A 115,343-nucleotide genomic window follows, 5' to 3' on the forward strand; every position below is an offset into this window, starting at 1 on the left:
TTTAAGAAATAAAGATATTACAGGAAAAGCAGCGGAGCATCTATTAGACGAAGTTGGAATCACTGTAAATAAAAATACAATACCTTTTGAATCCCAAAGCCCATTTGTAACTAGTGGTATTAGAATAGGTACTCCTGCTACTACTACTAGAGGTTTTGGAAAAGAAGAAATGATTGAAATTGCTGATATAATGAATTGGGCAATTGATAACAGAGATGCTGATTTATCACCTGCTAAGGAAAGAGTTAAAGCTCTTTGCAATAAAATTCCATTATATAAGTAAAGTATTTGTAATAACTAAGGACCTAGCATTTTCACTGCTAGGTCTTTACATTTTTTATAGAATATAAGAATGAATGCAAAGTAAAATTCACATTATATTGACTTATGTGTTTAAACCTCTTATAATTATGGGTGAAAATTAAATAGTATTTTAGGTGCTTTTTAAAAGTGAAAAGGGAATATGGTTAAAATCCATAGCAGCCCCCGCTACTGTAAATGATGACGACCCTCAAATACCACTCTTAATAGGGGAAGGTGAGGTTAGAATGATTCATAAGCCAGGAGACCTGCCTAAATATGAGCTTTCGGAGGGAAATGAGCTATTTTAGTGACTAAGTTAATATGTATAAGTAAAATTAAAGATTTTGGTAAGTTTATCTTACTTAGATTTAAACTTATATTTTTTATTTTACTAAGATGGAAATTTTAATTATTTGGCAAGGGAGCTTTTCTTCCTTGCTTTTTTATTTTATTTAAATTGAAACTCGACTCACTGCGTTCGCTGAGTAAGTGATTCACCCCAAATCAAAGATTTGGGTTCTCTACTTAATAGAAAGAAGGTATTATAAATGGCTAAAATAATGATTCAAGGTACAGCTTCTTCTGTAGGAAAAAGTATACTAGTTACTGCATTATGTAGAATATTTAAACAAGATGGATATTTGGTATGTCCATATAAGTCACAAAATATGTCTCTTAATTCATATATAACTTTGGATGGAAAAGAGATGGGGCGTGCTCAAGTTTTGCAAGCTTATGCTGCAGGGCTTGAACCTGAGGTATATATGAATCCTATTCTACTAAAACCTACTACAGATAAAAATTGTCAAATAATTTTTAATGGAGAAGTATATGGTTACTCCAATGCAAAGGAATACCACAATTTAAAAGTTAAATTTAAGGATGATTTAAAGTCTGCTTTTGAAAAATTAGAAAATCAATTTGATATTATTGTTATGGAAGGGGCAGGAAGTCCAGCAGAAATAAACTTAAGAGACAACGATATTGTTAACATGGGGATGGCTGAACTAATAGATGCACCTGTTTTACTTGTAGGTGATATCGATAAGGGCGGCGTATTTGCTTCTTTATTAGGTACTATTATGCTCCTTAGTGATAGTGAAAAGGACAGAGTTAAAGGAACTATTATAAATAAGTTTAGAGGAGATATATCCTTACTTAAACCTGGAGTAGATAGTTTAGAGGAGTTAACTCATAGGGATTGCTTAGGGGTTGTTCCATATTTTAAATTAGACTTAGAGGATGAAGATGGAGCTGTTGACCTTAATAAAAATATCACAGATAAAATTGATATAGCCATTATAAGGTTACCGCATATATCAAACTTTACTGATTTTGATGCGTTATCTATAGAACCAGATGTTTCTGTAAGATATGTGGAAACTGTAACTGAATTTAAAACTCCTGATTTAGTTATAATTCCTGGAACTAAAAATACCTTAGGGGATTTAGAATATTTAAAAAAATCAGGCTTATATAACAAAATTAGAGAATATGAAGTTAATGGGAAAATCATAGGTATTTGTGGAGGATATCAAATGCTAGGGAAGATATTAGAGGATCCTTATGGAGTTGAAACTACACTAGAGTCTATGGAAGGATTAGATATTTTACCTATAAAAACAGTTTTTGAAGAGAAAAAGATTACTACTAGAGTTAATGGTATCATAGCAAAGGATTTAATAAACAATGATACACCTTTAAGTATTTATGGATATGAAATACACATGGGAAAAACTACGATTTTAGATGAAGGTAAAAGCCTTATTAACATAAATAAGAGCAATAATGAAGAAGCTAATCATTTAGATGGAGTAGTAAATAATAAAGGAAATGTTATGGGAACGTATATTCATGGTATTTTTGATGGGGTTGAGTTTAGACAACACATTATTAATGAATTAAGAAGAGACAAGGGAATTGAAGAGAAGGTTTCTATGGCTTATGAGCACTTAAGAGAAAAGGAATTAGATAAACTAGCTGACCTTGTAAGAGCCTCTATAGATATGAATAAAATATATAAAATAATGGGCTTAAATAGATAGTGGGAGAAGTTATCATGATTAATTTTCATATATCCTTAAATATACTTTGTGTATCTTTAGCAGTTATTTTAGACTTTATTTTAGGTGATCCTAATTGGCTACCACATCCGATTATATATATAGGAAAACTTATTGGAGCTATAGAAAAGTGGCTAAGAAAACATTTCCCTAATAATATTAAATTGAAGTGGGCTTCTTTATTTATGGTGTTTATGGTTTGTATAATTACATACACTATTCCATATTTATTACTTAAGCTATCTATAATAAATAATATTGTTTTTATAGTAGTTAATACTTTAATAATATGGACAACGCTTGCTGCTAAGAGTCTTCATACAGCCGGAATTCAGGTCTATAATGCTCTTGTTCAGGATGATATAAAAGAAGCTAGAGTTAAGCTTTCATATATTGTAGGTCGAGATACAACTTCTTTAAGTAAGGATGAAATAATTCGAGGTGATGTAGAAACTATAGCTGAAAATACTTCTGATGGTATAATTGCACCTATAATTTATGCCATCATAGGAGGGGCACCACTTGCTATGATGTATAAAGGAATTAACACTATGGATTCTATGGTAGGGTACTTAAATGAAAAATATAAGAATATAGGTTTTTTTCCAGCAAATGTTGATGATATATTTAATTTTATTCCTGCTAGACTAACTGGAGTATTAATGTGTCTTACAGCATGGGTAGTTAAGGGAAGGATAATTGAATCCTTTAAGATTATGATTAGAGACAGAAAGAATCATAAAAGTCCTAATTGTGCCTATCCTGAGGGAGCTACTGCTGGGGCCTTATCTATTCAATTAGGTGGTGCTAATACCTACTTTGGAGAAATTGTAGAAAAACCAACTATTGGAGATGCTACAGAAGCTTTAAGTCATCAACACATTAAGAAATCTATAATACTAATGTATAGTAGTGAAATTTTACTAATAATATTAAGTTTAACATCTATAATTATACTTTAGTTAAAGGTGAGTGTTTTTATATACTTGCACATATTAAGATGAAAGGTGGTATATATATTTTGAAACATGGAGGAGATATATATACTGAAGGTACTTTAATTGGAAGAAAACTTTTAGACTTTAGCTCAAATGTAAATCCTATATCCATATCTAAGGATTTTAAGGGAAATATAGGAGAAGCTTTAGAAAAGGTACCTCTGTATCCAGATATAAAATATAGAGAATTAAAAAATAACCTATTAAATTATTTATTTAAAAGTAATGAGTATTTTAATGGAAATGCCTATGGTAAAGAGTATTTTAATAGCATAGGTATTGAAAATATTATAGTAGGAAATGGAGCAGCTGAAATTTTAGATTTAGTTATAAGCTACTTGAATTCTATAACCATAGTTGTTCCTTCCTTTGTAGAATACGAAGATTTTAGTAAAAAACATAAATTGGATATCAATTATTCTTTTTTAAATGAGTTTATGGAATATGATTATGAAGATATTTTTACACAGATACAAAATACTGAGGGGTTAATAATGGCTAATCCTAATAATCCAAATGGTTGTATTATTGATCATTGTAAATTTAAAAACATATTAGATTATTGTGAAGCCCATAATAAATTAGTGATTATTGATGAAGCGTTTATAGAGTTTGTATTAGATAATAATAAGAGTATAATTAATTATATACATAATTATAGTTGTATTGTAATTGTTAGAGCTATAACAAAATTTTTCTCCATGGCAGGAGTTCGTTTGGGCTATGCCATAAGTAGAAATAATAAATTACTAGATTTCATTATTTGTAATCAAAATCCTTGGACAGTGAATTGTTTTGCAGAAGTTGCTGCTAAGTATGCATTATTTGATGAAAAGTTTATAGATGAAAGTAAAAATTGGTTGATATCCGAAAGAGCATTTATGAAAAAATCTTTGAATGATATAAAGATTATACAAAAGGTGTATGAAAGCAAGGCTAATTATTTTCTTTGTAAGATAAAAGGAATTACAAGCTCAGAACTTTTAAAACAGCTTATGGAAAAGGGTATTTTAATTAGAAATTGTAATAACTATACTGGTCTTAATGATAGTTTTGTAAGGTTAGCTATAAAAACTAGAGATATGAATGAAACTATTATAAAAGCTTTAAGTGAAATTAGTAGCTAAATAAATATTAAAATAAAGGATAGGATTCTCATGGATAGTTTTAATGATTCCGTATTTATTTCATTGAATGGTATGAATACTAAAGTTTTAATATTAGGAGGAGGAAAAAGTGCTTTAATAAAAGCTAAAACTCTTTTAAATAGTAGGTTTGTGGTTCATTGCATCTCAGAACAGTTTACAGATGAATTTAAGTTGTTAGATGGTGTTTATGATAATTTGAAACTTCTAGATAAAACTTTTACTAATGAGTTATTGGAGGATTATCATTTAATTGTAATTTGTACAAATGATTCTAAATTCAACGAAAATATTAGGAATATATGTAACAGTAAAAATAAAATTTTTATTGATACTACCCTTCCGGAGAATTCTAAAGCTATTCTTTGTGCTACAGGAAGAAGTGAAAATATTGCTTTGGGGCTTCGAATTAAAGGAAAAAATCCTAAAGCATCGGTATTTTTATGCAATAAGGCAAAGGAGTATCTTCAGAACTTTGACAATTATATAGAATTTATAACTCATATTAGAAATAATGTAACAACTTTAAATAATAAAAGTGAAATTCTAAATTTTATATGTTCTGAAGATTTTCTTTTCTTCTTTAACAATGGATACCATATTGAGATTTTGCAATTATTTTATTCGGATTTAATAAATGAATGGGTATAGATTTAAATTATACAATGAATGGAGGAGTAGAATTGAATTTAAAATTAGCTACACGAAAAAGTAAGCTTGCTCAAGTTCAAACTGATTATGTAATGGATTTGGTTGAAGAGCTACATAATATAAAATGTGAAAAGGTTCTTACAGATACTTTAGGAGATAAAAGACTTGATGTAACGTTAGATAAAATAGGTGGAAAGGGAGTCTTTATAAAAGAGTTAGAAAAATTAATGATTGATGGAAAAGCACATGGAGGAGTCCATAGTATGAAGGATGTGCCATATGAGCTACCAGATGGTTTCTCTATTGCTGCTACGCCAATAAGGGAAGATGTAAGGGATGCCTTTGTTTCTATGAATGGTGTTTCATTTTTTAATTTACCTAAGGGGGCTAGAGTTGGTACTAGTAGTAAAAGAAGAAGTGAGCAAATTCTCCTTTTAAGACCAGACATTGAAATAGTTCCTGTAAGAGGTAATGTTCAAACAAGAATTGATAAGATTGAAAATGAAAACTTAGACGGAATAGTATTAGCAGCTGCTGGATTAAAGAGATTGGGATTAGAAGGAATTATTACCAATTATTTTGAAACAAATGAAATAATTCCTGCTATTGCACAAGGAGCTTTAGGTATAGAAATTCATGAGAGTTGTGAGTATGCAGATGAATTAAGGGCTCTAGATAATGAGGAAGTTAGAATTTGCGTAGAAGCTGAAAGAAGTTTTATGAGAGAGTTAAAGGGTGATTGTCATTCTACTATTGGTGCATATGCTTCTATAGAAGATGATGTAATGACTATTATGGGTATATATGAAGTCAATGGTAATTTAGTAAAAGACACTATAATAGGAAATAAAGAAGAATATTTAAACTTAGGAAAAAAATTATCAGAAGTTATCTTAAATAAGTAGATATTTAATAGGAGGATTTATGGGAAAGGTTTATTTAATTGGAGGTGGTCCAGGATCACCAGACTTAATAACATTAAGAGCTATAAAGGTTTTAAGAGAATGTACAGCTATACTTTATGACAGATTATCTGGTTCTGAAATATTAAAATATGTAAATAGAGATGCAAAACTTTATTATTGTGGAAAAGAGCCAGGATGTCACTATAAAACTCAGGAAGAGATTAATGATACCTTAGTTAAATTAGCAAAAGAAGGACATATTGTTGGAAGAATTAAAGGTGGAGATCCATACATATTTGGTCGTGGTGGTGAAGAAGCTTTAGCTCTAATAGATGAAAATATTGATTTTGAAGTAGTGCCAGGTATAACTTCACCTATTGCAGCACTCAATTATGGTGGCATACCTGTAACCCATAGGAAAATTGCCCAAAGTTTTCATGTCTTTACTGCTAAAAGTGCAGCTGGTTTAAACTTAGATTTTGAAACTATAGCTAAATTAAAGGGTACTTTAATTTTTATGATGGGTTATGAACAATTAGGAGGCATTTGCAACGGTCTTATTACTGCTGGATTAGGAGAAGAAACTCCAGTAGCTCTTGTAATGAGTGGAACTACCTCTAATCAAAAGAAAGCAGTAGGAACTTTAAAAGATATAACTGAAATAGCAAAGGAAAAGGGCATATCAAATCCATCTATCATTGTAGTGGGAGAAGTAGTCAAATTCAATGATAAGTTGAATTGGTTTGAGAAGTTACCTCTATTCGGAAGAAATATTTGCATAACTAGGAGTAAAGCACAAAGCAGGGAAATTGGCGATGAATTATCTAAATTAGGAGCTTCAGTTACAGAAATAAATTCTATTGCAATAGAACCTAATCCTGAAAGTATTAAAGCTATTGAAAATAAATTAGAAGACTATAAGTATATATTATTAACTAGTATTAATGGAGTTGAAATGCTATTTAATGCATTATACCATAACAGTATAGATATAAGAAAAATTAAAGGTGAGTTTGTTTCTATAGGAGATGCTACTACTAAAGCTTTAAAAGCTAAGGGAATAATTCCAACTTTAACAGCAGAGGAATTTACAGGTGAAGGTTTATTTAAAGCTATAGAACTAAAGGTTTCATCAGGAGATAAAATATTAATTCCACGCTCAAAAAAGGGGAGAGACTATATTGTAAATGAACTTCGAAATATTGGAGCTGAGGTAGATGATATACCAGTATATGACACAGTTATTGGTGAAAATCCTAATATAGTTTCTTTTGATAATTGTGATACAGTTGTATTTACTAGTCCTAGCACCGTAGAAAATATGATTACTTTAGTTGGAATAGATAAGATAAAAGAAAAATCAATTATATCAATAGGGCCTATTACTTCAAAGGCTTTAAATATTCATCAATTATCCTATACACAATGTGATAAAATTGGAACTCAAGGTATTATAGATACCTTAATAAAATAAATTTTTTTAAAGACTGAAAGGTAGGTGTATCATGGCCTTGCATTAATAGGCCATGTTTATTATGTTCAAAAGATATAGAAGATTAAGAGAAACTAGTGCAATAAGAGATATGGTACGTGAAACTATTTTAAATAGTAATGATTTTATATACCCAATTTTTGTGGTTGAAGGAGAAAATATTAAAGAAGAGATCCCATCTCTGGTAGGGAATTACCACTGGTCTTTAGATAGATTACCAGAAGTTATAGATGAAGTTATTGCTGCAGGAGTAAAAGGTATAATCTTATTTGGACTTCCGGATGAGAAGGATGAAATTGCTTCTTCAGCTTTCTGTGAAGAGGGTATAGTTCAAAGAGCAATAAGAAAAGTCAAAGAAATCTCTAAGGAATTATTTGTTATTACCGATGTATGCATGTGTCAATACACTTCTCACGGTCATTGTGGAGTTATTAAAAATGAGAGAGTAGATAATGATGAAAGCTTAAAGTACTTAGCTAAGATTGCACTTTCTCATGCTAAAGCTGGAGCAGACATGATTGCACCTTCAGATATGATGGATGGTAGAGTTAAAGCCATAAGAGATATCTTAGATGAAAACGGATTTAAGCATATATCTATAATGAGTTATAGTGCAAAATATAGTTCTGCTATGTATGGTCCTTTTAGAGCAGCTGCAAATTCAGCTCCTCAATTTGGAGATAGAAGCAGCTATCAAATGGATCCTGCTAATGGTAAGGAAGCTATGAGAGAAATCGCAGCTGATATTGAAGAAGGTGCTGATATAGTAATGGTTAAACCAGCTATATTATATTTAGACATAATAAAAGAGGCCAGTATGACTTTTAATATGCCTATAGCTGCCTACAATGTCAGTGGAGAATATGCTATGATAAAAAATGCAGGAGAAAATGGATTAATTGATGAAAAAAGAGCTGCTCTTGAAATGTTAATTTCAATAAAAAGAGCTGGTGCTAAATTAATTATCACTTACTATGCATTAGAAGCAAGTAAATGGATTAAAGAATAAATAGATTTAACATAAAAACTCATTGTAATAAAGCAATGAGTTTTTTTATACCATAATAATTAGAAATCAGAATTTAGATATTTGGTATAATGAATAATTTTAAAACAAAATTCATATTTATAAATTATATCATTGATTGTATAAAATTTTAGCAGTATAATAGGTTTAGATGTTTATTAGTAGAAAATAGGGGTGAATATGGATGAATGTTAAAGAAAAAATTGAAAGCCTAAGAAGGGCTATGAAGGAAAATCAATTATCAGCTTACATTATTCCTAGTTTTGATTCTCATCAAAGTGAATATGTAGCTGAATACTTCAAAGCTAGAGCATGGATTTCTGGCTTTACAGGTTCAGCAGGAACTGTAGTGGTAACTCTTAATAGAGCAATACTATGGGCAGATGGTCGTTATTATATTCAAGCTGAAAAGCAACTATCTGGTACGGGAATAGAGCTTTTTAAAATGGGACAACCTAAGGTTCCTACCTTCACAGAATTTCTAAAAAAAGAGCTTAATCCAGGAGATATAGTTGGGTTTGATGGTTCTGTAATGCCTATTGGAATATATAAAACTATGACAGAAACATTTAAAAGCAGAAAAATAAAAATAAATCCAGAAAAGGATTTAATATCTCCAATTTGGAGTGATAGGCCAGCTATGCCTAATACAAAGGTGTTTCTTCATGATGTTAAATTTGCAGGTAAATCAGCATCAGAAAAACTTGCTATTATTCGTGAAAAGATGAAGGAAATAGGGGCTGAATATTACGTATTAAGTTCCTTAGATGATATCGCTTGGACATTAAATATTAGGGGAAATGATGTAGAAAGCAGTCCTGTAACAATATCTTATTTATTAATTAGCATGGATTATGTTAAGTTTTTCATAGATAATAATAAATTAACTGATGAAGTTATAACCAATCTAAAGGCTTCTTCTGTTGATATATTAAAGTATAATGAGATATTCAATAACTTAAAAGAACTTAAAGATACATCTATATTATTTGATCCAAATAAAACTAATGTGAAAATTCTTACCTCATTAAATGAATCTATTTCTAAAATCGAAAAAAGAAATATAACTACAGATTTAAAAGCAATAAAGAATGAAGTTGAAAGAAGTAACTTTAGAAACTGTACTATAAAAGATGGAGTTGCTATGGTTAAGTTCATAAAGTACTTAAAAGAAAATGTAGATAAAGAAGAAATATCTGAGATGTCAGCCGCAGATACACTAATTAAATTAAGAAGTGAACAAGAGTATTTTGTTGAACCAAGTTTTTCAACTATAGCTGCCTATAAAGAACATGCTGCTATGATGCACTATTCTGCTACGCCAGAAAGTAATTATACTTTAAAATCAGAAGGGTTATTCTTAGTGGATTCAGGTGGACAATATTATGATGGAACTACAGATATAACAAGAACCATAGTTCTAGGTGAATTAACCGAAGAAGAAAGAAGAGACTTTACTCTTGTAGTTAAGAGTAATTTAGCTTTAACTATGGCTAAGTTCTTATATGGGGCTACTGGATCTAATTTAGATGTTATTGCAAGAACACCACTTTGGGAAGCAGGAATTGACTATAAATGTGGAACTGGTCATGGAGTTGGATTTTTCCTTAATGTTCATGAAGGACCACAAAACTTCTCACAAGTTCCTAATACAGTAGTATTTGAAGAAGGAATGAATGTTACAAATGAACCTGGTGTATATAAAGAAGGTAAGCATGGGATTAGAATAGAGAATTTACTATTTGTTACTAAAGACAATGAAACAGAATATGGGGGACAATTTATGAAGTTTGATGTAGCTACCTATTGTCCTATAGATTTAAATGGTATAAAAATAGATATGCTTACAGAAAAGGAAAAATTATTCTTAAATAATTATCATAAAGAAGTATATAAATTGTTATCACCTTATCTAAATACAGAAGAAAAAGAATTTTTGAAGAAAGAAACTAGAGAAGTTTAAACTTATATTACAAATTATTGTTTCATAACAAAACAAAAATCATCTCTACATAATAGGGATGATTTTTATTATAGCATTTTAATATTATAGCATTTTAACTATTCCGGATATTATAATTAATAACATACCTATAAACAAATAACTGAACATATTAGAATCACGGTTCATGGCAATACCTCCAAACTTACTGGTGTTTATATGTACACTTATAATATATACGCTATATAGGTGAAAAAAATACCTAATTAAATAATATAAAAAATTATAATATTTTACTATAATGTGATATAATTATACTTAATACACAAGCATATAATAATTTATATATGCTTGTTAATATTATTTAAATTTGAGAGGTGATATTTAATGGATTTAAACTGGATTTGGTTTGGATTACTTATTTTTGTAATAGTTGTAGATATAACTACAAGTAGTTTTACCTTTTCATGGTTAGGGTTAGGATTTATTCCTGCTTTTATTGCAGGATATTTTGTAGACTTTACTACACAAATATGGATTGCTTTAATACTAGGAACTATTGCAATTATATTTGGATTAAAGGTGTCTAAAAAATATATTAACGTAAATCTACCAACTGAAAAACCATTGGTTGGCAAGTATGAAGATAGAGAGTTTGTATCTGAAGTTAAATTAGAAAGTAATAGGGAATGTAGAATAAAAGTTAACGAAGTTTATTGGACAGCTAGAAATATAGGTGAAGATATAAATATTGGTGATACTTTTAAGGTGTTAAAAATTGAAAATAATAAATTGATAATTAAAAAAGGAGTGATTTAAATGGAATTAGTAATTGGTGTTTTAGTCATACTATTTGTAGTTCTAGTCATCATAATTTCATCAGTTAAAGTAGTTAACACTGGTTCTAACTATGTTATGGAGAGGTTTGGTCAATTTTATAAGGTATTAGAACCTGGCTGGCACTTAACAATACCTTTTGTGGACTTTATTAGAAAGAAGGTATCTGTTAAACAACAAATACTTGATATACCACCACAAAACGTAATAACTAAAGATAATGTTAATATTTCTGTAGATAACGTTATATTTTATCAAGTTTTAAGTGCAAAGGATGCAGTTTATAACATAGAAAACTATGTTCAAGGTATAATGTATTCCACTATAACTAATATGAGAAATATTTTAGGTGATATGACTCTAGATGAAGTATTAGCAGGAAGGGACCTTATAAACTCAAAATTATTACAAATCGTTGATAATGTTACTGATGCTTATGGAATTAAGTTATTGTCTGTAGAAATTAAAAATATTGTACCTCCATCAGAAATTCAACAGGCTATGGAAAAACAAATGAGAGCTGAAAGAGATAAGAGGGCCATGATTCTTCAAGCAGAAGGATCAAGACAATCAGAAATTGAAAAAGCTGAAGGAGAAAAGAGAAGTAAAATACTTGCTGCTGAAGCGGAAAAAGAAGCAAATATTAGAAGAGCAGAAGGATTAAAAGAATCTCAATTACTAGAGGCAGAAGGTAAAGCAAAAGCTATTGAAAAAATTTCAGAAGCAGAAGCAGAAGCGATAAGAAGAGTAAATGAAGCTATAATTCAATCAGGAACTAATGAAACTGTTATAGCTTTAAAACAAGTTGAAGCTCTTAAAGAAATGGCTAATAATCCTGCTAACAAGCTTATATTACCAAATGAAACACTATCTTCCCTTGGAAGTATAGCAGCTATTGGTGAAATGCTAAAAAATAATAAATAGTAATAAAACAAAGCATTAGGACACAACCTAATGCTTTATTTTATACATAAATAATTACAATATCTATATTAAAATGTTGAATTTATTAAATAAATATTGTAAAAAATTCTATATTAGCATATACTCTTAATACAGTGAAATGAGAAAGTTTATATAAATATATAATTTAAAAGGTAGGTGAAAATTTTATGAATAATTTAAACATTGATTTAGACTTAATGTTAGAGCTTAGCTTATCAGAAACAAGAGGTGAAGGGGAATGTTATTTAAACTTAAATGATGGTGAATTTTCTTACATTCCTCAAAGTATTATAGAAGCATTAAAGGATGAATCCAAATTTGATAAACTTGAAAGTTGGGAAAAGGAATTAGCTACGGAAGCAGAAGATGTTACTATGAACTATAGTGATAATTATCTTTATATTCCACTAATAAATGAAAGTATATTAGTGAATTCCGTGAAAAGCTACTTAGATACTTTAAGTCCTAATGACAAAAATGAAATTTATAGTAAGGTTGATTGGTCAAATCCTCTATTAACTTTTAATAGAGTTTTAATTAATAAAGACAAATTAGATGAATTTTATACCTTTAGAGATGAATTTTTAATTAATCATTTAATTGATTGGTTAAAAGAGAACAACATAAGTGTAGTTAAATAGTTTTATAATACAAATAAAAAGACGTAGAATTCTTATTAGAGTTCTACGTCTTTAATCTTAATCTAGAAAAGGAGTTTCTCTTTCTATATATACTTTATGCCAAATTAAGAATATAAGTATTGTCCAAATCTTTCTACTTAAGTCAAATGGACCCTTTCTATGATCTTCTACTAATTTAATAGCAGCAGCTTTATTTACAAATTCATCAGCGTTACTATTTTTTATTATGTCCATAGCCCATTGATAAAGTTCATCCTTAAGCCATAATCTTATTGGAACTGGGTATCCCAGTTTTTTTCTATCTAGAGCAGTTAAGAATGGTAATTCTGATTTAAAAGACTCTCTTAATAAGTATTTTGTTACATGACCATTGATTTTTTCATCTGCAGTGAGCTTTGAAGCAACTTTAAACACTTCTTTATCTAGGAAAGGTACCCTAAGCTCTAAAGAATGAGCCATAGTCATTCTATCAGCTTTAACAAGGATATCTCCAGTAAGCCATGTATTAAAATCTACAAACTGCATTTGAGTAATAGGGTCATACTGAGCAGCTCTATCATAGATATCATTCATAGATCGCTTAATTGTATATTTTGACTCATACTTATTAAGTATTCCTTCTTTTTCATCATCTAAGAAGATTTTTGCATTACCAACATAACGCTCTCTCATAGGAGTACAGCCTCTATCAATAAAGCTTTTTCCTCTTGTTCCTTCTGGTATAAGGGATGCACCAGATTTTAAGGCTTTCTTTAAGAAGCCAGGTACATAATCAAACATTTTTAACGAATTAGGTTCATGGTAAATAGTATATCCACCAAATACCTCGTCAGCGCCTTCTCCAGATAAAATAACTGTAACATGCTTAGCTGCTTCTTTTGCTATAAAATAAAGTGGTATAGCTGCAGGGTCTGCTACGGGTTCATCCATATGCCAAATTATTTTAGGTAATTCATTGGCAAATTCTTCATAAGAAACTATTTTACTTATGTTTTCTAGCCCTAGTTTATCAGCTGATTCTCTAGCTAAATCAATTTCACTATATCCATTTCGGTCAAAACCTATGGTAAAGGTCTTTAGGTCCGGCATGTGTTTTTTTGCTAAAGCAGTTACTACAGTAGAATCAATCCCACCTGATAAGAAAGATGCAACAGGAACCTCAGATTGCATATGCAGTTCAACGGAATCTTCTATGGCCTTACGAATTTCTTCCATCTTTTCATCTTTAGGTCCTGGAGTAGGGTTAAACTTGATCGAATAATAGCAACTTATTTCATGAGCTTTACCTAATTCTTTCTTTATAATATGACCTGGTTTTAAAACCTTTATATCCTTTAGTAGAGTTTTAGGTTCAGGTACAAATTGGAATGTAAGATAGTCATGAAGTGCTCCATTATCAATATCAACACAGTCGCTATCTGGATTAGCATGAAAACTCTTAAGCTCAGAAGCTACATAAAGTCCAGTTTCATTTTCTGTATAATAAAATGGCTTTATTCCAAATGGATCTCTTCCACCTAAGAATACTTTTTTCTTTCTATCCCAAATAATAAATGAGAACATTCCTCTAAGTTTCTCAACAAACTTATCTCCTAAATGAGTATATAATGTAGCTATTACTTCTACCTCTGAGTTAGTAGTAAAACTATAGCCTTCTTTTATTAATTCATCTCTTAAAGATATATAATTATATATTTCTCCATTAAAAACTATTTCTAATTCATCCTTATAAGAGTAGGGTTGAATTCCGTTTGCCAAATCAAGAATACTTAGTCTTTTAAAACCTAAATAAACATTTTCGTCCATATACTCTCCATCTTGAGTTGGGCCTCTATGTTTAATAACTTCTCTCATATCACGAAGAGTTTCTTTCTTTTCTTCTAGTATTTTAGAATTGCTAAAAAACGTTACAAATCCGCACATCGATAATCCTCCTTAGTGTTTATACACATAAAAATATTTTACAATATATATCTATCTTAATCAATATATTCATTATTATATAATTAGTAGTACATAACTATTATTTCTATCACATAGTATACCATATTTCTACATGAAAAGTTATATAAGTTGGATAACTTTTCAACCAGGATAAGAACTTTAAAATGGTTGTAATAAAATGTAAAAATAATCAGATAATTATTTTATGGAAAAAAAAGGTAATTAAACATTGTAATAGAATAATAATAATAGAATCAATATGGTATTAATTAAGGGGAGAGAGATTATGAGTAATTGTTGCGGTAAAAATATCTGTTTTTATTATTATGGAGAGGATCATTTGGTGATTAATCTATATAAATACATAAAACAGCAAATAGAAAATAATAACTATGTTTATCTTTATGTAGATGAAGATATATATAAATTACTTACTAATAATTTAGATTCAAATGAAAGATTAATGATAGAAAATATTAAGATGAGTAGTATATTAATGTCATCCTATAATGAAAATATAAACTCTACGATGATTTCAAAGTTTTTTAGAGATCTTAAAGCCAAAGCCTCAAATTCAGGATTTTGGGGAGGTTGCTTTATAATAGATGGTGCTAAGATATTAAATAATACATGCAATACAATATTTCAAGAATTTATTAAAGCTTTATCTAATATATGCGAAGAGGAACGTATAGATATATTGACATCCTATGACTTTTTAGATTATGTAAATAGAGGAAAAACTATTACTGAAGACATTATGAGAGGCTCCTATAAATACCATGATTATAGGATGTTTGGAAATGAAATTTTACCAATAGAATCCTTTCAAGTAGAGAGTAATATAGTATAGAAAAATTTGGCTATTACATTCTCTTATAGGTAATAAAGTTCTATAGAAAAGAGTGATAAATAAGTCTATTGACACACATAACGGCTATGATATTATATAAATATAAATGACATTGAAATTATTTATATTTAATGTCATAAAGATTTAATTATATCGAGATAATAGTTAGTATATATAGAAAAGAGGAAGAAAAATATGTCAATAGTTAATATAAGTGATAAAGCTACTACTGAATTCTTACAATTTTTAAAGGATAATGAAGTTACCACAGATACAGTAAGAATTCATTTTGCAGGTATGGGTTGTGGTGGTGCTGTATTTAATCTAGTTTTAGATGAGAAAAAAGATACTGATAACATAGAAGTAGTAGAAGGACTTACATTTTTAGTAGATAAGGGAGTTACTGAGCAATTTGGTGAATTAACAATTCTTTCTGCAGACGAAAATGGTAGAGGTGGGTTCTCAATAGAACCAGAAAAAAAACCAGAAGGTGGCGGTTGTGCTGGTTGCACAAGTTGCGGTTAAATTTAATAAATAATAATTATATTACTGAAAGTGCAGTGTTAAACTTGTTTAATATTGCACTTTTTTTAGTATGTATATTTATTTCAAATAAAATCTATTAATAAATCCAATGATAAATACAATTGACATTCATAGTAATATTTATTAGTGTAATAAATATGTAGATTCATTGACACAATAGTAATGTATCTATAAAACTGAAAAGGAAAAGAGGTAAAGATTATGTCAACAGTTAAAATAAGTGATAAAGCTACCGTTGAATTCTTACAATTTTTAAAAGATAATGAAGTTACAGCAGATACAGTAAGAATTCATTTTGCAGGTATGGGATGAGGCGGCCCATCATTTAATCTAGTTTTAGATGAAAAAAAAGATACTGATAACACAGAAGTAGTAGACGGACTTACATTCTTAGTAGATAAGTCTGTTACTGAGCAATTTGGAGCTCTTACTATTCTTTCAGGCGAAGAGAATGGTAGAGGTGGATTTTCTATAGAGCCTGAAAAGCAAGCTGAAGGTGGCGGATGCTCAAGTTGTAGTAGCTGCGGCTAATGAATAAGTAAAATCTTATATTAAAATAAAAGTGCAATGTTAATTTTATTTAGCATTGTACTTTTATTTTAATATACTTATTTCCATCTATAGAAAACATAATTGAGTATAAAACTTTTCATATTGTTTAAACTAATGGTGACAAATAAGTAGGAGGGAAATATTATGGCAAAAGCAGGAATGAGAAGACCAGATCCAAAAGATTCACATGGTACAGAAAGTAATAAACATAATCACTTTCCTAAAAATGAAGTTCATCCAGTACCAGAACTTCAAGGAAGGGCTAAAACTTCAGATAAAAAATCTAAGCCAATTAGCTATGATGGAAAATGGTAAAATAATGTGAGAATAAAAATAAAGTACACATTATGGTAGCAATTTAAACTAAAAGAAGTAATAAGCAGCACTTACTTAAATAAAGAGTAGGTGCTTTTATTATGATTAGATTACATGGTTTAAAGGATCAATACCTTATATGCGATAAATATAGTAATAGTCGTGTAAGTTGGCCTTTAGCCCCACTTAATACTGTTTGTACATCCAGTAGTAGTGACGGTCAAATAGGTTTTAACTTTTTAATTGGCACCTATACAATAGCAAAATGGAAAGACGAGTTACAGGCTAATCCAATCACAGTTTATCACCAGTTAGTAACACCAGTAGAAGAACCTATAGATGTTACTCAATACATGAAGTAATTCAAGGACGGACATTTCTTAACTGAGGGTAGTCTAATTAATCCAACTGTAGATTTAACTTACTCTACAAGCTCGGCAAGTGCATTGTCTACAATGAAGGAAGTTACAGAAAGTAATACTATATCCTTAAACATTCAACAAGGTCAAATATCTACTTTAATAAGCAATACGACAATAGTTAAAGATGGGCAGACCATACAACTTAAAGATTCTTATAACTCCACAGTAGACTCTATCAATAGTGTAATTAGTAGCCACACTAGTACTATAGATGCTTTGACAGGTCAAATAACTGGTGTGGATACAAGAGTTAATGATGTTAAAAGGACATTAGATGGTACAGTAGCAACTATTAGTAATCATACTATACAGATTAGTGGACTTAATTCTACAGTTAGTACACAAAGTAGCAGTATTACACAGTTGCAAAATCAGATAACATTAAAGGTTAGTCAGACTGAATTAACACTATAAGTGTATCATTTGAAGAGAATTTTCAAGACCAAATAATCATTACTAATAGTAAAGTGTCTACAATAGAAACTAGCTTAACAGGAATCACCAGCAGAGTTGGAACTGTAGAACAGATTACTACAACTATAGATGGCAAAGTAACTTCTTTTAGCACAAGAATGAATACCGCAGAGTAGAAAATTACTGATACTGCAATTGTATCTACAGTTCGAAGTTCAACTTCCTATATAAACGACTTAGGAGCAAAGGTTTCAACTAATGCTATTATTTCTAGTATTAATCAAACTGCTGAATCCATAAAAATAAGTGCCAGTAAAATAAATCTTACTGGATATGTTACAATGACTAACCTAAGCACAGCTGGGCAAACGACTATTGACGGAGGAAACATCAAAACAAGTACAATATCCTTAGAACGTTTAAAATCTGCAACTAACAATCCTATTATAAAAATGTTTGGATAGTGCAGTATAGATGCAACTGCAAATAACGAATTAGGCGTAGGCTCAGCAGTAAGACTTAAGTGGAATGAAAACACTTATATTCGTATAGCTGCAGATGTAACAGACATATATCTAAATGGTATTGCTAGGTTTAGATTTTATCCTAATTACTTGGATTGCAAACCGCCAACCATTTACTTTGCAGACCAATGTAAAATAAATGCTAGTGCTGGTACGTTTAGATTTTATATATCAAAGTCGGTTGATACAGGAATAAGAATATCTCCGGATGGTACTATTAGTTTTATGGTTGCCGGAACACCTAGACATGTATTTAACACAAACGGAACGAAAGCTGGAGGAACTATAGTTGTAGATGGTGCTACACTTGGAATGTCTCCAATAGATAGTCCAAAGGTATTACTAGAAGATGTGTTGTTCGATGTAGATATACAAGAGGAAGGAACTACAGTACTTTTAGATAGTACATTTCTTAAGACTATATCTACTTATGCAGTATTCTGTAGTAATCCAGGGGTAATTATAGTTTCTAAGGATAGAACTAGATTTACAGTAAGAGGATATAATGGAAAAGTTTATTTTAGAGTGATAGGCTACAGAATAGGATACGAAGAACAATATTATTAAGTTGTTGGTTAAGCGATTAGAGAAATCTAGTCTCTTTTATTATGTAAAAAGGAAGGTGTAATATGGATAAAATATTAAACTACATTAAAGTAATAGTATTGCGATAAAAATTGATTATTTTGGAATGTATTATGTGGTATAATTTAACATAAGTTATATTGTTATAAGATAATCTAGGGGGGGAATTAAGAGTGAAGCAATTTCTTAAAAAGTATATTCGATTAGTTATAGTGATAGTATTATTATTTATTATTTATATGGGATATCTCACTTCCAAACAATCAGTTAATGTAGATGAAAAACTAGATAAGGCAATATCAGATTATATTATAGAACATAATAAATCTGGTTATGAGGAGTCTAGTTATAAGGCATTTGAAGCACATAAAATCTATGGAGTTGAAGATAAGGATGATCTAATTAATGTTTATATGTATTCATTACAAGAAGTATACTCATTCGTTGATAAAAAATTTAAGCTACAAGGGAGTTGGTCAGAACCAGCATTTATGGCTTTTAAAAATTATAATGGCAAATATAGTGTTATTGAGTATAAAGAAGCTGAGGTAGGTTCGAAAGATTTAGAATCTATGATGGAAATATTCCCAAGAGAGTATGCTAAAAAAGCTATATACGACGATGCTCAATCTACTGGATTATATTTTGATATAAGAAAACAAGCTAAGAAGTGGTTAAAGGAAGAAGGAAAAGGTGACTTTTCTCTGGAATAAACTATATTTATATATACCGTACTATTCAGAAATGAATATGCGGTATTTTATTATGCAAAAGGAAGGTGTAGAATGGAGAATGAAATAGTTAAAATGGTTACTAGTCAAGGAGTGTTTGCAGTGTTTTTTGCATACCTCCTTTTTTATGTGCTTAAAGAAAACTCTAGGAGAGAAGGGAAGTACCAGGAGATAATATCAGATTTAACACAAAGATTTAATATTTTAGATGATGTTAAAAAAAGTGTAGATAAGATAGAGGAAAAGTTAGAAAGGTAGGTTTTAACTATGGAATTACTAAAAGGTTTATTACAGATTAAAAAGCTTATAGCATTACTATTAACTATAATATTTGCGATATTAAGCCTAAGAGGTTTTATAAGTTCTTCAGAGTTTCTAACCATATTTAGCATGGTAATTGCTTTTTATTTTGGACAGTCTAGTGCAAGACAGACCATTAAAGAAAATAAGATCGATTTAGAGTAAGGGAAACCTTACTCTTTTATATTTAAGGAGGAATGTTTTATGAAAATAGGATTAAGATATGGACACTCTATTAATTGTAGAGGTGCTAGAGGAAAAATCGACGAAGTAGATAGTTGTAGGATTCTTTATGGTAAGATTAAAGATTTACTAGAAGCACAAGGCCATACAGTACAGGTTAACATGATTTAAATGCCAGTAGTATGGAATCTATAATAGTAGAAAGTTTATTCTGTGATAGTAGTCAAGATGCCGAATTATTTAATAAGAAAACTGATGAATTAGCAAGAGCTATTGCCAATGGAATTGATAGTAGAGTGAGTTTAAATATATCTAAGCCACAAAAGCCAATTAATAAGGAGGAATATGATATGAAAAAAATAGTAACTTATTTAGGAGATGCAGATCTATTTGCTGCAGTAATGGTGGCTCAAAAATTATCTTGCCCATTAATGCGAGTTAATGATTTTAAAGCTAGTGGATTAAAGGCAGAGCAAGTAATTCAGATAGGTGGAAATGCTAATGATACTAATAGATTTTCAACAATGAAAAATGCAGCTAATAAGTATCTATAGGAGATAATATATTGAATTTACTTATAATCTAATCCATAATATCAGTATAAGATTTTATAAGGGGGATTAGATATGATAGGTTTACTATTAGCAATTGGTGCTGTTTGTATAATAGTTTTTTTCAACAATTTTGTATCTATATTAAAAAAGATACAAATAGATGGACATACAAGTGAAAATACATCTTGGTGTATAATTTCAATAATAGTATTATGGGGAATTTCAATATTTCTCTGTTCTATTTGAAGATATATTAGGCTAATAGAAGGGGTAGTGAGATAAAACTCGCTACCATTATTTTTTTAGTTTGCCCTGCATGGGGATAATCTAACGGGTGAAAGTCCCTAATGCAGCTTAGTAGTAGCAAGCATACAGCTGAACACCAATGGTGTCAACCGTGAGGTAGAATATGAAGGAAGATGTAGGTAAATCTCTGGTCTGACGGACAGAAATCACATATAAGGCATGTTGCACTGGGTAAGATTGCTAAACAAACTGAAGCCCTATACTACTCGAAAGTGTAACGTGTAAATGTGGCAGATATATGGAGTGAAGGATTATACTCTTAACTGGGGAGGTCTGAATGGTAAGCTATGCATGAAAATGAACTTTTTTACTTAGTAAGCTATACCGAGAGGTATAGCTGAACGTTCAGAAGTCAGTTCAAGTCATAGTACTGAATGAACCTTTCGAAAGTTGAGGTTAGGGAAGGACTTGACAATAATTAGTTGAGAGTCGTGAGAATGGCAATTCATGTTTGAAAGCAGACAACCGTTGTACAGACTATCTAATTGAAGATAGAGTAGAACTCGAAAACAAATGTTAGAAGTGCTTAGTGGAGCATACGCTCAATGCATGAACAAGATTCACTTAATTAATTGCTGAACCACCGTGTACCGAACGGTACGCACGGCGGTTAGTCACCGCCTCCTACTCGATTTTTTATAATTTATATTCTAAAATAAATTAATAAGGATCAGGCACTGTTCCATTTCCCTGTATAAACCATAGTCCTAATTTTGATTTATACAGGGAAATTGGTCCAATATTTTTATCTCCATATGAGAAATAAATTGCTACATTATTAGGGTTAGGCGAATATTTTTGCTCAGTCACAGTTCCCTTTATTGCAAAATTAAAATGTGCCTTAAAAAAAACATAAGCCCTTGCATTTCTTAGTTCATCCGTTTTTATGAATATAAATGTTGGCAAAAACAAAAATATAATAATAAACAAACAAACAAATTTTACTTTTGGCTTTTTCATAATCAAAATCCTTTCGTATTTACATACTGTAATACATATATTTATAGCATGTATTACCAATATGTGCAAATAAATTGTTTGCTTATTTACAATACAGTTATTTATTGTTAAACTGTATGAGGAATTAAAAAAAAGGGGGGGGGATACATAATGAAGAAAAAAGTCATATCATTTTTATTGGTACTTTTAGTACTTTTATCGAATTTTCTAATTGCTTTTGGAGACGAAGTAACAACATCTTCAAAAGCAGATGAGGTCGTATCTACAGATAATTTAATTATACCTACTGAAGGTGAGAATTTAGAAAATGGAATAGTAGATATGAACGATGTAACTGATGATTTTGAAAAAACTAACAAAAAGTTTCAAAATGCAGAGGAATATGTCCAAGATAAGCTTGAGAATCTTGGAATTGATATGAACGATGTTGTTTCTAAAAATGCTAGTGATGAGCTTAGTTCTAACAGTTTGAATGATAATAGAATTATGGCTAGGTCAATTGGAGCCGGTAACTCAAAAATATTAAGATATGATGGTTCAATGTCTCCAGAAGTTCAAAGATGGGGCTGGTGGTGTGGACCTGCAGCAGCTTTGAATGCTATAGACTGCCATTCTTATCATACTACAGGGAAGAATACTCGATTCAATCAAGGCAACATGGCAACAGCTCTTGCAACTACTTCACACACAGGTTTAAGTGTAAGGTGGACAGCAACATTAAATGATTATATGCCAGGAAATAGATATAGTTTAGCATTTGGGAGAAATTATGGATCTGAATGGACAAAAAAGTTACTGGGAGGTATAGTATGTGATATCGACAACAACTTTCCAGTAATTGTAGATGTGAAACAAAATCCATCCCTTGGATTTTTAACAACAAATTATCGTAATAGATATAATTCAAATGGAAATAAAGATATTTATCACTATATTACGATTATCGGATATATGTTTAAATCCGATGGTTCTTGTTATATAAGATACATGGATTCATGTTCTTATAATCATGGTGTTTACACTGTTCCTTTATCTACATTAGCTAACATAAGTAAGGAACTAGGTATGGTGTTTTAAAAAAATTTTTTGATAATATTTTATGTAAAAGAGTGTTTTTATATAATCTTGAATATCAAACACAAGTGAAGCTAATGTTTGAACCAACTAATTTATTGCACATACTTGGAGCTTAACATATATCGGGATAAAAGTATAAAGCTACAAAATTTAATAACGATTTATCAAGATTGGGATTTACCAATTAATAATGGACTGGGGAAACTAGTCTTTTTTACTTGAAGGAAATTTATGGTATATGTAGAATAGTATATTGTAGGGGTGGTGTTATGGTTAAGAAAGGATATGAAAGAATAGATGTAACTTTTTCTAAGACTTCTGATATAGAAATGCAATTGTATAAATATGATGTAGCATTTCACAAAATTTATAGTATTTTTGATACAACATAATATCACAATGAAAAAGTAAGTGAGAATAGCCATTTAATGTCTAATTTACTTACTTTTTTGATGTATTTTTATATTGAATATAAGTCTACATACACTATATAATTTGGGTAGATAGAACAAAACTTTGACATAAAAATAAGTGTAAGATCTACATATCTGTATTGGGGGATTAAGAGATGACGGATAATGAAAAAGAGTTTTACAATTTATTATCAGAACTTATTTTAAAAGAAGAGAAAAAGGCCAAGGGTAATCCTTAGCCTTTCTTTTCGTGTATTGTATATGCTATAATACTATAGAAATTTAATAAATATATTGGATATTGGAGGAACATCAACAATGAGTAATAATGTAAAAAATATAAATAAATTAAACGAACCTAAAACCTTCTGGATTTGTACATGGGGTTGTCAAATGAATGAAGAGGACTCCGAAAAATTATCTGGTGGATTAAAACCATTAGGATATGTAAGAACTGACTCTAAAGAAGAAGCGGATATAATAATCTTTAATACATGTTGTGTTAGGGAAAATGCTGAGCAAAAGGTAGATGGAAACTTAGGGGCTTTAAAAAAACTAAAAAAAGAGAACCCTAATAAGGTTATTGCTGTTACAGGTTGCATGATGCAACAAGAGGGAATGGCAGACAAAATAATAGGTAAGTTTCCTTTTGTAGACATAATTATAGGAACTCATAATGCTTATAAGTTTACAGAATATCTTGGAAGAGCTTTAGGTGGCGAAAGACCTATAGTAGAAATTTGGGATAAAGAAGCAGATATAATAGAAGGAGCTCCTATTGATAGAGCAAGTACTATAAAAGGCTTTGTTACAATAATGTATGGTTGTAACAACTTCTGTACTTATTGTATAGTTCCCCATGTAAGAGGACGTGAAAGAAGTAGAAACTCTGCTGAAATAATAAAAGAGATAGAGAATATGGTTAAAGAGGGATATAAAGAAATCACCCTTCTTGGACAAAATGTTAACTCCTATGGTAAGGGATTAGACGAAAATATTAACTTTGCGGAACTTTTAAGAAGAATAAATAAAGTAGATGGTATTGAGAGAGTGAAATTTATGACTTCTCATCCAAAGGACTTAAGTGATGAAGTAATTGATGTAATTGCAGCTGGAGATAAGTTATGTGAATCTATTCATCTTCCAGTACAATCTGGATCATCAAGAATATTAAAAAAGATGAATAGACACTATACTAGAGAGCAGTATTTAGAATCAATTAGAAAAATTAAAGAAAGAATTCCTAATGTAGCATTAACTACGGATATAATTGTAGGATTCCCAGGAGAAACTGAAGAGGATTTTGAAGATACTTTAAGTCTAGTTAAAGAAGTTGAGTATGATTCTGCCTTTACCTTCTTATATTCTAGAAGGGGTGGTACTCCTGCAGACTTAATGTTTGACCAAGTAGATGAAAAAGTTAAAAAAGAGAGATTTAATAGATTAGTTGAAGTCGTTAATGAAATTTCTGCTAAGAAAAATAAGCTTTATGATGGAAAAATTGTTGAAGTTCTTGTAGAAGGTGAAAGTAAAAGTGATGATACAAAATTAACCGGAAGGACAAGAACAAGTAAACTAGTTAATTTTACTGGTAATAAAGAAAATATAGGTAAGTTAGTTAATGTTAGAATCACTAAAGCAAATTCTTTTTCATTAATAGGAGAAGAAGTATAAAAGCGACTTTGTCGCTTTTTTAAAATAATTATGAAGGAGAGATATATATGGCATTAACTCCAATGATGCAACAATATTTTCAAATTAAAGATAAATATAAAGAATGTATCTTATTTTTCAGACTAGGCGATTTCTATGAAATGTTCTTTGATGATGCTAAGGTTGCATCAAAGGAGTTAGAGTTAACACTAACGGGAAGAGATTGCGGTCTTGAAGAAAGAGCTCCTATGTGTGGGATTCCTTTCCATGCAGCTAAGAATTATATTGGAGCCTTAATATCAAAAGGGTTTAAGGTAGCTATTTGTGAGCAGGTAGAAGATCCAGCAGTGGCTAAGGGAATTGTAAAGCGGGATGTAGTAAAAATTTATACCCCAGGAACTTACACAGAAGCTTCCTATTTAGATGAGAGTAAAAATAGCTATACAGCTAGTTTATATGTGAAAGAAAATTACATTGCATTGGCCTTTTGTGATGTGTCTACAGGGGATTTCTATACTACTGAATTTAAATATAATATTAATGTACTTATAGATGAGCTGTGTAAATTTAATCCTCGAGAGATAATTATTACAGAAAACTTTAACCAAGAGATTATGGATGAAATTATAAGTAGAACATCCTTTTATATATCCCACTTCCAAGACGATAATTTTAATATGGAAGAAGAAGATCTTAAAGAACAGTTCTTGAACATAGAAATAGATAAATTGTCAGAAATAGTAACTAAAACTTGTAATGGATTAATTAGATATATAAAAGAAACTCAAAAGGTTTCCTTGACTCATATAAACCATATAGAGATATATGATATCTGCACCTATATGACCATAGATGTTAACTCAAGAAGAAACCTTGAACTGGTAGAGAATATCAGAGATAAAGGAAAAACAGGAACTCTTTTATGGGTTATAGATAAAACAAATACATCTATGGGTGGAAGAAGAATTAGAAAGTGGTTAGAAGAGCCTCTAATTATTAAGGAAGATATTTTAAATAGACAAGATGCCATTGAAGAGTTTACTAAGGATATAATCTTAATGGAAGATTTAAAGGAAGCTTTAAATAGCATTTATGATATTGAGAGATTGGTTGGTAAAATAAGCTCTACTGCAATAAATGCAAAGGAACTTATATCATTAAAGCATTCCATTGCTAAAGTTCCAAGGATTAAAGAACTTATTTCTAATCTTACAAGTCCTTTAATGAAGGATGTTTATTCTAACTTAGATGAGCTAAGAGATATTTGGACTTTTCTCGAAAGCTCTATTATGGATGAACCTTCTTTGTCTGTTAAGGAAGGTAATATTATTAAAACTGGTTATAATTCATTAGTAGATGAATTAAGAGAAAGTAAAACTAATGGAAAGCTTTGGCTTGCAAATTTAGAAAATGAAGAGAGAATAGCTACAGGTATAAAATCCCTTAAGATTTCTTATAATAAGGTTTTTGGATATTATATAGAAGTTACAAAATCTAATCTTTCCTCAGTGCCAGAAGGAAGATATATTAGAAAACAAACTTTGTCTAATGCTGAAAGATATATAACTCCTGAGCTTAAGGAGATGGAAGATAAAATCTTAGGAGCAGAAGAGAAATTAATTGCTCTTGAATATTCTATATTTACAGAGATTAGAGAGAAATTAGAAGAAAATATAGAGAGAATGAAAAATACAGCTAAGCTTATATCTGAAATTGACTGTATATGGGCTTTGGCTATGGTTGCTAGAGAACATAATTATGTGAAACCTGTAATTAATACTGAGGGAATCATAGAAATTCAAGAGGGCAGACACCCAGTTGTAGAAGTTATTACAAAGGCAAATAGCTTTATATCTAATGATACTACCTTAGACCTTGAAGACAATAGACTTATGTTAATTACTGGTCCTAATATGGCTGGTAAGTCTACATATATGAGACAGGTAGCTTTAATTACATTATTAGCTCAAATGGGAAGTTTTGTTCCTGCCAAAGAAGCAAATGTTTCTATTTGTGATAAAATATTTACTAGAATAGGAGCTTCTGATGACTTAGCTGGTGGTAAGAGTACCTTCATGGTAGAAATGTGGGAAGTATCAAATATTCTTAATAATGCTACCAATAAGAGTTTGGTTCTTCTTGATGAAGTTGGTAGAGGTACTAGTACCTACGATGGACTTAGTATTGCATGGGCAGTTATAGAGTATATATGTAAAAATTCAAATATTAAATGCAAAACCCTATTTGCCACACATTATCATGAATTAACTAAGCTAGAAGGAGAAATTCCAGGAGTGAAAAATTACTCTATTTCAGCAAAAAAAGTAGATAATAATATTATATTCTTACGTAAAATTATAAAGGGTGGAGCAGATGAATCTTATGGTATAGAGGTTGCTAAACTTGCTGGATTACCTTCAGCAGTAATTTCTAGAGCAAGAGAAATTTTAGAAACTTTAGAAGATGGCACTTCAAAAGATATAATCAAAGAAGAAGCGAAAACTGTAATTCCATCTACAGAGAAATTAGAAAAAATAGAAAAAGAAATTTGTTTAACTCAGCAAATAGCTTTTGAAGATGTAGCTATGCAAAACTTAATTGACGAAATTAAATCTATAGATGTACTTAATCTTACACCTATGGATGGATTTAATAAATTATACGATATTATAAAAAAAGCTAAGAATATATAGATAAAATAATTATTTAAGGTGGGTGTATTATGAGAAGAATCAATTTATTATCTGAAAACACTGCCAATAAAATTGCAGCAGGAGAGGTTGTTGAAAGAGCTAGTTCTGTTGTTAAGGAATTAGTGGAAAACAGCCTTGATGCTGATAGTAAAAACATAACTATTGAAATAGAAGATAGTGGCAATAAGCTTATAAGAATCACAGATGATGGACGTGGTATTCATCCTGAAGATATAAAAATAGCTTTTTTGCCTCATGGTACAAGTAAGATAAGTTCCGTGGAGGATATTTACGATATTCAATCCTTTGGATTTCGTGGAGAAGCTCTTGCTAGTATAGCTGCTGTTTCAAAGGTAAGACTGAAATCAAGGATGGAAGCTTTTGATTATGGTAGAGAGATCTATATTGAAGGTGGAAAAGTAATCTATGAGAAAGATGTAGGTTGTAATTTAGGAACGGAAATTGAAGTTAAAGATTTATTCTTCAATACTCCAGGGAGACAAAAGTTTCTAAAATCACCTCAAAGAGAAAAATCTATAATAAATGACTTGGTATTAAAGCTAGCTCTAGGAAATTATAAGACTTCTATAACCTTAATTAATGATGGAAAACAAACCCTTAGAACCTTTAGTGAAGATGAACTAGATAAAACCCTTAGAATTTTATATGGAAAAGAAGTATATGAAAATGTAATACCAATAGAAAACCATAGCGATATTTTATCTGTATATGGATATATTGGAAAAGAGAGTATTAGTAGAGGTAGTAGAAATAGACAAAGCATTTTTGTAAATAAGAGACTTATAAAAAGTTCTTTAATAACTGCTGCGGTAGAGAATGCATTTAAATCCTTTATTATGGTAAATAAATTTCCCTTCTTTGTTATACACATTGATATATTTCCAGAATTTATAGATCCCAATGTACATCCAACTAAAAATGAAGTTAAGTTTTTAGAGGAAAGAGTTTTATTTAAAACTATATTTGATGGAGTTCATAGTGCATTAAAAGAAAGCTTAAAGAAGAGTTTTATTATACCAGAAGAAATAGAGGATTTAGCTATAGTTCAAGAGGATAAACTACATAAAAGCTATACTTCTTCAGAACCTAGTCAAATTGGATATTTAAATGATAATCACTATACTAGTGAGGATAATAATTTAGGTTATAATAAGGATTTGGGATTTAATAAAGAAGTAAATTATAATGACAAACCTTCTTATATAAGAGAAATTCCTATTGAAAATCAAGTTGAACCTAAAGGAGATAATATATATTCTAATAAGGAAATATCAAGGATTCCTAAAATTCCACCAATTAAACTTATTGGACAGTGTTTTAATAGTTATATAATTGGTGAATATTTAGATGAATTGTATTTAATCGATCAGCATGCTGCTCATGAGAAGATATTATTTGAAAAGTATAGAAAAAATATAGGTAATTTCAATGTGGTAAGTCAGATTTTAGCTGTACCTACAATCATTCCATTAACCTTTGATGAATATGCAATTTATAAAGATAATGAAGAAATTTTCTTAAATGCAGGATTTGTGGTTGAAAGTTTTGGTGAAAATGACGTATTAGTTAGAGAAGTTCCAGTGTTTTTGGGGAAACCTCATATAAACAATTTATTTCATGATATGATAGAAAATATAAAATCCATGGGCAGTGGTTTAACCATAGATATAAAATATGATAAAATAGCTTCTCTTGCTTGTAAGGCAGCTGTAAAAGCTAATGATAAATTATCAGATGTAGAGATTTTATCCCTTCTTGAAGAGTTAAGGTATATAGATGAACCATTTACATGTCCACATGGTAGACCTACTATAATTAAATATTCATTAAAGGAAATAGAAAAAAGTTTTAAAAGAATTTAGTATGAAGGGATTAAAGCAATGAAAGATTTATTTATATTAGCAGGACCTACTGGTATTGGTAAAACAAAGATTTCAATTCATATTGCCAAAGAACTTAATGGGGAAATAATATCTGCTGATTCTATGCAGATATATAAGAAGATGGATATTGGATCTGCTAAGATATCCAAAGAAGAGATGAATGGTGTGAAGCATCATCTCATTGATTTTTTAGATCCTAGTGAAAACTTCAGTGTGGCAGAGTTTAGTTCTTTGGCAAAGGAAACCATTGAAGAAATAAGCATTGAAAATAAGCTTCCCATGCTGGTAGGTGGCACTGGGCTTTATATTAATTCTCTTATTTATAATTATAGTTTTGCTGAAACTAATAAAGATGAAGCTTATCGCAAAGAACTAGAACAGTTAGCCTTAGAAAATGGAGTAGAATATGTTCATGAGCTGTTAAAAGCCGTTGATGAAGTGAGTTATAACAAGTTATATCCCAATGATCTTAAAAGGGTAATTAGAGCTTTAGAGGTTTATAAGGTAACAGGAATTCCTATATCTGAAGCAGCTAAAAATGATGAGATTTTTGATATACCTTACAAAGTTTATTATTATGTATTAAATATGAATAGAGATAAGCTTTATGAAAGAATTAATCATCGTGTTGACTTAATGTTAGACGCTGGTCTTCTAGAAGAAGTAATAAGGTTAGAAAAAGAAGGATATACCACAGATATGCAATCTATGAAGGGAATAGGTTATAAAGAACTATTACAACATCTTCATGGTGAAGTTTCTAAAGAGAAGGCTATAGAAAATATAAAGCAATTTAGTAGAAATTATGCAAAACGTCAGCTTACTTGGTTTAGAAAAGATCCAAGGGTTAAGTGGATAGACAAGGATGATTTTTCTAATGATGAGGATGTAGCAAAATTTATTATTAATGATTATAAAGAGAAAAAATATAAAGACTAAGTTAATTTTAAATATTATATAAGATATATAGATAGCTATAAATATTAAGGAATTATTTGCTTAATATTTATAGCTATGTTAGTATTAGAATGTTATTTTATGTTTAAGGAGCGATTTTTTATGATAGAAAAAACTAAAGAGTTTTTAATAAATAACTTTAAAATAAATGAAGAAGTTTTTAAAGTATCAGAAGAAGCTTTAAAGGATATTCAAGAGCAATTTTCTATGATTGATGATATTCGAGAATATAATCAATTAAAAGTTCTTAGTGCCTTGCAAGCTGAAAGAGTTAGTGATATGCATTTTACTAATTCTAGTGGATATGGTTATGGTGATGTTGGTAGAGATACTTTAGATAAGGTTTTCGCTAGAGTATTTAATACAGAAGCAGCCCTAGTTAGGCCACACTTTGTAAATGGAACTCATGCTATTGGATGTGCTTTATTTGGCAACCTACGACCAGGAGATACAATGCTGAGTATATGTGGTTCACCTTATGATACCTTACATAACATTATAGGAATAACTAAGGATGTAAATATAGGCTCTTTAAAGGAATATGGGGTAAACTATAAGCAATTAGAGTTGACAAGTGCAGGTAAAGTTAATATTGAAGAGGTTGAAAAGACTTTAAAAGAAGACCATAGCATAAAACTTGTACATATTCAAAGATCTACAGGATATGGGTGGAGAAATGCACTGTTAGTAGAGGAAATCGGTGAAATAATAAAGTCAATTAAAGAGATCAAACCAGAAGTAATTTGCTTTGTTGATAACTGTTATGGCGAATTTATAGATACTATAGAGCCAACAGATGTAGGGGCCGATCTTATAGCTGGTTCTTTAATAAAAAATATTGGTGGAGGAATTGCTCCAACAGGTGGTTACATAGCAGGTAAAGAAGCCTATGTAACTCAAGCAGCATATAGATTGACCATTCCAGGTATAGGCGGAGAGTGTGGTTCTACCTTTGGTGTAATGAGAAGTTTATATCAAGGATTATTTTTAGCTCCTCACGTGGCTATGGAAGCTGTAAAGACAGCTATATTCTGTTCAAGGGTAATGGAACTTTTAGGTTTTGAGGTACTCCCAAAATATGATACTAAGAGAAGTGATATCATACAAGCTGTTAAATTTAATGATAAAGATAAATTAATTCAGTTTTGCAAGGGTATTCAAGCGGGTTCTCCAATAGATTCCTTTGTAGAATGTGAACCTTGGGCTATGCCTGGTTATGAAGATGAAGTAATTATGGCTGCGGGTGCATTTATACAAGGTTCTTCAATTGAACTTTCTGCTGATGCTCCAATAAGAGAGCCATATATAGCATATCTTCAAGGTGGATTGACCTTTGATCATGGAAAAGTTGGAGTTTTAATGGCTATATCTAGAATATTATCTTAATTAGGAGTTAAATTAATAGATATATAATAAATTTATTTTATTATATAAAAAATATTAAGAAGCTATAATAGCTTCTTAATATTTTCTATAGATTCCTGATAGTTTACCTAAGATTTTGCAATCGTCAACAATTATTGGCTCCATGGTGGAGTTTTCTGGTTGTAGTCTAATATGCTCATCTTCTTTAAAAAAAGTTTTTATAGTGGCTTCATTTTCTATTAGAGCAACTACAATATCTCCGTTAGATGCAATAGAAGTTTTTTCTATTATAGCTAAGTCTTTATCATGGATTCCAGCTTCTATCATACTGTCACCTTGAACTTTAAGTATAAATAATTCATTTGTACTGTTTACAAAGTCAAGGGGGATAGTTAGATAATCTTCTATACTTTCTTGGGCAAGTATAGGAATTCCAGCTGTAACTTTACCTATAATAGGAATATTAATCATTTCTTTTTTATTATGAGGTTCTTGCAATAATTCTATTGCCCTTGGTTTAGTTGGGTCACGTCTTATTAAGCCTTTTTTCTCAAGTCTAGTAAGATGACCATGAACCGTAGATGTTGAACTTAAATTTACAGCTTCACAAATTTCTCTTACTGAAGGGGGATATCCTTTAGTATTAACTTGATTTTTAATAAACTCATAAATTTCTGATTGTTTACCACTTTTAATTTCAATCATGAAAACACCTCTCAATCTAGATAATTATACCATAAGAAATAAATAATATCAAACCTTTGTTCTCATAAAGGAAAATTATTGTAGTAAATTTAAATAAAAACTGGAGATGAAAAAATGGAAAATTTTTTAGAATTAAATATAAATGCGGAAATAATAAAGGTATTGGAGGAATTAAAAATAACAAAGCCAACTCTAATACAAGAATTATCAATTCCTAAAATATCAGAAAATATGGATGTGATAATGCAAAGTGAAACAGGCAGTGGTAAAACCTTGGCTTATTTGCTACCACTAATTGAGAGAATTGATTATGAAAAAAGAGAAAATCAATTTATAGTCTTAGTTCCTACCCATGAATTAGCCCTTCAAGTAAATGAAGTTTTAAGTACTTTGGGAGATAAATCTTCTTTGAATATAAAGTCTACAGTTATCATGGGGGATGTAAATATAAAAAGACAGGTTGAAAAACTAAAGGAAAAACCTCAATTTGTAATAGGTTCTCCAGGAAGAATACTAGAGCTAATAAAAATGAAAAAAATAAGTGCTCATACAGTTAAAACTATAGTAATTGATGAGTGTGATAAACTTTTAGACAAAAATAATTTAAATATAGTTAAGGATGTTATAAAAACTACACTTAGAGATAGACAATTAGTAATGACTTCTGCCACTTTAACAGAGGAAGCTTTAAGTATAGGGGAAAGCTTAATGAAATCCCCTAAAATCATAAAGTGTAATGATGATTCAACTATAAATCCTAACATAAACAATTTATATATAGTTTGTGATAGGCGGGATAAGATACTTATTCTTAGAAAATTAATGGCAAGTATAAATCCTAGAAAAGCTATTGCCTTTATTAATAAAAGTGATGAAATAGAAATATTAACTACTAAGCTAAAATACCATGGACTAAAGGTGGATGGAATACATGGTAGTTTTGTTAAAAATCAAAGACAAAAAACCATGTTAGACTTTAAATCGGAGCGTATAAACCTTTTGGTATCTTCAGACTTATCTGCAAGGGGATTGGATATAGAGGACGTTACTCATATATTCAATGTAGACTTACCAGAAGATATAAATACTTATGTGCATAGAAGTGGTAGAACAGCTCGTGGAGATAAAAGCGGTACTGTTATATCTATTATTTCACCTAAGGAGATAGCGCAATTGAAAGCTTATAGTAAAAAACTGAATTTTAATCTTACTGAGAAGACTATATCTCACGGAAATATTGAAGATGTAGCTGTTGTGGTTAAAAACTATAAGAAGAGTAATGCACCTTCAGATAAAAGGTCAAAACCATCTGAGAAATCATCAAAACCTAGGAAGAATACTACTAAAAAAGACAAAAGAGATAAAAGATAGGTATAAGGATAATATAAAGTATATCTTATGCATATAATCTAATAGAGTTCTATCTAGGGAGGAATTATGTCTAGACATTTTACAAATGCAATTTACTTAAGTGATGAAGTGGAGAACATTATAAGGAGTTCTAAATTCCTAGGAAAGGGCAATAATGGAGTGGTATATAGAATTGATAATAATAGAATTATAAAAATATTTAATGATAAAAAAGTTTGCGAAACAGAGTATATAATTCTTAAATCATCTATGCATCATCCATCCTTTCCTAAGGTTTTTGACTATGGAGATTTTTTTATTGTAAGAGAGTTTGTAGATGGGATAAGACTTGATAAGTATCTAAATCATAACCCTCTAAATCAGAAACTAGTAAGAAGCCTAGTAGATTTAATAAATGATTTTAAAGAACTTGGTTGNNTTAAAAAGTTAGATATACGTTGCAAGGATCTTTATGTACAAGAGGACTTTTCTATCAAAGTTATAGATCCAAAGGATAACTTTGATAGGGAGATGCCTTTTCCACGGCATCTGATGAGAGGTATACTAAAGAGAGATAGTATAGGTGAATTTTTTTATTATCTACAAAGAATAGATAGGAATCTATACGAATCTTGGAGAAGTCAATTTAAAGAATATCTAAAAAAATTAGCTGAGAAAGATAAAAAGCTCTAAGAATGACAGTCTTAGAGCTTTTGTGTTTAATTGGATAATTTTAATCAAAAATTAACTAATTATAGGTTTTATTTTAAAAGATACAATGGTAAACTTATCTAGTAAAACATATAAACCTATGAAAGGAGACGTTTTAAATGAAAAAAAGTACATTAGGAACTTTGATTATTACAGCAATACTTTCCCTTGCATTAATAGGATGCAGTACCTCTAATAAGACTAGTAAAGAGGAAACTAATACTGGAAGTAATGATAATAAAGAAATATATCTTTCAAAGGAAACGGAGAAGAAGGAAGGGGATAAAAATCCAGTGGTTACCATAGAAATGGAAGACGGAAAAACTATAAAGCTGGAGCTTTATCCCGAAATAGCACCTAATACCGTTAGAAACTTTATAAGTCTTGCTAATAGTAAATTTTATGATGGTCTAATATTTCATAGAGTAATTTCAGGCTTTATGATTCAAGGTGGAGATCCAGAAGGAACTGGAATGGGTGGACCTGACTACTCCATATATGGTGAATTTACAAATAACCAGTTTGAAAACACTCTTTTACATACTAAGGGTGTTATATCTATGGCTAGATCAAATGATAAGAATTCTGCTGGATCTCAATTTTTTATTATGAGCAAAGACGCCACTCATTTAGATGGAGACTATGCAGCCTTTGGTAAGGTTATAGAAGGTATGGATGTAGTAGACTCTATAGAACAAGTAGAAACTGGCAATGATGATAGACCTAAGAAGGATATAAAAATTAAATCCATTTCAGTAGATACCTTTGGAGTTACTTATAATGAACCTGTAAAATATACAAAATAATTTTAAATAAACCTAGCTGTGTTATGGCTAGGTTTATTTTTTTATAAACTGAGTTCTTTGCTTCAGAGAGATTTTCGAACTGAAGCTTACTAACAGACTTCTTAGTATCAGTATTTTTAATACTAAGAAGTCGTTGTCTTTTAGGAGAAAACGTAGCTGCTCGTTGTTCTCATCGGATAAATACACTGCTACCTCTTTTTGAAGTGTTTAAATTTCCTACGTATACACATTTTTCATCTACTTCCTCTTTTATTACTACTTAATTATTTCAATATAACTACCATTCAATATAATGTTAGTTATATTGAATGGTAGTTATATTAATTTGCGATAAAAACATGTTTACATAATGTATACGTATTGTAAACATGGATAAAATGCTTGTTTACAAGGGTAAAATAATGTATACTTAAATCAAGATGTAATTTTATAAATTTTAAGGATGTGTAATTAATGGATTCAATTTTAAGTGTAAGGATAAGCGAGGAACTAAAAGAAAAATTTCAAAGTTTAGCTGAGGTAGAGGGGATAAATAATAAAGAATTCATGGATCTTATAATAAGGAACTACGAATTAAACAAAGCTTCAACGAGTACAGACTTTATTAAAAGCGATGTAGAAGAGTTACAGAGCATAACAAAAAGAATTTTAGATATATACATAAATATGATAGAAAAGAGCAAGGTTAAGAACTCCGAAGTTATTAATAGTTTTAAAGGAACTTTAGAGGAAGAGACTAATAGAAGTGAAAAATTAAAGGGGAATATAGAAAGTTTAAAAAAAGAACTAGAAGATTTAAAGTCTCATAATAAAGAACTGAAGGATTCGTTAAAGGAATATAAAGAACTTTTAGAAAAAGAGAGAGAAGATATCAAGGGATATAAAGAGTTAAACCTCATGTTAAAGGATAAGGTAAATGAGTTAAATGCCTATAAAAATGAAGCAGAAAGTTTAAGAGCAATAAACCGAAACATGGAAGAGAATTTAAAAAACCTAGAGAGAGAAAAGGAAAGCCTTACTAATAAATTAAATGAGGAATTAAATCATAGTATTGCATTAGAAGATGAAATTCAGGATATGAAGAGTTCTTATGAAAATAAGATTAACCAGATTTCAGAGGAGTTTAGCAGAGAATTAAGATTAAAAGATGATGAAATAAGGATTTCTATGCAAAAAGAAGTGTTGCAAAAAGAGGAAGAGTACAGAAAAGAAATTTGGTCTATGAAATCTCATTATGATGATAAAATTTCTAAATTGATGGACGATAAAGAACAATTACTACTAAAAATAAGAGACGATATAAACAATAATAAATAATATAAAAAATAGTATAAAAAATGCTGAAGTATTTCTAATTTTAAAATTAGGCTCCAGCATTTTTGTTATTTACCTTCTGTATAAGCATGTTCTAGTATATCTAAATATTCAGTAAAACTATCCTTGTCTTCTTTAGAAACGTTTTCTAAGGAATAATCGAGAAATTTACATCTTTCCATAATTACTGCTTCTAATATGTTATGTCCCTTTTCTAAACCTTCTATTCTAACTATTCGTCTATCTTTTGAATCTCTAACTCTCTTAACAAGATCCTTACTTTCCATTCTATCAACTAAATCAGTGATGGTGCTAGGGGCTTGATATAGTTTATTGCTAAGTTCACTAATGGTTACTTCTTTATGATTTACTATAATTTGTAAAGCTTCAAATTGTGCAGGAGTAATATCATAATCTTCTAATATAGTTCTTCCTTTTTTCTTTATATAAAAGCATACTCTTCTTAATAGTTTCTCTATCTTTTCTATTTGTGGATCTTCATAAATTTTCAAAAAATCACTCCTAAATTATATTATAAAAAACATTAAAGTTTATTATACTTCTGTATTATTATACACTTTTTTTCGAATATAGTCAATTAATTACAATTCAATGATAAAATTCAATAAAAAACAGCATCTTGAATTGAAATCAAAATGCTGTTTTTGTATTTTAAATTAATTATGTAAGAATTTATTATTCTTGCATTTTAGCAATACTATCAAGACATTCTTCACAAATATTTTTACCTTTGTAGTTTTTAACGTCTCTAGCATTACCACAGAATAAACATGCTGGCTCATATTTTTTTAATATGATTTGATCTCTATCTACATAAATTTCTAAAGCATCTTTTATCTCGATGTCTAAAGTTCTTCTTAACTCTATCGGAATTACTATTCTTCCTAATTCGTCTACTTTTCTTACTATACCTGTTGATTTCATAATATTTTCCTCCTAAATGTTTGTTATTTATTTTTTCATAAGTATAAGTGGGATTATATATAACTATTATATATAATTATTGTAATTTGTATACATTATTAAATTATCCAATTCCCATTAAATTATACATTAATAGTTAATATATATCTATTATAACTTATTCTTTTAAATTTTAACAGAGATTTTTTGCATTTGTCATATTTTACAAATATAAACCTTACCTATAGTTAGTGAATTGTACATCTATACCATAGTCTTTAGATTTTAATAGCTGCATTGTTTCTTGTAAATCATCCTTATTCTTTCCAGATATCCTTAACTGATCATCCATTATTTGAGGCTGAACTTTTATTTTACTAGCTTTAATATCTGCCACCATAGCTTTAGCTTTCTCAGTAGAGATACCTTTTATTAATTTACAAGTAACTTTAGCTGTACCTAGAGAACCTGAATCAATTTTACCAACTTCAAGAGCTTTGGAAGAGACACCTCTTTTAATAAATTTACCCTTGAGTATGTCGATTACAGTATCTAACTTAAACTCATCATCAGATATGAGCTTAACTTCATCTTTTAGTAAAGTTATTTCTGTCTTAGTACCTTTAAAGTCATATCTTTGTTTAATTTCCTTTAGGGCTTGATTAATAGCATTATCAACTTCTTGCATATTAATTTCAGAAACCACATCAAAGGAATATGAACTTGCCATACTTAGAACCTCCTTAAAATAATCTATATGTAAAAAACATATAAATATATAATAATTTATATATTTAAAAATGTCTATATAAATTTTAAAAAATTTAGATTTATTTTTAGTTGATGTTTTTCAATAGTTTTGTTAAAATAGTCTAATGATTTAATAAAGATAAAACAGGAAGTGATGATAATGAAATACTGTATTTTTGATGAAAAGAAAGTATGTAATGATTGTGGAGAGTGCAATGTATGTGAATACAATAGAGATAAGATCTGTGATAACTGTGGTAAATGTCTAGAGATTGAAGGATATGATGTTAAGGCTGTAAAAATAGATGAGGTATTTGAAAAGAATAAAGAAGAAGAAATCAAAATCGATTTGGAAGACTTTAGTGATTTTGATACAATTGAAGAAGAGGATAGCTTTCAAGAAGATGTAGTACCATTAGAAGAAGATGAAATACCATATATAGATGCTCTCGATGATGAATCTAATTGGGATTATATATCTGATGTAGAAGGCATGGATGAACTTATGGAAGAAACGGGTACAGATGGACTGCTACATGAAGAATATCCAGGTTTATATGTATTAAATAATAAAAGATAGCTACACAAAACTATTATATATGATATAATAGTTTTATAATATTTTACTATGGAGGTACAAAAGAATGAGCATTACTATTCTTAATTAATTTTATAAGCATAACAAAATAAATACTTATTACAATTTAAATGTAGTTTTATGTTTTTTGTTGTGCAATTAATTAGGCAGTGGTAATCTATTCTTTTAATTCTAATCATATAATAATGTTTTGATAGGTGAAGGTATGTAACTATAGTTTACTATAATTAATTTATTTTAATAGTTTCTATTTACCCTTAACCAGTTTATATTATATGAATTAATAATAGAGTTGTAAGTTTGGTTTTAATTGCTTATTGTGATTAAAACCTTTTTGTTTCTTAAAATTGAAGTACCACCATTGCCTTTTGATAGACTTTATTAAAAGGAGTGTTATAAATGGGTAAGATAATTATAAAAAATATTTCTAAATCCTTTCAAAATCGCACAATTTTAAATAATATAAGTTTTGAAATAGGAGATAATTTTAAGATAGGTCTGGTAGGAGAAAATGGCGTAGGTAAAAGTACCTTAAAACAAATAATAACTAAGGAGATTTCCTACGATGAAGGAAGTATCAATTATATTCCTTCAAATATTCTTATCGGAATTATAGATGAAAACTTATATAATAATAATACTTTTTTAAGTGGTGGTGAAGCTACTAAAAAAGAAATTCTTAATATATTTCATAGTAACTATGATTTGTTTATACTAGATGAGCCTACAAATCATTTAGATTTAAGTGGTGTTCAATGGTTAGAAAGGCTTATAAATTCTATAAACAAACCTATGATTATAATAAGTCATGATAGGTTTTTCTTGGATGAAGTTACAAATAAGACCTTCGTTTTAAGTAATAACGGAATAAAAACCTATGAAGGTAATTATTCTTCCTATGAAAAACAGCTATTAATGGAAAAGGTAACCAATGAAAATTTATATAACAAACAACAACAGGAAATAAGGGATTTGAAAGAAAATATCAGTCAAAGAAAACAATGGTTTAACAAAGCACACAAAATGGCGGGTACTAATGACCACTTAAGAGCATTAAGTAAAAAGCATGTTTCTATAATGAGATCAAAAGAAAAAAAGTTAGAAAAATTAAAAGAAAATGGAGTTGAAAGAATAAAGGATAATTCTTCAATTAAACTTACACTTAATAATAATAATAGTTTTAAAACAGCCATAAGAGTTGAAAATCTTAGTAAATCCTTCGATAAGAAATTATTATTTAAAGATGGAAACTTTACTATAAATGGTGGAGATAAAGTCGGAATCATTGGTAATAATGCTAGTGGGAAGACTACATTACTAAATATTCTTCTAGGTGAAGATAAGAATTACATTGGTGATGTTTATTTAAATCCAAATATGAAGATTAGCAGTTTATCTCAATATCTAGAAGTAGTAAATGAAGAAATAACTATATTAGACTATTTATTAACCACCAATGAAACTGAAAATATAATTCGGTTATATTTAGGAAGTGTATTTATAAAAGGGGATAGAGTAAATACATTAATTAAAAACTTAAGTATGGGCGAAAAATGCAGAGTAATATTTACTAAAATAATCATTGAAAATCCTGATTTAATAATTCTTGATGAGCCAACTAATTATATGGATATCTTATCTAAAGAAAGTGTAAGTTTGCTTTTAAAAAGTTATTCTGGAACAGCTTTGGTAGTTTCCCATGATAGACATTTAATTTCTACAGTATGTAATAGAATTCTAAAAATAGAAAATAACAAAATTATTAATTTTACTGGAAATCATACTGAGATAATTGAGTTTTTCACTTGTAATAAGACTAGTAATAGTAAATTAAAGGTTAATAAAGATGAAATATTAATGCTTCAGTGTCGACTTTCTAAGCTAAGTGGTTTACTAGATGATCCTTCATTAGAAAAGGATGCTAAGTTAAATTATGAAAAAGAATTTTTGAATACGAGCAGACGTATATCTGAATTGAGAGATATAAAATATAAAAAATAATAAAAAGAAGGATAGCAGCCATAGATTTGATAGCTGCTATCCTTCTTTATTATTCATCCCCTAAGGGGTGAGTGTTAATAGCCTCTCTTAGGGTTTCATCATCAACATGAACATATATTTGAGTAGTACTTACATTTTCATGACCTAATATCTCTTGGAGAGTTTTAACATCTACACCACCATGTTTATGAAGTAATGTTGCAGAGGTATGCCTTAATTTATGAGGTGTGTATTTGTCAGTATCAAGACCTGCTGCACCTACATATTTTTTTATTATTCTTTCTACAGTGCGCTTATTAATTCTTCTATACTTTCCACTTATGAATAGAGCCTCTCTATCCTCACTATGAACTTTATCTGCAATATCATTTCTTACAACAAGATACTTATTTATAGCTTTAATTGATGCTTTATTAAGATAAATAGTCCTTTCTTTATTTCCTTTACCAATGACAGTAAGGGTATCACCTTTAATATTGGCAATATTGATGCTGCAAAGCTCTGATAGTCTCACACCACAGTTTAAAAATAGGGTAATTATACATAAATCCCTAGGTGAATTTTTATCTCTATTATTAGCTACAGCTAATAAGTCTCTACTTTCATCTAAAGTTAAGTAAATGGGGGAGCGCTTTCCTATTTTAGGACTTTCTAAGTCTAAAGTAGGATCTGTAGGTATAATTTTAGCTTTAGAACATAAATAGTGAAAAAAGGACTTTAGAGAGGCAACTTTTCTTGCCTTTGCATAGGTTCCATTTTCTCTCATATTCTCTAAAAAGGATAGATAGGTGTAAAAATCAACCAATTCTAAATTTTTAAGATAATTAGAAGAGATGTTATCAATAGGAATATTTTCAAAAATTACATCCTGTGATAAAGTTACTTCATTATTGTGTACTTTAAGAAATTTAAAGAATAAAGTTAGATCATAAGCGTAGGCAACTAAAGTATTGCTAGAAACACCTTTAACAGAAGAAAGGTAACTTAAATAATCCTTAAGTATTTTTGGTAGAGAATTATCTTGCATATAATTTAATTTAGAATCCATATAATCCATTCCCCTTTAATTTTTATAGTATAATGTCGCGAAACTTACATTTCACGACATTAATTATTCTATGAAGAGAGGTAAAAATCCTTTAATTTTTAAAAAACTTTTCTATTTTAATTTTTTCTTCTAAAATTTTATAATCTACATTACTCACAGAATCAATCAAATGTATTTTTAAAGATCCACTTCCCTGAAACTTTTCTACTATTTTATTATAAGCAAGTTCACCACATACTCCCATAATACAAAAAGCAGTTACCGTTGAATCAAAGATTTTATGAGGATTAGCACCGACTAAAACTCCTATGATTGATGAAAGCATACATCCTGTTCCAGTAACATTTCTCATAGATGGATGTCCATTTCTAATAATATATACTAAATCTTTATCTACAACTATATCTATAGCCCCTGTAATGGCTATAATTGCCCCTAGATCCTTAGAAATCTCCATAGCTAGAGTAATTGCACCTTCTATATTATCTTCGGTTATAGACTCAATTTCACTGGCATCTACACCCTTACATATAGTTTTTTTCTTTCCTATAGTTTTTATTTCAGATATATTACCTTTTATAACTTGAAAATCTACAGTGTTTAAAAGTTCCCTTACAGCCTGTTGTCTAAAGGATGATGCACCAATACCTACAGGATCCAATATTACAGGATGCTTTAATTTATTAGCTCTCCTCCCTGCCTTAATCATGGCTTCTAACTTTCTTTGATTTAAAGTACCTAAATTCATTACTAAAGCATTACATAAGGTGGTTATCTCCTCTACTTCCTCTGGATCATCTGACATAATAGGAGAACCACCACAAGCTAAGGTTATATTAGCACAATCATTAGCTGCCACATAATTAGTTATATTGTGCACAAGAGGGTTGGTTTTTCTTACTGAATCTAAAATATCTTTAATCATTTTATATCCTCTCCCTAAGATCTATTTTAAAATACTAAGATGTTAAGCTCTAATTACCTTTATTAGAAACTTTATATAATACTCCTGTTTTTTTAAGAGCTATTAAAAATAGTATAGCAATTAGTGTGCCACCAATAGAGCTTATGCTAAATGGCACCACAAAGCCCCATAGAGCCGCTTCCTTTGATAGGATGAACTTTGCTACCGGATAGGCTATTAAAGCTCCTATTACACCTGTACCGAAGATTTCTCCTATGGATGCCATAGTTATTTTTTTATTATATTTATATAGGATTCCAGCTAAAAGAGCTCCACACATACTTCCAGGAAAAGCTAGGAAGGTACCTGTACCAATAAGCACTCTAATTGTGGAAGTAAGGAAAGCTATAGCTACTCCATAAAAAGGACCTAAAATAACAGCTGATAAAACATTTATCAAATGCTGAACTGGAGCACATTTTGCAATTCCTACTGGTATAACTATAACTGTAGATAAAATAACTCCCACGGCAATGAAAATTCCAGCTAAAGTTAGTTTTTTTGTTTTTAACATTACATATCATCCCCTCAAAATCAATATTTTTAAATTACTTACCCTCCCCTATATGAACAAAAATAAAAGGCATACCAACTAAGTGGTATACCTATAATTATATAAATCTACTTCCTACGTTGGCATTATCCAAATCAGGTACGGTCGAAGTTTACACTCCCTCTCAGCCTGTACACAAGCTCCCGAATATTAAGTTAACTAAATATTATCATAATGAATTACTATAGTCAATTAAGGATATGCTTGCTATTTTAGAAAAATAATATGTTATAATTATTTTAAAGCCTTGAGTCATTATTTAAAGCTATATACATAAAATTTTCAAGGAGGATGATCTATGGAAAATAAACAAGTCACTCTATCTATTATTTTAGTAGTAATATTAGGTTGTATTATTATGGCCTTAGTGGAAATTTTAATTGTACCTAATTATTTTACAAAGTCTTTAATAAAAATATGTATCTTTTTACTATTGCCCTTAATTGTATGTATAAAACAGAGAGCTATTTCCTTTAAAGCACTTTTTAAAGGAAGTAAAAAAAGCATATTTTTTGCACTTATATTTGGTATAGTTGTATATGGATTTATACTAGGAGCTTATTTTATTCTAGGTCCATTTTTTGATTTTTCTATGGTCACTACTAATTTAGAGAATAATTTAGGAGTAACTAAAGAAAACTTTTTATTTGTAGCACTATATATTACATCAGTTAATTCCCTTTTGGAAGAGTTTTTCTTCCGTGGTTTTTCCTTCTTATCTTTAAAACAGGTAAGTTCAAGAAAAGCTGCTTATATTTTTAGTGCTTTAGCCTTTGCAATTTATCATGTGGCTATTATGAATAATTGGTTTACTCCCCCACTGTTCATTTTGCTTATAGTTTCACTATTTATAGCTGGACTTCTTTTTAATTACCTTAATGAAAGGTTTAATAATATTTATGTCTCTTGGATAGTTCATATGTCTGCCAATTTAGCTATAAACACTGTGGGATTTATCCTCTTTGGCATCATAAAAATAAGCTGAAATGCATTAGCATTCCAGCTTATTTTATTATACGTTTATTTCTACTTCTTCACCTAATTCATTTTTATGAGCTTCTAATATAGGGTTTATATATTCCTCTATAAAATCAACTACCTGCCCACTAGATCTTCCAGTAAACTTACTTGGATCTATTATAGATAGAATCTCTTCTTTTGATAATCCAAAGGATTCATCAGCTAATATTCTTTCTATTAAATCATTCTTTTCTCCAAACTCTTTTACTTGTCTTGCAGCAGCTAAAGAATGAACTCTTATTTTTTCATGAAGTTCTTGTCTATCCCCTCCACGCTTAACAGCTTCCATCATAATATTTTCTGTAGCCATAAATGGTAACTCGCTATTAACATGGGCAGCTATTACCTTTTCATATACCACCATATTAGAAGTTATGTTTATATACAGGTTAAGCACTCCATCAAGAGCTAAGAAAGCTTCTGCAACGGATATACGTTTATTAGCAGAATCATCTAGTGTTCTTTCAAACCATTGAGTTGCAGCAGTAATTGCCGGGTTAAGAGAGTTTACAATTATATATCTTGAAAGTGCACTAATTCTTTCACTTCTCATAGGATTTCTCTTATATGCCATAGCTGAAGATCCTATCTGATGCTTTTCAAAAGGTTCTTCCATTTCCTTCATGTTTTGAAGAAGTCTCATATCATTACTAAATTTGTATGCACTTTGTGCTACTTCAGATAATGTATTTAATATTATAGAATCTAATTTTCTAGAGTAAGTTTGGCCAGTAACAGGATATGCTTTTTCAAAGCCCATTTTTTTACATACAATTTTATCAAGTTCTTTAACTTTTTCTTCATCATTATTAAATAAAGACATAAAGCTAGCTTGAGTTCCTGTTGTTCCCTTAACTCCTCTAAATTTCATTTTATCAATTGCAAAATCAAGGTTTTCTAAATCCATTAATAACTCTTGCATCCAAAGAGTAGCTCTCTTTCCTACAGTTGTAAGCTGAGCCGGTTGAAGATGTGTAAATCCAAGAGTTGGAACATCTTTATATTCTAAAGCAAACTTGCTTAGTTGATCTAACACATTTATTACTTTTTTTCTAATTAATATAAGAGCATCTCTCATAATAAGTAGGTCCGTATTGTCACCTACATAACAGCTAGTAGCGCCTAGATGTATTATTCCTTTAGCTGATGGAGCTACAACCCCATAAGCATACACATGACTCATTACATCATGTCTAACTTCTTTTTCTCTAGCAGCAGCTAATTCATAGTCAATGTTTTCAATATTGTCTCTAAGCTCTTTTATTTGTTCATCAGTAATATTTAATCCTAATTCTTGTTCTCCCTCAGCTAATGCAACCCAAAGTTTTCTCCAAGTTTTAAATTTCATTTCCTCAGAAAAAATATAGCTCATTTCCTTAGATGCATATCTAGAATTTAATGGTGAATTATATGTATCTCTCATAGTAACCTCCGTACAAAAATGTTTTTTTATCTAATATCATTCACTATTATAGCATATTATATAAGCATAAGTCTATTTAAAATTCGTGTTATTTATAACAATAGGTTATTCTCATTGTTCTATTTTATCCAAATATATCATATATATTAAACATAAAAATATATTAATAGATTTAAACATATCATAATATAATAAAAATGGGGGGAAGTTTTTATGTGCAAAATTAATTTATTAGACAAAATATCATTTGTACTTGTTATTATAGGCGCAATTAATTGGGGAATATTTGGACTCTTCAATTTTGATCTTGTTCATTTCATCTTTAGTTTTTCAGATATGCTAGTTAGAGCAATATATATATTAGTAGGACTAGCAGGCATAAATATGATTAGATTTTTATATTGTCTCAATAAAAAATAGTATCTTTAATATTAAGAAATAGTTCTATATGTAAATATTTATATATGGAACTATTTCTATTTTTATGTAGGAAACTATTAAATTATGAAAAATAGAAATAGTTAAATAGTTGTACTGTTCATGGAGATCTTAGAGGATGTGTCATTGGAATATTAGAATAAAATAGACTCATTTATCCTCTATACCAAAGAATAATGGTATAATATTTTACGGAAATATATACTTATTGGAGGGATAACATGAAAATTGCTTTTATTGGTGATACTCATCATAATGAAAGAGCTTTAAAAGTAGCTTCAAAATATATAAATAATTTAAAATCTGATATAGTTATTCATCTAGGAGATTGCATAGAAGACGTAAAACTCTTAGAAAAAACTTTTAAAGGTGAAATATATGCAGTGGCTGGAAACTGTGATTTTTCTAATACATATCCTAAAGAAGATACTATTACTATTAATGGACTAAAAATTTTCTTTACCCATGGAGATTTATATAATGTTAAAAGTACCATGAATAGTATAGCTATAAAAGCAGAGAGTATTGGTGCAGATGTGGTACTCTTTGGTCATACCCATATACCTTTTAAAGAAGAATATAGAAATATTATATTTATGAATCCTGGCAGTATCCCTAAGCCTTCTCCATGGGCTAAAGGAAAATATATAGGCTTCATAGAAATTGATGATGATGGAGTTATAGTTACTGCTGAATTAAAGGCTGTAGAATTATAAAATAAAAGCCATCTTTTCGAAGATGGTTTTTATTTGTATATGAACTTTTTACTTAAATTCTATCCAATATTTTTGAGTTACTTCATTTCCATTAATAACTTCATTTTCTAGAATTCCACCATTATTCATAATGGTTTTAGCTGAACCTACATTATTTTTGTCACAAGTAATTAATACCTTATTTATGCCTAATTCTTTAGCTATGGGTAGTGCTAGAGTTAACATTTGAGAAGCATAACCTTTTCTCCTCTGAGAAGGTCTTATTCCATATCCAATATGTCCTCCATACTGTAATAAGTAATCATTTAGCTCATGCCTAATATCTATAGCACCATAAATTTTATTATGATTATCTATCAGAAAATACATAGAAGAAGGAACCAGTCCTTTCTCATACATCCTTTCTGATTCATATTCTTCCCACTTATTTACTAACTCTTTGAAACTCATGCTATCTCGTTTAGCTGCATTTGGAACAATCTTCTCTTCAGTAGCTTCCCATTCAGTAATATAGTCTATATATTCTTTCTCCATAGATAATGAGGGTTTAACTAATTTAAACAACTATCCCACTCCTTCTCATATTATATATTTATTAAAGCTTTAATCTATATTTTAATGCCCTTTTCTTTTAAATAATTGATTATATGTTCTTTATCTTTTAATCCTTTGAATAATATTGCCTCATAAATGTAATATCCACTTGTAAATGGAGTTCTTCCTTCTTTATTTATAATGGAGTTTTTTACATTTAAGATTAAGCTCCTGTTTTCTTCATTTAAATTTTTAATTACTTTAGAGATATAGTTTTTATTAAATTCAAAACTTTCTTTATCTACAATCCACAAATCCATTTTCCAAGTTTTATCGGTGATCTTACTTTCATAATGAATTCCCCAATAAAATCCCTTTGGAAGCCCTTTCTTAGGGTAATTAACAAAGTCTTGAAATTTCATTAGTTTAATGTTCTTTATCTTTGCAAGTTCACTCCCCATTTTAAAGAAATTATCTAAAGAAAATTCTTCTCCATTCATTACCATGTTCATATCAATATCTTCCCAGGCCATTAAATTAAATCTATAACTACCAGTATAATTAATTTGTCCATATTTCTTTAGAATAGAGTCAATACCTTCTTTATAAATTATATCTTCAGCTTCTTTATGTAATTCTATAGTACGATTTAAATAATTCATTATTTCACCTCACTCACTATTTTAATTGTGTAATAATCTATTTTCAATTTCAGATTTACATGATAAAGTTCCTTGATGAAAAAACATTTTCCATTTTCCATCACAATATTTCCATATGGAACTACGAAGAGAATATTTTTTATTTTCATCAGTTTCATTATGCTTTATTACTTTATACATGGCTAATATACAATCCTTTGATAATTCTTTTATATTAAAATCTAAAATTTCCCACTGTAATGTAGTATCATCAGCTTGATCTTGATATACATCTCCTTTTTCATAATAATATTCTCTTCCTGAGCCACAAAATTCGATAAAATCATCTGTTAATATATCATTTATCTTTTGTGCTGATTTTCTTACTTCTGATTTTAGTAAATTATTCTCTAATTCTAATATATGTTCTTTGATATAATTCATTATTTCACCTCACTATTAAAATAGTTATCTATATTGTTCATAATAAAATCTGCAAAGTTCACTAGACCTTTCTCATTAAAATTAGCTTCTTCTCCTTTTTCATAGCAGTTTAAAGCTTTTTCCACAGTCTTTATATACTCCTTCGGAAGATTAGAGCATGCCCATTGTCCACCCTCTTTTTTTGAACAAATAACGTCTTCTTTAAGATAATATAAAACTCTACAAAGATTAAGAATAGTATACATAGGCAACTCTATAATTTCTTCTCTAGAATTTGATATGTCAAAATAAATTGATTTTAAATAGTCTTTTCTTGGTACAGGCGAAAAGATATCTTCTATGGAACTACCATATATACAAATCCCTCTAGCTCTTGTTATTGTAATATGAGCAGCTAAATCAGGATCTTCTCCATCTTCACATAAATAGCTATGATTAGCTTCATAAGTTGCTTTATATGCATTAGAATAGTGAAGTATATATGGAGTTGGATGCTTAAAGTTCTTAACATCCTTTTCTAAAAGCGCACTCATTTCCAAACCTTTTCCTGGTCCATCTTTAGATAGTCCTAATAAAATATCTACAAGTTTTCTTTTATCATTGGCATTTAGGTTTTCTTTTACTACTACTAAAAAATCTATATCACTTATATCAGGGTTAAAACAATCCATAGCTAAAGAACCATGAATATAGATTCCTATCAGGCTATCCTTTAATATGGTCTTATAGCTTTCTACTATACTATCTAATATGGTTTTTATATTTTGCATTTTATACAATTCCTTTCCTATAACTCATACTTTTCATTACAGATCTCTATGATAAATTTGATGAAGTCTTTAACTGAGTGTTCTCTTTCAAATGTTGATCTGTAAAAGGATGAATCAGAATTTCTCTTCCTAAGTCTTAAACATTCTTTTATAATTAAACTATACTCCTTAGGTATAGTAGTTATTGCATATTCTAAAGCTTTGTCTTTAGAAGTTATAGCTTTATTTTCTAAGGTATATAGTATTCTACATAGGGTTGCAACTGCGAATTCAATCCATTCATCCTGGAGAAATATATAATTTTCACTTAATTTATCCTTCCAATAATTATTTAAATTGTAGTTCATATTCTCTATGATACTACACCAATCTACTTCTATAGATAAACTGTTAACATCAGAGCAATTTATAGGTATGCCAAAATACTTTAATGTCCACCAAGTAATATAATTAATATCGTAATAGCCATAGTAATGAAGAATATTATCACAAAAGTATATATAAGGGCTTATTTCTGAATTAAGCTTACCTACTTTATCCTTAGTTATATACATGCCTTCCATCCTATTACCATATTCAAAAGTTTTACTTATTTTGCTATGAATTTTTTCTACGGTACCAATATCTTCATTTTCAAATTCCTCATTTAATATTGTTATAAAATCTATATCGCTTGTTTTCTCACTAAAACAACCTAGTGCTACTGAATTATAAATATATATACCAAATATCTTATTAGGAAAGTTATCTCTTAGGGATTTATCATATTCATTTAACATAGGAATTAAAATCTCTGGAATGGGCGTGTTTTTTACCTTCTTCTCATAGCAATAAAAGTGAACTTGTCTATTAGGAAAATATAATTTGCCTACTCTTTTATATCCATGATTCTCATATAATTTAAGTGCTTTTCTATTTTCGCTATAAGCATCTAATCTGATAGATGTATATCCGTTTTCATCAGCAAACTCTTCAATGAATTTTAACATTTTCTTTGCAATTCCCATATCTTGATATTCAGGAAGTACAGCTAACCTATGAATAACCAATACTTTTTCACCTTGAGTAATCCAATTTATGTTACTGTACTCTGAGGGTTGCTCTTCATCTATGGCGAAATATGCTATAGATAGTCCATTGTCTTTTAACAAATAGCAATTACCACTAATAATATCAGTTTCTATAATATCTAAGCTTGGATAAAATTCATTCCATTGATAGATGTTATCGCTTTCCATATGAGTTTTACACTTAGAAATTATATCAAAAATACTTGATAGATCTTGTTTTTGGCATTTAATAATATTCATAACCTATTTCCTTTTTAATCATATTTTTTATTGAATATATTTTAAAATAGTAGTTATATTATACCATTTATATAAATATAATTCATAAATTTATAATAATAATATTGAAGTTAGTGTATAATATTCATATATTTTCAAATTAATTATTTTCATAGAGGTTGTGATTTTTTGAAAAGCCTTTAGGTATATTATTTGACTAAGGAGATAAAATAATGGATATTTTAATTAATAATATGGATGAGAATATGAGCTATGAAAAATCATGTGGAGCAGTAGTATATAAAACCTCAAATAAAGGAATTAAATATTTGCTTTTAAAAAGTATTGGCCTTGATAGTTATTGGGGATTCCCTAAAGGGCATATGGAATATTCAGAAACAGAAGAAGAAACAGCATTAAGAGAAGTTTTTGAGGAATGTGGACTGAAAGTTAACTTAATTGATGGATTTAGAGCTACAGATAAATATAATATTGATAATTTTATTGAAAAAGAAGTGGTATTGTTTTTAGGAGAAGCTGATAATAGTTTAATTAAAATTCAAGTAGAAGAAATTGAGGATTATAGATGGTGTAATTATGAGGAAGCTAAGAGCTTATTAACCTATGAAAGTGGGCGAAGAATCCTTAGTGAGACTAACCAATTTTTATGTGAGTGAATTTAAGTAAACAGAAATTAAAATAAGAGGTAACCCGGAGGTTACCTCTTTTACATCTGCTCAGCTGCAGCCTGTGCTTTTTCCATCATATCTTTTACCTTCATTAGACGGCTTAAAGCACCTCTTTCATTTTCATCCAGCTTCATTTTAATATACTTAATTGTTTCTTGAAGCTGAGGAATCGTCATATATTCTAGAGCGTTTACCCTTCTTCTTGTCTTCTCAATCTCATCGGCCATAAGCTGACAAGACTTTTCTACTTCTGCAAGTTCTAGAAGCTTAGGAAGAATTAAATAAAGCTGTTCAATTGAATTATCAAGTTCTGAGGAAGTACTGTAAAATCCATAAGGATATATACTACCTGAATCTCCTTCTAGCTTACGTACAAAGTTCATAACAGGTACATTTACACTCATTATGTTTTTTTCTGCTAGCTCTAAAGATATGCTTTCCTTAGGATAAGAAATAGCTTCTTCCAAGAACTCAGGTGATATAGCTGCTGATGCCATTAGGAAATCCTTAAAGGCACCTTGAAGCTTATCTTCAACTTCACCACGTAACTTATTGTTGTATTTTATTAGATCTATGAACCTTCTCATTAATTCATCTTGTTTATCTTTAAGAAGTTTATGCCCTCTAGTTGCTGTAGCTAGTCTTTTCTTTAATTTGGATAGCTCCATTCTAGTAGGATTGACATTTAATCTTGCCATATGCTATGCCTCATCTCCCTTAGGCATATACTTTTCAAGGTATTCATCTCTAATTCTCTTAAGCTCTGTAGTAGGAAGTATGGTTAGAAGCTTCCATCCAAGAGATAAAGTTTCTTCTATGCTTCTATTTGTATTAAATCCTTGAGAAACATATTCATTTTCAAAAGCCTCAGCAAACTTAGCATATTTTTTATCTGCATCTGAAAGAGCAGATTCACCTAGAATTGCTGATAATTCTTTTGCTTGCTTACCTTGTGCATATGCTGAAAATAATTGGTTCATAGTATCTGCATGGTCTTCTCTAGTTTTACCCTTACCTATTCCTTTATCTTTAAGTCTTGATAGTGAAGGTAATACATCTATTGGAGGCATTATACCCTTTTGATATAATTCTCTAGATAGAATAATTTGTCCTTCTGTTATATATCCAGTTAAGTCTGGAATTGGGTGAGTCTTATCATCCTCTGGCATTGTAAGAATCGGAATTTGAGTGATAGATCCTTCTATACCTTTTAATCTTCCAGCTCTTTCATAAAGAGTAGATAGGTCCGTATAAAGATATCCTGGATATCCACGTCTACCTGGAACTTCCTTTCTAGCAGCTGATACTTCTCTTAAAGCTTCTGCATAGTTTGTTATATCAGTCAATATAACAAGTACGTGCATTCCTTTTTCATAAGCTAAATACTCAGCTGTAGTAAGAGCCATTCTTGGGGTAGCTATTCTCTCGATAGCTGGGTCTGAAGCTAAGTTCATGAATAGTACTGATTTATCTATAGCACCAGTCTTTTTAAACTCATCTACGAAGAATTGAGCTTCTTCAAAAGTTATACCTATAGCTCCAAATACAACAGCAAACTTAGAATCTGAGTTAAGAACTTGAGCTTGACGTGCTATTTGAGCAGCTAATTGTGCATGTGGAAGTCCTGAACCTGAAAATACAGGTAGTTTTTGACCTCTAACTAATGTATTAAGCCCATCTATAGCAGAAATTCCAGTTTGAATAAATTCAGATGGATAATCCCTTGATACTGGGTTAATTGGCTCACCGTTTATATCTACTCTTTTTTCAGCTATAATACTAGGACCATCATCGTTTGGATTTCCCATACCATCAAATATTCTTCCTAACATATCCTCAGATACACCAAGTTCTAGAGGTCTTCCTAGAAATTTAGCTTTAGTACCTTTTAAGTTTATTCCAGATGAACCTTCGAAAAGTTGAACCATTGCTTTAGAACCATTAACTTCTAGAACTTTACCTCTTCTCTTTTCTCCAGTTTGTAATTCTATTTCAACTAATTCGTCATATTTAACGCCTTCAACACCTTCAACAACCATCAAAGGTCCTACAACTTCTGTAACAGTTCTGTATTCTTTAAGCATCTAGAACCCCTCCTTCGCTAATTAATCTATTAATTTCTACTACTAATTCCTCAGCGATGTTATTGATAGTGTCAATATTATCTTCGGCAATATATTTACTTCTTGCAATTTTATCTCTCATAGGTAAATTTAATATATTGTTTAGATAAACTCCAGCTTCTAAAGCACGTTCAGCTTCTTTTCTAAATAATAGAATTAATTTTAGCATTTTATGTTGTTTGCCAAGTGAAGCATAAGTGTCTATTTCATGGAAAGCATTTTGTTGTAAATAGTCTTCTCTAAGAGACTTTGCAACTTCTAATTTTAATCTATCTTTTTCAGATAGTGCATCTATACCTACTAATCTAACAATTTCATCAAGGCTAGCTTCTTCTTGTAGTAGTGTCATAGCTTCAATTCTTAATTGAGACCAATCTGATGCTACTTCATCATCCATCCATTGACCTATACTATCTAAGTATAATGAGTATGAACTTAACCAGTTTATTGAAGGGAAGTGACGCTTATAAGCTAATTGAGCATCTAGTCCCCAGAAAACCTTAACTATTCTTAAAGTAGATTGAGTAACTGGTTCAGATAAGTCTCCACCTGGAGGAGATACGGCTCCAATAGCAGTAACTGCTCCTTGTCTACCATCTTTTCCTAAACATACAACCTTACCAGCTCTTTCATAATAATCTGCAAGTCTTGATCCTAGGTAAGCTGGATATCCTTCATCACCAGGCATCTCTTCAAGTCTACCGGACATTTCTCTTAGAGCCTCAGCCCATCTTGAAGTAGAGTCTGCCATTATAGAAACTGAGTATCCCATATCTCTAAAGTATTCTGCTATAGTTATACCAGTATAGATACAAGCTTCACGGGCTGCAACTGGCATATTTGAAGTATTAGCAATAAGTACTGTTCTCTTCATTAAGCTTTCACCAGTTTTTGGGTCTTTAAGTTCTGGGAATTCATTAAGAACGTCTGTCATTTCATTACCACGTTCACCACATCCAACATAAACAACAATTTCAGTATCTCCCCATTTAGCTATCTGGTGTTGAACTACTGTTTTACCAGCTCCGAAAGGTCCTGGTACCGCTGCAGCTCCACCTTTAGCTACTGGGAAAAATGTATCTATAACTCTTTGTCCTGTAATCATTGGCTCAATAGGTTTTAGCTTGCTAGCATAAGGTCTTCCTTTTCTAGCTGGCCATTTTTGCATTAGGGTTAACTCTTTATCACCCTTTTCGGTTTCTACGATACAAACAGTTTCAACTATAGTAAAGTTACCTGATTTTATTTCTTTAATCTTTCCTTTTACTCCATAAGGAACCATTATCTTGTGAAGAACTACGGCAGTTTCTTGAACTGTTCCAATAATATCTCCAGCTTCTACCTCATCTCCAACCTTTGCTGTAGCATTAAATTCCCAAACTCTTGTTCTGTCTAGAGATTTAACTGCAACACCTTTTTTAAGGAAGTGAGAATTTGCAGCTTCTTGCAAAGCATTAAGAGGTCTTTGAATACCATCAAACATAGCTTCGATTAATCCTGGTCCAAGTTCTATACTTAGTGGCTCTCCTGTTGTAATTACTGGGTCTCCAGGTCCTATACCAGAGGTTTCCTCATAAACCTGAATGGAAGCTTTATCGCCTCTCATTTCAATGATTTCACCAATAAGTCCCTTTTCACCAACTTTTACAACGTCAAATATATTAGCATTATCCATGTCCTTAGCAACTACTAATGGACCTGAAACTTTAACAATAGTACCATTCTTCAAGTTTTTTACCTACCTTTCTATAAGATATTTACTCCAACAGCTTTTTCTACATAATCGCTGATTTTTTGTTTACCAATATTTAGTGTGCCTTGATTGCTTGGTATAAGTATAATTGCAGGTATAAGCTTCTTATTATACCTTTCAATAGTTTCTTCTAAATGCTGAGCTAATTGCTCAGTTAAAAATATTACAGCATAATTTTCAAAAGCCATTTTATCTACAATTTTTCTTGCTTCTTCAGCTTCAACTGCTGGATAAACATCAATTCCTAAGGCCTTAAATGCTAGTATTGAATCTTTATCTCCAACTACACCTATCTTATACATATAGTTCACGCAACCTTTCTCTGATAACTTCAGTAGCAACCTTATTAATCTTTCCTACCATAATAATTCTAATTATTTTAATTTCAGTTTCTTTAGCAATTATATATGCAATGATAGGCTCTGGTCCGAAGTTAACTCTCTTAGCTTCCTTTGCATGATCCATAATATAATTATCATAGAGTACATCTAAGGATGAAATGCTACCTGTAGCCATGTATTCTTCTAAGATGGTATGTAGTACCTTTGAGTAAGGGGTTCTAGATATTTTACTAGTAAAGATTTCTAGGGATTCATTTATTCCTTCTATAAAAAAGTTATGCTTTATAGTTCCACCAGGTATTAATACACCTTCAAGGAATCTACCATCTTTATTTTGCTTTTTAACTCTAAGCATAGTCTTTATATTAGTAATATCTATAGACTCATTTACATATCTAGTTATATACTGAACATCTATATTCCTTGCTTTTTCTATCATACCTTCAAACATGTATTTATCTAAAAGAGTGTCTATTACTTGAGGATCTGAATTAACCTCAAACTCTTTTTCTACCTTAATGATAACTTTTTGAATTTGCTTATCTAAGGATTTTAGCTCATCAGATAAAATACAGTTTTTAAGAGTATCTAAAGGAATTGTTCCTATTGGTATTAGAATATTAGATAAATCCTTGCCCAAGGCTTTTGCCTTTAATAAAACTTTAATATTATGATAATCATATCTTAAACTCATAATATCTATAATTTCTTTTACAGGAGATATTTTATATAAAGTGCTGTAAAGATTCACTAGCTCTTCCTTAAGGATTTTTTCATAATCATAAACTGAATCTATATTATTAATAAGTTCACCATAAGTAGTTTCTTGTAATATCTTTAAAACTTCCTGTGGTCCATCACTATCCAATAATCTTTCAATTTTATTTTTATCAAGGAGTCTTTTTTCCATTACCCTTAATCGAGCTACAGCATGGGTAAAATCCATTCTGTCCATTTAAATACCTCCTCACTATTCTGTAAACAATATTTTCCCAACTTCATACTCTAATTCATATTTAAGTGAGTTCACAAGTTCATCAAAGGAATTATTTATCTCAATTCCATTTTTACTAAGGATAAACCCACCATCAATTTCATGAGTTTTAACGTTGAATTTTAAATTTCCTAATTTGCCCTTAGATATTAAGGCCTTATTTACCTCGGCTAAGAACTTTTCAGGAAGCTTATCTCTATCTACTGGGTTTATAATTATTTCTTCATCTCCATGGATGTCTAAAGCCATAATAGAGTTCTTTATAAATTTAGTGAATTCTTCTGCATTCATAGCTTTTAGTTTTTCCTTAGCTGCTTCAAACACTTTCTCAATAACTTGTTGCTTTGCTAATAATTTTTTATTTCTTATTTCTAAATCAGTTTTTGAGATAATTCTTTCTTTTATAGTTTTACTTTCCATTTCAGCTTTTTGTAAAATAGAAGAAGCTTTTTTATTGGCATCTTCTGTTTTCTTTTTAATTATTTCATCAGTTTTAACGGTAGCTTCATTTAAAATTTCAATTTTTTTTACTTCTGCATCCTTTATAATTTTAGAAGTAAGATTATCCAAATTAGACATATTATTCACTTCCTTAATTAAAAGTTACCACTCATTACTAGTAGAAGAGACATTACAAATCCTAAAAGTGCATAAGTTTCAACCATAACAGTTAATATAATACCTTTTGTGTTGTGCTCTGGTCTCTTAGCTAAAATTTGAACTGCTGAAGCTGCTGTTTTCGCTTGAGATATAGCTGATTTCCATCCTGCTATAGCTATTGGAAGACAAGCTGCAAATAGATAAAACCCTTGACCAAAAGACATATCTGGTGATAATTGTAAAGATACTAAAAGTGCTATAACAAATCCATATAATCCTTGAGTACCTGGAAGTAATTCAAGAATTAAGGCTTTACCAAACTTCTCTGGTTCTTCTGCTAAAAGTCCACTTGCTGCTTCACCAACTATACCAACACCCTTTGCTGATCCTATCCCTGGTAATGCTGCTGCAAGAGCAACTCCTATAGCTGCTATAATTATTCCACCGTTTCCCATTAAAAAATCCATCATAATATTTTTTCCTCCTAATTTATCTATTTTGATATTTTAAAATATTTAGAATTATATTTTAAAGGCTCAAAGGATGTACCTCCACCTTCATAAAATTTTCCGAAATATTCAAGGTATTGTAATCTACAGGTGTGAACATAGGCACCTAATGCGTTGATAAATAAGTTAAATACATGGCCCACTACGAATATTGCTATACCAAATATAATTGTAGCCCATGAAGTTGATACCATACTTACCATAATATTAAATGCATAAGCGATAAATCCTGTTGCAAGTCCTAAAGCTGCAAGTCTAGTATAAGAAACCAAATCACCTACATAGGATGTTATTCCATATAGAGCATAGAATCCTTGGCCTAACTTACCACCTATAGAACTTTCTTGGCGTCCGTTAGTAAGTACAATTCCTACCATTCCAGCAATAGTACCATATTTTGCTATAGCAATTATTACAGCTGGAACTCCAAGAGAAGCTAAATCTACAAAAGCACTTAATGCCCAAATAATAGCACCAGTTAAGGTAATATACCATAATCCAACGTCTGCAAAGGCTCCAAAGTAATCTTTATCTCTTATTTGCATGTATGCTTTAATTCCAAGACCTACATAAATTTGAATTAGTCCCATTACTACAGAGACAATCATTAGTAATCCTACATTACTATCCGGTTTCATCCATAGAGGAGCTATCTTGATAAAATCCCCAAAATAACTACCATACATGATGCCCCAGAATATAGTAGAAATACTTAATAAGAAAAACATCTTTATAGATTTTCTCGTGTCCTCATCTAAATTAAAAGTAGTAAGTGCAATTAAAGTACCTACAAACATCACAAGGCCATATCCAGCATCTGATAGCATCATTCCAAAGAAGAATATGTAAAAAGGTGCTAACAGTGGTGTTGGATCAATCTCCTTATACTTAGGTACACTGTACATAGAAGTAATATTTTCAAAGGATTCAAAGACTTTATTGTTTTTTAATTTAACAGGTACATCGTCACCTTCTGCGGATTCTGATTCTAAATAATAATCATCACCTAAAATACTTTTCAATGTGCTTTGAAAGTCATTATGCAATTCGGAAGGATAGTATCCTTCTATAGCCACAATGTTTTTACTCTTCAGGAAATTTTCGGTAGATTTTAATCTTAATAATAAAGAACTGTAGTATTCGTAAACTACTTTATATTCTTCTAGTTTATTAACATGTTCTTTCATACCTTCTTGAATAAAATTATTTTCTGTATTTATTGATTCAATGGTTTTTTTGTACTCTTTTATAACTTCTTTAGGTACCCCATCACATTGAATATCAATCTTACTGAAACTTGAAGATTTGAGCAGTTGTTCTATATCAGCTAAGTCATCATTGTGAGCTATCACCATTATGTAGCTGTTTCTACCTATGCTGCTAATAACTTCAAAGTAGTAGTTTTTAGTTGTTTCCTCTAACTTAAGCCTTAAAGAATCTACATTCCCTTGTGGAATTTCCCCTAGTATAGCCTTAGATTTTTTTAGTACATTTATGCTTTCTACTGAGGTGTCTAAAGATTCCCATGGTTTTAGCTCTTCTATATTGGCCTTTAATTTAGTTATATAATTATGATTCATGTTTATTTTATTATCTTTTTGTTTTAGGTCACTATATACCTCATGCCAATGAGAGGTACTTGTAATCTGCTCTAACACATCATAGCTATAGCTCTTTTTTCCTTCCTTTAGGTCTTTTAGTAGTTTAGGCTTTTCACTAAATGTGCTCAAAAGCTCAATGATAAATTTTACTTTTGATAATTCACCTTCTACTTCAGAAATTTCACTGCTTGCACTATCACTTTTTAATTGATTCAATTCACTACTTTCATTTTTACTTAAATCTAGGAATTGTACATTTTGGAAGGATTGCAGTTTCTCAAGCAAAGATTTTTTTTGATTTTCAAAGGCTAAGAGCATAAATTTATTCATTTTAACTATTGCCATTGAACTTCACTATCCTCTCAATTACTAAATTAATAGCTAAATCAATCTTTTCCTTAGAAGTATTAATTATATTTTTAACTTCTTCATCCCCTTTAGCTAAGGTTGGTTGTGACTCCTCATTTCCTTTATTAAGAGCATCTTCTTTCATTTTTTTTGCTTTTTCTGTAGCATCTTCAATGATAGCATGGTACTCTTCATTGCCTTTAACTTGAGCATCACTAATTATTTGTTTGCTATTTTCTACTGCTTTATCTAATATATTCTTTGCAGTAGATTCGGCTTGTTGAATTTTACTAATTGCTTCTAGCGCCAAAATATCACCACCTTTTAAGTATTAATTATATATATAACCACTTATATTAAGTCTGCTTTCTGTACTTATGTAAACATAATAATTAAGTGGTATTGGATAACTTATAACATGGATTAGCTCAACTCTTTAAAAGATATATTAAAATCTATTATATCAGTTTTCTTAAAAAGTACAATATATCAATACAAAAAATTAATATATTGTACTTTTTAAAATAACAAAGATTTTACTTGACATTTTATTGAACTTTTAATTCACTTTCCTGTATAAATATTCTTTCCTTAACGTGATTATTTATAAAGGCAACATAATTTAGGGTTTTCTTTATTTCTCCACATTCAATAAAACTTTGTATATTATGATTGAATTTAAACACACTTATTTTATTTATATTATCTATAGAATTTTTATTCATAATGTATTCTTTTATATTTCTCTCTTCAGCTTTACTCATTTCTATTCTTAGAAAGTCAGGTATCCACTTTGTGTTATTATATGAGAAATACTCATATCTTATTATGTCTAATAATAATTCTTTCTCACCAGCTTTGATAAAGTCATTAAATTCAACAAAGAGAGAGTAATAATCTACAGATGCTATGCTGCGTCTAAAGTATCCCTTGACATCATAAAATTTAGATAGTTCATAGTAGAATTCGAATATATCTTTGAATTTATTACTTTTTTTAAAGAAATTTAATATAGTATAAAACTTACCACTATTTAAATACTTATCGACCATATGCTCAATTTTCTTTAGTATAATTAATTCATCATAACTTATATTTTTTGTTTTTAGAATTTCATAAGGTGGATAAGGTGAATAAACCATCCCCCATTTTTCACTTTCTTCCCTCATTTGAGAACCTTTTAAAAGCTTTAAAAATCCTAATTGTAACTCTTCTGGACTAATCTCATATACTTCATTAAAGGATTTTCTGAAGGAGTTAAAATCTTCACCAGGTAACCCTGCAATTAAATCTAGATGTTGCTTAATATTCTTTAGTTTATTTAGCTCTAATACTTTTTCTTTAATAGTTGAAAATTCTATAGTTCTATTAATATTTCTTAATATTTCATTATTGGTGGTTTGAACACCTACCTCAAATTGAAACATGCCACTAGGTGCTTTACTAAGTATATCTATTGATTCACTACTAAATAGATCTGCAGATACTTCAAAGTGGAAACAGGTATTCTCTCCATTTTCAATTAGATAACTCCATATAGCATTTGCAAAAGCTTTATTACAATTAAAGGTTCTATCAACAAATTTAACTAATTTAACTTTTTTATCTATAAAATATTGTAGTTCTTTTAACACTCTATCTATGTTTAAGAATCTTACTCCATGGGTAGTTGAAGATAAACAGTACTTACAATTAAAAGGACATCCTCTAGAAGCTTCATAATATACAATTTTATTTTTTAAGTCGTCATCAGTCTCATAAGGAAATACTATATTGTTCATATCCATTAATGGTCTATTACCTCCATATATAATGCCTTCCTTACTTTTGTAGTATAATCCCTTAATATTTTCACAATTATTATTATCTCCATTAACTTCAATATTTATTTTAAAATTAATTAATTCTCTATAGGTTTCTTCACCTTCTCCTTCAATTAAATATTCACCTACATTTTCTGTTAAAAACTCAATAGGATTATAAGAAGTTTCTGGGCCTCCATATATAATTTCAATATTACTGTCTATAAGCTTTATTAAAGTTGATACCTTTTTAACAAACTCAATATTCCAAATATAACAGGAAAATCCTATTATATTTGGTTTTTCATATAGTATTTCTTCAACTATTCTTTCTTCTCTATCATTTATAGAAAACTCCATAGTGTGACAATTATAATCTAAATCCTTTGTATATGCTTTTAAATATCTTACTGCTAAATTGCTGTGTATATACTTTGAATTTACTGCAACTAAAACTACTTTCATTTTTATTAACATCCTTTCTTTCTGCCCACAATCCTAAAGGTACCATTGGAAGATACTGCTTCTACAATATCAAAATAATTCTTTAGTCCGTCTATAATTTTTGATGAAGTATTATCAGTAAATAGGTTAAGTAAGTTTATTTGAAAATTCTTCATACTTTTATCAGGTAATGATACCCTTATATTTTTTTGTAATGTCTTTAATGGCTCCTTTTCCACATCCCAAATATAAACATATCCATTATTTTTCATTAATCTATATATATTATCAAAAAGCTTTAGCTTTTGTCTATGGGTTTTAATTTTATTTAAGGTAAAAAATACTATACAGCTATCATAATACCCTTCATTATCACAGGATTTAGAAGGTGCATTCTCCAAATAATTAACATCTATAAAATTATCATAATATTTATTAGCCTTATATATTATACCCTGGTTTCCATAAGTAATATCCAATACGTTACCTCTAAAAACCTCTTTTTCTAAACTTACAAATAAGCTCTCCATTTCACACCTCCATATTTTTATATTATTGATAATATTCTTTTTAATTTTGTAAATTCCTTTATTTTTACTATTGCATAAGAAAAAATAAGATTATGTTGAAAATTACAGTTATAGTACCCAAAAAAAAGAACTACCAATATATTTTCGTGGTAGTTCTTACATTATATATAGCTCTAATCTTCACTTTTAGATTCTATAATCTTTAAGGTGTTATAAAAATCAATGAGTAATCCTGCTGTTGTTGTGCAAGCTCTAAGTAATATCACATCTGCAATTTCATTAAACCGATTTTCTTTGATTCTTATACTTTCAAAGGACTTAGCGGTTTTAACAGCAAACTTTGTGTTTTCAATAACATATTTTTCAGGACTTCCATAAGTGATTATAGGATCTTTTAAAGGAATTTTATATCCATTAATAACTTTATCTATTATGAAACTTTCCAGAGGTTTATGTTTTTTCAAGTTTTTCATAGCATGAGCTGGCACTGTGGAGTCTTGTACTAAATGACAAGCAGCACCTAATAAAAATAGAGCTTTATTCATATCAGAATTTGCACCGTAAAACACAGATGCCTTATAATACTTTACACATTCTACTTTAGCATTTGAAAATCCATATAGACCGATTCCCTTCTCATGATGATAGAAATGATTAGTACTTTTCAAATCTGCATCAGCCCATTTTACACCTTTATTCAAATCTAACAAATGTTTAACAAAAAAATGATATTCATCAATATAGCCCTCCTGCTTTAATAAACGTAGAGCTTCTTTATTTATAAATTTATGGACTATACATTCAGTCTTTTTTATTCTCTTTTTTATAGGATTTGCAACTTTTATAAAGGCTGTCATAGTTCTATTATAAGTTCTTTCCATTTTCTTCATGTAATACACCTACGATTCTTTAAGAATAATAAAATAATCATTGAGATATATATTATTATACTCCAATTTAACCATATTATTTTATTATCTATTAAATTTAACGTAGTATTTATATGGAAATTATATATAGTAGCCTATTTTCTAATAGCTAAGGTAAATATAAATCCATGGTTACCATCTAATATATATAGCTCATCTTTTAAAACCTTCATATTAGATACCGTGCAATTTTCCTTTAAAGTTATTAATTTATTTGGAACACCATTTACAGCGCTACACATTATATTATTTTTATTACAATCATAAAAATATAGTTGCAAGGTATTTTGTCCATTAATTTTCCCTGTATCATCTATTGCAATCCATTTTAAACTATTTAAATCATTATGTTGATAAGCAGGTGCTGGTGGTGACATAGGATGTTTTTTTAACAATGGAGGATTTTTTATATTAGATTCACCTTGAAATCTTGGTGAATCTAGAGGATCCCCTCCAGAAAAATCTGGGAATCCATACCAATAACCTTTTTTTAGTTCATAGATATAATCACTGTCATTTTCTACTGGTCTTAATCCTCTGTTTTCATAGCCTCCTATGGTAGCAAAGATTCTACCATCAAGAGTTATATCTAGTCCCTCAATATTTCTTATTCCCCATGCATAGGTTTCAATAGCTTTGGTGTTAATATTATAAATTAGCAGAGATGAATTGCCTATGGACTCACCCTTTATAACCTCGTTGTCTTCATTAGAAGCTCCCTGTGGTACAAAGGCTCCTTTTTCATTTTTATTTAATACTATATTAAAAGGTGATATATCATAACCAGTTGGATTTTTATCTATCCATTGGTTATCACTTCCAACTACAGCTGAATTAGTTGCAGCTCCAATTGAAATAAATAAATAGTCCTTATATCCTCTTATTAAAACATTGCTATAATCTCCTTTATTAGGTATGTTTGATAAGCATTGTTCTAACTTCCCATTGTTTATATCCAAGCTGAGTATTTCATTATTAGTAAGGAAGTATAGTTTATCTCCATTACATTCAAGGGTGGTAATGTTATAGTTTTTGTCTTCAATTAAAGTATAGGGCTCTCCAGTTGATGGAATAGCCATTATTTTATTTTCAAAGGCAACATATAATCCTTTATCATTACTAGTAAAATCTATGGCATTCTTTAATCCCTTATATCTAATTTTCATCTCAACTTCTGAGTCTTTAACCCCTATATTATATATATTATTTTTATCTTTTACTATTAATAAAGAACTAATAGCTAATATTATAAGCAGAATCCATCCAATTATTTTTTTCATAGTTCCTCCATTTAAATATTATTTACACTAATATATATTTAAATATTCTTAATTAAATTACATTAAATGAAATATAAGATAAAAATATATGGTTAGAGAATAATCTTTAATCTACCTTCATAAGTATTATTATATTAAGGCATCTTCAAAAAATAAATAAGTCAGAATGCTCGTTTATTTTGTGTTATACTGTGTCAACAGAACCCTTAGATAGTGCTACTATCTGCGGAACCTGTTTCCTTGTCTAACTCAAAATATACTTCTCATCTTTGATTTGTTATTTATTTTCAGATGCCTAATTGGAGGTAATAAAGATGAGTAAAGATACTTTTTATAGAGATACCTTTGTGTTAACTCTTTCTAATTTAGCCATGGGTGTATTGAGATTTATGTTTTCTATTATACTATCAAGACAGTTAGGACCAGAGGGAGTTGGACTTTATGGTTTGATAATGCCTATATATGATTTATTTTGTTGTTTAGTATGTGGAGGAATAATTGCTGCAATTTCACGAGAAACTTCTGCTTACCTGGGTACTAGTAGATTTGAAGATTTACATAAAACTGTTAATGCTTCCCTAGTTTTTATAGTACTTTGGTCAATTTTTATAGCAGGTATTATGTTTATACTTAGTCCGATAATCTGTAATTATATTATTAAAGACCCTAGAGCCATACGTTCCTTATGGATAGCTTCTCCTGCTATTGTTTTTATTGCTATATCCTGCGTATATAAAGGTTATTTCTATGGAGTAAGTCAAGTAATAACCCCTTCAGTTATAGATATATTAGAAAAAGCTGTTAGAATGGTGATATTAGTAGGAGTAATCTACTATTTATCTCTTAAAACCATCGAAAATACAGTAGCGGCAACCTATCTTTCATTTACTATTGGTGAAATAATAAGTTTCGTATTTCTATATATTTTCTATAAAAGAAGTATTAAAAAGATTCCTTATACCAATAGTGTAAGACCAGATAACAGCTTTCAATTGTTATTTAACATACTAATTATTGCTGTCCCTTTAGCTATAAATGGTTTTTTAACTACAGCGCTTCAAAGTGTATCTACACTTTTAGTACCCATAAGGTTAGTCGCTGCGGGTTTTGATCACATAGGTGCCCTTGAGATAATAGGTAAATTTAATGGTATGGCTCTTGCTATCGTGTACTTCCCATTAGTTATAGTTGTATCTTTGTCTACAGTAATAATTCCAGATATATCTAAAAAGATAAGTCAAAAGGATTTTTCTAATATAAATTCTAGAGTAAATGAAGTAATTAAAATTTGTTTTATGTTAGGGGTTTCTACAGTAATTATTTGCTATGTATGTCCTAATTTATTAGGTGAAGTATTCTTTGATAGAAGTGACTTAGGTAGCTTTATAAAGATAGCTTCCCTTGCAGCTCCATTTATGTATTGTCACTACTGTACCTATAGTATTTTAAATGGTATAGGGAAACAAAAAGTTATCCTTTTAAGCTCCATTGCTACAGCTTTGATTGAGTTAGTTCTAATATTTATACTTATAGGTATTCCTAGCATAAATATCTATGGATATGGAATTTCCTTAATTGTAACCTCTATTATAGGCCTTTTAATAAATCTGTATTATATTGGACAAGTGATAGAGCTATCTTTTCCTATTTGGGAAATATTAATCCTAGTGTTACTAACTGTTTTAGTATATTTAGTAACAACCATCATAAGTTCTATAATTCCTAATACCTTTATCATTCCTAAAATCATAACTATCATTGTAGTTGCTTTCTCCTTATTCTTTGTATCAAGTTTTTTAATACGCAAAAGTTCATAAAATAGAACCTAGGACTTAGTTTTTTAGATACTAAGTTCTAGGTTCTATTTTAAAATAAATTAATAATATTTACTTTAACTTTTTATATATTCTTCTAGGTATAAGTTTTGTAATTTTATTTGGCAGTGAATTTAAATCAGACTTTTTAACACCACCTATAGTTACTAGCACTAATCCGTAGGCTCCAGCAGATAATGCTATACTTATTAATGATGCAAATAAGTTTAATATGTAACCACTGAAAATTAATCCTAGAACTCCATTAAATATCTTATATGAGAAAAATGTTACTATCCCCATAGCTAATCCAGCTATTAAAGGTTTTATATAACAAGGAATCAAGTGTATCCTTCCATCAATAGAGTCATTTATTTGCCACTGGAATAATATAAGCATTACTAAATAACAGGCTGCATTACCCCAAATAGCTCCAAGGATTCCAAAGGAAGGCATTGCTATCAGTATATAATTCACAACAACTTTAGCCAAAATTCCAACTACAGAAAATATAGTTACTACGTTTACCTTACCCATTCCCTGTAAAATAGAAGTTTGAACTAATGTGATAGCATATAAGATTAAAACCCAAGCTCCCCATACTAATAAGGGTGATACTTCTTTATCATAGCCTAGGATTCTTAAAATAGGCATAGATAGAACTCCTAATCCCACAGCACAAGGTATAGCTATCATAAAAGTAACCCTATAGGAAGATTTAATATTAAATCTAAGACCTTTTTTATTATCTAGGGCATGGATTCTAGATATGGCAGGAACAAGAGCAATAGCTAAAGCTCCAATAATTGCCATAGGAATTGACATAAGAGTGTTGTAAAGACCTAAATATCCCCATTGAATATCAACAGTTTTCTGACTTAATCCTGTAGATAAAAGTCTAGACTTTACAATTTTTAAGTCTACTATAGTTCCTGAGTTTTGCAGTGCAGAAGCTATAGTTATTGGAAATGCATATTTTAATATGGATTTAATAATAGTTTTATTACTTAGTCTACTTACCCCTACTTTGTTCTTTTTTGGGGCGTGATTAGATCCATACATTTTATATGCTAATATAAAGTATAAAGATGCTCCAATAGCTCCAACCACTGTACCTATAGTTCCTCCAGCAGCTCCATAGGATACACCTTTTCCCATGAGTAGATAAGCAAATAATAAACTAAATATTATATTTAGAATTTGTTCGCCTACTTGGGATACTGCAGTGGTAGTCATATTTCCAATACCCTGAAAATAACCTTTGTATGCACCCATTATTGAAGTAAATAATAATGCCGGTGCAAGCCATCTAGTAGCTAATATTGATTCAGGACTATTAAAAGCCATACTTAAGGGTTTTGCCCATATAAACATAAATACGGATAGGATTAACCCTAAGATTATAAGTAAAGTCCTAGATGCTCTAAAGGTTTTTATTGCATCTTTGTAGTTTCCCTTTGCTTCAAGTTCCGATACTAACTTTGCAATGGCTACAGGTATACCCGCATTAGCTATAATGTATATATAAGAAAAAATTGTATATGTAGAATAGTATACTGACCAACCCGTTGATCCTAAAATCTGCCTAAGTAAAGGTGTATAAACTACAGATAACACCTTTACTGACATCATAGATATGGTGAGTACCATAAAGCCTTTAGCTACAGAGTGCTGAGCCCCCTCAGTTCTGTCATTCATATTACCCCTCCATTAAAACTTAAACACATCATTCTTTATCTTCTTTAATACTGGTGGTAAAGATTCTGCTATAGTTTTATTTTTCATATATTCAAGCTCCTCTGAGTTTGATTTAAATATTACTTTATATGCATATAGGAATTGAAAATCTAAACCATATCTATTTACAAAGAAGCTATTAAGCTTTTTATCTCCATATTTAGAATCTCCAACTATAGGATTTCCTAGCTCTGATAAGTGAGCTCTTAATTGATGACTTCTTCCAGTAAGTAAGTTAATTTCTATTAGGGAAAAAGTACCACAACTTTGAATAGTTTTAACCTCCATAGCAATTTCTTTACTGTTTGGAACTTCAGTCCTATATACCTTAGAAATATTTGCATCTTCATTTTTTAAGATATATCCTGTATAGGTTCCGTCCTTTATTCTTCCTTGTACTAGAGCCATATAGTATTTTTCAATACTTCTTTCTCTTATAGCTTCATTAAGAGCCTTTAGATATTTGAAATTTTTTCCGAATATAACTACCCCAGAGGTATTTCTATCCAACCTATTACATGGAGCAGGAGTAAAAGTTACTTCTTTTTCGGGTTCATAATCACCCTTATCATAGAGATAAGATAAGGCATAGTCTGTTAAAGTCGGTTCTCCATTTTTTGTATCACTATGAACTAATAAATTAGGCCATTTTTCTACCATAAGTATATTTTCATCTTCATAGGTAATTTTAAGATTATTTTCTATTCTTTCAAATTTCTTTTTTTCACCACTAGTTTTTATATATCTTATTTCTATGGTGTCTTCCTCTTCTAAAACATATTGTTCTTTTATTTTTTTACCATTTACTCTAATGTCACCTTTTCTAAATGCCTTATATATAGCGCTTAATGGTACATCCTTCAGTAACTTTCTAAGGAATTTATCGCATCTTTGACCGGCTTCATTTGAACCTATTTGTATATTATTCATATTGTCCTCCAATATTTCTTTCTTATAGTTTGTTAAGATAGTTTACAGCCATATTACAATGAACTGCTACTCCTATTTGTAGACATTCCTCATCTATATCAAATTTACTACTATGCAGAGGATATATTATTCCTTTTTCAAGGTTTCCACATCCTAATTGATAAAACATAGCTGGAACCTTAAGGGAAAAGTATGCAAAACTTTCTACACCCATAGTAGGTTCTCTTAATATTTTAACCTTATCTTTTCCTAATAGAGTTACACTATTATCATAAAATATATTATACATAGCGTCGTCATTATATAAACATGGATAACTCTCATCAATATTAATTTCACAGGTACCTCTTAAACTTTCTACCTGCATGGTTACCAATTCTTTTAATCTTTTTTTCATGTATTCCCTATCTTCTAGGTTCATAGTTCTAATTATACCAGTTATAGTAACCTTATCTGGTATAATATTGGCTGCTGTACCTCCATTTATAGTTCCTATAGTTATTACCCCTGGTGATACTGGACTAGTCTCTCTACTTACTAACAATTGTAAAGCATTTATAACCTGAGCTGCAATTACTATAGGGTCTATCCCTTTATGAGGACTTGCACCATGAGAACTTTTACCACAAATAGTAATGGTAAAAGGATTAGAAGCAGCATAAGCTACCCCTTGCTTAAGTCCAATAGTTCCAACCTCAAGACTTTCATCTACGTGACACCCAATTATTGCATCCACATGAGGAGCTTCTAATGCTCCTTCTTCTATCATAATCTTAGCTCCACCAGTAGTTTCTTCAGCGGGTTCAAAAATAAACTTTACATTTCCTTTTAACTCTTTTCTATGGTTATTTAAGAGTTTAGCTGCTCCAAGTACCATTGTCATATGAGCATCATGGCCACAGGCATGCATTTTTCCATCCATCTTAGAAATATAGCAGTGACTATTTTTTTCATGGAGAGGTAGTGCATCCATATCACACCTTATAGCTATAGTTTTTCCATTACTATTACCTGCTTCCCCATATATAGTAGCTACAACACCTGTACCTGCGCAAGAATAAAATTCTATATTCTCATTCCTCAAGAAATTTTTTATTCTATCAGAAGTTTTATATAAATCAAAATCTAACTCTGGATTTTCATGGAATTCTCTTCTTATATAAATTAATTCTTCACTTATTTGTTTAGCTTCATGGATAAAGTTCATCTGAAACCTCCTTACTGATAATTATATATTATATACAAATATACAAAAAAATAATAGACTTGAAGTCTATTTAAGAGAAGTCTTAACTATATTGTACTTCAAACCATTATATAACAGAAAAGCTTTCCTTTCAATATTATAGTCAAATATGTTTCAGCTGTGTAAAACCTCCTAGGTGATTCTTCACAATATTTGTAATCTTTCTTATAGTCTATAACTATGAATATATGTAACATTTTATATATATGTCTATAGATAATTTTCACTAGGAAACTAGTTAAATATATATCTATACTAATATTAAACTATAGAACTATTTAACTAGTTAACTAGTTGTACTCATAGTGAGGCTTTGGGGTGCATTAAGTATTTAATAAGGTTTAATTTAAGTCATTAAATATCATTTTCTTTAAATTAAATCTATAAACACTCTTACCCATAATATCATCTATTTTAATAGCTCCAATACTTCTGCTATCTAAACTATTTTCTCTATTGTCTCCCATGACAAATATAGAATCACTAGGTATTTTAATAGTCATATCAGGATATGTTTTTACACTATCATCTAAATAAGGTTCTTCAAGTAGTTCACCATTTATATATACATCACTATTCTTAATCTCGATTGATTCATTAGGCAATCCGATTACTCTCTTAATAATATTTCTGTCCTCCATTTTTATAACTACAATATCACCTCTGTCATAATCATCAGTAAATTGTTTGTATTTTTCTAATATAACCTTATCATGGTATTCATTTAATGTTGGGTACATTGATATTCCTTCTACTGTTATTACATCAATGACAAAGACTCTTATCATAATTACTAAAACAAATACAAGAAATATCTTTAGGTAATCCTTATAATCTTTTTTCATATACATATAATATATCACTCCTTATATATTATATATATTTTACTATATAGAATATATATAATATGCAAAATACATAAAATTATACAATTAACACATTAAATTACAAATGGTGAAGCATTTAGAGTTGAAATAGTTATAGTTTTAATTCCATTCTTAAATCTGATTCTAGATACTTACTGTCTAGAAAAGGGGTTTCTATAAAACCAAATTTCTTATATAACCCTATGGCTGAAGTTAATTTGTGATTTGAAAAAAGAATTATTCTTTTAACATTTTTTTGTTTTGCAATATAAAGACATTTTTCCATTAATATTTTTCCTATATTTAATCCTTGATATTTTTCAGTAACAGCAAGTTTTGCCAATTCCAAAGTATTATCATCAACTCTTATTAAAGACATAGTTCCTACTATTTCTTCACCGTGTTTAGAAAAAAATATAAAACCACCTTTATCTAGTACGATTTCTTTAGGATTATTTAAAATCTTCTCATCTTCCGGCTCTAATAATTCATACTTTTCAAGCCATTCATAAGAGAGCCTCTTTAAATCATCATGGTATTTTTCTTCATATTCAACAATTATTATTTTCTCCATATTAAATTCCCTTCCCTTTCAAATTGAACTTACATTTTAAATTATACTATATTATATATATCTTGGAAAAAATATAAAAAATAGAAAAGTTTAAAACTATACTTTAACTTATAGACACTAGGGTACTCTTAAGAGTACCTTCTCTTTGACCTACACTTTTACAATAATCCATATACTTCAATAATATTTAGAATATCATCTGCAATTTTTGTGAAATCTACTTTCTTTTGTTCAACATTATAAAAATCATCAGCAATAAAGTAGAGGTCAGCTTTGGGAGCAATACCTATATTTCTTCCAACTGCAATAGAAGCCATTGCTACTCCATGCATTTCTGCTATGTCTTTTTCACTACTAAAAGCTTTATAAAATTTCAAGTTATCTTTTATTTCCACATGGTCAACAAGCAAGGTAGCATCTATCATAGCTATCCCAATACCCTCACTATCATATCCTTTATCATGCAAATTGCCCAATTCAAGCTTTTTCTTTTTACCTTCTTCAATAAGTTTCCATGGTTCAAAGTCTTTCGGTAAATCCTCTGACCACTCTGTTACGGTATCAAATTGAGTAACATTTGTTAAATCTCCTACAGATATTTTTTTCAACTGTTCACTATCTATTTTTGTACCTCTTAAATCTATAATACCGTCTTGGTTTTTTTCATATTTAACATCATCACTTCTATCATTTAGAATTGTTGAAGATATTGGAATTGGATGATTTTAAATATATCCTCTTTCCCATGTATCATTATTAGAGCATGATATTAAAAAACATGCTGCTATTATTAAGCTTAGATTAATGTTAATGATAGTAACTTTTTCATATGCCCCCCCTAATAAAAAAATAATAGTAATGAACAGACAATTAAAATTGTTCATAAAATCTAATTGATAATTGTATTTACATTATCACTGGAAATCATGTAGTTCACCTCGAATTGCTAAAGATCGCCCTAGTACAAAATTCCTATTTTCCTTTTAGTTTATATATAATAAAATTTCGCTCACTTAACTAATCTCCCAAATTATTGGAGTTTATTTAATCCTATTGAACATTGGATGATTTACATTAAACTCAACTAAATCCCACAAGTTACCGTATAAATCTTTAAATACTGCAACTGTTCCATACTCCTGTTCTTTAGGCTCTCTAACAAACTCTATACCTATATTTTTCATTTCTTTATAATCACGCCAGAAATCATCAGTTCCTAAGAAAAGAAAAACTCTTCCACCTGCTTGATTTCCTATGAAAGGCTCTTGTTCTACCTTAGATGCTCTTGCAAGTAATATTGTTGTTGAATTTGAACCAGATGGAGATAATACTACCCATCTTTTATCTTGCTCTGATTGATAAGTATCTTCTAATAATTCAAAATGAAGTTTATTTGTATAGAAATCAATTGCTTCATCATAATCTCTTACTACTAAAGCAATATGTACCACCGATTGAATCATAACGTTCATCCTTTCTGTATTAGGATTTATCTCCCCGACAATTTGGAATTTTATAATATCTAAAGATTTTTATTAATTCTAACATATTATTGTTTGCTTTGTAATTTATTTATTAGTGCAATTGGATCTATTATCGTACCAAGTTCATAGGTTCCATTTTCACCAACAAAGGCAATTTTTTCATTAGCTTTTATTTCGAAACGCTATGAAAGTAATACATATAAAATATTAATATATATCAACATTTAATAGGTATATATTAATATGAATATAATTTATTGTAAATATATTGTGTTATTTTTTTCTTATGCAAGGTGTTTGATATAACACCACTTTACAAGTAATCAAATTTAAATTACCCAAAAATACAACGAACCAAACGACCTAACCCTGTACAAACTAATCATAGCAATACAAACAATCTGAAAGGGTGTGTTTGGTTCTATGAATAGTATTAATAGTAAATCAATAATTAAAACATTAAATAGTTATCTTTATTCATATAAAGATATATTTTATGAAAGAGGTTTTAAAACTTCACTATGATAATCATGGCAATGCTTTCTATTCAAGAGGTTCGCTCAATTAAATTCCTCTACGAGAAATTTATAAAAAAGCATTTAGAGATAGCTAATATAATATGATATGATATAAAGTGGATTAAGAAAGATTAATATATGAAATTTTATATGTTAACTATAATGTAGAGGGGGATTTCTTGTGAGTAGAGTGCCATTTCAAATAGTAGATGAAAACTTTTATGAATGCGTAGATACAAGTAAAGAAATTTTTTGGATGTATAATGATATAGCATCTAACTGGGGTATTGTACATAATATTGATTTTGAGCATGTTGATTATGATAAATATATTATGTGTGAGATTGTTGAAGAAAGACTCAAAAGCCCTGATTTGCAACGTATTGTAGATATAGTTAATCAAGGTTGCTTTACCGCATTAAGCTGTTATGTTCTAAATCTAATGGATGAAGATTTACGGGATAGTAATGTTATTATTCTTATCGATGATTTATTAGCAGACCGAAGAATAGATAGTATGAAATTTGAAAAAGAGTTATTGATAATTATGCGTGATGCACTTAATCAAGAGTTAACATATAATATTGATGATAATAAATATTGGACTGAATTTCCTGCTGGTAAACACTTGTATGATAAGCTAAAAGAAGTATATGCAAAATATGTAATTGGTTATTATCAATCTATGATAGAAATAGCTCGAACTGATGTATATTATATATAAAGTTATTATCACGTTTTATACCTAAGTAGTATGTGTAGATGAAGACTAAGGCTGTCCCCAAAATGGTACGGTCTTTTTCTTCACAATAAAAAAGAGAGCTTTTAAACTCTCTTAATCATTTTTATATTCATTTATTAATTCGCGAATTGTTTTATTAAATGGCATTCTTTTCAATTCTTTTATATCTTTATCTCTAATCTTGTTAATTGAAAAATTATTTTTATAACTAAAAATCTTATACACACTTCCCTTAATTCTTTCTTTAATAATACCTTCAAACTTCATAATTATATTGAAGTTAGTTAATAAATAAAAATCAGCATTTGTAACAGAATTAAATGTTGTTATTGTATATTTTTTTATTATCTTTTCTTTAGTACTATTAATCTCTATTTCTATCTCTAGAGATAATTCAATGGTATTTGTATTATATATAATTTTTTTATTTGGTATGTATAGAATATCGTCAATTAATATATTTGTAAAATCTAAATATGTAATCCTATTATATCTTTTTAAAAATTCCAACGTGAGTCCACGTAATATACAATTATCTTTTTTATCAAAAGATAATTTCTCCGTTTCTATGCACTCAATATATTTAACATCAATAAAAATTTTACCATTGTAATTAAAGTTTACTATGCGGAAACACAATCCATATTCTAAATTTCTATTATTGGAAGTAACTCCTAATCTATAATGGTAATCTAAATTATTCACCAATGTATCCAGAGACATAAATTTCAAGATATGTCTAATGCTAAAATATATTTCATCATAATACGTTGATTTCATATCATGAGAAAATAACTTATCTCTAGATAATTCTTTTAATTTATAACTATATAAAATGCTTCTAACTTTATTTATTGGTATATTTTCTTCTACTTTAACATTTAATTCTTTTCCAAAATTAAAATCAAATTCATCTATATATATATCCCCAACTATATTATTATCATCATCTATATATGCTCTATAAGAAAATGTTTTCTTCCGATTTAATTTATAAGATACTTCTATGCAATTTCCGTTTATTTTTATATCTTTTATATCAATATCACTCAAATCAATGAATATATATATCCAGAACTTTTCTTTTTTATTATAGTACTCTCTACTATGTTCTATTTTAGGAATTATCGAACTCTCAATAATATCCAAATTAAATATAATTAATTCAATATTAGAATTTTTTCTAATTTCTTCATAAATTAGTGGCTCTTTATTATTGCAACTTCCACCAAATAATATTCCTTTCATCGGTTTACCAATATTGTTGTTCTTAATAATATAATCTAAATTCCAGTAATCATCTTCCTCTATATCTTGATATTTAACCTCAATCACATAGTAATAATTTTCATCTTTAGCTAATAAATCTATTGCTTTTAACTGCTCCAAGAAATTTACTTCATTTTGTAATATATAACTTCCTCTTCCATTTAATAATTTTTCAATATGTGGATAAAGTATTATTTCTTTTTGTATATTAATCACCCTCCTATTTCTCTATTACTTATTCGGCTTTTAAAACTGCATAATTTCAATGTTTCCAACCCTTAATATATACCTCTTAGTGTAGTACAATTTTATAGGTATAATTTAAATTATATAAATCTTTTATTTAAGCATAAAAAAGAAGTGCTAATTAAACACTTCTAATACCTTTAAATTATGAGGTTTTATTTGGTTAATTCACCCTCTAGCATCATTATCAATTTATATCCCATTAAACAATCTCTCATTAAAATTAAATCTATATATAGCTTTACCTAGCACATCTTCTATTTTAACTACTCCTATGTGTCTACTATCTTTACTATTCCCTCTATTATCACCTAGTACAAATATATGACCTTCTGGAACAATAACTTTCATATCAGGATATGTTCTAATGTCCTTATCTAAATATTCTTCCTTAAGTAACTCTCCATTTATATAAATATAACCATTCTTAATTTCAACTGTTTCATTAGGTAACCCGATTACTCTTTTAATTATCCTTTTATCAAGAATTTCTTCATTGATAACAATTATATCCGACCTATTATAATCATCTGTAAACTGCTTATATTTCTCAAGTATAACCTTATCATGGGATTCATTTAAAGTTGGATACATAGAACAACCTTGAACACTTATAACATCTATTACAAACAACCTTATAGCTAATACAAATATTATTATTAATGCATATTGACCATACTCTTTAAATTTACTATTCATATAACAAACCACCTACTACTCTATTTTTATATTCATCACTTACTGATAAATATAAAAGATATTTGACTGGATATTTTTCTTTTTCAATTTCAATTTCAATTTTCATTTTTATACCCCCAATATTTATAATTACATAATAATATTAACATGTTTTCAAATATTAGTATATAACTGTATATATTCCTCTGTAGCTTTCTGTGTAAGACTTTTAATCTTATCTCTACCTAAGTCCTCTATAAGTTTAGATTGTTCTTCTTGGCTTAATTTAGACCATACAGAGAGTGCTGTAGTGTACTTTACCGTACCATCTGATATTAATTCTTGTAGGTCAGGGGATAAGGTTTGAAGTTGCTTAAGTCTTTGAAGTGTTCTAACATCCACTCCTAATCCTTTAGCCATTTGTTCTTGGGTTGGAGCGACATTTTGTCGTTCTAAACTTATTTTTCCTGCACTACCCTGTCTTACCCCACATAATTTTTCATATTCTCCAAATACTCTCCCTTGTTTAACTGGGTCATTTTTCAATCTTCCAAAGTTTGTTGCAAGAAGTTTTTAAGTTTTTCATCTTCTTCAATTAAATCTTCTTTTATAATTACTGGAATTAATTGAATACCTAAATCCTTACTTGCTTGATATCTTTGATGTCCACTTATTATTGTCATATCAGGACTTACTATTAAAGGTGTTAGAATTCCATCTTCTTCTATTGATTTTTTAAATTTTTCATACTGTTCTCCTTCAATATCAACATATACAAATATTTTTAAAATGGTATAATCATATTATATATTACAAATATTGGAGGAATTGTAATGAATGAGATGAAGGCTAAAATTAATCATTTATGGAAAACGAACAGAAAAGAATGTAAAATTGCTATTTTTATTCTAGTTGTAGTTATTGTTTTCATTATTGGTATAAGTACAACTAATCAAGGTGGTATAACTGATAATGTTGTAGTAAATATTGGAGAGTCTTCTAAGTTTACTGAAGAAGAAATAAATAAAGCAGTAGATTGTGTAAAGAAGGATTTTGATTCCGGTTATACAGGATGTACTCTTACTAAAATATGGTATGACGAAGAAAAATCTAATTCTGCTGTTGAAGAATATTTACAATATGGAGGAGGTTCAGTAAATGGAGTTAGTCCCGAAAATGTTATTATTTTGTTATCTAATTTTGATGTCGATGATTCAGGTGATAGTCTTGCTTTAAATCCAAATTCAACTTATACAAATTATAATTGGGTTTTAATAAGAACTAGCAAAAGAAGTAAGTGGAGAATTGATGACCGTGGCTATGGACTTTAACAAATTAAATGAAAAGAAATTTCACACTAAAAAATATTTAAATGAGGTTGTCTTTTTATAGTGAACTTCATTTAATGTAGTAAATCAACAATTTTAAATACAATGCCATTTAAAAGCTCATATCGAACCATATACGAGACGATACTTTGAACTTAAACAATAAAGGAGAGAATGCTACAATAGTATCAAGGTTATTGAGTGGCTCTTAATTTTATATTTATATATGTTGACTGTAGCTATATAGCTTATTAGTTTTTTATTATTAACCTTTTAATTATTAGTGCTACATTGATGTCATATGTAGTTAAAATATCATTGTCTTAGGGATATGACATATAACTCATACATCCTATTAAAAAGTGAAAAAAATAGGTTATATTTTTTAAAATCTGAACATGACAAATAAACCTATTGCATACTAATTTTTAAAAATGATATAATAGATTCAACAATTATTTTATTTATTCAGTTCTTGAGTCTTATGCTATCGTTACTAGCAGGGACTCCTTTTTATGTCCACCCTAAAAGTTTCTTCTCTAATTCTTCCATATTATAATCTCGTTGTTCATAACTATGGAATTTATTTTTCTTTTTATTATAAGTGCTTTTGACTTTATTCATAGCAGTTTTTACAGTTGTAACTGTTCTATCTATTACAGGTTTTAATAGAGTGTATATATTAACACTACCTAGTTTTCGCTCTATTGTTATATAACCTTCAGAAATAAGCCTTTTTAAACTCCTCTGGACTGTTCTAACGCATATATTAAGCATCTCAGCAACTTTTCTTTGAGAAGGGAAACATTTATCACTGTTGAAGCAAAAGGTCGAGAATGCACAAAATACAGCTTTGTCGGTAGTAAATAAAGACTTATTATACATTACTTCATTATAAAATGTAGTGAATCCTTTACTCATGATTATTTTCCTCCCTTTCTGCTTTTTCTATCAATTTTTAGCTTTTTATTATCTTTGGAAAGCACATCAAGGGGATTATATTTCAATAAATCTTCTGAGAAATCTAATGGTAATAAATTAACATATCTTTCTGTGGTTTTTATATTATTATGAGCGAGTAAAACATTAAGCCTATAAATATCTCCACCATTTTTAATAAATAAAGTTGCAAATGTATTTCTAAAAGTATTGACACCTCTCATTTTTACTTTGCAATGCTTAAAATAATTTACTAGATTTTGATGTAGTGTATCATAACTCATTTTATTTCCATCTAATTTTGGGAATAAATAATCGTCTTCTTTTAATCCCATTATAGCAATATACTACTTTAAGAGTTTTAGATAGGATTACAGTAACTTGCTTTTTTGTTTTCATATGTCTAAAAAGAATACTTTCATTAAGAAAATCGATATCTTTTACTTTTACATTTAATAATGTTGTACTCCTGCATCCTGTGCCTAATAGAAAGTTAACAGTTGTCCAACTTCTATAATCGCCTACAACACATGTATTTAAATTAGGTTTTTTAAGTAATTTATTTATTTCAGCCTCAGTATAAACTTCTTTTTTCGCTAAAATGATATTGGGAATTTTAACTTCAAACTTTTCTAAATACTCCCTAGTAAAGCAGTATGTTAAAAATGCTCTAATTTTTATAACATAAGTTTGATAGTAATTACCCTTATATCCTTTATCTATCATATAGTTTATATGTTTTTGTATTTTATCTTTAGTCAATGTGTTAATATTGTCATCCAAATTTACTATTTTACTTAATTGATATCTCTTAAATCTTTCTTTACTGCTTAAAGTTCCTTCTCTTTGACCTATACTTTTACAGTAATCCATGTATTCTTCATAACACTCTTTAATAGTTTTTTTGCATTTCTGTCAGCTCTTATTGTTTTTAGTTTTAATTTTGACATAAAAAATCGCTCCATTCATGTATCTGTTTTTTAATCAAACAATGAATGGAACGAATCTACATAACTTTTCTATTCCTCCAAAACCTCTATAAGCCCATTGGTTACAAGGACATCAAAGTCAAATTTTCTCTCCAAATCAGAAAATTTAATAGAGATATTACTTTCTTCTAAGGCTGTTATAGTTCCTGTTCCATAGAATTTATGGGTTACAGTTGTTCCAACCTTAAATTTAACTCTTTCTAGTATCTCTTCTTCTAGCTGGCACTCACATAGAAATTGAGATTTATTTTTCTTTTCACCTCTTATAAATTGAGGGAAAAGAAATATTAAGTTGTTAATAGCTCTAGTAACTCCTACATAAAATAGTCTTCTCTCTTCCTCTATATCATTATTTTTATAGGGAATAGCTCCATCTACTGTGTTAATCATAAATACCGTATCAAATTCCATTCCCTTAACACCGTGAATAGTACTAAGAATTACGCCTTCATTTTTATCCTTATTTCTAGAGTTAGCTTTCTTTGTTTCCTCTTCTACAGTATTTACATGTTCTAAGAAGTCTTTAATAGTTTTAAATCCCTTCACGCTTTCTTTAAACTCATTTAACACATTTTCTAAATCTTCTATGGAAAATTTATATTTCTGTGCATATTCCACCAGATGTTTATGATACATTAAGTCTCCTATAATAAATTCTACGGCAGAAGGTAGTGAAATTCTATTTAAGCTAGAAATATCCCTTTCGAGTTTATCTAATATTTTTAATTGAAACACTGGAGTACTATCTAAGTTTTTTAATTTAGTAAAGATACTGCCTAAGCTATTGCTCTTTTTAACTTCTTCTATACTATTTTTACTTATATACCTATAGGGTTTATTTATTATTCTAGTAAAGCTATCCATGTTTAGAGGATATATGCTTAACTTTAGATAAGCTAATATGTCTTGGCATATGAAGTGAGAGAAAAAATTATATTGTCTATCTAGTAAGGTAAAGGGAATTTTTTTTCTAATAAAACTATCAATTATACTTCTACTTTCTATATTAGTTCTATAAAGCACTGCAAAGTTATTAAAGTTATTATCTTCACTTTCCCTTACCTTAAGAATATAATCACTTATATATGTACCTTGAGCTGTTTCATCACGAACCCCTTGAGCCTTTATTATTCCATCATCAGTTTTGTTGGCTCTGATATCCTTTGAGGTTCTAATCTTATTATTTTTTATAGACTTCATAGATAATCTTACTATATTTTGCTTTGACCTATAATTTGTAGATAGATATAAGGTTTTACCTTGTTTAAATATATCTTTAAAGTCTACTATATAGGTTGGATTAGCTCCTCTAAAACTATAGATACATTGGTCCTCATCCCCTACTACAAATAAGTTATTATCCTTATTTAAAAGCTTTAATATGTCCACTTGTACATCATCACTATCTTGAAATTCATCAACTAATATATGTTTAAATTGATTTTGATATGAATTTAATATGGAGCTATTCTTAATAAATAAATCTCTACACATTAACTGTAGATCTTCAAAGTCAAGGAGGGATTTTTCCTTTTTATAGGATTCATAGAAATTTACACAGTTTTTTAAAAGCTCTTTATCAATTTGATTATTTCCATCTCTATTATATTCTCCCTTGCACTTATAGATAGATATGGCATTTACATATTCCTTAACTCTATCTTCACTAACATCCTCCACATAGGCTGTTAAAAAGTTTTTTACTACTCTATAACTTTCAAAGGGCTCTATTATATTAATTTCTCCATAATAGGATTTTAGTATTTTATAGCAAAGTCCATGAAAGGTTCCAAAGAAAGGACTTACCTTATTCTTATCTATGGCTAGGAACCTATTTCTCATATTAGTTGCTGCTGCCTTGGTGAAGGTTATTATAACTATATTTTTAGGTGATATGTTTTTATGATTTATAAGCTCATAAACTCTATTTACAATAACTACAGTTTTCCCACTTCCAGGACCTGCACTGACTATTATATTTTCATTTGTACAGTTAATGGCTGTTAACTGTTCTTCACTTAAAGTGTTATTTTTGTTTCTTATCATAATATAAATCTTTCCTTTTATATACTTTCAATTTAATAATATTACCATATTATTTGTCCATATACTATAGAAATGAAAGTTTTCTTATGGTACGATATATAGGATGTAAATGTTAACCTATGGAGAATTTATGGTTTATATAAGTGAGGAGAACTAAAAATGGATACAATTACTAGACTTGACCTAAGAAGCCAAAGAAATCTTACCATGTTAGTAGATTTTTATGAGCTTACAATGGCTAATGGTTATTTAAATACTGAAGCAGATGATACCATAGCTTATTTTGACATGTTTTTTAGGAAAATTCCTGATGGTGGTGGCTACTGCATAATGGCAGGAGTTCAACAATTAATTGAATATTTAACTAATCTTAAATTTACTGATGAAGATATAGAATATCTAAAAAGTAAAGATTTATTTAGTAAAGAATTTTTAAATTATTTAGCTAACTTTAAGTTTAGTTGTGATGTATGGGCTATTCCAGAAGGTACCCCAGTATTCCCTAATGAGCCACTTGTAACTGTAAGGGGTCCAGTGATGGAAGCTCAGTTTATAGAAACTATGATACTACTAACAATAAATCATCAAACTCTAATTGCTACTAAAGCAGCAAGAATTTGTGAGGCTGCTAGTGGTAGACCTGTAATGGAGTTTGGTTCTAGACGAGCTCAAGGCTATGATGGTGCCTTGTATGGAGCTAGAGCTGCAATTATTGGTGGATGTAATGCTACTGCTTGTACTATGGCAGATGAATTATTCAATGTGCCTGTAACTGGAACTATGGCACACTCTTGGATTCAGCTTTTTGATAGTGAATATGAAGCTTTTGCTGCATGGGCTAAAACTTATCCAGATAATACTGTACTTTTAGTAGATACATATAATGTTCTAAAATCAGGTATTCCAAATGCTATAAAAGTTTTTGATGAAATCTTAAAACCTATGGGTAAAAGACCTAAGGCTGTAAGAATTGATAGTGGCGATATTGCATATCTTTCTATAGAAACTAGAAAAATGCTAGATGAAGCTGGCTATGAGGATGTAAAAATCACAATTTCAAATTCCTTAGATGAATTTATAATTAAAGCTGTTCTAGAAAATGGTGCTAAAATAGATAGTTTTGGTGTTGGTGAAAGATTGATCACTGCAAGAAGTGAGCCTGTATTTGGTGGCGTTTATAAGCTTGTTGCTATAGAAAAAAATGGAACTATTATCCCTAAAATTAAGATAAGTGAAAATGTAGAAAAAATCACAAATCCAGGGTTTAAATCTCTTTATAGAGTTTATGATAAGAAAACAAATAAAGCTATTGCAGATTTAATTGCTTTAAATGATGAGAATTTTGATAATAACAAGCCTTTGCAGTTGTTTGATCCTAACTACACTTGGAAGAAAAAAAGAATTAAAAATTATAATATAAAAAATCTCATGGTACAAATATTTGATAAGGGTAAATGTACTTATGAAAGTCCTTCTGTAATGGAGATAAGAGAATTTTGTAGTAAAGAAAAAGCTAGTCTATGGTCAGAGATAAGAAGATTACAAAATCCTCATCAATACTATATAGACTTATCTAAAAACTTATGGAATTTAAAAGAATCATTATTACACGAATACTCTTCAATATATGAAGAATAATATTAATATACTATCTATGAAGGGTATGATATCTATTGAATAAGAAACTTAAAATAAAAATTTCTAATGATGCCTTTGATTTTATTATTAAACTACTGGAATTTCATGATGAATATGATTGTATAGCATTAAAGGAACCTGAAAATGGTGGATGTTGTAAAAATTCTAAGGTTGATATAATCTTAGATAATACCATTAACTACAATGTTATTGAAGATATACAGGGGTTAAATATTGCTTATAGTGAAGATTTATCTAGCAACTTTAATGAAATAATTATTGTACTGAAGAAAGATTCTCTCTACTTAAAGGCAACACCTTCGTTTACTAATAAATCTAAGGGATGCGGTGGATGTGGATCAAAGTCAAAGGATTGCACATCATGTTCAGGATGTAGCATGAAATCAAAATAGTTAATAAAAAATCTCCTAGCCTAGGCTAGGAGATTTATATGTTTACTGAAATATACTAAATAACACACTTGGATTAGTTTAATTTGGTTGGAGCTTAATATAGATATTATGTTATAAAAAATCTATATTAAAAACAATTTAATTATAAGTAGCTGTCTTTGTATAAAAGAGATATAGGCAACGACTTATCCTCCTTATATAAATCATAATCATAGAGATTTTTTATTTTGCTCCCCTTGCTGCTAAGCTCTTTAAAGGGGCACTTATTATTATTTTCAGCCCAATTATAAAGGGCACAGTCCTTTGAACACTCTACATACTCATCATAAGTTGATAAAAAGTCACACTTAACCAAGCATAACACCCCCAATAAATACACATTTAATACCCTAAATTATAAATGAGAATTTTCGCAAAATAAAGTATTTTTAGTAGATTTATTGCAGGATTTTCTATATTTGATGATTTTCAAATATTTTTAAAATATAATTATAATATTTTAAAAAAAGATAAAATCATACTACCATTGCTAAAATATTTATTAAAATTTACCCTATGAAAACTACACTTATGTCAATATTTATATTTTTATGTCCTACATTTCTTTGAGTATTATGGATATTCAAATTACTATCTTCTTTTTTTGCTATATGATTTTTAAGGTTAATAATCTTTTCACTATCAATATTCATTATTTTTTCATATATAGGAAGTAGCTCATTAGGAATCTTACTATTTAAGCCTATATTAATGACTGCTATTTTTTTTATTCCATAAATACAACTTAACAAATCTTCATTGTCAGTGATATAATGAGAAAATTCAGTGAACTCGTCCAATAAGTGGCTACAACCATATAAATCTAGTTCGGATATAGTTGAGGGTCTTTTTTTGCCCTCTTTGAAATCTAAATTCCCTATTTCATTATTTAGTATGGTACCACCTTTTTCTATGACAGCTCTTTCTAAGTTTAAATCATTTAACTCTAAACAATCATCTATTCTTACCTGAGTTCCAATATCTATATGATACATAATAAAATTTTTAGCTTCTTCCTTAGATCTGACAAGAATACTGTGAATACCAATTTCCTCAAGTTTATTCATCATATCTTGTATTAATATGCTTACAGAAGTTTTATTTACCATACATATTACACCTCCTAAGGCAGTTAAATATTTTCTTTACTTATTTATATGGATGTAATTACTATTTTATGATATCAATGAAAGATTTTATAATGTGAGCTGTAAAACCCCAGATTACATAATTATTCCATTGATAAAAATATTCATCTAATACCCCCTTTGAAAATTTATAATCTTTACCTCCGTTTATTAAATGAAAGGGAAATCCATCTTGATTTATTGGGCCAATATCCATTTTATATAGTAATGGTTCTGTATCAATAAAAAATTTTATTGGTACCTTAAATATATGATCAACTTCACTTGTATTAAACTTAATGATATTTGTATTAAGTTTAGCGATATAGGGACGCATTATCATGTGGTATGGTGATAAAAAATAATCCATTTCACCAATAACTTCAAAATCTTCTTTTTTAATATTCATCTCTTCCATGGTTTCTCTTATTGCAGCATCTCTAAAAGATTCTCCTTCTTCAACCTTTCCACCAGGTAGACAAACATCTCCAGGCTGACTATTTAATTTTTTAGCTCTAACTTGAAAAATTATATAAACCTCATCATCTATAACCTGTAAAAGAATCATCACTGCTGTTTTTTTCATAGGTTGTATAGATGTGGACTCCCTATCTTTAAAAATATCATTTATTCTATCAATATTTATATTTGTCATCAGTTCACTGCTCCTTCTAAATATCTTATATATAGCATACCACAATATTAGATAATAAAAATATAACATATTATTAATAACATATTTTTTCTTTGTCCTTGTTGAAAATTACAGTAAATGTTATACTAGATAGGACTTATTTAATTCTAAAATATAAAATTGGAGAGATGACTTGTGAAAAAGAGAATTTTATCATTATGGGTATTTTTTACTTTAGTATTTACCTTTTCTTTCTCAACTATAGCCATTGCAGAAACTCAACCTGAAATCGTTGGTACTTCTGCTATTGTTATGGACTTAGAAACAAAGGAAATAATCTATTCTAAAAATATCGATGAAAAGAAACAACCAGCCAGTATTACTAAGCTGATGACTGCTTTACTATTAGCTGAAAATAAAAGTAAAACCGATTTACTTACTTATCCAGCTGCAGCCTTAAAAGAAGAGCCTTATTCTTATGGACTTAATGTTCATCCAGTAACTCCTGGAGATACATTTACCGGTAAAGATGCTATGGACATACTACTTCTTTATTCAGGTAATGATATTGCTTATATGGTTGCTGAAAATGTTGGTGGAACAAAGGAAAAGTTCATTACAATGATGAATGAAAAAGCTAAAGCTTTAGGTATGACCAATACTAATTTTGTAACACCTAATGGCCTTGATGATAACACTGATGATCACTATACTACAGCATATGATTTATCCCTATTATTAAATGCAGCTTACGGTAATGAGTGGATTAGAGAAACTATGTCTAAAAAGGAATCAGAAGTAAAATCTACTAATGGACCATCATCAATAGTTGAAAATAGAAATAAACTTATAGGTGTAGATGGAAACATTGGCGGAAAAACTGGTTATACAGAAAAGTCTGGAAGATGCTTAGCAGCTTTATATCAAAGGAATGGACATACTTTAGCAACGGTGGTATTAGGTTCAGATTATAATTTTCCAGTAGACACTCAGGTTTTTGAAGATACTACAAACCTAGCCAATTATGGCTTCAATGCAGAAAAAGAAATCTTCAAAGCTAAGAACACTGAAATTTCAGAAGTTACTATGGAATATAAAATTTTACCTCTTATAGGACCTAAAAAAGCAATTAAAGTTCCAGTTACTATTCATGAGGATATTTCATTATATCCAACAGACTTAGAACCAGAATTTAATTCTGAAGTAGGTAAGATAAATATTTGGACTTTAAGTAAAGATAAATCTATTGGTAAAGCTACTGTTAATATAAAGGGATATGAAAAACAATATGATATATATTCTGGACTATCCAATATGGATATAATAAAAAGTAATATTCTTTATTATGTATTAGCTCTATTAGTATTAATAATAATAGCATCTTTAGTAATACTAATAATATCTAAAATAAACAAAAAACGTAGAAAAAAAAGAAATCGTATATATAGATAGCTTTAAAGATTCCCTATGTTAATATTAATCATAGGGAATCTTTTCATGTTCAAACATATGTAAATATTTGTAATGTTACATATGTAGCTTTTTTTATATTTACTAAATAATTTTATTTATCATAATAAGTTAAATTTAAATTTTACACTTTTTTATTTTACCATTCTCAATTATGACAATGATACTTATGATTATTTTTACAGTAAAAACCTATAATATTAAATAAGCTTTATAATGTCTTCAATTTTATCTATTATATAATCAGGATTATGTGCTTTAATCTTTTCTATATTTAGTGCAGTATAATTTACTAGGCAAGTTTTTGCTCCTGCATTCTTTCCGCATAATATATCATTATGGCTATCTCCTACCATTATAGTTTCACTCGGGTTAACTTTTAAGACTTCACAAGCTTTTAACACTGGTTCACCATCTGGCTTATGTTTCCTACTATCTTCTGGAGTAATTATTACATCAAAATATTTCTCTAAGTCAAAACAATTAAGTCCTCTTAAAGCCGTTCCCCTTTTCTTAGATGTAACTATTGCTAATTTTAATCCCTTATCTTTTAGCTTTAATAGCCCATCTTCCACGTGATCATAAGATTTTATGTATTTATCATGGCAATTAAGACAGTATCTTATGTATTCATCAACTAATTCATCAGCTCTCTCTTTATCATATTCACTCAATACATCCTTAAGTGGTATACCAAAGGATTCTACAATTTCCTCCTTTCCTATATTTAATCCTAAATAATTATTTAATACATAATTAAAGGAAGTCAATATTAATTCATTGGTATCTATTATTGTACCATCTAGGTCAAACAGTATTGCTTTAATCATATCTTTCTACTCCTTATTTATAAGTAATTTTAGCGGTATGTACCACTTTGAATAACTAAATCCATGGTTATCTCTATATGCACCCTTTATATCCTTCACCATCACTGTAGCTCTTTTATTAATATTGCTAATTATTCCTTCATACAATATACCTTTGTATTTAAATTGAACAACTTGTCCTTTAACAAATGAGTTATTTATGGTCTTATTTAAGGCATCGTTACTCTTTAATATTTCATGATAACTACTTGTATGTCCAAATAAATTAAAGGCTATATTTTTAAATCTTTCACCTTTACAATTAGAGCTTCCATACTCACTAAATTCTATGACATGGCAAAGCTCATGCTCTAAAATAAGCATAAGAGCTTCTAGTGCATCCTTAGCTTCTATTCCACATACAAATTTACTTCTATTATCTTCTATATATTCTTTTATGACTCTATTACTTATTCTAATCTCATAGGTACATTCTCTTCCTCTTTTTGAAAAGATAGTCTTTCCACCACTTGAAGTCATCCTATTGGATAAGGATACTTTAATACCCTTTGGTATAGCATTTACTAAATACCCCTTTAATACATAACCATCGTATATATTTATAAGGTTAGAAATATTTTCTAATGTCAAAATATCTATAGAATTTAGCACAATAATTTTATGTCTTCTGCAAAAATCTTTCTTTATAAAATCTCTCATATTCACTTTATCATTTTTGTTAACTTCAGTGTCAATCATTAAGTATGTACTACCTTCCTTAAATAGATTTTTTCTATAAAAATACTGAGCATGCATTATAATTATATTACATGCTCAGCGCTTATCTAATATTTAGAACATTTTAACACAGACTAACTTAATATTTTATTGATTTATATATAAGTCTGCTTAATTGATCTTTTTCTTTTGCACCTTCTATACTTCTTAATATTTCCTCATTAATCTTACTTATATCAATATTTAATTCTTCAATATGACTTTCTAAGGAATTTATTGCATTTAAAAGCCTTGTCTTTTTATTATCTTTAACTATTACCTTATCTGCAAAAGATTTAAGAGCAACATATGTGGAGATTAATACATCTTCATTCTCTACAAATTCTTCATGATTTTCCACAAGATATACTACAGCTTTAGTTAGTAGATTTTTATATATTTCTATACCTTCACCGTGGTGAGTAAAAGCTACTATACTTCTAGCAGTATATATAACCTTATCTATTTTAGCATCCTCTACAGATTTACCAAAGGCACCACTTGCTAATTGTTGTGTTGCTAACACACGTAGGAATTCTGATTTATCTATACCCTCATCCATTAAATTTTCTAACTGCAATTCATCTAGACTTTGACTATAGTAGAACTTCGGAGAAATTATATTTGTATCACCCTTATTGAAATCTATGTTAACTGGTAAGAATTTTCTCATAACTCCTCCCAGTACAGGTTCATAAATTTCTTCTATTAAAATAAAGGATGTTTCATCACTTATAATTCCAATGTCAGTAGATAACTCTATAATCTTATTTTTCATAGCCTCATGAACTTCTCCACGTTCATAGACGATTCTATTCTCTAAAGATTCTATTCTTTTCTTATACCAAACCTTTTCAATTAAATTTGCATTAACCTCTAAGTCTAATTTAGTTAGAACTATTCTTCGTTGTATTCTTCTATCTCCAACCATACCATTAAGAGTAACAATACCTTCTAGATTCCCATCCATCTTAGCAAATATTGAAAATGGTTCTCCATCATACATATATTCTATGGTTCTAGGGTAAGTTTTCTCAACCTTCATTCCACCCCAATCAATTTCAATATCTGTTATTTGTAGTCCTCTTATTCTATTGAACTGATTTAAGATTACATCTTCTATTCTAATACTTCTATTAATAAATTCTGCTTTTCCAAAGGTAATTCTTGCTATTTTATTGATGAAATAGGTATTAACAGAGGCATCTATTCCAAAAGGAAAAATTCTGCTTCCTACGCAAGTTTTTTCTACATAATCAAGGATATCTTTCTCATCATCCACTACGTCATCAGTAAATAAAATGATAGTATTTTCTTCTCCCTTATCTTCATTTAAAAAGGCATATTTTATTCCATCAAATATATTAGCATCATTTTCACAAGCTAACTTATCTATCCACTTAGATGCTTCCTTTAAATTTTCATCATTAAATTCAACTCTTCTACTCTCTGAAAAATGCTTTAGGGTGTCACCCATAGCAACTATGTTAAAGGTATCACCTTTATATAAATTTCTAAGACATAAGTGTAAAGCAGTTTTAGCCTCCTTTAACTTATCTCCTTCCATGGATTCTGATATGTCTATAAGGAATATATAGTTTCCATTTTTCTCTTCTACATCCTCTTCAATTTCAGGTAGAAATCTCAAATAAACAATTCCATTGTCTTCGCTATAATTCTCATATATAATTCCACTTGTTTCACTGGAATTTTCCTCTAAATAAATTGTCATAGCACTATCCAGAATTTGCTCTTCACCATGAAGGGTTATTTTGTATAAATTGCTCTCATCATCCTCTTCTTCTTCTACCTGAATTTTATGAGTATTACAAGAAAATTTAGCACTTTCAAAGGTCTCTACTAATAGATTTAAAGATAATTTATAGTCTTCTTGTTGACTTTGTTCTTCATTATATGGATTTTCTGGAAGTACAATCTTAGGTATAATTAACTTAAGCTTGGAATGTTCATATACTAGCTCTTCAATATAAGAGATCTTTATAACTACAGTTTCACCTTTTAAAATTGTTCCAATTGACATTTTAAAATAGTTGTTATTTAGTTCTTCTAATATAAGTTTACTTCCTGAATCTTCTCCAATATTTTCATAAATTTTCTCTATTTCTTTTTTATCTTCTACTTTACCTTTTATAACACTGCCACCTATATTTGCTTCAAAACCTGAAATAACAGCAGTATCTGGTATAGGGAAGGTATAAATTCCTTTTACATCATCTTCACCTATATTTTCATAAACATGGCTAATTGTAAATTCAACAAACTCTCCACAAATATTACCGTCTATATCTACCTTTTTTAACAATATTTCTCCCTTAGAAATATTGTTCTGTAACTTTTCATATTCCATAACCTCACTCCTTTTATGTTATCTACATTTCCTTCAGAAGGCGTTTTCCTCCTTCTGAAGGATAAATTATTATCTAGGGACTTAGCCATAGTCATATAATTTAATATAAAAGTTTCTATAAATTATATTGTACTACATAACTTCTTTTATTACTCTCAAAGCATTCCTATATAATATTTTTTCTATATGACTTTCATGATATCCTTCTTTTTGTAATGCGGTTATGAGTTTATCTATCTCTCCCATATTACTAATTTCTAGGTTTTTAGGATTTATTCCATCAAAATCACTACCAAGGGATAGTACATCTATACCCCCAACATTACAAATATGATTTATATGTTTAACCATATCTTCAACAGCACTTTTACTTCCGCCTTCTATTAAGAAAGATTTTTCAAAGTTGATGCCAGTTATGCCCCCCTTTTCACTGAGAGTTCTAATCATATCATCAGTTAAATTTCTGCTGTGATTACATACAGCTCTACTGTTTGAATGTGATGCTACAAAAGGTTTCTTACTATATCTTGCCACATCATAGAACCCTCCATCGGATAGGTGTGAAACGTCAATAATCATGCCTAGCCTATTCATTTCTTCAAGGGTTTCTAATCCAAAGGTTTTTAACCCTTTATTTCGAAACTCTTCTCTGCAATTTGGATAACCTATACTATTTTCATAATTCCAGGTTAATGTCATTAGTCTAACTCCTAGGTCATAAAAATTTCTTAAATTCTTAAGAGAGCCTTCTATAGCTTCACCTTCTTCAATGGTCAAGAAAGCTGATATTTTATCCTCCTCCTTATTCACTTTAAAATCCTCATAATTTTTTGCTACAGATATTTCATGATTATTTTTTTCTAATTCTTCATAAAATTTATTTAGCATATCCATGGCTCTATTAAATGCCTTAGGATGCTCATTAAGATCAATAAACAAGGCAAAAAATTGTGCTAAGGAATTACCTTTTGTTAATTTTTCTAAATCAATAGCTAGATGATTTCTCTTTAATTCCATATCCTTATTATCTATTAAATGACAAATTGTATCACAATGTAAATCAATTATACTCATATTATATCCCCCTTAATTCTAAGACTATATCTTCTATTAAATTACGAATTTACAAGTTATTTATTACCATAAATATTAAAATTCTATCCCTATTATCTATATTATAAATTCTCCTTCTTTATTTATATATCCTTCTTTTTCATCTATTATAACCTTACATATTCCATTGTAAAAGTTATCTACTTCATGAAATTTAGGCTCTATAACTATATGACCTTTTAAATCTACAAAACCCCACTTCTCGTTAATTTCAACAGAAAATAGACCTTCACTGTACTCAAGAACATTATCATACTCTATAGGTATTATTATGTTCCCATTTCTATCTATAAATCCATATTTATCTTCTATGGAAACTGCTGCATAATCTGTATTAAAATTATCTGCCCAGCTGTATCTTTTTTCAATAACAAAGTCACCAGAATTATTAATATATCCCCATATATTATCTTGGGATACAGCTGCAAGGCCATTAAGAAATTCGTTAGTAAAATCAAAATTTCCTTCTATCTTTATATTAAAGGTTTCATCCACATATACATTTTTACCTTCTAATCCCACATTTGCTAAACCCTCATTAAAATTGTTAGCATATTCATATATAAATCCGCTAATACACTGACCTTCCCAATTTATATATCCATAGTTCTCACCTTTTCTAACTATAGCGAGGCCATTCTCTTCAAACTCATTAGCTTCATCAAAGGTAGGTGATATAATCATTTTGCCATGTCTATTGATATATCCCCACTTTCCTAATATTTTCACTGCTGCAAGTCCTTCAGTGAATCCTTTTCCTTCTTCATATTTTACTTTTATTACCTCATTGCCTTGTAAGTCTATATATCCATATCTATGGTTTAACTCAACTAAAGCCATGCCTTCATTAAAATAATTTATATCATCATATTTGGGAGCTATTATGTAATCTCCTTGTCTATTGATAAAACCACATAATCCATCTATCTCTACAAAGCCCATTTCATCCTCAAAGTCATCGGCATAATCAAAAATAAAAGGAACTATAGTTTTTCCATTTTCATCTATATAACCATATTTATTATCTAATTCAACGGGATACATTTTCATAATCTTTTCTCCTTTGCTTTTTAAATATATGAATATTATACCATTTATACGAATAAAAAGTCTTATATTATCTTAATTAAAGATAACCTATTCTATATATTTAACTATTTAAAAACTATTATTTCATACCTTATATATTATTAATACAATGTCTATTTAATTATACTAATTGTTAGTAATTATAATTTATATTATAATTAAAAAGATGTAATAATAAGTGTAGATATCTCTACACAATACAAAGGAGTGTTAAATATATGAAAAATTGTATAGTAGCTCAATCTGGTGGTCCTACATCTGTAATAAATGCCAGCGCAATGGGAGTATTTAAAGCAAATGAAGAACTACACTATTTTGACAATGTATATGCAGGAATTAACGGTATTGAGGGAATTTTAAATGAAAATATAATAAATCTTTCTCAGATTGACAGTGAAGTTATTGACAGATTAATTTATACACCATCTTCAGGACTTGGATCTTGTAGATACAAATTAAAAACCTATGAAGATAACAAAGAAGAATACATAAAACTTTTTGAGATTTTTAAGAAGCATGAAATTGATACTTTCTTCTACATTGGCGGAAATGATTCCATGGATACAGTTCATAAACTTAGTAACTATGCAAAGGAGCATAACCTTCCTGTAAAATTCTTTGGAGTTCCTAAAACTATAGATAATGACCTTCCAGTAATGGATCATACTCCTGGTTTTGGAAGTGCTGCTAAGTTTATATCAACTATAGCCCTAGAAAACAAATTAGATGCTAGTGTTTATACTGCAAAAAATGTATTTGTTATAGAGGCAATGGGTCGTGATACAGGATGGCTAGCTGCTAGTTCTTGTATTGCTACATTGAATGGAGAACCAGTGGTAGATTTAATTTATCTTCCTGAAGTTGCCTTTGATGAAGCTAAATTTTTAAAAGATGTGGCTAAAAAATTAGAAGTAAAAAATTCTGTAATTATAGTAGTTTCTGAAGGAATAAGAACAGCAGATGGTACTTTCCTTGGCGAAATGGGTGGTACTGGTCTAGATAAATTTGGTCACGCTCAATTAGGTGGAGTTTGTAGTTATATCAAAAATGTAATCACTGAAAATGGAGTTTGCAAAAAAGTAAGAGCCATAGAACTTTCAACTATGCAACGTTGCGCAATGCACTTTGCTTCTCAAACTGATATTGATGAAGCCTTTAATTGTGGATTTGCTGCATTAAAACACTCTACAGAAGGTGAAAGCGGTTATATGATAGGTATTAAGAGAGTTTCTAATGCTCCATATAAATCAGAAACCTTTGCAGTGCACACTTCAAAAGTAGCAAACTCAATAAAATATTTCCCTAAGGAATGGATCAATGAAGAAGGTAACAATGTAACTAAAGAAGCTTATGAGTATACACTACCTCTAATCATGGGAGAACCAAAAATTCAATACGAAAACGGTCTTCCAAAATATGCTTTCATAACAAAATAGTATTAACAATTTAATTTGCCTATATTAAAAGGAGTGATTTTAAATAAAAAATCACTCCTTTTATAAATTAAATTTTCGCCTTTTTTTCAATGGTAGAAAGAGCATCTTTATCTGCGATAACAGTTAAATTAGGATGTAATTGTAATATTGAAGCAGGAACTTTTGGTGTAATTGCTCCTAAAAGAGCTTCATACAAAATGTCCGCCTTACTAATTCCATTTACTACTAAAAGAATTCGTTTTGACTGCATAATAGCCTTTATTCCCATAGTAATAGCATACTTAGGCACTTCTTCAATACTATTAAAGAATCTTGAATTAGCATCAATAGTCCTTTTATTTAACTTAACCTTATGAGTGTTCTTTTCAAAGACTTCTCCCGGTTCATTAAACCCTATATGTCCATTATGACCTATACCTAAAAGTTGAAGATCAATGCCTCCAAAATCTGAAATTAATTTATCATATCTACTACACTCTAAATCAATATTAGAAGCGAGTCCATTAGGTATATTAATATTATTTGACGGCATATTAATATGTTTAAAGAAATTTTTCTTCATATAAGAATGGTAACTTTGATTATGGTCTGGTGCCAAACCATAGTATTCATCTAAATTTACACTATGTACCTTCGAAAAATCCAATTCTCTATCATTGTATATATCAATTAACTGCTTGTATACTCCTAACGGAGTAGAACCAGTGGCAAGTCCTAATACAGAGTTTGGGTAAAGTATAACTTGAGCAGAAATTATATTGGCAGCTTTTCTACTCATACTTTCATAATCTTCTGCTTTAATAACATTCATTTTTATTCCTCCTCTGTGCTTAAGTTCAATTACAAATAGGTTGTATGCTCTCCTTAAGTTTAATTTAGTATATAATAGAATATATATTCTATTATAACATATATTACATAAATAAATTTTAATATAAAATTTAATTTCGTAACTTATGCCAATAAAAAAAGAGCGGAAAATAATTGCATCACCTTCCTATGAACTACTTTCAGGAATAGCTAATAGGAAAAATGTTTAAAATCCACTCTCTTATATTTTATATATTATAGAAGTTTGTAAAATATATCGTTTTATTAGGGTTCAGATCATTAATTATGTATTATCTAGATATATTTTAAGATTAATTTACTAGGTTATATATCTATTATTCTGTATCTTTATCATCCGCTCCTAATATATACTCAGGGTAAAATTGTGTTCCTTTTCCAGCTGTAACAGTAATTACATTATTAGTTAAAGCTACAGTAAAATTAGTTTTTAAAGATTGTGATGTTGGAAATTTACCATCAAAATATTTATTACCTATTTCCGTTATATCACTTTCATCAATAGGTCCTGAAGCTTTTATATCTCCCTCTATTATCTCGGTTTTAACTGCCATAGCTATGGCATTAGCATTTGAAACATCTGTTTTTTCTTTAGCTTCACTAACCTTAGACACCATTGTTGGTGCTACTGCTAAGGCTAATACACCTATTATACCTAAAACTACTAATAACTCAATTAAGGTAAATCCCTTTTTCTTAGATCTATTAATTTTCTTATTCATACTATTCCTCCTTTCCTTTTAATTTAAGAACTTATGTAACAATTTATGTACATAAACTATGTTATCCATTAAATACATTTTTATACAATATTTTATATTTTTATAATTATAAATATATTTTCTTCATAAATAAAAACACCTAGGCTTTATTTCAATCCTAGGTGTTTACGATATTTACATACTAATTCTCTGTTAACTTTTCATTACATTTTTCTTTTATAAGAAAAGCTTCATCATAATGATCATCAATAACTATAGCTTCTTCTGCACACTTTAATGCTTCTTTAAACTTTCCATCTTTAAAATATATTTTAGCTTTAAGCAAGTAGTATCTTTCATCATCAGACATCTCTATAGCATTATTAATAAAAGTTAAGGCTTTATCATATTGAAAATCAACTATAGCATAAAAATAATAGGCTATTATATAGTAAATTTTATCTTGCCTTGTATATAAATTAAATATACCCATTAAGAAACTAAGAATTTCCTTTCTTGAAAGAAAAGTTTTTCTTACGGTACCTCTATTCATATCTTTATAGGACATCTTAAATAAATAATCCACTGCTTCTGTGTACTTATATCTTCTAATATAAATACACACCTTATTTAAATTCATATATAAATCATTAGGTGCTAGGGTAAGTGCTTGTTCTATATATCCCATGGACTTCTCATATTCCCCAATCTCAAAATGAGTTCTTGCTAAAAGGTTAAAGTATTTACCATTGTCACTTTTTAAACTAATAGCCTTATTAAGATTATATATAACCTCTGAATAAGAAAAACAGTCTAAATTATGAACTCCAACTAAATCCTTTAAGGAGGTTTTAGAACTATTTAAAAGTCTCAACACTAATACAATTGCCCTTCCTTTTCTATAATACCCATGGGGACCATCACTTTTCACCTCAATGAGCCTATCATATATATTTATGGCTTTATTATAATTTTGTATCACTTTGTATACTGATTGGTTTTTTACAATAACTTCATATTCCTCACCTAATTCCAAAGATAACACTTCTATATAATCATACCAAAAATCATTATCTAGTTCTAAATTAATAGCCCTCTTACAGTTGTGTATTATTCTGTCACATCTATCATCTAAAGTTAAATATTCATCTTCCTTTATCCTATGAATTTCATCTCTAAGGAGATCTGACATACTTTTTTTATACTCATCATAATTTCCCTTATATATATCTTCAGCTTCATACATTTTTTTAATTATACACTCATAGCTTTGAACTTTTATATTATAAGGTGATTTCTTATTTCTAGTTATGCCATCTAATACCTCTAATGCCTCATCATATCTTTTTAGTTTCATAAAAATAAAACCTTTATGATACAAGTAATCATAGTAATCTCTATTTTTAATGCCTATAACTTCATTTAAAACCGTTAAAATTATATCTACATCCTTAGTAAGTGAAGTTCTTTCCATAACAGCATCAATAAAGTCCCTCACCTTATTATCTATATAGGTTTTATTAATGTACTCCCTATCCTCATACTCTGAATTGCTTTCTATTTGATATAGAATTTTATATATATTAATCATCCCTAAAAAGTAATCATTATCAATTAAAATATATTTTCCTTCTTCAACTAACTCTAGATATTTTACACTTACATATTCAGAACTACTATGATAGTGATCATTTTCTTCTTCCTTAAGAATAACTTGAAGAAGTTTCATATAGTTTTCATAAAGATTATAATAATCTCTTATATTTATAAATTTCTTTATGTTATCTAAATATTGATTTTTTAAAATTCCCCCTAGTCTAGCTAAATTTTCACCAAATATCTCTACATCTCCATAACTACTATAACTAGAGAGAGCATAATTAAGTCCTTCATAATAGGTTTCGAAAGCTTCTTCAAACCTATCTAATCTTTCTAAAGTTTTTCCTTTATGATTATAAATAAACTCATCTACTGTTATTCCAAAGGATAAATTTATATAATAAAGTGCTTTTTCATAATCTTCCTCCTCGTAATATGCAAAGGATAAAAGGTCATAAACTTCATCAGTTTTATTAAAGGTCATAGCCTTTTCTAAGGTATGAAAAGCATCCTTCATTCTATCCAGCTTAAGGAGCATCTTTCCCTTTAATATGTAATAATCATATCCTTTATCATGATCTATCACACTATCTAATTTTAACAGTATCTTTTCAGCTTCTACCTTGGTTATATTATTATAATTATCATATTTTTCTTCTATGTTAAATTTGTTGTAATCCATATTCCCTCCTAAACATAAGATAAGCCCTACGCATCCATATTCAATTTTACCATATATGGATATAAATCTAAATTAATAAATGATTAACTTTCATATATTGTCATATTATTTATATTTCATATGGACTATAATTACTATATATTTCTTTAAAATATGGTAATATATAATTAAAAACAAAATTTAGGAGGCAATTGAAAATGCAGAATATTAATAGTGAAAATTACAAAACTGCTATATTTGCTGGTGGCTGCTTTTGGTGCATGGTATCCCCTTTTGATGTATTAGATGGAATTATAAGTGTTACTTCTGGGTATACTGGAGGTGAACTTAAAAGCCCTACCTATAAAGATGTAAAATCTCAAGGTACAGGTCATTATGAAGCTATTAAAATTATATATGATTCTACTATCATCTCCTATGAAAAGCTCTTAGATGCCTTTTGGAGACAGATAGATCCAACGGATGATGAAGGTCAATTTCAAGATAGAGGTTCTTCCTATATTGCTGCTATCTTCTACATGGATGAGAATCAAAGAATAATTGCTGAAAAATCTAAAAAAGTTCTAAATGATTCAGGTAGATTCCCTGAAGAAATAGTTACTAGGATTCTTCCGGCATCAACCTTCTATGAAGCAGAAGAATATCATCAAGAATTTTATAAAACCCATCCTACAGAATATAAAAAGGATAGAAGTATATCTGGAAGAGATGAGTTTATAGCAAAATATTGGGGTGATGATTATTATAAAATATATGAAGACTAAAATATTTTAAGATTGGATGTGCTGTTATGAAAAAACAACATAGTGAATTATTTAAAATCCTTATCAATGCCTACTATAATGATAAATTAGAGAATGTTATTGAAGAATTATTAAAGGATAATATAGTTGATAAAGAAGCCTTAGCGGGAGAAATTTCTTCTCTCTGTGGAGTGAATTTGTCCTTTAGTAATAATTACATAGAAGATTTAAAAAAAGCCATAAATAATTATGAATCAGATCATAAAATTGTTAATAAAATTAAACTATGTAAAATGGAGTGTAAAGTAGATTGTGATGGAAAGACAAAATGTCAAGAAAGCTGCCCCTTTGATGCTATTTTATATGATGAAAAAACTAAGTGTACTTATATAGATAATGATAAATGTACTGATTGTGGGTTCTGTGTGGAAGGATGTCCAACTGGAAGCATTCTAGATACTGTTGAATTTATGCCTCTTGCTAAACTTTTAAAGGAAAATACTCCTGTAGTAGCTGCTGTAGCCCCTGCTATAATGGGTCAATTTGGAGATAGCACCATTGAACAACTTAGAACTGCCTTTAAATCTCTTGGATTTACTGATATGGTGGAAGTAGCATTCTTTGCAGATATGCTTACCCTTAAAGAAACCATTGAATTTGATGCTCATGTTAAAACTAAATCAGATTTTATGATTACATCTTGCTGCTGTCCTATGTGGGTTGGCATGATAAAAAAAGTATATAAGGATTTATTGCCACATACATCTCCTACTGTATCTCCAATGATTGCAGCTGGTAGGGTGTTAAAAAAATTAAACCCAGATGTAAAGGTAGTATTTATAGGACCATGTGTAGCAAAAAAGGCAGAAGTTAAATCTCCTGACTTGATTGGTGACATTGATTTTGTTCTTACTTTTGCAGAATTACAAGAGATTTTTGAAGCCTTTAATGTAGTTCCAGAAACCCTTGAAGGCACTACCTCCATGGAATATGCATCACGAGGTGGAAGGCTTTATGCACGTACCGGTGGAGTTTCAATTGCCATTGAAGATTGCATAGAAAGAATGTTCCCTGAAAAATATAAACTTGTAACTCCTATTCAAGGTAACGGAATAAAAGAATGTAAGGAAATATTACAAGATCTTCAAAAAGGTATTATAAAAGGAAACTTCATTGAAGGAATGGGATGTGTAGGTGGATGCGTTGGTGGGCCAAAAGCTATTGTCCCTAAAGATAATTCTAAAATTGCCGTAGATACCTTTGCAGATAACTCTAAATATAAAGTTGCCTACGATAGCCCAGTAATGAATGGAATCTTAGATGCCATTGGCATATTCACCATAGAAGATTACAAAGATGAAAACAAAACTGAAATATTTCATAGAGACTTTTAAAAACACTATCTCTATGAAACTTCCTACTAGATTAATTTATCTCTCACAAAAATTGAGCATGCACTTTAATATAAGTGGATGCTCAATTTTTTTATTTATATAATTCCTTCATTTTTTCAAAGGCTTCATTACTTAGAATGTGTTCTATGCGGCAGGCATCTCCATCAGCTACTTCTTTAGATACTTTTAAAGTGTCCATGAGATATTTAGTGATGAGAGTATGTCTTTCATATATTTCACTGGCCTTTTTCATGCCTTTTTCTGTGAGAGTTATCTCCCCTCCTTGTTCCATGGTTATAAACTCAGCTTTTTTCAGTATGCCCATGGCTCTGCTAATGCTAGCCTTTGTATAACCTAATTCATTTGCTATATCTATAGAACGTACAGAGCCCTTTTTTCTCTGAAGCAATAAAATAGTTTCTAAATAATTTTCTCCGGATTCATGTATTTTCATAATAATCTCCTGTATAGTTTCTTTTAACCTATTTTATCATAGGTTAAATTTTCATTCAACTTTCCAAAATTATTCTTTACTTATTTAAAATAACCCAATATATGAAAATTATTCTCATTTTCAGTTGACATCATAAATCATTTATAGTAAACTCAAAATATAGGTTAGTTAAAGCTAACTTATGTTTTTCAATATTAGTTAGCTTGTGCATACTTAAAGGAGGGATTTATATGCCACTTACTATGGCCAAATCTGGAGAAAAAGTTTTTATAAAGAAAATTAATGGTAAAGAAGAAACGGTGAGATTTTTAAAAAGCCTAGGATTTATTGTAGGTGAAAGTATAACTCTTATTTCAGAGTTAGGTGGAAATATAATTATTAATGTTAAAGATAGCCGTATTGCTATAGATAAATCTATGGCAAATAGGATTATTATATAGGAATTATTTTAGGAGGTAATTATGAATACATTAAAGGATGTAAAGCCAGGACAGACTGTTACAGTACTTAAAATTCAAGGAGAAGGTGCTGTGAAACGTAGGATTATGGACATGGGAGTTACTAAAGGCTCTTCTATTCATCTTAGGAAGATAGCTCCCTTAGGAGATCCTATTGAGATAACTATTCGAGGATATGAACTTTCTATTAGAAAATCTGATGCTGAAAAAATATTAGTTGAATAGTTTTTGATTCTAAAATTTTCATAGAGTTAAATCTATGTATATTTTTCATTAGTAAGTTAGCATTGGCTAACATTTAGGGGGGATTAAAATGGGTATAAAAATAGCTCTTGCTGGAAACCCAAACTGTGGTAAGACCACAATTTTCAATGAACTTACAGGGAGTTCCCAATATGTAGGAAACTGGCCTGGAGTAACTGTAGAAAAGAAAGAAGGAAAATTAAAAGGACACAAGGATGTAACTATCGTTGATTTACCAGGGATTTATTCATTATCACCTTATACCTTAGAAGAAGTTGTAACTCGTAATTTCTTGATTGATGAAAGACCAGATGTGATTATTAATATAGTTGATGGATCAAATATTGAAAGAAATCTTTATTTAACAACTCAACTCGTAGAACTTGGAATTCCTGTAGTTATAGCCTTAAATATGATGGACGTAGTAAATAAAAATGGAGACATAATAAACACTTCAAAGCTTTCTAAGTCACTTGGATGTGAAGTATTAGAAACCTCTGCCCTTAAGGGAAAAGGTCTAAAGGAATTATCTGATAAGGCTGTAGAAATTGGTAAAAGTACTCCAAAGGTTACCTTATTAAATACCTTTAGTAAGGATACAGAAGAAGTTATAAGTAACATAGAAAAACTGTTAAAAGGAAATTCTTTAATAAAAAATCCACGTTGGTTTTATATTAAACTCTTTGAAAGAGATGAAAAAGTTCTAGAATATTTAAAACTAGATAACAATACAAAAGATAAATTAGATAATTTAATTAATAACTATGAGGAATCTCTTGATGACGATGCGGAAAGTATTATTACCACTGAACGTTATGACTACATAGGTAAAATAATTACCTCCTGTGTTAAAAAGAAAAACAATTCTAACTTAACTACTTCAGATAAAATAGACAAAGTTGTGACTAACAGATGGCTTGCCCTTCCAATTTTTGCACTAGTAATGCTAGGTATATATTATATTGCAGTTACTACTATTGGAGCTATAGTCACTGACTGGGTAAATGACACCCTTTTTGCTGAGCTCATTCAAGGGAATGTTTCTGACTGGTTAATAAATATGCAGGTAGCTGACTGGTTACATGGACTAATTGTAGATGGTATTATCGGTGGTGTTGGTGCCGTTCTTGGATTTGTACCACAAATAATGGTATTATTCTTCTTAATATCTTTACTAGAAGACTGTGGTTATATGGCTCGTGTAGCCTTTATCATGGACAGAATCTTCCGTAGATTTGGTCTATCTGGAAAATCTTTTATCCCTATGTTAATAGGTTCTGGTTGTAGTGTTCCTGCCATTATGGCAAGTAGAACCATTGAAAATGATAGAGATAGAAAAATGACTATAATGCTTACTCCATTTATTCCATGTAGTGCTAAACTACCAGTATTTGCGCTACTAGCTGGTGCCTTCTTCCCTAGTCAACCTTGGGCAGCACCATCAATGTACTTCTTAGGTATAGCCATGGTTATACTTTCAGGAATAGTACTTAAGAAAACTAAGTTATTTAAAGGTGATCCAGCTCCTTTTGTTATGGAACTGCCACAATATAGAATACCTAGCTTAAAAGGACTTCTTATCCACATGTGGGACAGAGGAAAAGCCTTTATCATAAAAGCTGGTACTATTATCTTTGTAGCTTCAGGTCTTGTATGGTTTTTACAATCCTTTAGCTGGTCTTTACAAATGGTAGACGCGCAAGATAGTATATTAGCTTCCATTGGAAACGTAATAGCTCCTATATTTGCACCTCTAGGATTTGGTAACTGGCAATCTGCCGTTGCTACTGTAACAGGATTCTTAGCTAAAGAAAATGTAGTTGCTACCTTTGGTGTACTATTTGGATTAGGTGCTGAACTAACAGAAAGTGATCCTAACTTAGTTTCAACTATGGGACAACTATTTAATGTAGTTAGTGCTTACTCTTTCATGGCGTTCACCCTACTAGCTGCTCCATGCTTTGCGGCTATTGGTGCTACAAAACGTGAAATGGGCTCTTGGAAATGGACATTTATCGCTATAGGATATCAAACAGGTTTGGCCTATGTGGTTTCCTTAATCATTTATCAAGTTGGACGCTTAATCTTTTTATAAAGGAGGTGTTACTATGGCAACATTTTTAATCGGTGCTGTAGTTATAGGTGCTATGATATTAGTATCAGTAAAACAATTTAAGAAACAATCTCAAGGTGACGGTTGTGGCTGTGGTTGCTCAGGTTGCTCCCAGGCTAGCAAGTGTCATAGATAAAATAAAGGGGCTTTTGCAAAATAGATAACTCTATTTTGTGATTGTCCTATCAAAAAAACTGAAATCAAAATTTGATTTCAGTTTTTTTATTGAAAATATTTCTGAAAATATAATCTTTTATTTAAATTATGGTTTAAACTAATCTTATTGTTGTATCTTCCTTCAACTCTTCTTTTAATCGCTTTCTTAAGTTTTCTAATAATAATTCTATGTCCTCATGATTTTTTATAGCCCTTTCATCCTTAACCAATTCCATCACACTAAGTACTTTAGCAATGTTTTCTCTTCCAGTTTCTAAAGTAATTTCATTTAACCACCTTAACTTTAGTTTCTCTCCAAGTTTATACATTGATAATATAACTGGAAAACTCTTTGAACATAGAGTTTTCTTAGTAAGGTTTTCAAAGTCTTCATTAATTTTACCTTCAAATTCATTATAGAAATCATAGCCCTTCAAGTTTTCTATAACTTCATCCTTACAAGCTTTAATAAATTCTATTGCTGGAGTTATATCTTTATTTAATAGATCTAACACCCTATTATTATACTTTTCTATAAGTGGTGGTAGCTGAGGAATCCTGTTATATGGCTCTTTCATCCTTAAAATACCATATAGTTCTTCTACTAGTCCTTCTATTTCAGAATCATATATAAATTCCTTATTTTCTTCAAAGGAATTAAGGATGTCTGTAGCAGCATCAAAGATTATTCTCTGCTCTCCTCTTACATTTAAGTCAACTGTATTGTTTTCTTTTCTATAAAAAAATCCCTTTATATTATCAACATAATCTATATAGTCTAGGAATTCTTCTTCTAAATCATAGACATACTTAAAAAATTCTTGGATGTCATCTATATTAAGTAGACCTTCAAATAAATTTTCACCTAGAAATACTATTTCTTTTCCAGGATAATCTTTATTTATTGAATAATTAAAATTCATATCCTTAATTTTCTTAAGTTCTTCTTTGCCTAATTCTTTGAAATACTTCATTAGAAGTTCTTCATCATTAGGTATAGAGCCTCCTCCAAAGAGTTCTTTAATTAACTTCCTAGCTGCATCTATATATTTACTAGGTACCTTTTCTCTACTAATAACTATAACCTTTTCTTCATACTCTCCCTTAACTAGGTAATCTACTATATCATTGCTATTAGAAGACACTACCTCATTAGCATATATAATACTTATATATTGCTTTTTAAATAGCTTCAGGAGTATCCCTTGAATATCTAGATCCTTCCAACCATAGGGTGGACTTGTAAATCTAGCTAATATGCTTTTCACCGTTAATTTAATACTTCTCATGGTACTAGTTAATATATAATTATTTACTTCCTCCAAGGCTAATTTATTTGCCTCATTATCTTCTATAGTTCTTTGACGAGTATCAGCTTCCACTATATTATATAGTTCCCTACTATTATATGTAAACTCTGTAATGTAGTTTATTTTGTTAAACCTTGAATCTACAAGGGTTCTTAATCCCTCATTGATTCTACTCACTAAACCTTTTACCTTAATGTTTAAAAGAGAGCCACTTACATATATATCTGACCATCTTAAAGCTTCCTCTATTAAGAATTTAGCCCTTTTTAACCTGAGTTCTCTTTCCTTAGTTTTTTTTATCTTAATATCCTCCATGTGAATAGTTGATATTAGGGTACCTTTAAGCCTTATATAACCCTCTATTTTAAGTATATTTTCAATTTCCTCTATATAATTATCCTGGTTTGATATATCAATTATCACATTATTTTCTCTATCAGATAATTCCTTAAGATAATTTTTACTAACCCCTTCTACTAAATTATAATTAGCAGTTATAATCCTAATTCCTACAGGATTTTTTTTAGACCCTCTTACCTTTTCATCTATTAACTTATTAAAACTAAAAGAATAAATTTTAGAATAGGCAAACTTAGAATTTTCATATATATGTTCAAAAACTATCTCACCTATCCTTTGAGCAATCTCTCCACTATCAATTGTCATATTTTTTATCTCTTTATTTACCTCTTGTTCCTGAATTGTTAAAAATACAAATTCATCACCATTTTTTTCAACCAGAGTTTCTCTGATAAGTTTACTTAATGACTCTTGCACCTGCTCCTTAACTTCTTTCTTTGAGGCTTCTATATTATCTATTAAAAGAGTAGATAAGTTCTCAATATTACCCTTTATTCCCCTAGCATATTTTATAAGGAATAGTAATTTAAGGACTTTAACATCATAGCTATTTAGCTTTTCATTATTTTCAGCATAACCAATAACTGTTCTAATAGAAGGGTCTAAAAAAGTTTCTATAGTATTATAAAAAGCTGAGAATGGAACTAAGGTTCCTATGTTTTTGTCCATATACTCAACTGCCACTTGCTTATACGCTCCCAGTAAACTTCTCTCGCCTTTAGACAAGCTTCTTCCAGCTACTCCATGGCTTCTTATGCCATTAAAAACATGTTGTAATAAGTTAAACTGATAAGGTACAAAGGGATAAACCTGTGCAAAATTATCCATGTCCTTATATAATTTCATGTCCACAGTATCTGCGGTGAAGGTTAAAAGATTTCTAATAAAAGATTCTCTCTCCTCATATAGACTTTGTAGCATCTCCATTGCCTGAGTTTTTTTTCTCAAAATACGTTTTTTAATTACTTCATCCACATTAGCAGAAGATAATGACAATCTTGTATTAAACCTTCCTTGAATCTTAGAAAAGTCATTGCCTTTACCTAAAGTAAACACATCTAAATCCTCTTGAGATGTAACAATAACCCAGCATCTACCTTCACATTTGCTACCTAAATCCTCCACCACTGTCTGAAGATTTAGCATAAGCTGAGTATCTTCTCCTAAATATTGGCCAATTTCATCTATTAAAAATACCACATGATGATTATTTCCCTTTAAATCACAATACTCCCTAACCCTAGAAGAAAACTTATCTATAGTTAAGGAATAATTTTCTTCACATTTACTATACCAGTTTCTTGCAGCATCTTCACTCATCTTAGTAGCCTTTGATAAAGCCTCTATTAAGGCATCCTCTTCATAATAAAAATCTTCCCTACCCTGAGTCCAAGGTTTTCCTGATATATGATGAAACACTTCTTTAAAATCTTCATATACCCCATCTTCAGTCATCTGTCTTTCCATATCAGCAATCCAAGGCATAGATCCACAAAAACCCTGCATTTCATTGAAAACCCTATTAAGTACATTAACAATAGCATCCCTATGGGATTCTGAAGCCCGGTCAGACTTAGAATCTATATTAAAAAGGATAGTATCTGTAGATTGGTTCTTTATAAGCTCCATATTCCTTAGGGTAGAATCCTGTAGTTCCTTACTATAAAAATAGTCTAAAGTACTTTTATTTCCTATGGTTTCATTAGATAAAACATAGGATAAAATCTTTAAAAAATGAGATTTACCGCTACCGAAAAATCCTGAAATCCATACTCCAATCCTATCAGTACTATCTAATATGCCTCTGCTGTATGCCTCAAAAAACTCATTAAAATTACTACGTAGCTCATCCGTAATCACGTATTCTTCAAGTTCCTGCTTTATATTCTCCTGGTCACATTGACCTACCTTAATTACACCTTTTATATCTCTATTAATTTCTTTCTCAAATAAATCCTTTAACTTTATGTTCATTTTGTTCCCCCTGGTTACTATTAACTTATTCCTAGACCTAGGTTATAAACAGGCTTTTCACTTAAGCCTTATGTAAACTTGCTTTAATATTATACCATATTACAACTAGCTGTAGACATTAATATAAAGCATATACGAATTCTATGGTTAATAATGTAACTTTAAACATTATTTACATACTATATTACATATGATTTAATATAAGTAAGAGAATATTTCCATATACTTATGGAAATAGAAAGGGGTACAGCTATAGTTAATAAGAAATAATAAGGGGTGCATAAAATGATAGAAAAGGGATTAAATAATTTTTTTTGGGGATTCTTGTTTATATCTTTAAACTTTAGAATTTGTGGTTTTGATATACTCCCCGATGTAATTGGATTTATACTATTTGCTATGGCATTTAGTCAGCTTAAAGAGCATAGCGAGCATTTTTCAAAGGCTTCAACATTAAATATCTTTACCCTAATACTTTCTATTTTTTCAATATATGAAGTTAAAAACAATAACGGTGGTATCACCTTTGGAATTTTAGGACCATTTGGTATTCTAGTAGGATTAGCTTCCTTAATATTAACCTTATATGTAATATACAATTTATTCATGGGTATGAAAGAAATGCTTAACAATCATGATAAACATATGTTAGCTGAAGAAGCTGATGATAGGTGGAATCAATATAAAGCATTAACTATTGCAAGTATATTAGCTTTTATAGTAATATTTATACCTGTAATAAATATCTTATATGTGTTAGGGTTATTTATTTTTGGTATAGTTTTCTTAGTAAAAACCATGCAATATTTTAGTAGTTGTAAAGATAGCTTTATTACCTCATAAAATTTCTTAATAAAAAAGTATTTGTTAACACCTTGATATCTGTAAACAACTTATATATTTAGTCTTAAAATCATTCACTATTCTTTATAAAGTGTTGAGCATGTAATTTAGTATTATTGCTAGTACATGCTCAATATTTATTAAAATCCTATGATTTTCTTCGCACATTCTTAATTACAAATCCACTTTTAGGTAATGTAGGCATTCTTACTAAACTATAAGTTAAATCTTGATCAGGAGTTTCAAACTCAATTTTGTTAACAAGAAAATCAAGGTATGCTTTCATTATTTCCATAGTGATATTCTCCCCAGGGCAGCGATGTCCCTTAAAGGGATTACCTCCACCTTGAGGTATGAAATTAAATAAGTTATCCTCCCATTCCTTAAAACGCTCTGGGCAAAACTCATAGGGTTTATCCCAAATTCTAGAATCGTGATTCGTGCCATATACATCAAGTAATACAAGCATTCCTTCTTTAAATTCATAATTACTCCAATTGAAATCCTTTTTTACTATCCCACCAAGAAAAGGTGTAAATGGATAGTAGCGGCGCACTTCTTGTATGAACATTTCAAGATAATCACTACCACCTTTTAATAGCTTTTCTTTATATTCTGGATGTTTATATAGAGCTAAAGCTGTAAATGTAATAAAAGTTGAAATAGCAACAATGGGTCTTAGTACGTTTATAAGTTCTATTGCTGCCATTTCGTCACTAAGTTCTTTACCATGAAGATCTTTATGAAAAGCCATTGCATAAAGTGCTGAATCTTCTTCTATCTTTAGCTTGTAAGAGCGTACATCTTTTATTATACCAACTATCCACTCTTCAGCTTTATTTCTTGCAATTCTGCCTTTCCAGTGACGTGGTCCAACTGCTCCAAATGCATCAACCATTGCACTAAAATCCTCAGCTATCTCTTTAACATCAGATTCTATTAGCGGAACTCCAGTCCACTTGCATGCAACTCTACATAAAATCTCTTTAGATTCTTGAAAAAGTATGACTTCATCATTGACTTTCCACTTATCAATACTAGCTTCCAAATCCTCTGATACAAGTTTTGCTAATTGTTCCCCATGGAATGGTGTCATTAAGGCCATGAAAAGTTTCTTTCTATGAAGATGTTCTTCTCCATCCATTGTTTGAATGGCATTCATACCAAATAATGTTTTTTGTATTCGTTTGGGTAATGCATTATTTTTTTTAAATCGTTCTTGGTCATAAAATATTTTTGCTCCTTCTCCCCCACTAATGCAAATAACTTTTTTCCCTAATAGTCGAGTCTCAAAAATATTAGTCTTAAACTGATCCATTCTATTTTTTATAAACATATATCCTTCCCGAGATAAATTAAAAAAACTCTCTATATCTTTATCTTTTTTATCAACTTCATCTATTATCATCTACTATCTACCCCTTTCTATCCACCTATATTTCCCACACTATCTAAAAATATTCGTGAAACTCAAATTCAATAGATTTTTATTTAAAAATTATAAAGCCAATGCTTAATTTAAAATCATAAGCACTGGCTTTTTACTATAACTATTAGTGTACATTAAAGATAAATATAAAGATATACACCTATGTAGTTTGGGTGGGTATCTTTATATATTACTATTCATTTATTTCTTCTGAAGTATGAGTTTTCTTTCTATATTCTTTTGTAGCTAAAAATGGCAAATAAATAATACTAAAAATCACAAAGGACAAAAGGACATCTTGCCACCTAATAACAGTATTTGAACCATCTGCACCAAAGAGTAGAAAACCAAGATTATTGTTTAAATAATGTATCATGGACACAGCCCAAATATTTTCCGTCTTAAGATATACATAGCCAAAGAAAACAGAGTAACATATACAAACTATAAGCTGAGTAACTATGCTATAAAAAGAGGTCTCTGGACTATAATAAAATAAATTTATTGGGAAATGCCAAAGTCCCCAAATTACTCCAAGTAAAAGTACACCCCATCTTTTACCAAACTTGTCCTGAAGTACTGGTTGTAAGAAATACCTCCATCCGTATTCCTCTCCAAAGAAAAGAAAATAAGTAAATAAAAAATTTAATGGTAAAAGCAGAAGTAATTTAAAAATAGTCGGATACTTAAGGTATGTAAAAAAATCATCAAGGGATCCACTTATAGCACAGGATATTAAATTTGCTAATAAGTAAAGTACAACAAAAATAAGAATATAGAATAATGATTTCTTACCATTCTTTTTTATGCTAAGTCCAAACTCTTCCCTGGTTTTGCTATCTTCAATACCTAGCATAATAAGTCCCAGAAAACTTCCTGCTGTGACTAATATTCCAGCTACAATCTCTGGCTCACCATATCCAGTAAAGGTCTGTATAGAAAGTATAATTACTGATACCATTGAGAAAATCAAAAATACTCCAAAAAACTTTTTAGGTGCCCTTGTTCTTATTTCCTTGTTACATAAGAATGCAAACATAACTCCCATGGATGGGTAATACATTTGTACGAGGGGAAATGCACCTACAGCCCCTTTAGAATATGCAAAAGCCATTAAAAATCCCATTAATGCTGTAATTCCAAAACATACTATAAAGAATATAATAACAGTACCTTTGCCACTGTGTTGCTTATCCAAATTTTCCATAAATATTCTCCTTATATTTATTACTGTTATACTAAGATAAGTTATATGTATATTTATGTAATTTCATTATATAACTAAGTTTTTACCTCATATAACTAAGTTGCTACATTAAAATATAATAAATAAAAAACATAAATATTCAACAACTTCATTATATCAAAATTACTAAATATATACAAATCATGGTATTTACCTTAAATTAAAGTAAAACATTAAAGGATTAATTTACCATAAAAAAATATATTGTACATTAAACTAAAATATGATATTATAATCTCACATCAAGGAAATGACTAATAAATAAAAAGTTAAATTTCTGGAATATGCGTTAAACTCTTATTTTGAACCTACATTTAATTTTAGGGAGTTCAATATTTAAATGAGGAAATGTACCTTCTTGTGAGTCCTTTTCACGGCATTGAGGGCGATTGAGACATCTGTGAGGACACCCACCTATCGTGAGATAGGCTTCAAAATTAGAGTACCGGTATTTTGGATTTTATATTAAAATTTAAGCCAAGCTTATAGTCTTAAGCGTTGGCTTTTTGTTTTTATCCGATGACTATCAGNNTTCTTCAAAATGGGAGTAAAGAGAAGTTACGTCCCTGGATAACGATTTCTACAACTTTTAACTAATCTAATTACAGTTACCTATAGTTATTAATTTAGACTTACCCACAATTCCATAGCTTCATCACGCTTACTACTTAACTCTTCTTTTTTGCAGTATAACTTATTAAGCTCTTCATAATCCAACTTGTCATCAGTCATGGTTACATCAATATCCTTTATTTCATTTTCAAGGCCTTCAATGATTCTTTCAACCCTAGCCTTTTCCACTTCCTTCTGTTTATCCTCATCAACCTTTTTAGGTTTCTTAACTTTTTCAGCTTTTACCACGGGCTCTTTAATCTCTTGTAGCTTAAGCTGCTCTTTTACATTTTTATAATAATCATAATTTCCAGGATAGCTTTTAAAACCATTGTCTTCAATGGCAATTACTCTTTCACTTATTTTATTAATAAAATATCTATCGTGGGATATGAAAAATATAGTTCCTTTAAAATCTTCTAGAGCTTCTTCAAAGTTTTCTATGGAGTCAATATCAAGATGATTAGTAGGCTCATCCAATATCAATAAATTCACGTCTTCATATAATAGCTTACCTAGTTTTAGTCTTATTCTCTCTCCCCCAGATAAATGCTTTACTTTTTTAAATACACTATTCCCATAAAACATGAATTTTGATAGATATTCACGTGCTTGACCTTCAAGTATTGAAATATCTTCTCTAAAGCACTCTAGTACAGTAAACTCCTCATTTTTAAAGGTGATTTTCTGTGGTAAATATGCAGCCATTACATTAGCACCTAATTCCACTACACCAGAATCTGGCTTTTCTTCATCTAAAAGCATTTTCAAGAAAGTAGTTTTACCACTACCGTTTGGGCCTATTAATGCTGCTCTTTCACCGAAATGAATCAATAAATCTACATCTCTTAAAATAACCTTATCATCAAAAGATTTAGAAATCCCTTTAGCCTTAATTGTCTCATTACCAGATCGTTCACCATCTTTAAAGTTAAGCTTCATATTCTTTCTTTCAAACTTTGGTTTTTCAGTTCTTACATATTGACCCCTGGTTCGATAAAATTTATCACTTTCAGTATCACTACTTTTCATTTTATCAAGCTTTTTTTGTAGACTAGCAGCTCGTTTAAAGAATTTATTATTATCTACCCTAGCTGCCCAATCCCTTAACTCCTTTATAGCGTTCTGTACATTCTTAATCTCCTTTTGCTGCTCCTTATATTGGTGAAATTGTTCAAGGATATTCTCTTCTTTTTGCTTTGAAAAATCAGAATAATTTCCTTTATAAGTCTTACTTTCCATATCCTCTATTTCTATAATCTTTGTTACCACATTATCTAAAAAGTATCTATCATGAGATACAATAATTACAATACCATTGTAGCTTTTAAGATAAGCTTCAAGCCATTCAGTTGACTCCATATCCAGATGATTTGTAGGCTCATCTAGTAGTAATATATCTGGGTTATCTATGAGCAGTTTGCCAAGGACAACCGTAGTTTTTTCGCCACCACTTAATAAATTAAATTCTTTATTTAAAAAGCTTTCATCTAATTTTAACCCAGTACAAATCCTACTTAATTTTTCTTCTGTATTGTATCCATCTTTAACTTCATATAATTCAACTAATTGGCTATACTGCTTCAGAGCTTTTTCTAAATTATTATCTTCTAAAAACTTCATTCTATCTTCTAATTCACGCATTTTATTCTCTATGCTATAAACTTCTTCAAAAGCTAATTTTAGAACATCAATAACCTTTATGCCATCTTCATACTTAGGAATTTGCTCAAGGTATGCACAAGTAGCTTCTCTAGGCTTACAAATGAAACCTTCATCATATCCTGGACTTGTAGCTCCCGGATACCCAATACAATAATTCATTGGTAACACTCCTGCTATTAACTTAAGAACAGTACTCTTTCCACTTCCATTAACCCCTACTATACCAACTTTTTCTCCTGAAAAAATCTGAAAGGATATATTTTTAAGAACAAGAGTTGCATCCATATATTTTTTTACACCATTTAATGTTAATTCGAACATAAAAATTCCTTCTTCCATCAATAATTCTAATTATGCATTTCATGGATAGGCACAAAAACACCTTAATTATTATAACTTTTTATTATTTAAAAATAAAAAACTGTAAGAAGATGGTTTCTTCTTACAGTCAGAAATACTCTAATACTATTATAATTTACTTAAATAAGATATAGGTTAAAAACATATTATTATGCTATATATCCCATTATATAACTCTTCAAAGCTTTTTCTCCAATAGTTAAAGCTTTTTGAAATATTATAAATTATAGTATCAATTTCAATAAAGTAAGTTACCTTCTAAATGCCTTATTCCATAAAGAGCACAATAATAAAACCTAAATATAATTAGGTAAATTAAAACTCATTATAAAATATATTAATTATTAAATTAAAATTAATATTAGCAAATAGCTGGTTTCATAACTTACTTCCTCCTCTTGGCGTTTTTTTTATTATACCATTTTTAATATATTATGTAAATACATTTAAAAACTGTATCAACATAGCTATTTAAATCCACCAATTTAAGACCTATACTATGATTTTCTGTGCATTTTCATGGGTATCATCATATTCTTCTCTAAGTAGTGAACACATATATCTATCAACTAGTTTCCCCTTATTTTTAACACTTTTTCTCATTAATCCTTCTACTTGAAATCCTAAACTGGTTAATAAAGCTAAAGAGCCTGTATTCTCCTTTTGTAAAGTTGCATATATCCTAGCTAAC

117 protein-coding genes, 1 other RNA gene and 2 riboswitches (2 of these 120 only partly in view) are annotated in these 115,343 nt (G+C 29.4%); of the genes, 58 read left to right on the forward strand and 60 right to left on the reverse strand.

Annotation, left to right across the window (positions count from 1 at the left end):
• The 12 genes from glyA to B2P65_RS13120 form a co-directional block, all read left to right on the forward strand.
• A protein-coding gene (gene glyA / locus B2P65_RS13065; protein WP_346848120.1) for a serine hydroxymethyltransferase crosses the window boundary here: on the forward strand, positions 1–283 show its 3' portion. 950 nt of this gene lie to the left of the window's left edge; 283 of the gene's 1,233 nt are visible here — the last part of the coding sequence; its start codon lies beyond the left edge, outside the window; it ends in the stop codon at positions 281–283.
• A 135-nt stretch (positions 284–418) separates the two neighbouring features.
• Positions 419–591, forward strand: a riboswitch (cobalamin riboswitch).
• A gap of 260 nt (positions 592–851) precedes the next feature.
• Positions 852–2,348, forward strand: coding sequence for a cobyric acid synthase (locus B2P65_RS13070; protein WP_346848121.1), 1,497 nt, complete (start codon positions 852–854; stop codon positions 2,346–2,348).
• A gap of 14 nt (positions 2,349–2,362) precedes the next feature.
• A complete protein-coding gene (cbiB, locus tag B2P65_RS13075; protein WP_414632278.1) occupies positions 2,363–3,328 on the forward strand; it encodes an adenosylcobinamide-phosphate synthase CbiB in 966 nt (321 codons plus the stop codon).
• A 38-nt stretch (positions 3,329–3,366) separates the two neighbouring features.
• Positions 3,367–4,491, forward strand: coding sequence for a pyridoxal phosphate-dependent aminotransferase (locus B2P65_RS13080; protein WP_414632446.1), 1,125 nt, complete (start codon positions 3,367–3,369; stop codon positions 4,489–4,491).
• A 30-nt stretch (positions 4,492–4,521) separates the two neighbouring features.
• Positions 4,522–5,160 (forward strand): NAD(P)-dependent oxidoreductase, encoded by a 639-nt coding sequence (locus B2P65_RS13085; protein ID WP_346848123.1) that lies wholly within the window; start codon positions 4,522–4,524, stop codon positions 5,158–5,160.
• Positions 5,161–5,192: 32 nt separating this feature from the next.
• Positions 5,193–6,065 carry a hydroxymethylbilane synthase gene (gene hemC, locus B2P65_RS13090; RefSeq protein ID WP_346848124.1) on the forward strand — a complete coding sequence of 291 codons (873 nt, stop codon included), beginning with the start codon at positions 5,193–5,195 and terminating at the stop codon, positions 6,063–6,065.
• Between the two features lie 19 nt (positions 6,066–6,084).
• Positions 6,085–7,539 (forward strand): uroporphyrinogen-III C-methyltransferase, encoded by a 1,455-nt coding sequence (cobA, locus tag B2P65_RS13095; protein WP_346880273.1) that lies wholly within the window; start codon positions 6,085–6,087, stop codon positions 7,537–7,539.
• 61 nt (positions 7,540–7,600) lie between these two features.
• The gene (gene hemB, locus B2P65_RS13100; RefSeq protein WP_346876193.1) at positions 7,601–8,566 is read left to right on the forward strand and encodes a porphobilinogen synthase; all 966 of its coding nucleotides are present in this window, start codon (positions 7,601–7,603) and stop codon (positions 8,564–8,566) included.
• Positions 8,567–8,768: 202 nt separating this feature from the next.
• Positions 8,769–10,547 (forward strand): aminopeptidase P family protein, encoded by a 1,779-nt coding sequence (locus B2P65_RS13105; RefSeq protein WP_346880274.1) that lies wholly within the window; start codon positions 8,769–8,771, stop codon positions 10,545–10,547.
• A gap of 366 nt (positions 10,548–10,913) precedes the next feature.
• Entirely contained in the window at positions 10,914–11,345 is a 432-nt protein-coding gene (locus tag B2P65_RS13110; RefSeq protein WP_035132265.1) for an NfeD family protein, read from the forward strand.
• A complete protein-coding gene (locus B2P65_RS13115; protein WP_035132267.1) occupies positions 11,346–12,287 on the forward strand; it encodes an SPFH domain-containing protein in 942 nt (313 codons plus the stop codon).
• A 188-nt stretch (positions 12,288–12,475) separates the two neighbouring features.
• The gene (locus B2P65_RS13120; RefSeq protein WP_346880275.1) at positions 12,476–12,949 is read left to right on the forward strand and encodes a hypothetical protein; all 474 of its coding nucleotides are present in this window, start codon (positions 12,476–12,478) and stop codon (positions 12,947–12,949) included.
• 57 nt (positions 12,950–13,006) lie between these two features.
• Here B2P65_RS13120 and asnB read toward each other — a convergent pair whose 3' ends face one another.
• Positions 13,007–14,872, reverse strand: coding sequence for an asparagine synthase (glutamine-hydrolyzing) (asnB, locus tag B2P65_RS13125; RefSeq protein ID WP_035132270.1), 1,866 nt, complete (start codon positions 14,870–14,872; stop codon positions 13,007–13,009).
• A 307-nt stretch (positions 14,873–15,179) separates the two neighbouring features.
• On the opposite strand from asnB, the gene B2P65_RS13130 reads away from it, so the two are divergent.
• The 14 genes from B2P65_RS13130 to B2P65_RS13195 all read left to right on the forward strand — a co-directional run bounded on the left by B2P65_RS13130 (position 15,180) and on the right by B2P65_RS13195 (position 21,118).
• A complete protein-coding gene (locus tag B2P65_RS13130; protein ID WP_035132272.1) occupies positions 15,180–15,746 on the forward strand; it encodes an MEDS domain-containing protein in 567 nt (188 codons plus the stop codon).
• Between the two features lie 195 nt (positions 15,747–15,941).
• On the forward strand, positions 15,942–16,271 hold the full coding sequence (locus B2P65_RS13135; RefSeq protein WP_035132274.1) for a HesB-like protein: 330 nt from the start codon (positions 15,942–15,944) through the stop codon (positions 16,269–16,271).
• Between the two features lie 717 nt (positions 16,272–16,988).
• Positions 16,989–17,159 carry a hypothetical protein gene (locus B2P65_RS13140; RefSeq protein WP_167403110.1) on the forward strand — a complete coding sequence of 57 codons (171 nt, stop codon included), beginning with the start codon at positions 16,989–16,991 and terminating at the stop codon, positions 17,157–17,159.
• Positions 17,160–17,260: 101 nt separating this feature from the next.
• Positions 17,261–17,521, forward strand: a complete 261-nt coding sequence (locus B2P65_RS13145) for a hypothetical protein (protein ID WP_346880276.1) — start codon at positions 17,261–17,263, stop codon at positions 17,519–17,521.
• A 93-nt stretch (positions 17,522–17,614) separates the two neighbouring features.
• Positions 17,615–17,995: a hypothetical protein gene (locus B2P65_RS13150; RefSeq protein WP_346880277.1), complete on the forward strand. Its 381-nt coding sequence runs from the start codon at positions 17,615–17,617 to the stop codon at positions 17,993–17,995.
• Positions 17,996–18,048: 53 nt separating this feature from the next.
• Positions 18,049–18,171 (forward strand): hypothetical protein, encoded by a 123-nt coding sequence (locus tag B2P65_RS13155; protein ID WP_346848130.1) that lies wholly within the window; start codon positions 18,049–18,051, stop codon positions 18,169–18,171.
• A 165-nt stretch (positions 18,172–18,336) separates the two neighbouring features.
• Positions 18,337–18,459, forward strand: a complete 123-nt coding sequence (locus tag B2P65_RS13160) for a hypothetical protein (RefSeq protein ID WP_346880278.1) — start codon at positions 18,337–18,339, stop codon at positions 18,457–18,459.
• A gap of 150 nt (positions 18,460–18,609) precedes the next feature.
• Positions 18,610–19,086, forward strand: coding sequence for a hypothetical protein (locus B2P65_RS13165; RefSeq protein ID WP_346880279.1), 477 nt, complete (start codon positions 18,610–18,612; stop codon positions 19,084–19,086).
• Between the two features lie 191 nt (positions 19,087–19,277).
• Complete coding sequence (locus tag B2P65_RS13170; RefSeq protein WP_346848133.1) at positions 19,278–19,817, forward strand: hypothetical protein; 540 nt, start codon at positions 19,278–19,280, stop codon at positions 19,815–19,817.
• Positions 19,818–19,889: 72 nt separating this feature from the next.
• Positions 19,890–20,093 (forward strand): BhlA/UviB family holin-like peptide, encoded by a 204-nt coding sequence (locus B2P65_RS13175; RefSeq protein ID WP_346848134.1) that lies wholly within the window; start codon positions 19,890–19,892, stop codon positions 20,091–20,093.
• Positions 20,094–20,102: 9 nt separating this feature from the next.
• On the forward strand, positions 20,103–20,300 hold the full coding sequence (locus B2P65_RS13180; RefSeq protein ID WP_346848135.1) for a hypothetical protein: 198 nt from the start codon (positions 20,103–20,105) through the stop codon (positions 20,298–20,300).
• 39 nt (positions 20,301–20,339) lie between these two features.
• On the forward strand, positions 20,340–20,489 hold the full coding sequence (locus tag B2P65_RS13185) for a hypothetical protein (RefSeq protein WP_346848136.1): 150 nt from the start codon (positions 20,340–20,342) through the stop codon (positions 20,487–20,489).
• A gap of 11 nt (positions 20,490–20,500) precedes the next feature.
• The gene (locus B2P65_RS13190; protein ID WP_346848137.1) at positions 20,501–20,872 is read left to right on the forward strand and encodes a hypothetical protein; all 372 of its coding nucleotides are present in this window, start codon (positions 20,501–20,503) and stop codon (positions 20,870–20,872) included.
• A gap of 72 nt (positions 20,873–20,944) precedes the next feature.
• Complete coding sequence (locus B2P65_RS13195) at positions 20,945–21,118, forward strand: hypothetical protein (protein ID WP_346880280.1); 174 nt, start codon at positions 20,945–20,947, stop codon at positions 21,116–21,118.
• A 720-nt stretch (positions 21,119–21,838) separates the two neighbouring features.
• On the opposite strand, the gene B2P65_RS13200 is transcribed toward B2P65_RS13195, so the two are convergent.
• A complete protein-coding gene (locus B2P65_RS13200) occupies positions 21,839–22,138 on the reverse strand; it encodes a hypothetical protein (protein WP_346848139.1) in 300 nt (99 codons plus the stop codon).
• Positions 22,139–22,288: 150 nt separating this feature from the next.
• Here B2P65_RS13200 and B2P65_RS13205 point away from each other — a divergent pair, with 150 nt between their 5' ends.
• From B2P65_RS13205 to B2P65_RS13235, 7 genes are all read left to right on the forward strand, one after another.
• On the forward strand, positions 22,289–23,215 hold the full coding sequence (locus B2P65_RS13205) for a C39 family peptidase (protein ID WP_346848140.1): 927 nt from the start codon (positions 22,289–22,291) through the stop codon (positions 23,213–23,215).
• Between the two features lie 269 nt (positions 23,216–23,484).
• Positions 23,485–23,607, forward strand: coding sequence for a hypothetical protein (locus tag B2P65_RS13210; protein WP_346848141.1), 123 nt, complete (start codon positions 23,485–23,487; stop codon positions 23,605–23,607).
• A gap of 339 nt (positions 23,608–23,946) precedes the next feature.
• Entirely contained in the window at positions 23,947–25,302 is a 1,356-nt protein-coding gene (gene miaB, locus B2P65_RS13215) for a tRNA (N6-isopentenyl adenosine(37)-C2)-methylthiotransferase MiaB (RefSeq protein WP_346848142.1), read from the forward strand.
• A gap of 47 nt (positions 25,303–25,349) precedes the next feature.
• A complete protein-coding gene (mutS, locus tag B2P65_RS13220) occupies positions 25,350–27,974 on the forward strand; it encodes a DNA mismatch repair protein MutS (RefSeq protein WP_346848143.1) in 2,625 nt (874 codons plus the stop codon).
• Between the two features lie 29 nt (positions 27,975–28,003).
• Positions 28,004–29,857, forward strand: a complete 1,854-nt coding sequence (gene mutL / locus B2P65_RS13225; RefSeq protein WP_346848144.1) for a DNA mismatch repair endonuclease MutL — start codon at positions 28,004–28,006, stop codon at positions 29,855–29,857.
• Between the two features lie 18 nt (positions 29,858–29,875).
• Positions 29,876–30,817: a tRNA (adenosine(37)-N6)-dimethylallyltransferase MiaA gene (miaA, locus tag B2P65_RS13230; protein ID WP_346848145.1), complete on the forward strand. Its 942-nt coding sequence runs from the start codon at positions 29,876–29,878 to the stop codon at positions 30,815–30,817.
• 120 nt (positions 30,818–30,937) lie between these two features.
• Positions 30,938–32,221, forward strand: coding sequence for a methionine gamma-lyase family protein (locus B2P65_RS13235; RefSeq protein WP_346848146.1), 1,284 nt, complete (start codon positions 30,938–30,940; stop codon positions 32,219–32,221).
• Positions 32,222–32,296: 75 nt separating this feature from the next.
• Here B2P65_RS13235 and lexA read toward each other — a convergent pair whose 3' ends face one another.
• Complete coding sequence (lexA, locus tag B2P65_RS13240) at positions 32,297–32,905, reverse strand: transcriptional repressor LexA (protein WP_346848147.1); 609 nt, start codon at positions 32,903–32,905, stop codon at positions 32,297–32,299.
• A gap of 114 nt (positions 32,906–33,019) precedes the next feature.
• On the opposite strand from lexA, the gene B2P65_RS13245 reads away from it, so the two are divergent.
• The 4 genes from B2P65_RS13245 (at position 33,020) to B2P65_RS13260 (ending at position 37,089) form a co-directional block, all read left to right on the forward strand.
• The gene (locus tag B2P65_RS13245; RefSeq protein ID WP_346848148.1) at positions 33,020–34,276 is read left to right on the forward strand and encodes a DEAD/DEAH box helicase; all 1,257 of its coding nucleotides are present in this window, start codon (positions 33,020–33,022) and stop codon (positions 34,274–34,276) included.
• A 66-nt stretch (positions 34,277–34,342) separates the two neighbouring features.
• A complete protein-coding gene (locus B2P65_RS13250; RefSeq protein ID WP_346880281.1) occupies positions 34,343–34,948 on the forward strand; it encodes a protein kinase in 606 nt (201 codons plus the stop codon).
• Positions 34,949–35,085: 137 nt separating this feature from the next.
• Complete coding sequence (locus B2P65_RS13255; RefSeq protein WP_346880282.1) at positions 35,086–35,772, forward strand: peptidylprolyl isomerase; 687 nt, start codon at positions 35,086–35,088, stop codon at positions 35,770–35,772.
• Positions 35,773–36,225: 453 nt separating this feature from the next.
• Positions 36,226–37,089 carry a hypothetical protein gene (locus B2P65_RS13260; protein ID WP_346876204.1) on the forward strand — a complete coding sequence of 288 codons (864 nt, stop codon included), beginning with the start codon at positions 36,226–36,228 and terminating at the stop codon, positions 37,087–37,089.
• Between the two features lie 65 nt (positions 37,090–37,154).
• Here B2P65_RS13260 and B2P65_RS13265 read toward each other — a convergent pair whose 3' ends face one another.
• The 3 genes from B2P65_RS13265 to B2P65_RS13275 form a co-directional block, all read right to left on the reverse strand.
• Positions 37,155–37,598, reverse strand: a complete 444-nt coding sequence (locus B2P65_RS13265) for a MarR family winged helix-turn-helix transcriptional regulator (RefSeq protein ID WP_035135877.1) — start codon at positions 37,596–37,598, stop codon at positions 37,155–37,157.
• Positions 37,599–37,782: 184 nt separating this feature from the next.
• Positions 37,783–38,031: an AbrB/MazE/SpoVT family DNA-binding domain-containing protein gene (locus tag B2P65_RS13270; RefSeq protein ID WP_035135880.1), complete on the reverse strand. Its 249-nt coding sequence runs from the start codon at positions 38,029–38,031 to the stop codon at positions 37,783–37,785.
• 217 nt (positions 38,032–38,248) lie between these two features.
• On the reverse strand, positions 38,249–38,740 hold the full coding sequence (locus B2P65_RS13275; RefSeq protein WP_035135882.1) for a YajQ family cyclic di-GMP-binding protein: 492 nt from the start codon (positions 38,738–38,740) through the stop codon (positions 38,249–38,251).
• A gap of 180 nt (positions 38,741–38,920) precedes the next feature.
• On the opposite strand from B2P65_RS13275, the gene B2P65_RS13280 reads away from it, so the two are divergent.
• Together B2P65_RS13280 and B2P65_RS13285 are read left to right on the forward strand one after the other, a co-directional pair.
• Positions 38,921–39,340 (forward strand): hypothetical protein, encoded by a 420-nt coding sequence (locus B2P65_RS13280; RefSeq protein ID WP_346848152.1) that lies wholly within the window; start codon positions 38,921–38,923, stop codon positions 39,338–39,340.
• A gap of 417 nt (positions 39,341–39,757) precedes the next feature.
• Complete coding sequence (locus B2P65_RS13285; RefSeq protein ID WP_346880283.1) at positions 39,758–41,359, forward strand: ABC-F family ATP-binding cassette domain-containing protein; 1,602 nt, start codon at positions 39,758–39,760, stop codon at positions 41,357–41,359.
• A 49-nt stretch (positions 41,360–41,408) separates the two neighbouring features.
• Here B2P65_RS13285 and B2P65_RS13290 read toward each other — a convergent pair whose 3' ends face one another.
• The 3 genes from B2P65_RS13290 to thiW form a co-directional block, all read right to left on the reverse strand.
• The gene (locus tag B2P65_RS13290; RefSeq protein WP_346848154.1) at positions 41,409–42,407 is read right to left on the reverse strand and encodes a tyrosine recombinase XerC; all 999 of its coding nucleotides are present in this window, start codon (positions 42,405–42,407) and stop codon (positions 41,409–41,411) included.
• 91 nt (positions 42,408–42,498) lie between these two features.
• Positions 42,499–43,332, reverse strand: coding sequence for a hydroxyethylthiazole kinase (thiM, locus tag B2P65_RS13295; protein WP_346880284.1), 834 nt, complete (start codon positions 43,330–43,332; stop codon positions 42,499–42,501).
• Between the two features lie 49 nt (positions 43,333–43,381).
• Complete coding sequence (gene thiW, locus B2P65_RS13300) at positions 43,382–43,885, reverse strand: energy coupling factor transporter S component ThiW (RefSeq protein ID WP_346880285.1); 504 nt, start codon at positions 43,883–43,885, stop codon at positions 43,382–43,384.
• 94 nt (positions 43,886–43,979) lie between these two features.
• Positions 43,980–44,081: riboswitch (TPP riboswitch) on the reverse strand.
• A gap of 141 nt (positions 44,082–44,222) precedes the next feature.
• On the opposite strand from thiW, the gene B2P65_RS13305 reads away from it, so the two are divergent.
• On the forward strand, positions 44,223–44,909 hold the full coding sequence (locus B2P65_RS13305; RefSeq protein WP_346876209.1) for a type II CAAX endopeptidase family protein: 687 nt from the start codon (positions 44,223–44,225) through the stop codon (positions 44,907–44,909).
• A 27-nt stretch (positions 44,910–44,936) separates the two neighbouring features.
• On the opposite strand, the gene purB is transcribed toward B2P65_RS13305, so the two are convergent.
• Positions 44,937–46,367: an adenylosuccinate lyase gene (purB, locus tag B2P65_RS13310; protein WP_346848158.1), complete on the reverse strand. Its 1,431-nt coding sequence runs from the start codon at positions 46,365–46,367 to the stop codon at positions 44,937–44,939.
• Positions 46,368–46,580: 213 nt separating this feature from the next.
• Here purB and B2P65_RS13315 point away from each other — a divergent pair, with 213 nt between their 5' ends.
• Entirely contained in the window at positions 46,581–46,787 is a 207-nt protein-coding gene (locus B2P65_RS13315; protein ID WP_035135773.1) for a DUF378 domain-containing protein, read from the forward strand.
• 239 nt (positions 46,788–47,026) lie between these two features.
• A complete protein-coding gene (locus B2P65_RS13320; RefSeq protein WP_346880286.1) occupies positions 47,027–47,521 on the forward strand; it encodes a metallophosphoesterase in 495 nt (164 codons plus the stop codon).
• Between the two features lie 48 nt (positions 47,522–47,569).
• Here the strand turns inward: B2P65_RS13320 and B2P65_RS13325 are convergent, their stop codons facing one another.
• From B2P65_RS13325 to B2P65_RS13345, 5 genes are read right to left on the reverse strand one after another with little or no spacing between them, the layout of a single operon-like run.
• Complete coding sequence (locus tag B2P65_RS13325) at positions 47,570–48,085, reverse strand: GNAT family N-acetyltransferase (RefSeq protein ID WP_414632447.1); 516 nt, start codon at positions 48,083–48,085, stop codon at positions 47,570–47,572.
• A gap of 44 nt (positions 48,086–48,129) precedes the next feature.
• The gene (locus B2P65_RS13330) at positions 48,130–48,717 is read right to left on the reverse strand and encodes a hypothetical protein (protein WP_346848162.1); all 588 of its coding nucleotides are present in this window, start codon (positions 48,715–48,717) and stop codon (positions 48,130–48,132) included.
• Between the two features lie 21 nt (positions 48,718–48,738).
• Positions 48,739–49,140, reverse strand: coding sequence for a DUF4440 domain-containing protein (locus B2P65_RS13335; RefSeq protein ID WP_346878830.1), 402 nt, complete (start codon positions 49,138–49,140; stop codon positions 48,739–48,741).
• The gene (locus B2P65_RS13340; protein WP_346848164.1) at positions 49,140–49,910 is read right to left on the reverse strand and encodes an aminoglycoside adenylyltransferase domain-containing protein; all 771 of its coding nucleotides are present in this window, start codon (positions 49,908–49,910) and stop codon (positions 49,140–49,142) included. The genes B2P65_RS13335 and B2P65_RS13340 overlap by 1 nt, the downstream gene beginning before the upstream one ends.
• A 17-nt stretch (positions 49,911–49,927) precedes the next feature.
• The gene (locus B2P65_RS13345; RefSeq protein ID WP_346848165.1) at positions 49,928–51,220 is read right to left on the reverse strand and encodes a GNAT family N-acetyltransferase; all 1,293 of its coding nucleotides are present in this window, start codon (positions 51,218–51,220) and stop codon (positions 49,928–49,930) included.
• Between the two features lie 212 nt (positions 51,221–51,432).
• Here B2P65_RS13345 and B2P65_RS13350 point away from each other — a divergent pair, with 212 nt between their 5' ends.
• A complete protein-coding gene (locus tag B2P65_RS13350; protein ID WP_346880287.1) occupies positions 51,433–51,876 on the forward strand; it encodes a bis(5'-nucleosyl)-tetraphosphatase in 444 nt (147 codons plus the stop codon).
• Between the two features lie 50 nt (positions 51,877–51,926).
• Here B2P65_RS13350 and B2P65_RS13355 read toward each other — a convergent pair whose 3' ends face one another.
• From B2P65_RS13355 to B2P65_RS13415, 13 genes are all read right to left on the reverse strand, one after another.
• Positions 51,927–52,586 carry a V-type ATP synthase subunit D gene (locus tag B2P65_RS13355; RefSeq protein ID WP_035131357.1) on the reverse strand — a complete coding sequence of 220 codons (660 nt, stop codon included), beginning with the start codon at positions 52,584–52,586 and terminating at the stop codon, positions 51,927–51,929.
• Positions 52,587–52,589: 3 nt separating this feature from the next.
• A complete protein-coding gene (locus B2P65_RS13360; RefSeq protein ID WP_035131359.1) occupies positions 52,590–53,972 on the reverse strand; it encodes a V-type ATP synthase subunit B in 1,383 nt (460 codons plus the stop codon).
• A complete protein-coding gene (locus B2P65_RS13365; RefSeq protein WP_035131361.1) occupies positions 53,965–55,740 on the reverse strand; it encodes a V-type ATP synthase subunit A in 1,776 nt (591 codons plus the stop codon). The genes B2P65_RS13360 and B2P65_RS13365 overlap by 8 nt, the downstream gene beginning before the upstream one ends.
• Positions 55,741–55,757: 17 nt before the next feature.
• Positions 55,758–56,066, reverse strand: coding sequence for a V-type ATP synthase subunit F (locus B2P65_RS13370; protein ID WP_035131363.1), 309 nt, complete (start codon positions 56,064–56,066; stop codon positions 55,758–55,760).
• A complete protein-coding gene (locus B2P65_RS13375; RefSeq protein ID WP_346848167.1) occupies positions 56,059–57,060 on the reverse strand; it encodes a V-type ATP synthase subunit C in 1,002 nt (333 codons plus the stop codon). Before B2P65_RS13375 ends, B2P65_RS13370 begins: the two co-directional genes overlap by 8 nt.
• Positions 57,061–57,075: 15 nt before the next feature.
• Positions 57,076–57,678, reverse strand: coding sequence for a V-type ATP synthase subunit E (locus tag B2P65_RS13380; RefSeq protein WP_346880288.1), 603 nt, complete (start codon positions 57,676–57,678; stop codon positions 57,076–57,078).
• A 17-nt stretch (positions 57,679–57,695) separates the two neighbouring features.
• On the reverse strand, positions 57,696–58,169 hold the full coding sequence (locus B2P65_RS13385) for a V-type ATP synthase subunit K (RefSeq protein WP_156964299.1): 474 nt from the start codon (positions 58,167–58,169) through the stop codon (positions 57,696–57,698).
• A 23-nt stretch (positions 58,170–58,192) separates the two neighbouring features.
• Positions 58,193–60,154 carry a V-type ATP synthase subunit I gene (locus tag B2P65_RS13390; RefSeq protein WP_346848169.1) on the reverse strand — a complete coding sequence of 654 codons (1,962 nt, stop codon included), beginning with the start codon at positions 60,152–60,154 and terminating at the stop codon, positions 58,193–58,195.
• Positions 60,141–60,467, reverse strand: a complete 327-nt coding sequence (locus tag B2P65_RS13395) for an ATPase (RefSeq protein ID WP_346848170.1) — start codon at positions 60,465–60,467, stop codon at positions 60,141–60,143. The genes B2P65_RS13390 and B2P65_RS13395 overlap by 14 nt, the downstream gene beginning before the upstream one ends.
• 238 nt (positions 60,468–60,705) lie before the next feature.
• Positions 60,706–62,424, reverse strand: a complete 1,719-nt coding sequence (locus tag B2P65_RS13400) for a B12-binding domain-containing radical SAM protein (protein ID WP_346848171.1) — start codon at positions 62,422–62,424, stop codon at positions 60,706–60,708.
• Positions 62,425–62,429: 5 nt separating this feature from the next.
• Positions 62,430–62,933 carry a hypothetical protein gene (locus B2P65_RS13405; RefSeq protein WP_150845503.1) on the reverse strand — a complete coding sequence of 168 codons (504 nt, stop codon included), beginning with the start codon at positions 62,931–62,933 and terminating at the stop codon, positions 62,430–62,432.
• A gap of 173 nt (positions 62,934–63,106) precedes the next feature.
• Positions 63,107–63,823: a zinc dependent phospholipase C family protein gene (locus tag B2P65_RS13410; protein ID WP_346848172.1), complete on the reverse strand. Its 717-nt coding sequence runs from the start codon at positions 63,821–63,823 to the stop codon at positions 63,107–63,109.
• 134 nt (positions 63,824–63,957) lie between these two features.
• On the reverse strand, positions 63,958–65,142 hold the full coding sequence (locus B2P65_RS13415; RefSeq protein WP_346876224.1) for a hypothetical protein: 1,185 nt from the start codon (positions 65,140–65,142) through the stop codon (positions 63,958–63,960).
• A 314-nt stretch (positions 65,143–65,456) separates the two neighbouring features.
• On the opposite strand from B2P65_RS13415, the gene spoVB reads away from it, so the two are divergent.
• A complete protein-coding gene (gene spoVB, locus B2P65_RS13420; RefSeq protein WP_346867233.1) occupies positions 65,457–66,959 on the forward strand; it encodes a stage V sporulation protein B in 1,503 nt (500 codons plus the stop codon).
• 69 nt (positions 66,960–67,028) lie between these two features.
• Here the strand turns inward: spoVB and B2P65_RS13425 are convergent, their stop codons facing one another.
• From B2P65_RS13425 to B2P65_RS13455, 7 genes are all read right to left on the reverse strand, one after another.
• Positions 67,029–68,654: a polysaccharide biosynthesis protein gene (locus tag B2P65_RS13425; RefSeq protein WP_346848175.1), complete on the reverse strand. Its 1,626-nt coding sequence runs from the start codon at positions 68,652–68,654 to the stop codon at positions 67,029–67,031.
• Between the two features lie 12 nt (positions 68,655–68,666).
• Complete coding sequence (locus B2P65_RS13430; protein ID WP_346848176.1) at positions 68,667–69,623, reverse strand: RluA family pseudouridine synthase; 957 nt, start codon at positions 69,621–69,623, stop codon at positions 68,667–68,669.
• 22 nt (positions 69,624–69,645) lie between these two features.
• Complete coding sequence (locus B2P65_RS13435; protein WP_346880289.1) at positions 69,646–70,830, reverse strand: M20 family metallopeptidase; 1,185 nt, start codon at positions 70,828–70,830, stop codon at positions 69,646–69,648.
• Between the two features lie 380 nt (positions 70,831–71,210).
• Positions 71,211–71,720, reverse strand: coding sequence for a signal peptidase I (gene lepB, locus B2P65_RS13440; RefSeq protein WP_346848178.1), 510 nt, complete (start codon positions 71,718–71,720; stop codon positions 71,211–71,213).
• 127 nt (positions 71,721–71,847) lie between these two features.
• The gene (locus B2P65_RS13445; RefSeq protein WP_346848179.1) at positions 71,848–72,309 is read right to left on the reverse strand and encodes a GNAT family N-acetyltransferase; all 462 of its coding nucleotides are present in this window, start codon (positions 72,307–72,309) and stop codon (positions 71,848–71,850) included.
• A 158-nt stretch (positions 72,310–72,467) separates the two neighbouring features.
• On the reverse strand, positions 72,468–72,917 hold the full coding sequence (locus B2P65_RS13450) for a hypothetical protein (RefSeq protein ID WP_346848180.1): 450 nt from the start codon (positions 72,915–72,917) through the stop codon (positions 72,468–72,470).
• A 432-nt stretch (positions 72,918–73,349) separates the two neighbouring features.
• Positions 73,350–73,772, reverse strand: coding sequence for a VOC family protein (locus B2P65_RS13455; protein WP_346848181.1), 423 nt, complete (start codon positions 73,770–73,772; stop codon positions 73,350–73,352).
• A 720-nt stretch (positions 73,773–74,492) separates the two neighbouring features.
• On the opposite strand from B2P65_RS13455, the gene B2P65_RS13460 reads away from it, so the two are divergent.
• A complete protein-coding gene (locus tag B2P65_RS13460) occupies positions 74,493–75,035 on the forward strand; it encodes a hypothetical protein (RefSeq protein ID WP_346848182.1) in 543 nt (180 codons plus the stop codon).
• A gap of 111 nt (positions 75,036–75,146) precedes the next feature.
• Here B2P65_RS13460 and B2P65_RS13465 read toward each other — a convergent pair whose 3' ends face one another.
• The 4 genes from B2P65_RS13465 to B2P65_RS13480 all read right to left on the reverse strand — a co-directional run bounded on the left by B2P65_RS13465 (position 75,147) and on the right by B2P65_RS13480 (position 78,037).
• The gene (locus B2P65_RS13465) at positions 75,147–76,538 is read right to left on the reverse strand and encodes a hypothetical protein (RefSeq protein WP_346880290.1); all 1,392 of its coding nucleotides are present in this window, start codon (positions 76,536–76,538) and stop codon (positions 75,147–75,149) included.
• 222 nt (positions 76,539–76,760) lie between these two features.
• Complete coding sequence (gene lepB, locus B2P65_RS13470; RefSeq protein ID WP_346848184.1) at positions 76,761–77,267, reverse strand: signal peptidase I; 507 nt, start codon at positions 77,265–77,267, stop codon at positions 76,761–76,763.
• A 153-nt stretch (positions 77,268–77,420) separates the two neighbouring features.
• On the reverse strand, positions 77,421–77,792 hold the full coding sequence (locus B2P65_RS13475) for an antitoxin Xre-like helix-turn-helix domain-containing protein (RefSeq protein WP_346848185.1): 372 nt from the start codon (positions 77,790–77,792) through the stop codon (positions 77,421–77,423).
• Entirely contained in the window at positions 77,789–78,037 is a 249-nt protein-coding gene (locus B2P65_RS13480) for a ParB N-terminal domain-containing protein (protein WP_346848223.1), read from the reverse strand. Before B2P65_RS13480 ends, B2P65_RS13475 begins: the two co-directional genes overlap by 4 nt.
• Positions 78,038–78,079: 42 nt before the next feature.
• Here B2P65_RS13480 and B2P65_RS13485 point away from each other — a divergent pair, with 42 nt between their 5' ends.
• Complete coding sequence (locus B2P65_RS13485) at positions 78,080–78,577, forward strand: DUF4829 domain-containing protein (RefSeq protein WP_346848186.1); 498 nt, start codon at positions 78,080–78,082, stop codon at positions 78,575–78,577.
• Between the two features lie 510 nt (positions 78,578–79,087).
• Here the strand turns inward: B2P65_RS13485 and B2P65_RS13490 are convergent.
• The 4 genes from B2P65_RS13490 to B2P65_RS13505 form a co-directional block, all read right to left on the reverse strand.
• Positions 79,088–79,495, reverse strand: a complete 408-nt coding sequence (locus B2P65_RS13490; protein ID WP_346880291.1) for a helix-turn-helix domain-containing protein — start codon at positions 79,493–79,495, stop codon at positions 79,088–79,090.
• A 2-nt stretch (positions 79,496–79,497) separates the two neighbouring features.
• Entirely contained in the window at positions 79,498–79,797 is a 300-nt protein-coding gene (locus B2P65_RS13495; protein WP_346848188.1) for a tyrosine-type recombinase/integrase, read from the reverse strand.
• A gap of 1 nt (position 79,798) precedes the next feature.
• Entirely contained in the window at positions 79,799–80,386 is a 588-nt protein-coding gene (locus tag B2P65_RS13500; protein WP_346880292.1) for a tyrosine-type recombinase/integrase, read from the reverse strand.
• Between the two features lie 146 nt (positions 80,387–80,532).
• Positions 80,533–82,548, reverse strand: a complete 2,016-nt coding sequence (locus tag B2P65_RS13505) for an ATP-dependent helicase (protein ID WP_346880293.1) — start codon at positions 82,546–82,548, stop codon at positions 80,533–80,535.
• A gap of 159 nt (positions 82,549–82,707) precedes the next feature.
• Here B2P65_RS13505 and B2P65_RS13510 point away from each other — a divergent pair, with 159 nt between their 5' ends.
• Both B2P65_RS13510 and B2P65_RS13515 read left to right on the forward strand, forming a co-directional pair.
• Positions 82,708–84,186 (forward strand): nicotinate phosphoribosyltransferase, encoded by a 1,479-nt coding sequence (locus B2P65_RS13510; protein ID WP_346880294.1) that lies wholly within the window; start codon positions 82,708–82,710, stop codon positions 84,184–84,186.
• Between the two features lie 35 nt (positions 84,187–84,221).
• A complete protein-coding gene (locus B2P65_RS13515) occupies positions 84,222–84,599 on the forward strand; it encodes a hypothetical protein (protein WP_035131395.1) in 378 nt (125 codons plus the stop codon).
• Between the two features lie 142 nt (positions 84,600–84,741).
• Here B2P65_RS13515 and B2P65_RS13520 read toward each other — a convergent pair whose 3' ends face one another.
• From B2P65_RS13520 to B2P65_RS13530, 3 genes are all read right to left on the reverse strand, one after another.
• A complete protein-coding gene (locus tag B2P65_RS13520; RefSeq protein WP_035131397.1) occupies positions 84,742–84,954 on the reverse strand; it encodes a hypothetical protein in 213 nt (70 codons plus the stop codon).
• Between the two features lie 193 nt (positions 84,955–85,147).
• Complete coding sequence (locus B2P65_RS13525) at positions 85,148–85,747, reverse strand: hypothetical protein (RefSeq protein WP_346880295.1); 600 nt, start codon at positions 85,745–85,747, stop codon at positions 85,148–85,150.
• A gap of 61 nt (positions 85,748–85,808) precedes the next feature.
• Positions 85,809–86,420, reverse strand: a complete 612-nt coding sequence (locus tag B2P65_RS13530; RefSeq protein WP_346880296.1) for a CoA pyrophosphatase — start codon at positions 86,418–86,420, stop codon at positions 85,809–85,811.
• 174 nt (positions 86,421–86,594) lie between these two features.
• Between B2P65_RS13530 and B2P65_RS13535 the strand changes: the two genes are divergently transcribed.
• Positions 86,595–87,851: a D-alanyl-D-alanine carboxypeptidase family protein gene (locus tag B2P65_RS13535; RefSeq protein ID WP_346880297.1), complete on the forward strand. Its 1,257-nt coding sequence runs from the start codon at positions 86,595–86,597 to the stop codon at positions 87,849–87,851.
• A gap of 218 nt (positions 87,852–88,069) precedes the next feature.
• Here B2P65_RS13535 and ppaX read toward each other — a convergent pair whose 3' ends face one another.
• From ppaX to B2P65_RS13560, 5 genes are all read right to left on the reverse strand, one after another.
• Positions 88,070–88,699 (reverse strand): pyrophosphatase PpaX, encoded by a 630-nt coding sequence (gene ppaX / locus B2P65_RS13540; RefSeq protein WP_346880298.1) that lies wholly within the window; start codon positions 88,697–88,699, stop codon positions 88,070–88,072.
• Between the two features lie 6 nt (positions 88,700–88,705).
• On the reverse strand, positions 88,706–89,437 hold the full coding sequence (locus tag B2P65_RS13545; protein WP_346880299.1) for a hypothetical protein: 732 nt from the start codon (positions 89,435–89,437) through the stop codon (positions 88,706–88,708).
• Positions 89,438–89,555: 118 nt separating this feature from the next.
• Positions 89,556–91,823 (reverse strand): VIT and VWA domain-containing protein, encoded by a 2,268-nt coding sequence (locus tag B2P65_RS13550; RefSeq protein ID WP_346880300.1) that lies wholly within the window; start codon positions 91,821–91,823, stop codon positions 89,556–89,558.
• Between the two features lie 132 nt (positions 91,824–91,955).
• Positions 91,956–92,897, reverse strand: a complete 942-nt coding sequence (locus B2P65_RS13555) for a dipeptidase (RefSeq protein WP_346880301.1) — start codon at positions 92,895–92,897, stop codon at positions 91,956–91,958.
• 96 nt (positions 92,898–92,993) lie between these two features.
• Positions 92,994–93,986, reverse strand: coding sequence for a WG repeat-containing protein (locus tag B2P65_RS13560; protein WP_346880302.1), 993 nt, complete (start codon positions 93,984–93,986; stop codon positions 92,994–92,996).
• 257 nt (positions 93,987–94,243) lie between these two features.
• Here B2P65_RS13560 and B2P65_RS13565 point away from each other — a divergent pair, with 257 nt between their 5' ends.
• Positions 94,244–95,461 (forward strand): 6-phosphofructokinase, encoded by a 1,218-nt coding sequence (locus B2P65_RS13565; protein WP_346880303.1) that lies wholly within the window; start codon positions 94,244–94,246, stop codon positions 95,459–95,461.
• A gap of 67 nt (positions 95,462–95,528) precedes the next feature.
• Here B2P65_RS13565 and nagB read toward each other — a convergent pair whose 3' ends face one another.
• The 3 genes from nagB to B2P65_RS13580 form a co-directional block, all read right to left on the reverse strand.
• On the reverse strand, positions 95,529–96,272 hold the full coding sequence (gene nagB / locus B2P65_RS13570) for a glucosamine-6-phosphate deaminase (RefSeq protein ID WP_346880304.1): 744 nt from the start codon (positions 96,270–96,272) through the stop codon (positions 95,529–95,531).
• 355 nt (positions 96,273–96,627) lie between these two features.
• Positions 96,628–97,032: a type II secretion system protein gene (locus tag B2P65_RS13575; protein WP_346880305.1), complete on the reverse strand. Its 405-nt coding sequence runs from the start codon at positions 97,030–97,032 to the stop codon at positions 96,628–96,630.
• Positions 97,033–97,213: 181 nt separating this feature from the next.
• Positions 97,214–99,292, reverse strand: a complete 2,079-nt coding sequence (locus tag B2P65_RS13580; RefSeq protein WP_346880306.1) for a hypothetical protein — start codon at positions 99,290–99,292, stop codon at positions 97,214–97,216.
• A 197-nt stretch (positions 99,293–99,489) separates the two neighbouring features.
• On the opposite strand from B2P65_RS13580, the gene msrA reads away from it, so the two are divergent.
• Together msrA and B2P65_RS13590 are read left to right on the forward strand one after the other, a co-directional pair.
• Positions 99,490–100,056 (forward strand): peptide-methionine (S)-S-oxide reductase MsrA, encoded by a 567-nt coding sequence (msrA, locus tag B2P65_RS13585; protein ID WP_346848205.1) that lies wholly within the window; start codon positions 99,490–99,492, stop codon positions 100,054–100,056.
• Positions 100,057–100,082: 26 nt separating this feature from the next.
• The gene (locus B2P65_RS13590) at positions 100,083–101,429 is read left to right on the forward strand and encodes a [Fe-Fe] hydrogenase large subunit C-terminal domain-containing protein (RefSeq protein ID WP_346848206.1); all 1,347 of its coding nucleotides are present in this window, start codon (positions 100,083–100,085) and stop codon (positions 101,427–101,429) included.
• 91 nt (positions 101,430–101,520) lie between these two features.
• Here the strand turns inward: B2P65_RS13590 and B2P65_RS13595 are convergent, their stop codons facing one another.
• Entirely contained in the window at positions 101,521–101,883 is a 363-nt protein-coding gene (locus B2P65_RS13595) for a metal-dependent transcriptional regulator (protein WP_035131426.1), read from the reverse strand.
• Positions 101,884–102,113: 230 nt separating this feature from the next.
• Between B2P65_RS13595 and B2P65_RS13600 the strand changes: the two genes are divergently transcribed.
• The 4 genes from B2P65_RS13600 (at position 102,114) to B2P65_RS18090 (ending at position 104,833) form a co-directional block, all read left to right on the forward strand.
• A complete protein-coding gene (locus B2P65_RS13600) occupies positions 102,114–102,323 on the forward strand; it encodes a FeoA family protein (protein ID WP_035131427.1) in 210 nt (69 codons plus the stop codon).
• Positions 102,324–102,344: 21 nt separating this feature from the next.
• Positions 102,345–102,566, forward strand: a complete 222-nt coding sequence (locus B2P65_RS13605; RefSeq protein ID WP_035131429.1) for a FeoA family protein — start codon at positions 102,345–102,347, stop codon at positions 102,564–102,566.
• 88 nt (positions 102,567–102,654) lie between these two features.
• The gene (gene feoB, locus B2P65_RS13610; protein ID WP_414632448.1) at positions 102,655–104,679 is read left to right on the forward strand and encodes a ferrous iron transport protein B; all 2,025 of its coding nucleotides are present in this window, start codon (positions 102,655–102,657) and stop codon (positions 104,677–104,679) included.
• A 13-nt stretch (positions 104,680–104,692) separates the two neighbouring features.
• Positions 104,693–104,833 (forward strand): FeoB-associated Cys-rich membrane protein, encoded by a 141-nt coding sequence (locus tag B2P65_RS18090; RefSeq protein ID WP_346884983.1) that lies wholly within the window; start codon positions 104,693–104,695, stop codon positions 104,831–104,833.
• Between the two features lie 133 nt (positions 104,834–104,966).
• Here B2P65_RS18090 and brxC read toward each other — a convergent pair whose 3' ends face one another.
• The gene (gene brxC, locus B2P65_RS13615; RefSeq protein ID WP_346880307.1) at positions 104,967–108,497 is read right to left on the reverse strand and encodes a BREX system P-loop protein BrxC; all 3,531 of its coding nucleotides are present in this window, start codon (positions 108,495–108,497) and stop codon (positions 104,967–104,969) included.
• A 285-nt stretch (positions 108,498–108,782) separates the two neighbouring features.
• On the opposite strand from brxC, the gene B2P65_RS13620 reads away from it, so the two are divergent.
• Complete coding sequence (locus B2P65_RS13620) at positions 108,783–109,340, forward strand: hypothetical protein (protein WP_346848209.1); 558 nt, start codon at positions 108,783–108,785, stop codon at positions 109,338–109,340.
• A gap of 148 nt (positions 109,341–109,488) precedes the next feature.
• Here B2P65_RS13620 and B2P65_RS13625 read toward each other — a convergent pair whose 3' ends face one another.
• Both B2P65_RS13625 and B2P65_RS13630 read right to left on the reverse strand, forming a co-directional pair.
• A complete protein-coding gene (locus B2P65_RS13625) occupies positions 109,489–110,748 on the reverse strand; it encodes a cytochrome P450 (RefSeq protein WP_346880308.1) in 1,260 nt (419 codons plus the stop codon).
• 214 nt (positions 110,749–110,962) lie between these two features.
• The gene (locus B2P65_RS13630; protein WP_346880309.1) at positions 110,963–111,976 is read right to left on the reverse strand and encodes a type II CAAX endopeptidase family protein; all 1,014 of its coding nucleotides are present in this window, start codon (positions 111,974–111,976) and stop codon (positions 110,963–110,965) included.
• A gap of 310 nt (positions 111,977–112,286) precedes the next feature.
• Between B2P65_RS13630 and ssrS the strand changes: the two genes are divergently transcribed.
• Positions 112,287–112,479, forward strand: a non-coding RNA gene (gene ssrS, locus B2P65_RS13635) — 6S RNA.
• Between the two features lie 157 nt (positions 112,480–112,636).
• Here ssrS and abc-f read toward each other — a convergent pair.
• Positions 112,637–114,613 carry a ribosomal protection-like ABC-F family protein gene (gene abc-f / locus B2P65_RS13640; RefSeq protein ID WP_346880310.1) on the reverse strand — a complete coding sequence of 659 codons (1,977 nt, stop codon included), beginning with the start codon at positions 114,611–114,613 and terminating at the stop codon, positions 112,637–112,639.
• 531 nt (positions 114,614–115,144) lie between these two features.
• On the reverse strand, positions 115,145–115,343 hold the 3' end of the coding sequence (locus B2P65_RS13645) for a GNAT family N-acetyltransferase (protein WP_346876715.1). The gene runs 377 nt beyond the window's last position; only the last 199 of its 576 coding nucleotides appear in the window; its start codon lies beyond the right edge, outside the window — the gene reads right to left on this strand; its stop codon occupies positions 115,145–115,147.

This window comes from Clostridium sp. UBA3061 (assembly GCF_002367465.1).
GTDB classification, from domain to species: domain Bacteria; phylum Bacillota; class Clostridia; order Clostridiales; family Clostridiaceae; genus Clostridium_J; species Clostridium_J sulfidigenes.

What these genes read in the sequence shown, in the direction of transcription:
- B2P65_RS13400 (WP_346848171.1), bottom strand. Translation starts at nt 62,424, where the DNA reads ATGAAAGTAGTTTTAGTTGCAGTAAATTCAAAGTATATACACAGCAAT.
- B2P65_RS13565 (WP_346880303.1), top strand. Translation starts at nt 94,244, where the DNA reads ATGAAAAATTGTATAGTAGCTCAATCTGGTGGTCCTACATCTGTAATA.
- B2P65_RS13110 (WP_035132265.1), top strand. Translation starts at nt 10,914, where the DNA reads ATGGATTTAAACTGGATTTGGTTTGGATTACTTATTTTTGTAATAGTT.
- mutL (WP_346848144.1), top strand. Translation starts at nt 28,004, where the DNA reads ATGAGAAGAATCAATTTATTATCTGAAAACACTGCCAATAAAATTGCA.
- B2P65_RS13490 (WP_346880291.1), bottom strand. Translation starts at nt 79,495, where the DNA reads ATGAGTAAAGGATTCACTACATTTTATAATGAAGTAATGTATAATAAG.
- B2P65_RS13410 (WP_346848172.1), bottom strand. Translation starts at nt 63,823, where the DNA reads ATGAAGAAAATGGAAAGAACTTATAATAGAACTATGACAGCCTTTATA.
- B2P65_RS13140 (WP_167403110.1), top strand. Translation starts at nt 16,989, where the DNA reads ATGGCAAAAGCAGGAATGAGAAGACCAGATCCAAAAGATTCACATGGT.
- B2P65_RS13630 (WP_346880309.1), bottom strand. Translation starts at nt 111,976, where the DNA reads ATGGAAAATTTGGATAAGCAACACAGTGGCAAAGGTACTGTTATTATA.
- B2P65_RS13315 (WP_035135773.1), top strand. Translation starts at nt 46,581, where the DNA reads ATGTGCAAAATTAATTTATTAGACAAAATATCATTTGTACTTGTTATT.
- B2P65_RS13080 (WP_414632446.1), top strand. Translation starts at nt 3,367, where the DNA reads ATGAAAGGTGGTATATATATTTTGAAACATGGAGGAGATATATATACT.
- B2P65_RS13415 (WP_346876224.1), bottom strand. Translation starts at nt 65,142, where the DNA reads ATGAAAAAAATAATTGGATGGATTCTGCTTATAATATTAGCTATTAGT.
- B2P65_RS13305 (WP_346876209.1), top strand. Translation starts at nt 44,223, where the DNA reads ATGGAAAATAAACAAGTCACTCTATCTATTATTTTAGTAGTAATATTA.
- B2P65_RS13495 (WP_346848188.1), bottom strand. Translation starts at nt 79,797, where the DNA reads ATGAGTTATGATACACTACATCAAAATCTAGTAAATTATTTTAAGCAT.
- cobA (WP_346880273.1), top strand. Translation starts at nt 6,085, where the DNA reads ATGGGAAAGGTTTATTTAATTGGAGGTGGTCCAGGATCACCAGACTTA.
- B2P65_RS13370 (WP_035131363.1), bottom strand. Translation starts at nt 56,066, where the DNA reads ATGTATAAGATAGGTGTAGTTGGAGATAAAGATTCAATACTAGCATTT.
- lexA (WP_346848147.1), bottom strand. Translation starts at nt 32,905, where the DNA reads ATGATTGAAATTAAAAGTGGTAAACAATCAGAAATTTATGAGTTTATT.
- brxC (WP_346880307.1), bottom strand. Translation starts at nt 108,497, where the DNA reads ATGAACATAAAGTTAAAGGATTTATTTGAGAAAGAAATTAATAGAGAT.
- mutS (WP_346848143.1), top strand. Translation starts at nt 25,350, where the DNA reads ATGGCATTAACTCCAATGATGCAACAATATTTTCAAATTAAAGATAAA.
- B2P65_RS13375 (WP_346848167.1), bottom strand. Translation starts at nt 57,060, where the DNA reads ATGGACAGAATGGATTTTACCCATGCTGTAGCTCGATTAAGGGTAATG.
- B2P65_RS13445 (WP_346848179.1), bottom strand. Translation starts at nt 72,309, where the DNA reads ATGGAGAAAATAATAATTGTTGAATATGAAGAAAAATACCATGATGAT.
- B2P65_RS13505 (WP_346880293.1), bottom strand. Translation starts at nt 82,548, where the DNA reads ATGATAAGAAACAAAAATAACACTTTAAGTGAAGAACAGTTAACAGCC.
- B2P65_RS13390 (WP_346848169.1), bottom strand. Translation starts at nt 60,154, where the DNA reads ATGGCAATAGTTAAAATGAATAAATTTATGCTCTTAGCCTTTGAAAAT.
- B2P65_RS13360 (WP_035131359.1), bottom strand. Translation starts at nt 53,972, where the DNA reads ATGCTTAAAGAATACAGAACTGTTACAGAAGTTGTAGGACCTTTGATG.
- B2P65_RS13260 (WP_346876204.1), top strand. Translation starts at nt 36,226, where the DNA reads ATGGATTCAATTTTAAGTGTAAGGATAAGCGAGGAACTAAAAGAAAAA.
- B2P65_RS13330 (WP_346848162.1), bottom strand. Translation starts at nt 48,717, where the DNA reads ATGAATTATTTAAATCGTACTATAGAATTACATAAAGAAGCTGAAGAT.
- B2P65_RS13430 (WP_346848176.1), bottom strand. Translation starts at nt 69,623, where the DNA reads ATGAATAATATACAAATAGGTTCAAATGAAGCCGGTCAAAGATGCGAT.
- B2P65_RS13605 (WP_035131429.1), top strand. Translation starts at nt 102,345, where the DNA reads ATGAATACATTAAAGGATGTAAAGCCAGGACAGACTGTTACAGTACTT.
- miaB (WP_346848142.1), top strand. Translation starts at nt 23,947, where the DNA reads ATGAGTAATAATGTAAAAAATATAAATAAATTAAACGAACCTAAAACC.
- B2P65_RS13575 (WP_346880305.1), bottom strand. Translation starts at nt 97,032, where the DNA reads ATGAATAAGAAAATTAATAGATCTAAGAAAAAGGGATTTACCTTAATT.
- B2P65_RS13555 (WP_346880301.1), bottom strand. Translation starts at nt 92,897, where the DNA reads ATGAGTATAATTGATTTACATTGTGATACAATTTGTCATTTAATAGAT.
- B2P65_RS13280 (WP_346848152.1), top strand. Translation starts at nt 38,921, where the DNA reads ATGAAATACTGTATTTTTGATGAAAAGAAAGTATGTAATGATTGTGGA.
- B2P65_RS13385 (WP_156964299.1), bottom strand. Translation starts at nt 58,169, where the DNA reads ATGATGGATTTTTTAATGGGAAACGGTGGAATAATTATAGCAGCTATA.
- msrA (WP_346848205.1), top strand. Translation starts at nt 99,490, where the DNA reads ATGCAGAATATTAATAGTGAAAATTACAAAACTGCTATATTTGCTGGT.
- feoB (WP_414632448.1), top strand. Translation starts at nt 102,655, where the DNA reads ATGGGTATAAAAATAGCTCTTGCTGGAAACCCAAACTGTGGTAAGACC.
- B2P65_RS13200 (WP_346848139.1), bottom strand. Translation starts at nt 22,138, where the DNA reads ATGAAAAAGCCAAAAGTAAAATTTGTTTGTTTGTTTATTATTATATTT.
- cbiB (WP_414632278.1), top strand. Translation starts at nt 2,363, where the DNA reads ATGATTAATTTTCATATATCCTTAAATATACTTTGTGTATCTTTAGCA.
- B2P65_RS13150 (WP_346880277.1), top strand. Translation starts at nt 17,615, where the DNA reads ATGAAGGAAGTTACAGAAAGTAATACTATATCCTTAAACATTCAACAA.
- B2P65_RS13160 (WP_346880278.1), top strand. Translation starts at nt 18,337, where the DNA reads ATGACTAACCTAAGCACAGCTGGGCAAACGACTATTGACGGAGGAAAC.
- B2P65_RS13180 (WP_346848135.1), top strand. Translation starts at nt 20,103, where the DNA reads ATGGAATTACTAAAAGGTTTATTACAGATTAAAAAGCTTATAGCATTA.
- spoVB (WP_346867233.1), top strand. Translation starts at nt 65,457, where the DNA reads ATGAGTAAAGATACTTTTTATAGAGATACCTTTGTGTTAACTCTTTCT.
- B2P65_RS13195 (WP_346880280.1), top strand. Translation starts at nt 20,945, where the DNA reads ATGATAGGTTTACTATTAGCAATTGGTGCTGTTTGTATAATAGTTTTT.
- nagB (WP_346880304.1), bottom strand. Translation starts at nt 96,272, where the DNA reads ATGAATGTTATTAAAGCAGAAGATTATGAAAGTATGAGTAGAAAAGCT.
- hemB (WP_346876193.1), top strand. Translation starts at nt 7,601, where the DNA reads ATGTTCAAAAGATATAGAAGATTAAGAGAAACTAGTGCAATAAGAGAT.
- B2P65_RS13340 (WP_346848164.1), bottom strand. Translation starts at nt 49,910, where the DNA reads ATGCAAAATATAAAAACCATATTAGATAGTATAGTAGAAAGCTATAAG.
- B2P65_RS13335 (WP_346878830.1), bottom strand. Translation starts at nt 49,140, where the DNA reads ATGAATTATATCAAAGAACATATATTAGAATTAGAGAATAATTTACTA.
- B2P65_RS13525 (WP_346880295.1), bottom strand. Translation starts at nt 85,747, where the DNA reads ATGGTAAATAAAACTTCTGTAAGCATATTAATACAAGATATGATGAAT.
- B2P65_RS13255 (WP_346880282.1), top strand. Translation starts at nt 35,086, where the DNA reads ATGAAAAAAAGTACATTAGGAACTTTGATTATTACAGCAATACTTTCC.
- B2P65_RS13320 (WP_346880286.1), top strand. Translation starts at nt 47,027, where the DNA reads ATGAAAATTGCTTTTATTGGTGATACTCATCATAATGAAAGAGCTTTA.
- B2P65_RS13485 (WP_346848186.1), top strand. Translation starts at nt 78,080, where the DNA reads ATGAATGAGATGAAGGCTAAAATTAATCATTTATGGAAAACGAACAGA.
- B2P65_RS13625 (WP_346880308.1), bottom strand. Translation starts at nt 110,748, where the DNA reads ATGATAATAGATGAAGTTGATAAAAAAGATAAAGATATAGAGAGTTTT.
- purB (WP_346848158.1), bottom strand. Translation starts at nt 46,367, where the DNA reads ATGAGAGATACATATAATTCACCATTAAATTCTAGATATGCATCTAAG.
- B2P65_RS13600 (WP_035131427.1), top strand. Translation starts at nt 102,114, where the DNA reads ATGCCACTTACTATGGCCAAATCTGGAGAAAAAGTTTTTATAAAGAAA.
- B2P65_RS13550 (WP_346880300.1), bottom strand. Translation starts at nt 91,823, where the DNA reads ATGGAATATGAAAAGTTACAGAACAATATTTCTAAGGGAGAAATATTG.
- B2P65_RS13115 (WP_035132267.1), top strand. Translation starts at nt 11,346, where the DNA reads ATGGAATTAGTAATTGGTGTTTTAGTCATACTATTTGTAGTTCTAGTC.
- B2P65_RS13270 (WP_035135880.1), bottom strand. Translation starts at nt 38,031, where the DNA reads ATGAAATCAACAGGTATAGTAAGAAAAGTAGACGAATTAGGAAGAATA.
- B2P65_RS13580 (WP_346880306.1), bottom strand. Translation starts at nt 99,292, where the DNA reads ATGGATTACAACAAATTTAACATAGAAGAAAAATATGATAATTATAAT.
- B2P65_RS13235 (WP_346848146.1), top strand. Translation starts at nt 30,938, where the DNA reads ATGATAGAAAAAACTAAAGAGTTTTTAATAAATAACTTTAAAATAAAT.
- B2P65_RS13595 (WP_035131426.1), bottom strand. Translation starts at nt 101,883, where the DNA reads ATGAAAATACATGAATCCGGAGAAAATTATTTAGAAACTATTTTATTG.
- B2P65_RS13425 (WP_346848175.1), bottom strand. Translation starts at nt 68,654, where the DNA reads ATGAATGACAGAACTGAGGGGGCTCAGCACTCTGTAGCTAAAGGCTTT.
- B2P65_RS13455 (WP_346848181.1), bottom strand. Translation starts at nt 73,772, where the DNA reads ATGATTCAATCGGTGGTACATATTGCTTTAGTAGTAAGAGATTATGAT.
- B2P65_RS13190 (WP_346848137.1), top strand. Translation starts at nt 20,501, where the DNA reads ATGGAATCTATAATAGTAGAAAGTTTATTCTGTGATAGTAGTCAAGAT.
- B2P65_RS18090 (WP_346884983.1), top strand. Translation starts at nt 104,693, where the DNA reads ATGGCAACATTTTTAATCGGTGCTGTAGTTATAGGTGCTATGATATTA.
- B2P65_RS13545 (WP_346880299.1), bottom strand. Translation starts at nt 89,437, where the DNA reads ATGATTGACACTGAAGTTAACAAAAATGATAAAGTGAATATGAGAGAT.
- B2P65_RS13500 (WP_346880292.1), bottom strand. Translation starts at nt 80,386, where the DNA reads ATGGATTACTGTAAAAGTATAGGTCAAAGAGAAGGAACTTTAAGCAGT.
- B2P65_RS13285 (WP_346880283.1), top strand. Translation starts at nt 39,758, where the DNA reads ATGGGTAAGATAATTATAAAAAATATTTCTAAATCCTTTCAAAATCGC.
- B2P65_RS13355 (WP_035131357.1), bottom strand. Translation starts at nt 52,586, where the DNA reads ATGGCAAGATTAAATGTCAATCCTACTAGAATGGAGCTATCCAAATTA.
- abc-f (WP_346880310.1), bottom strand. Translation starts at nt 114,613, where the DNA reads ATGTTCGAATTAACATTAAATGGTGTAAAAAAATATATGGATGCAACT.
- B2P65_RS13185 (WP_346848136.1), top strand. Translation starts at nt 20,340, where the DNA reads ATGAAAATAGGATTAAGATATGGACACTCTATTAATTGTAGAGGTGCT.
- B2P65_RS13205 (WP_346848140.1), top strand. Translation starts at nt 22,289, where the DNA reads ATGAAGAAAAAAGTCATATCATTTTTATTGGTACTTTTAGTACTTTTA.
- thiM (WP_346880284.1), bottom strand. Translation starts at nt 43,332, where the DNA reads ATGATTAAAGATATTTTAGATTCAGTAAGAAAAACCAACCCTCTTGTG.
- B2P65_RS13070 (WP_346848121.1), top strand. Translation starts at nt 852, where the DNA reads ATGGCTAAAATAATGATTCAAGGTACAGCTTCTTCTGTAGGAAAAAGT.
- lepB (WP_346848184.1), bottom strand. Translation starts at nt 77,267, where the DNA reads ATGAATAGTAAATTTAAAGAGTATGGTCAATATGCATTAATAATAATA.
- ppaX (WP_346880298.1), bottom strand. Translation starts at nt 88,699, where the DNA reads ATGATTAAAGCAATACTGTTTGACCTAGATGGTACAATAATAGATACC.
- B2P65_RS13130 (WP_035132272.1), top strand. Translation starts at nt 15,180, where the DNA reads ATGAGTAATTGTTGCGGTAAAAATATCTGTTTTTATTATTATGGAGAG.
- asnB (WP_035132270.1), bottom strand. Translation starts at nt 14,872, where the DNA reads ATGTGCGGATTTGTAACGTTTTTTAGCAATTCTAAAATACTAGAAGAA.
- B2P65_RS13175 (WP_346848134.1), top strand. Translation starts at nt 19,890, where the DNA reads ATGGAGAATGAAATAGTTAAAATGGTTACTAGTCAAGGAGTGTTTGCA.
- B2P65_RS13435 (WP_346880289.1), bottom strand. Translation starts at nt 70,830, where the DNA reads ATGAACTTTATCCATGAAGCTAAACAAATAAGTGAAGAATTAATTTAT.
- thiW (WP_346880285.1), bottom strand. Translation starts at nt 43,885, where the DNA reads ATGTTAAAAACAAAAAAACTAACTTTAGCTGGAATTTTCATTGCCGTG.
- B2P65_RS13145 (WP_346880276.1), top strand. Translation starts at nt 17,261, where the DNA reads ATGATTAGATTACATGGTTTAAAGGATCAATACCTTATATGCGATAAA.
- B2P65_RS13345 (WP_346848165.1), bottom strand. Translation starts at nt 51,220, where the DNA reads ATGAATATTATTAAATGCCAAAAACAAGATCTATCAAGTATTTTTGAT.
- B2P65_RS13120 (WP_346880275.1), top strand. Translation starts at nt 12,476, where the DNA reads ATGAATAATTTAAACATTGATTTAGACTTAATGTTAGAGCTTAGCTTA.
- B2P65_RS13105 (WP_346880274.1), top strand. Translation starts at nt 8,769, where the DNA reads ATGAATGTTAAAGAAAAAATTGAAAGCCTAAGAAGGGCTATGAAGGAA.
- B2P65_RS13405 (WP_150845503.1), bottom strand. Translation starts at nt 62,933, where the DNA reads ATGGAGAGCTTATTTGTAAGTTTAGAAAAAGAGGTTTTTAGAGGTAAC.
- B2P65_RS13530 (WP_346880296.1), bottom strand. Translation starts at nt 86,420, where the DNA reads ATGACAAATATAAATATTGATAGAATAAATGATATTTTTAAAGATAGG.
- B2P65_RS13620 (WP_346848209.1), top strand. Translation starts at nt 108,783, where the DNA reads ATGATAGAAAAGGGATTAAATAATTTTTTTTGGGGATTCTTGTTTATA.
- B2P65_RS13275 (WP_035135882.1), bottom strand. Translation starts at nt 38,740, where the DNA reads ATGGCAAGTTCATATTCCTTTGATGTGGTTTCTGAAATTAATATGCAA.
- B2P65_RS13510 (WP_346880294.1), top strand. Translation starts at nt 82,708, where the DNA reads ATGGATACAATTACTAGACTTGACCTAAGAAGCCAAAGAAATCTTACC.
- miaA (WP_346848145.1), top strand. Translation starts at nt 29,876, where the DNA reads ATGAAAGATTTATTTATATTAGCAGGACCTACTGGTATTGGTAAAACA.
- lepB (WP_346848178.1), bottom strand. Translation starts at nt 71,720, where the DNA reads ATGTATATGAAAAAAGATTATAAGGATTACCTAAAGATATTTCTTGTA.
- B2P65_RS13210 (WP_346848141.1), top strand. Translation starts at nt 23,485, where the DNA reads ATGGTTAAGAAAGGATATGAAAGAATAGATGTAACTTTTTCTAAGACT.
- B2P65_RS13085 (WP_346848123.1), top strand. Translation starts at nt 4,522, where the DNA reads ATGGATAGTTTTAATGATTCCGTATTTATTTCATTGAATGGTATGAAT.
- B2P65_RS13135 (WP_035132274.1), top strand. Translation starts at nt 15,942, where the DNA reads ATGTCAATAGTTAATATAAGTGATAAAGCTACTACTGAATTCTTACAA.
- B2P65_RS13290 (WP_346848154.1), bottom strand. Translation starts at nt 42,407, where the DNA reads ATGGATTCTAAATTAAATTATATGCAAGATAATTCTCTACCAAAAATA.
- B2P65_RS13380 (WP_346880288.1), bottom strand. Translation starts at nt 57,678, where the DNA reads ATGTCTAATTTGGATAATCTTACTTCTAAAATTATAAAGGATGCAGAA.
- B2P65_RS13560 (WP_346880302.1), bottom strand. Translation starts at nt 93,986, where the DNA reads ATGAAAATGTATCCCGTTGAATTAGATAATAAATATGGTTATATAGAT.
- B2P65_RS13590 (WP_346848206.1), top strand. Translation starts at nt 100,083, where the DNA reads ATGAAAAAACAACATAGTGAATTATTTAAAATCCTTATCAATGCCTAC.
- B2P65_RS13350 (WP_346880287.1), top strand. Translation starts at nt 51,433, where the DNA reads ATGGATATTTTAATTAATAATATGGATGAGAATATGAGCTATGAAAAA.
- B2P65_RS13245 (WP_346848148.1), top strand. Translation starts at nt 33,020, where the DNA reads ATGGAAAATTTTTTAGAATTAAATATAAATGCGGAAATAATAAAGGTA.